This window comes from Glutamicibacter nicotianae, assembly GCF_016907615.1.
GTDB lineage: Bacteria > Actinomycetota > Actinomycetes > Actinomycetales > Micrococcaceae > Glutamicibacter > Glutamicibacter nicotianae.
The window spans coordinates 223614-338956 of sequence record NZ_JAFBCH010000001.1; the positions used below are offsets into that span (position 1 = coordinate 223614).

Consider the following 115343-nt stretch of genomic DNA (forward strand, 5'->3'; position numbering starts at 1 on the left):
AGCCCAGGCGGCGGATAATCTCCGGGTGGTTGGAGATCTCCTGGGCGCGCAGCAGGATGCGCTTGCGGTAATGGTCGACGTTGCGGTTGAATTCCTCGATGCCCTCCGAGGACAGCGAGAAGCTGGTGGCGGAGGCGAACTCGATGGTGCCGTCCTTGATCAGCTCCAGCATGCCGTCCTGGATGACCTCGGTGTAGGCGGTCAGGCCCTTGTAGCCGCCGCGGGACAGGCCGGCCAGCACGGCGTTGGCGATATTGCCTACGCCCGACTGCAGAGGCAGCAGCTTCTCGGACAGGCGTCCGGCGCGGATCTCGGAATCAAGGAAGGTCAGCAGGTGATCCGCGATCTTCTCGCTGGTCTCGTCCACTGGCGCGAAGGGGCTCAGGCGGTCAGGTGCGTCGGTTTCCACGACGGCGACGATCTTGTTCACGTCGACGTCCATGTACTGCTGTCCGATGCGGTCGCGCACGGTTCTCAGGTCGATCGGCTTGCGGTGCGGTGGGAGCGCGGTGCCGTAGTAGACGTCGTGCATGCCTTCCATGGCCGCTGACTGCTGGCTGTTGACCTCGATAATGACCTTGTCGGCCATTTCCAGCCAGGTCTTGTTATTGCCTACTGAGCTGGAAGGGATCAAGGCGCCCTCGGCGGTGACGCCGACAACCTCGACGATGGCCAGGTCGATCTTGCCGTAAAAGCCGAACCAGGCGTGCTGGGCCACATGGGACAGGTGGATGTCCATGTACTCCATGTTGCCGTCGTTGATCCGGCGGCGCAGCTCGGGATCGGACATGTACGGCAGGCGCAGGTTCATGCCCTCTGCCTTGGCCAGTACGCCATCCAGTTCAGGGGCGGTGGAAGCGCCGGTCAGCACGTTGATCTTGAAGTCCTTGCCGGCAGCGTGCTGACGCTCCATCTGCGCGGCCAGTGCCCCGGGCACTGCTTTCGGGTATCCAGCACCGGTAAAGCCGCTCATGGCTACGGTCATGCCCGGCTTGATGAACTCGGCAGCCTGCTCAGCGCTCATCAAGCGATCAGCAAAGGCCCGGTGGTGAATACGTTCGTGCAAAATAACCCCTTTAGAACTTCCTTGTGATGCAGGTCTATAACCTGCATCTCACCGGAATACTTTAGCGGGTTCGGCGCAGTGACTCAGACCTCACCGGGCGCTTCTGCGCGATGGGTGGCATATTTGTCGACGAGCTGGGCTCAATTTGCGCTGACCGGTCGGCCGGGAAAATCCGCGCGGCAATTGTTGCGGGCCGGTGGGATCGCTAGCCGATTTCGGCGTGCATGTCCTTGAGGATCGCCCGCACTTGCAAGCGGGCGCCCATGGCCTCTGCGTAGCGGCGCAAGGTCGCCAACTGGACCCGATCCAGGTCGCCGGTCTCCATGCGGGCAATGCGGTCGACACTCAGCTTCAGCGCGCCAGCCAGCTCAACCTGGCTCAGCTCTGCTTCTTCGCGCAGTGCACGCAACGACAGCCGCCGGGACTCGACCTGGACACGGCGCTGATGCTCTGCAACGGCTTCGCGTTGGGCCTCGGTCAAGACTTCAGGATCGGCATACGCAAAACCCATTTGTTCCACCGTTTCTCTCGATCATGCTGGCTTTGGACGTACTCATCTTTGAGGCTATTGCTGCAAATTGGCCAAGCCAATGATTATGACGCATTGGACGCAAGACGATCTGGTGAAATGTTAGCCACTTCTAAGTGACCATGACCAGTTCCGGCTCGGAATTGAATCGCCGGATGCTGCTAAGCCACGATCATCCGAACGAAGGATAGAAATGCACCTATGTAGGATTCATACTTAAGTCATGTCACAGAGCAGAGTACTTCCACAGGTGAAGCGTTCCATGCTTCCGGTCGTTCTTCTAAGCTTCCTGGCAGAAAAACCCGAACACGGATACTCCATGCTGGCTAAGCTCGAAGAGCTCGGAGTGCCTGGCATCAAGAGCGGGACTTTATACCCACTGCTTCGAACCATGGAAGAGTCCGGGGACATCGTCTCCGACTGGCAAATCACCGCTCGCGGACCCGCACACAAAATCTTCGAAATCACCAAGCAGGGTCATCAGACCTTGAAATCAGTCAAAAACTGGTTAGAACAGTTCAACTAGGAGCCTTCCATGGAAAGTAACCTCAAAACCTACATCGACGAACTGCGCTACAGCCTTTCACTACGAAACGTGGATACGGCCACCATCCGCGATATAGCCAGAGAGGTCGAGTCCGAAGCCACCAGCTACGAAGACGCGACAGCCAACTTTGGATCTCCTGCAGAATATGCGGAGTCCTTTCCCGCGACAGCATCTCCAAAGAGCCACTCTGCCTTCATTCTCGTAGGCGTGGCCTTAGGTTTTCTTTGGGCTTTGCTGGCGATATTCCTACGGGATCGCGAAACAATGGCTTTCTCCGGATGGGCGATCACCTGGTTACCTGCATTCGGATTTTTCGTGGCAGGAATCATCACAGATTTCTCTCGTTCGCTGATGCGGTCTCGCGCCAGCCGGTAAGCGCCGAAAGCGTGAACGAACTCAAGATTCTGAATTGGCTTTGAGCCTATTCGAAGGTGGAACTTGCTATTCGTTGACCCGGAGGCCCAAAGAAATCCGGTTAACGCCAAGAGGTGGCGTGCACTCCTTGCGGAGCGCACGCCACCTCTTGATCAGAAGCGGAGTCTGGAAGACTTACTTCTTGGCAGCAGCTACAACCTGCAGGCGCAGGTTTGCAACAACGTCCTCGTGTACGCGAACGGTTGCGGTGTAGTTGCCAGTCGACTTGATGTGGTCGTTGACCTCGATGTTGCGCTTGTCGATCTTGCCCAGACCGGCAGCCTCGACGGCAGCAGCAATGTCGGTGGTCTTGACGGTGCCGAACAGGCGACCGTTCGAGCCAGCCTTGATGGTGATCTTCACCGGCTGGGACTTCAGCTTGGCTGCAAGTTCCTGAGCTTCCTCAAGGTTTGCAACAGCGCGAGCAGCACGTGCAGCCTTGATCGACTCCACCTGCTTCTCACCGCCCTGGGTCCAGACGATTGCGAAGCCGCGTGGCAGCAGGTAGTTACGGGCGTAGCCGTTCTTTACCTCGACAATATCGCCAGCAGCACCGAGACCGGATACTTCGTGAGTCAGAATGATCTTTGCCATTTTGCTATCCCTCTTCCTTAGCCGCGGCCAGCGCCGGAGTAAGGCAACAGGGCAACTTCACGTGCGTTCTTGATTGCCTGTGCGATCTTGCGCTGTTCCTGGACGGAAACGCCAGTTACACGACGAGCGCGGATCTTACCGCGGTCGGAGATGAACTTGCGCAGCAGTGCGGTGTCCTTGTAGTCGATGACGGTGATGTCAGCGGCCTTCAATGGGTTGGACTTTGGTTTGGGCTTACGGATTTCAGCCTTAGCCATCGTGGAGCTCCTTTAGCTTTGGAGCCCGCAGAGTGATCTGCGGGATGGTGAATAAATATTGTTTAGAAAGGTGGTTCGTCTGCGCCCGGGTTGCCCCAGCCGCCACCGTTGTTTCCGCCGGTGCTCCATGGGTCAGCGGCTGGAGCATTCCATCCGCCACCCTGCTGCGGCTGCTGCTGACGCGGAGCCTGCGCTGGTGCACTTTGCTGCGGTGCGTTGGAGAAGCCTCCACCACCGTTGCCGAAGCCGCCGTTGCCACCGCCGGAGCGCTGGGTACGGGTGACCTTGGCCGACGCGAAACGGAGCGATGGGCCGATTTCATCGACTTCAAGCTCCATGACGGTGCGACGTTCGCCTTCCTTGGTGTCGTAAGAACGTGAACGCAGGCGACCCTGGGCGATGACGCGCATGCCCTTGGTCAGCGTCTCGGCAACGTTCTCTGCAGCTTCGCGCCACACCGATGCGCGCAAGAACAGGGCTTCCCCGTCCTTCCACTCATTGGACTGGCGGTCAAACGTGCGAGGAGTCGAAGCGATCGTGAAGTTCGCTACGGCTGAACCGGATGGCGTGAAACGCAGCTCCGGATCGGCAGTCAGGTTTCCGATAACGGTAATAACAGTCTCGCCTGCCATTGACTCTCCTTAGAAAGATTGAACGTTAATTCCTACGACGGAAGGTTGCGCGTAATTAAACGCGTGCCTCTTCCGGACGGGTGACCTTGTGGCGCAGGATCAGCTCGTTGATCTTCAGCTGGCGCTCAAGCTCAGCGGAAGCGGCTGGTTCTGCGGTGTAGTTCACCACTACGTAAGTGGCTTCTGCCTTCTTCTTGATCTCGTAAGCCATCTTGCGACGACCCCAGACATCAACCTTTTCGATGGTGCCACCGTTGGAGCGAACAACCTCGAGGTACTTCTCGATGGTTGGCTCTACGGTGCGGTCATCGACCTCTGGATCAATGAGGACCATAAGTTCATAAGCACGCATGTGAACCCACCTCCTTTGGGCTAAACGGTCGCGGTATTTCCGCAACAGGAGGTTCTTGCGTTATCTGCGCACCAGACACCCAACTTTCGGGCATGCAGTGGCACAGACCTTCCAATCCTACCCGAGAGACCCGAACTTGCATAAGGCTTGGTGTCCTAGATCATGCCCGGCTACTTGGAACTCAGGGCAGCCTCGATCCTTTCCCCGAAGATCGGGGCCAAGGTGCGCATGTAGGTATCGCTGATGTGGTGCTTGTCCCGGTAGACCAAGACATTCCCCACCACTGCCGGGCACGTTCCGTCCACACAGAAGTAGTCGCTGAAGTCGAGCACCTCGACGCGCGGTTCCAGTTCGGCGGCCTGCTTGGTGGCGTCGCCCTTTTCGTAGGCTCCCGCTTCAGGGAAGGAGCATTTGCCTGGATCCTGCACGTTTTCCTCTACGCAGTCCCGCGCATAGGAATTCTGCGGTGGACGCGGGGTATCGACAATGGCATAGACCGGCAGGCCCGCGTCTTCCAACGCGGACCACGTCGTGGCCAGACCCTGTGCCGCATTGGTAGTGAACGTGGCACCTCCCCAGTTCGCGGTGATCACCGCGTTGATGTCACCGCGCGAGGTCAACGCATCCATGGTCTGGTCGATGGCTTCTTCGCAGTTGATGCTGCCATCCCGGTCCGCCTTGCGCTGGGCGTCGGAGAATGGGCAGGAATTCTTCAGGTAGGTCACCACCTTCCAGCCCTTGGTTTGTGCGTAGCCGCTGACGGCTTCGAACCAGTGCGCGGCGTGGGAGTCCCCGACCAGCGCCACGGTGTAGCTGGCATCCTCACTGCCGAATTCGCACTCCTTGATCTGCGTGGACTTCGGCTCCTGGACGCAATCCCCCAGCTCGGGCTGGTCTTCGGCGGCCGTGGCCGGCAGCGGAACCACCTGCCGGTGGCCGGCAAGGAACGCCGGTGCACCCTGGTCAACGGAGGCCGCGCCGAAACCAGTTGGCGGGTTTTGCATCATGGCACCCAGCTCGTGCTGCTCCTTTGCCACAAGTTGCTGCTGCATGGTGCCCGGCAAGAGCGCGATGGACGCCGCCAGCCCGACCATCACAGCCCCGGCAAGCAGGGAGCGGGCCGGCGAACTGGCGATCGGACGGAAGTGGCGCGCCGGGGTTTCGACCCACGTCAAGCTGGCCCAGGCCAACAGCAGGGAACCTGCCAGCAACGCCAGCGACTGCATCGGCCCGGGCTCGCTGCCCGCCAGTTCGATGTAGAACACGATTAGCGGCCAATGCCACAAGTACAGCGAATACGAAGCGAGGCCTACCCACTGAACGGGAGCCCAGTTCACCAAGGGATGCAACGATCCAGGGCCCCGCGTGCTGCCCGCGGCGATCACCACGGCGCAGCCAAGAACCGGGATGGTGGCCGCGATGCCCGGGAAGACCGTCTGGGCGTTGTAGCTGAAAGCAGCGAAGCAGATCGCTGCCAAGGCCGCGAGCACGGCAAGGTTTCTCGTCGGCCAGCTGGTAACCCACGCCGGGAGCTTCAAGGCTCCGTTGGCGTGCGCCTGCACTGCCAAGGCCAGCAGTCCACCGACGGCCAGTTCCCAAATGCGCGTGGTGGTGATGAAGTATCCGGCGCTATTGCCTGAGTAGCCGGCAAATGCAGAGTACCCCAAAGACAAGAGCGCGACGGCCCCGAACATGATCCAGAGCATGCGGCGGCGCGGTGCAAAGGCATCGCCGCCACTGGTGCCCGTACCTGGCTTGGCGATCAGGCAGGCGGCCAGAACCAGCAACGGCCAGAACAGGTAGAACTGCTCTTCGACGCCCAAGGACCAGAAGTGCTGCAAAGGCCCGGGAGCCTGGTCTGCAGCCAGGTAATCGACGGAGTCGGCGGCGAGCACCCAGTTCTGCACCGAGAAGGCAGAGGCGATGGCTTGGGTGCCCAACTCGCCCCACTGGGTCTTAGGCAGGATCAGGAAACTTGCCACGACCACTGCGAGGATCACCAGCATGGCTGCCGGGAGAATTCTCCTCGCGCGACCGGCAAAGAAACTTGGAAGGCTGACCCGCCCGGTGCGTTCGGCCTCACGCAGCAGGTGCGAGGTAATCAAGAACCCCGAGATGACGAAGAAAATGTCGACGCCGATATAGCCGCCCGGAACCACTGATGGCTCAAGGTGATAGGCCACGACCAGCAGAACCGCCAAGGCGCGTAGCGCTTGGATCTCCGGACGGAAATTCTTGACCTGCAGGGAAATCGAACTCATAGTCATTGATCAGACCAGCAGGGGGTAAACGGCAGGTTATCAACGGGCAACAGGCACTCTAACGACCCGTGGGAGCCTCATGAGCGGTCCGAGGTTCCCGCTTCAGAACAAACCGCTAGCTCAGAAGTTTCCGATTCGCCCTGGACAACGGGTACTTGGCATCAAGCTTGGAATCGAGGCTCAACCGGAAGACAGCTTCAAGCAGCAATTGCCCGACGCCCCAGTAGACCGGGATCAGCAACCAGATGTACCAGCCGAAGTTGCCGGTGGTTGCCAAGATGACCGTGCCGAAGGTGACCAGGATGCCCAGCCCGCGGAAGACGAGCAGGATCCCCTTCGTGACCGAATCCCGCCGTTCTTGATCTGCTTGGGTGCGAGCTTCGAGCCCATCCACTGCCTCAGAGAATTTGGGGGTTTGGACGCTTGCGAAGAGGTCTCCAACCGGCACCTCCAGTACTTTGGCGACCAGCGAAAGAGTTTCCAAGCTCGCGTCATTTCCGGCTTCGAGCCGTTGGACTGTTCTGACAGTAACGCCGCTCTCTGCAGCTAGACGTTCTTGCGTCCAGCCCTTGACCCGGCGAAGCTGTGCGATGCGTGATTCATTCACGGCACTAACGCTAGCCAATGGCTTGACGAAAGCACCACGACATCAACACGAAAGTTACCCGACTGCAACACGACAGCACCTTAAAACCAAGGTTGGCCTGATGAAAAGAAATATTCCTGGAAGCGACTATTTCGGTCCAGTCAGGAATTGCGCTGTTGCTTCTCACGGATCAAATCCAGCGCCAGCACCGAACCGATCACTGCTTGGCGTTGCTGCCTTGTGAGGTTTTCGGCCAAGCGCACGGCGTAGGTTGACTTCCCCATCAACGCGTTGCCCATTCCGGACCATTCCCTGGTCACGGTTCCCAGCACTCCCCCGGGACCGGTGATCTGGAAGTCGAAGTCCCAGATGCTGCCCAACAGCTCGAGCTCTTCGCCCAGCATCGAGATGGAAACCTTTGTCTTGAAGAAGGTAATCCTCTTGACCAAGCTGGCCAGCGGGGAACCATTGCCGTCAAGGATTTCGAATCGATCGCGGCCCATGGTCATCGTGTCCTTGACGACGATCACCGGATTATCCGGGCCATCGAAGACAGTAAGTTCGCGAGCCCCAACGAACATGCGCCCCAGCGTGCTTCCGCCGGTATCTACGTGGGCAATTTGCATCCCGGAGGAATCCAGAATCGCGAAGTCGTTCTTCGAGAAGTTCTTCGTCTGCTGGAAGATCAACGTGTTCTGGCTGAAGATCGTCATGGTGCCGATTATGCCACCGATCAGGCGCGGCGGACGAGGTTCGAGCCGGGACACGGAAAGCCGGCCCGCAGGCCGGCTTTCCGCAATGCCATGCCTAGCCTAGGCTCCGAAGAACTCGCTAGAGACCTTGGACAGGTACCACGGGTCGTCGACGCCGCACATCTCTCGGGCGGAGTGCATGGACAGCAGCGCCACACCCACGTCAAGGGTGCGGATGCCCAGCCGGGTTGCGGTCAGCGGGCCGATGGTCGAACCGCATGGTACGCGGTTGTTGGATACGAACTCCTGGTAGGGAACTCCAGCGGCCTCGCACCAGTTGGCGAATGCGGCAGCACCGACCGCATCGGTGGCATAGCGCTGGTTGGCGTTGATCTTCAGCAACGGACCGGCATTCAGCTGCGGGCGGTTGGCCGGATCGTGTCGCTCCGGGTAGTTCGGGTGAACCGCGTGGCCGGCATCCGCAGACAGGCATACCGAATTCGACAGCGCACGGGCGGTGTCTTCAACCCCTGCGCCCATGGATGCCTGGATGCGGTTGATCAGTTCTTCCAGGAAGGGGCCGCAGGCGCCCGAGCGCGAGGACGAACCCAGTTCCTCGTGGTCGAAGGCGGCAAGCATGGCAATGCGGTTGCCTGCTGGTTTGCGCGAATGTCCAATCAATGCGATCAGGCCTGCATGCACCGAGGAGAGGTTATCCAGGCGGGAGCCGGCGAAGAAGTTCTTGCCTTCGCCGAAGACCTCGCCGCGCTGTGCTGGTGCGGTCAGGATGTCGTAGCCGGCGACCTGTGCCGGGTCGACACCTGCAGACTTCGCCAGGATCGCCAGGATGTCGGCATCCGCAAGGTCACCGGCGCCGAAGATCGGATTGGTGTGGGTCTGCTTGTCCAATGCCAGGCCCTCATTGACCTGGCGGTCCAGGTGGATGGCCAGCTGCGGAATGCGCAGGATCGGTTCAGTCTGGGCCAGGTGCTCGGATCCATCCTTGAGCACCAGTCGGCCGGCAAGCACCAGTTCGCGGTCCAGCCAGGAGTTCAGCAGCGGTCCGCCGTAGACTTCAACTCCTGCCTGCCACCAGCCGTTGGAGCCAGTGGTCGGCTTCGGCTTGAGCTTGAAGCCCGGCGAGTCGGTGTGGGCACCGAGGATATGGAAACCGCTCGTTGCGGTGGCAGCTTCTGGCTGCACCCACGCGATGATCGCACCGTCGCGGACCACGTAGTAGGAGCCCGGGCCAAGGTTCCACGCCTGCTTCTCGTCCAGCGCCGTGAATCCAACAGCGTCCAGGCGCTTCGCTGCCGAGGCGGCGGCGTGGTAGCTCGATGGCGAGGTTGCGACGTATTCGGCCAGATCTGCAATGTGGGCCATTGCTGCGGCTTGTGCCATGGCTGGTTGCTCACTTCTTTCTGTCAAGAGATGTTTGTCAGACGGTTCTTCAGGTTTTGGTTCCCGCCTGAAAAGTCGAGTTGCCTCCCAGCTTAGTAGCCTGAACCACATTTGCTGGTGTCCGACTGGACCTCCAGCCTTGCTGGCAACCTGAGATATACCCATATCTTTAGCTTGACTTGGGGCCTAGCTCTCGAGGATGCTGAAAGCAGTCCCGGAGACAAGGAAAGCGAGTTCATCATGGCTACAGCCGATCGAACACCAGAACAAAACGAGATTCCAGCAAACTCACCCGAAGGCGAGCTGGAGACTACCTTGCCGATGGATTCCAAGGTCCAGCAGTCCGAACCTGCCGGCACAAACAAGCTTCCAGCCACAAGGCTGGGCCGCATCTGGACCGCCACGATCTTCGGGTTGATCGTGCTGATCCTGCTGATCATCTTCATTGCCCAGAACCAGGATCAGGTGACGCTGAACTACTTCGCTTATCAGGGACAGGTCAACCTCGGTCTGGCATTATTCTTCGCCGCAATTGGCGGCGCCCTCGTGGTGGCAATCGCCGGGGTGGCCCGCGTGATCCAGCTGCGCGCCACCGCGAAGAAGCGGAGCAAGGACAAAAAGCGCTAGTAAACTTCACGGCCGCCGGGCGAACCCGAATGGGTTTCGCCCGGCGGCCGTTTTGCTACCCAGACGCCGCCTAGTAATCCAGGCCCTGGGATGGAATGACCAGCCCGGTCTCATAGGCGTACACGACCGCTTGGACGCGGTCGCGAAGGTGCAATTTGGTCAGGATGCGCCGCACGTGGGTTTTCACCGTCGCTTCGGACAGGAAGAACCGGTGGGCGATCTCGGCGTTGGACAGCCCCTCGGCGAGCGCACGCAGCACTTCCTGCTCACGCGGGGTGAGGTCATCAAGCAGCGGGTCGTGCGGAGTCTCGGCCGGCTGGCTGCGGTTCCCGGCGCCACCGTTGCGCACATAGGTTTCCAGCAGGCGGGCGGTCACCCGCGGTGCCACGACTGCGTCGCCGGAAGCTACCAGGCGCACCGCTTGGACCAGCTCTTCCGGGGCGACATCCTTGAGCAGGAATGCGCTGGCTCCTGCCTGCAGGCCCGAGAAGGCGTATTCGTCCAGGTCAAAGGTCGTCAGGATGATGATCTTCGTTTCCGGGTAGTCCTTGGCGATGCGTTCGGTGGCTTCCAGGCCATCCATCTTGGGCATGCGCACGTCCATCAGGACCACATCGGGTTTCAGCGCCGCAGTCTGGGCCAATGCATCGAGACCGTCGACAGCTTCCCCGGCGATGACGATATCCTCCTCGCCTTCGAGGATGAGGCGGAATCCCATGCGCAGCAGGGGTTGGTCATCGACCAGCAGGACCTTGATTTTCTCTTCCACGCTTATTCCTTCACTGCCTTCCGGCTCTTGTTCTGCAAGCTGCATTCGGGGAGCTGCAGGACCGCTTTGACGATCCATCCACCGCTGGCTACTGGTCCGGCATCTACCGTTCCGCCAAAGAGCGCCGCGCGTTCGCGCATGCCGCGCAGACCTCGCCCGCTGCCGACGCTCGGAACTCTCGTTGCATCGCCGTTGTCCATGATTTCCATGCGCAGTTCCCCGCGGCGCTGTTCCAGGCGCACCTGGACATCACTTACGTTACGGGCATAACGCAAGGAATTGGTCAAGGACTCCTGGATGATGCGGAAGACCGTCAGCTGGAAGGTGGTGTCTTCCGGCAGCGGATCACCCGTATGCGCATAGGTGACCGGCAGGCCTGCGGTACGGAATCCTTCGAGCAATTGCTCCACGTTGCCGCCAGTAGGCTGCGGAGCGAGCTCCCCGGATTCTTCTTGGCGCAGCACGCCGAGCATGCGGCGCATATCTGCCAGGGCGGCGCGACCGGTTCCGGAAAGCTCGTTGAGCACTTCATCGGCGCGGGCTTGATCCCGTTTGGCCACCACCCGCGCCCCCTCGGACAGGGCAATCATCACCGACAGCGAATGGGCAACCACGTCATGCATTTCGCGGGCAATGCGGTTGCGCTCTTGCACCTGGGCCAGTACGGAAACCTGCGAAGCCCAGTGATTCAGCTCAGCTTCGTGGATGCGCGCGTTGCGCACGTTCATGCCCACTGCTGCAGCGGCGATGTAGAAGCCGATGATGAAACTGCCCGAGACCGCGATGATGACGCGGGTGAAGATCGTTTCATCGATTCCATCCTGAGGGTCGAATTCCATGCCGGTCATGTCCGGGAAGCCCATCAGCACCATCAGGACGGTTTGGAAGCTTCCGGCCAGGATGGACAGCGGGATGGTCCGCTTCGCCGAATAGCTGGTGGCGACGGTATACAGGGCGATGATCATGCCTACCCCGCCCAGACCGCCCTGCGGTCCAGCAATCACCAGGGCCAGACACTCGAAGAGGAACACCAGGATGATCACCGTCATCGGCGCCCTGAGCCGGTAGAGCAGGGCGGCGCTGACGGCGAGGGTGACGACCAACAGACCGGTCGCATTGGATTCGGGCATTGCCGCCACCACCAAAACGCCTGGCAACGTGAGCAGCAGGTAGATGACTACCGCACCGATGACCACCAAGCGCGGGTGGGTACGCAAATAGCGGCGTATCCGGCCCATCCGCTTGGCGGCCAGTTCATCGAAGGTAACCACAGTTTCCTGCAGCGTCGGTTGGCTCATGCTTCCAGTCTAGTTTTCTCGGTGACGCTCTGGACTATTTGACGTCCCGCTTGGCCAGCAGGACCGCACCCAGCGCCAGCGGAAGCACAATCCAGCCTGCGACGCCCAGCAGCTGCTGCCAGCTTTCCAAGTCGGTGACGACGCTCGAAGGCGTCGCCAACGCCATGCCCAGCTGGTCGGGGGTGAACTTCGCGATGTGCTGTGCCCAGTCGGTGATGCTGGTCAGGATGGAAAGGATGATCGGCAAGACGAAGAACAGGGCAGCGAGGCTGGTGATGCCTCCAGCCGAATTGCGCAGCATCATCCCGAGCGCCAAACCGATCAGCGCCGCCATGGCCACCGCAAGCGCCCCGCACCAGAGAACCCGCTGGAAGGCGTCGCTGCCGAAATCCAGGTCCATCTGGTAGTTGTCGGCAATCGGCTTGCTGACGGCGAAGGCCAGAAGCGAGCTGACGATCTGGACGGCGGCTGTCACGACGGTGATCAGGATGGTCTTGGCAGCCAGCACGCGCAGGCGCTGCGGGCTGGCGAGGAATGTGCTCACCGCTGAACCGGTGGTGAATTCCCCGCTGAAAAGCAGGACACCGAGCACGCCGAGGATCAGTTGGCTGAAGACCAGGCCCGAACCGATGAGCTCGGAGGCGAATCCCGGAGCCGCCAGGTCCTCCATGCCCGGCATCTGCTCCATGCCGCCCATGCTGGCCCGCAGCGATCCGATGCCCCAAGTGCCGATGGCCGCGATGGCCGCATAGAGCACGATGGCCAGCAGAATCAGGATGCGGGTGGAATTCAGGGAGAAGAAACGGATGGATTCGCTGCGCAGCACGCCGAAGAGGGAGACCTTGCCGCGCGGTGCGGTTGCTAATTTCTCAGACATGTCTTTACTTCCCGCCGCCAGTCTCGGCAACATTACTCGAGTGGTATTCGACGGCATCACGGGTCAATTCCATGTAGGCGTCTTCCAGGGTGCGCTGCAGCGGACGCAGTTCGCTGAGCACCACACCGTATTCCAGTGCGCGACGGCCAATGGTCTGCGAATCGGGACCGGTGACTTCCACGCCATGCTCGTCGATCCGGCGCAGCTGGACGCCGTCGCCGTTCAGCGCGTTCATCAGCACCTCAATGTCTGCTGAACGCACAATTGTCTGGTCAAGGCCGTTATCGATGAATTCACTGATCGGTGCATCGGCCATGATCCGGCCACGGCCAATCACAATCAAGTGATCCGCGGTCTGGGCCATTTCGCTCATCAGGTGGGAGGAAATCAACACGGTTTTGCCTTCGGCAGCCTGCTGGCGGGCCAGATTGCGGACCCACGCCACGCCTTCGGGATCCAGCCCGTTGACCGGCTCATCGAGGATCAGCACCTGCGGATCTCCCAGCAGGGCGGTGGCAATGCCAAGCCGCTGGCCCATGCCCAGCGAGAAGCCGCCGACTTTCTTGCGCTGGACGCTGGACAAGCCGGTCAGTTCCAGCACTTGGTGCACTCGGGAAACCGGCAATCCTGCAGTAGCCGCCATGGCACGCAAATGCGCCAGCGGCGTCAGGGACTTGTGGACCGATTTAGCTTCCAGCAGGGTGCCGACTTCGGTCAGCGGATGCCTAGACTTCTTGAAATCGCGCCCGTTGACCAGCACTTCTCCACTGGTAGGCGCTGCCAATCCCACGATCATGCGCATGGTGGTGGATTTGCCGGCGCCGTTGGGGCCGAGGAACCCGGTCACCATCCCCGGCTGCACCGTGAACGATGCATTATCGACCACGGTTTTTCCACCGTATTTCTTCGTCAACTGCTGAGCCTGGATCATGCTTCCAGCCTAGAGACTTGGCGTCCAGCTATCACCGCCCGCAATGCTGATTTAGGGCTCACCCGAAAGGGTGAGGGCAGCTGGGCCAATCGTGGGTCCATGCACCATATGGTGCATGGACCCGCGACTCCACGCCAGTTAGAGGACGGTCATAGGTAGCTCGTCGTGAGGACGTACATCATTCCTGCGACGGCCAACGCGAAGGGCAGGGCCAGCAAGACTATCAGCTTCTTCTGATCGCGCACGATCGCTACGCATTCCCTGAGGAAGGCGCTTGGACGGTAGTAGGCCGCCGTCTTCCCGCCGAACGCACGTGCATCCAGGCCGAGCTGGCGTGAGGCCATCGCGGCACGCAGTGCGTGATAGTCGCTAGTGACCAGCCACAGCTGGCCTTCCGGACGGTGGGCGCGAACCAGGGCATCGGAATACCGGAGGTTCTCGATGGTGTCTCTGGCCCGGTCTTCCACCAGGATCTGCTCATCGGCGATGCCCTGTTCGCGCAGGTAGCGGCCCATGCTCACGCCTTCGGGCTCGATCTCATCACGGCCCTGGCCACCGGTAGGAACCATCAACGGGCGGGGATCCGCCTGCCGCTCATGCAGTTCGATGCCTTTGTCCAGTCGGCCGCGCAGCAGCGGGGTGACCTTGCCATCGATGGTGCGGGCGCCTAGCACCACCACGGCCGCGCCCTTGCCCTTGGCAGGAAATTTGGCGTGCACCCAGGCGTACAGCAGCAGCATGGTGAACAGACTCGCGGTGAAGACTGATGCCATGAACAGGACGAAAGCGAGCGAATAGGTCCACCATGACTGGATCCGGATCAGCAGCACCGCAATGATCGGCAGGATGAAGACCGCGAGCCCGGCCGCCAAGGACAGCAGGTTCGCGGGCTTGGCACCTTCGCGCCGGCACATCATGATCCCGTTGTGGATCAGGGCCGCGCCGAAGACCACGACCATCAGCGGGGCCAGCACCAGGACGATGGAGAACAGGAACCCGAATCCGGGAAGCACGCTGGAGAGCAGGCCAGCCGCCGCCGAAATGCTGAAGAGCACCAGCGGCAAGAGCAGGACGGCGAGTCCCAGGCGGCGCGGGTCCTTGCGGTACTGCCAGATGAACAGCCACCAGAGCACTGCCAGGAAAACCACCCCGGGGAGTTGCTCGAATGCCGCGTCCATCATCTGTCAGTTCTCCGCTTTCCAGTTCTCGATTCCGTATTCCCGCTTGAGCATCGATTGCGCTCCGAGGAATCCGCCCATGCCGTGCACCGACGGGCCAGGGGGCGCGGCCGAGGACACCAGGTACAGGCCCTTGGATTGCAGGTACCACGGGTCCGCGGAGATCCGCGGCCGCTTGATGCTGCCCAGCAGATCCATGGTTCCCCCTGAAAGATCGCCACCGACCAGCGCAGAGTTCTGCGCTTCCAGGTCCTTCGCGGTCACCACATGCGATTCGATGATGGTCTCGGCGAATCCCGGGGCTGCCTGTTCGATCATGTCCTTCAGTTCACGGCTCATGTCCACCGGGGAATCGAGCGGCACATGGCAGTACGCCCAGATCACGTGCTGGCCCTGCGGCGCCCGCGAGCCATCGAATTGCGAGGGCTGGGCCACGATCATGAACGGCTTCGCCGCTCCCCTGCGCACCGCGGTGCGCTCGGCCTTCCCGACCTGCACGGCGGTGCCGCCCAGGTGCACGGTGCCGGCCTGGGCCAGCGTCGAATCGCGCCACGGAATCGGTTCCGAAAGCACGTAGTGCACCAGGCAGCTTCCCGGCGAGCGCCGCGTGCCGGCCAAGGCCTGCGCGAGTCGTTCGGGCATGTGCCCGGCTGACAGCTTGGCAGCGCTTTCGGCGGAGGTATCGAACAGGATGTTGCGTGCAGAAAGCTCATCGACATGCTCGACGCGGGTTCCGGTGAGGATTTTCGCCCCGTGATCCATTGCCTCTGCGGCCAGCGCATCGCTGATGGCTTGGGAGCCGCCGCGCGGGATGGCCCAGCCCCTGGCGTGCGCCGCCGCCGCCAGGAACAGCCCGGCCCCGGCATTGGCCGGCCCGCGCGAACCGCCGGCGACATGGGCCGCGCAGCCTGCATAGAGCGCTGCGGCACGCTCGAATTTCCCGGAGAAGAGGTCCTTCACGGCCATGCCGGCCACCGTGCTGACGGCGAAGGTTGCCAGTGCCGCCGGATGCGAGGGCACCTTGAACAGCGGGTTGAGCAGGGTGTTGCTGACTGCGTCGATCTGCTTTACCAGCGGCCCCAGCAGCCGGGTGTACATCTGGCCATCCGCACCGCCAAGTTCCTGCCCGGTGCGTTCCAAATCCCTGTACGCGTAGGCGGTCCGCCGATCCAGCACATGGGCGAAGGACAGCTCCGGGACGATGAAGTCCACCCGGTCATGGACCCCGAGTTCATGCATCGCCTGGGACTGCATGGCCATCGGATGCACGGCGCTGCCCAGATCGAATTTCGCCGCTGAGCCATTCAGCGGCTGCGTTCTGGCGGCCCCGCCGATGGTGCCGTTGGCTTCATAGACCGTGACGCTCAATCCTGCCCGGGCGGCAACTGCCGCGGCCGCCAGCCCGTTGGGGCCGGCACCGACTACTGCAACATCGCTCATGGCTTCTTGCCCGCCGCTTCTTTCTCCGGCTTGGCCTGGGGCAGCAGCCCGCGCAGGGTCCAGCGGTCTTCCAGCCCGGCAAACGGACCGGCCAGCGGATCATCCTGTCCCACGGCGCGCACCGGGTCGTGGCGCGGATCGAGCATCGAACGCGCCACCAGGAACATCAGGTATCCGAGCATCACCATATGGGCCAGCACCAGTACCGCATAGCCGGTCTCCGGGAAGGCCTTCTGCACTTCTTCGGCCGAGAGGGAATCGAGGTAGTACCAGACCCCGTAGAAGTGGGCGATTTCCACCAGCATCCAGATCACGAACTCGCGCCAGCGCGGCAGGGCCAGTGCGAACAGCGGAATCAGCCAGACGACGAACTGCGGCGAATACACCTTGTTGACCATGACAAAAGAGGCGATGATCAAGAAAGCCATGGAAGCCAGGCGCGGGGTGCGCTTGGCCGTCAGCCCCAGCACCGCCACGCCCGCGCAGCACAGGAAGAAGAGGATCAGCCCGTAGCGGGAAATCTGCTCCGCTTCGAAGAGCGGCACCCCTTCGCGGTTATCGGCGATGACATTCCACGCGTGCCAGAAGCTGGAGAAGCCTGCCCCGCGTTCGGAGGAGAAATTGAAGAAGTGCATGAACGAGTCGGGGAACGCCAGCGCATAGGGAAGATTCACCAGCACCCAGGTCGCCGCGGCGGTTCCGCCGGTCACCCAGAAGGTCTTGAGCTTGCCGGTGCGGATGGCCAGCACCAGCACCGCGCCGAGGACGAAGAACGGATAGATCTTCATCGCCGCACCGAGGCCGATCAGCACCCCCGCCAGCACCGTGTGCTTCCGGGCAAAAGCCAGCATGCCCAGGGCCAGCAAGGCCACAGCCCACATGTCCCAGTTGATGCTGCCGGCCAGGATGATGCCCGGGGCGATTGCCACCATGGCGGCATCCCACGGACGGCGCCCGGTCATCCGCAGGGTGGCGACCACGGTTGCCATCCACAGGATCGCGACGAGCAGCAGGTTGATGTCGAAGTACAGCAGCGAACGGTTCTCGATCCCCGTGGGGATGATCGAGGCGACTGCCGAGGCCACCGTGCTCATCAGCACCGGGTACTCGAACTCGGCGGCGGCGCTGAACGGCGCCCAGGGGTTCTCGGCGAAGCCGCGGGCGGAGAACAGCGGAACCCAGTCGCTGTAGCACGCATAGACATAGGGATTGTTGCCGGTCCACCCGTTGACCCGGCACGGGTTCTTGGCAAGGAGCATCAGCAGCGCGCCCACGGTGGTCATCAGGATGATGACCCGTTCCACGCTGAAGAACCCGGGATCGACTCGGCCCGGGTCGCTGTGCCGTCCTAGCGGGCCGCCGATCATTGCGGTGAATTGCCGGAGGAACCCGTCAGCGCGTGAAGGCACGGTAATGCGCAGCGGGCCACGCGTGGGCTGTGACTGGTTAGGCTCGTGCATACCATCCAGCCTAGATGTTCTGTGCCCCAGCACCAGCGTGCACACTCTGATTTCATCAGCCGCTTTGATCTTCTACGCGAAGCGCAGTGCGTTTCCCGCCCTTCCCGCAAGCTGCCCCCGGAGACGTAAAACGCTTGCTGACCTCGCATTCAGCAAACAGACAGGTGATTACACCGGCACTTCACCGTGCGTTAACCCAGATACCCCTTCCCGGTTAACTTGTGCCCATAGCGTCTTATTCGTGAGCAAAACCAACCAGCCAAACGCCATGGCGATCATCCCCGCCCGGGGAGGATCCAAGGGCATCCGGCTTAAGAACCTGCGCGAGGTCGGCGGCAAATCTCTGCTCGGCCGCGCAATCGAATCGGCCAGATCCGCGGCGGCAGTCAGCGACGTCGTGGTGAGCACCGACCATGAGCAGATCAAGGCCGAAGCGCTCCGCTACGGGGCGCGGGTCATCGATCGACCGGCAGATATCGCCGGCGACACGGCCAGCAGCGAGTCAGTTCTGCTCCACGCACTGGCGAATGCGGAATCCCAGCCAGAGATCACCGTGTTCATCCAGTGCACCAGCCCGTTCATCGACCCGGAGGACCTGGACGCGGCCATCGCGGCAGTGGCCTCGCAACGCGCCGACGTCAGCTTCGCGGCTGTTGCGGACCACGGTTTCCATTGGGGACTGGATCCGCAGGGCGAAGCGGTCGCCGTGGGGCACGACAAGCTGCACCGTCCGCGCCGCCAGGATCGCGAACCGCGCTTCCGTGAGACCGGGGCCTTCTACGTGATGGATACCCGCGGATTCCTCGAAGCCGGCCACCGCTTCTTCGGAAAGGTCCGGGTCCATGAGGTTCCAGCAGAGCACGGCATCGACGTCGATACCGAAGCAGACCTGATGCTCGCCGGGCTGGCCGTTCCGGCCAACCGGGAACCGATCGAAGTCGACGCGGTCATCACGGATTTCGACGGGGTGCACACCCCGGACACCGCATATGTCGATGAGCACGGAACCGAAACCGTGCGCGTCTCCCGCTCCGATGGAATGGGAGTGGCCCGGCTGCGGGCCGCCGGAGTGAAGTTCCTGATTCTCTCCAAGGAAACCAATCCTGTTGTCGCCGCCCGCGCCGCCAAGCTGAAGGTGGAAGTGGCCCACGGCATCGAGAACAAGGCCGAATACCTGGCCCGCTGGCTGGCTGATGAATCCATCAACCCTGCCCGCGTCGCCTACCTCGGCAACGACATCAATGATCTGGGCGCGATGGCACTGGTCGGCTGGCCGATCACCGTAGCCGATGCCCATCAGGACGTGCACCTAGCAGCACGGCACACACTGACCCGCAAGGGCGGGGACGGAGCGGTACGGGAACTGGCCGAACTGGTTCTCGCCGCACGCACCGCCACCAAGAGTTCTCCAAGTTTCACCCACTGAAAGGCAATATCCATGACCTCCATGACTACCGACATCAAGCCAGTTGCCATCGGCGACGTCCAGGTTGGCGCAGGCCAGCAGGTCTACGTCATCGGCGAGATCGGCATCAACCACAACGGCGACATCGAGATCGCCAAGCAGCTGATCGACATCTCGGCCGAGGCTGGCGCCAACGCGGTGAAGTTCCAGAAGCGCACCCCGGACATCTCCACCCCGATGGACATGCGCGACAAGATCCGCTCCACCCCATGGGGCGACATGACCTACCTGGACTACCGCTACCGCGTCGAGTTCGACCAGGCCCAGTACAAGGAGCTCATCTCCTACGCCGCATCCAAGGGCCTGCACGCCTTCGCTTCGCCATGGGACGTTCCCTCGGTCGAGTTCATGGAAGAGCAGGGTGCAGTCACCCACAAGGTAGCTTCCGCATCGGTCACCGACATCGAGCTGCTCAAGGCGCTGGCGGAAACCGGCAAGCCGATCATCCTGTCCACCGGCATGTCCACCATCGAGCAGATCGACAAGGCCGTGGAGACCCTGGGCACCAGCAAGCTGGTCATGATGCACGCGACCTCCACCTACCCGCTGCCTGCCGAAGAGGCCAACCTGCGCATGATCGAGACCCTGCGCGACCGCTACCAGGTCCCAGTGGGCTACTCGGGCCACGAGCGCGGCCTGCAGATCTCGCTGGCAGCTGTCGCCCTGGGCGCAGTGACCGTCGAGCGCCACATCACCCTGGACCGCACCATGTGGGGTTCGGACCAGGCTTCGTCGCTGGAGCCAAAGGGCTTCGAGTCGCTGATCCGCGACATCCGCATCCTGGAACAGGCCATGGGCGACGGCGTGAAGAAGATCTTCCCAGGCGAACTGGCTCCGCTCTCGCGCCTGCGCCGCGTCGACGCCTAAGCACGCCAGCGTATCCGGCGGTTGGACTCACCGACGGGTCCAACCGCCGTTTATTTTTGTCTGCATGAGGAAGGCCTTGAAGCACAAATGAGTTTGATCTCCGGGCGCATTTCAGTGGTGATCCCCGCCTATAACCAAGAAGCGTACATTTGCGATGCCCTCTCATCCCTGGTCCGGCAGAAGCTGGGACGCTGGGAGCTGGAAGTGCTCGTAGTTGATGACGCTTCCGATGACCAGACTGCCGATCTGGTGCGCGGCTACCAAGACCAGCTGCCTGGCCTGAAGCTGATCTCGCTGCCGGAGAATTCAGGGGTTTCCGCCGCCCGCAACGCCGGGCTGGAACAGGTCACCGGCGAATACTTCACCTTCCTCGACCCCGACGACTGGTACTCCCCCGAGCATTTGGAAGCCCTGGCGGAATCCTTGACCGAACTGCATGTGGACTTCGTGCGCTGCGACCATGTGCGCGTCACCGGCACCAACCGGGTCATCCACCGCGCCCCGCAGGCCCTGCGCGGCATGCCGCTGAACCCGGCCGACGACATCGAGCCGATCGATTCCCCGTCCATGGTGGACTACGCCTTCGTGTGGGCAGGCATGTACCGCACCGAGCTGATGCGCACCCGCGAGCTGATGTACTTCGACGCACAGCTGCACAGCGCCGAAGACCGGCTGTGGCTGTGGAAGCTGCACCTGAATACCGAGCGCTACTCCGTCGTCTCCTCCCCCGGGGTGTTCTACCGCCGCGGCCTGCCCGGTTCGCTGACCCAGGTCTTCGACCATCGCCAGCTCGGCTTCATCCCCGCCTACTCGCAGATCCTCACCGAGGTGCGCCTGCACCCGGATGCGGATCGCCACCTGCCCAAGGCGATGCGCCAGTTCTTCGCCATCGTGTGCCATCACGAGAAGCGCGCGAAGAACTACCCGCCAGAAGTCCGTCTGGAGATGAAGCAGAAGCTGCGCCAGGTATTCACCACCGTTGACGCGCCAATGGCCCGCCAGGTCGCCCTCGAGATGGATGTTGCGCGCCGCCGCCATATCCTCTCCTTCCTCCAGCCAGGTCAGATCGGGGCCGCCAAGTGATCGCACTGATTGAAGCCAGCAGCTACTTCCAGCTTGCTTCTCTGGCCGCGATGGCCGATGCAGGGCTGCTCCCCGAAGCAGATGAACGCATTCTCGTCCTGGCCAACGGCTCGCAGGTTCCGGAACTGACCGCCCCGCTGGATGAGGTTCCGGGCTTTGAGCAGCTGGCCGCCCGCTTTGACCGGGTGGTGGATTTCGCCGCGCTGACCGCCCCGCGCCGCCCGGCGCAGTTCAACCCGCGTGAGGACGAACTGCTGATTTTCGAGCGCCTGCTGCGCAGCGCCTGGGATCTGGGCAATGAACCGCTGACCCTGGTGCTGGAATCCATCCAGGTCAACCCCGCCCGCGCCCTGGCGCGCATCTTCTTCGACGCACAGCTTTGGATCCATTCCGACGGCCTGATGTCCTATGGACCCACCCGCAACCGGCTGCCCATGCCGTTGCGCCAGCGGGTCATCGGCACCATCCACGTGGATCTGGTTCCCGGGTTGCAGCCGCATCTGCTCGCAGAGCTCGAGCCTCGGCGTGAAGTCCTGGAGGCCGGCGGGTTGGCTGGCATCTTTGGCGAATTGGCCCAGGGCGCCGAATTCGACCTGCCCGCCGGTGGCGCGCTCGTCCTCGGGCAGTATCTGGGTTCCCTGGGACTGATGGACGCCGAGGAAGAATTCGAGCTGCACCTCGAGATGCTCAACGAGGTGGCCCGCCGGGAGCTTTCCACCGTCCTGTTCAAGGCGCACCCGTCGGCCAGCGCCACCTCGGCGGCCCGCTTGGCCGCGGCCGCCAAGCACATGGGCCTGGATTTCCGGCTGGTCGCCACCGATCATCTGGCGGAGACCGTGATCGCTGCGGTGAACCCAGCCGTGGTGATCTCCTGCTTCTCTACCGGCTTGGCCACCGCAAAGTACATCCTGGGCACGGAAGTCCATGCCGTGGGCACCGGCAGGATGCTGCAGGCGCTGGCTCCGTACGAGAACTCCAACCGCATCCCGCTGTCCATCATTCACGCGCTGTTCGTCCAGGACCTGCCGGTTCCGGCGCACGCTGGCGATGACGACCGGCTCACCGAACTGCTGATCGCCGTGGCCTACTGCATGCAGGCCACCCAGCTGCCGCACCTGCGCGAGCAGGCCGAGTCCTTCCTGGCCGCGCACTACCCTGAGTTCTCGGCCCACTTCAAGCGCCGCCGCATCACCAAGCTGGACCTGCCTCCGCACTGGGCGCACATCAGCTCTCGCCGGTCGCTGCCCTCGAAGGTCCGCGGGGCCTCGCGCCGCGTGCTGTGCCATGGTTCCAAGCAGTTCGAAACGCTTTCCAAGTCCCTGAACCGACTGGCAAAATGACACTCACGATGATGAAATTGACTCAACATGACACCCACGAGGTGCCGCGCCCCCGTTTCGGCACGGCGCACGTGTGGGTCGAGTCGCCCCTGCAGCTGCTCTCCGCAGTGGAAACGCATGCCGCGGGGCTGCTGGGCACCGACATCCGGATCATTCCGCGCCAGGGAATGCCGCTGGAGGCCACGACCCAGGCCATGCTGGATCATGCCCCCGATGGGGTTCATTTCGAACCGGCGGCGCGCAAGCCTCCGCAGCCCAAAGGCGCTGCCGACCGATATGTCACCGGGGATGCCTATTCGGGCAAGATCCAGCGCACGCTCCTTGCAGGCGTGCGGGCCAAGGAAATCGTGATCATCGATGACGGCATGGCGACGCTGGCCCTGATCAAGCAGCTGATCTCCGACGAGCCCACCCCGTTGGTGCGCGCCCGGACGAAGAATTCGGCGGCCCGCGTCGCCATGGGGCTGGCGACCTGGCATCGTTTGCGCCAGCTTGCCCGCGAGGATCGCCTGCTGATTGTCTCGGCGTTGTTTGTCGACCTGGAATCCCGCCAGAAGATGGCTGATCTGGGGATCAAGTTCGCGCAGCACAAGTTCGAGTGGCTTGCTACCCAGCCGGTGGCCGAGCGGTTCACCGAACCTACCCTGCTGATCGGTTCGGCCATGGTCGCCGATGGGCTGATCCATGAGCAGCCGTACTTGCGCTGGATCGAAGGGATCGCGTCCGAGAGTCCGGTCGCCTACTTCCCGCATCGCCGTGAGACGCCGGAATTGCTGGCGAAGATCTCCAAGATTGACCAGGTAGTGCTCAAGGAGCACACAGTTCCCATCGAAATGCGTTTGCGCGCCCTGCGGCCGGGCCAGGAGATCCGGGCCCTGCCGTCCACGGTGATTCCGTCCCTGCGCTTACTGCTGGGTCCCGATGCCCGCTTGCTGTATCCGCAAGCCGTGCTTGACAGCTGGTGGACCCCTGGTACTTCCCTCGAGTTGCGTGAGCACCTATCCAGTTCGTTGAAGGTGTGAAGCAGCTGATGAAGCCATCAATTCTTGTCATTGCAGATTCCGATTCCTACCTGAAGCTCGCGACAAGTTTCCTGACCCGCCTGGGCCCCGCATGGGATCGCAAGGTGTATTTGGCGCGGACCCCGGTGATGCCGACGGCCGAGCAGATCGCAGCCGCCTTCGAAGGCACGGATCTGGACCCCGATGCCCTGCAGGTGATCTCGGTATCCCAGCTGGAGGCCGACACAGTGGACGAGGATATTGTCTTCGCGTCGGCGACCGGTCCGGTCGTTGCCGAAATCTATTCCCGCATCCTGCGCACCGAGCCGGTTGACGGCCGCTGCACTGCACTGATTTCAGCCTTGCCCGGCGTCGCCTTCCCCGCCACGCAGAAGGGATGGAACTATCGCCGGGCCGGCGATGCGTTCATCTGCCATTCGCATGCCGAGGCCCGTGATTTCTCGTTCATGATCGAAGGACAGGAAGGGCATCAGCCGACCATCATGGTCAGCAAGCTGCCCTTCTTGCGCTCGACGGGTTTCCCGCCGGAGCAAAAGCAAGTCGTCGAACGGCTGGTGTTCGCACCTCAGGCGAAGGTTCCGGCCCAGGAGCACGAACGTGAGTCGATCCTGCTGGCGCTCGAGCAGGCCAGCAGGATGAATCCCGAACTTGAGGTCCTCATCAAGCTCCGTGCCAAGGCCGGGGAGCCGCAGACGCATCTCGAGGCGTTCCCCTATGACTTGCTGTTCGAGAAGCTGCAGGCTGAACAGCGGATCGGCGCGGATTCGCGGCTGCGCTTCGATACAGGATCGATGAGCGAGGCGTTGACCGATGGCAGCGCCCTGATGACGGTCTCTTCGACGGCCGCCCTGGAATCCCTTGATCGCGGATTGCCCACGCTGATCCTCTCCGACTTCGGTGTCAGCGCGCAGATGATCAACACGGTCTTCGTGGCCTCCGGAGTGATTGGCACCCTGGATGATGTCATCGGCTTGAGCTTCGGGGAGCCGACCAAAGCCTGGCTGCGGGAAAACTACTTCCACCGGGTCGACCACAGCTTCGCCCAATCCCTCGGGATCCTCGCGCATCGGGCTCGAGCCGGCAAGCTGCTCACAGATCCAGAAATACTGGCGCATATTCGACGCCAGCCTTTACGCCATCGGCTCCGCACCACGTTGCCTGCCCCGCTGGTCCGGGTTTTGCTCAAGTTACGCCATCATTACCGACAATTCCGCAGGAATGGGGCCAACTCTTTGTCATGAGCTAATGGCATTTTGCTCATGAATACCAGTTCATACCTGCAAACATAGGTCATCTCAGTATCATTCTAAATTTTGGTCATGTACCGATTCTTGGTATTCCTATGCTGCGATAACCCCGCTGGCCGTCGACGGCACTGGCCCTTGGAACGCCTGTTCAAGAGTTATTCGGTGATACAGGGCACGATTGGGAATGTTTACGAGCCATTAAGACTTAAGATCAATATGGGGCAATTTGCGCGATGCGCTTCTGCGCGCCCAATTGCCCAATTGCCCAAAGGTTTTATACATTTCAATAAGGAGTTCATGTGTCGGCGAACCCGATTCGCGTTGCCATCGTAGGCGTAGGCAACTGCGCCACTTCCCTTATCCAAGGTGTTGAGTACTACCGAAATGCCGATGCAGATTCCACCGTTCCTGGTCTCATGCACGTGCAGTTCGGCCAGTACCACGTTGGCGACGTCCAGTTCGTTGCCGCCTACGACGTCGACGCCAAGAAGGTCGGCCTCGACCTCTCGGAAGCCATCCTGGCCAGCGAGAACAACACCATCAAGATTGCCGACGTTCCAACCACCGGCGTGACCGTCCAGCGCGGCCACACCCTTGACGGCCTCGGTAAGTACTACCGCGAGACCATCGAAGAGTCCGCAGCCGAGCCAGTCGACGTGGTGCAGTCCCTGAAGGACAACCAGGTCGACGTCCTGGTTTGCTACCTGCCGGTGGGTTCCGAGCAGGCCGCCAAGTTCTACGCGCAGTGCGCCATCGATGCCGGCGTTGCCTTCGTAAACGCACTTCCAGTATTCATCGCCGGCACCCCGGAGTGGGCGCAGAAGTTCACCGACGCCGGTGTGCCAATCGTTGGCGACGACATCAAGAGCCAGATCGGCGCAACCATCACCCACCGCGTGATGGCCAAGCTGTTCGAAGACCGCGGCGTGGTCCTGGACCGCACCTACCAGCTGAATGTTGGCGGCAACATGGACTTCAAGAACATGCTCGAGCGCGATCGCCTGGAATCCAAGAAGATTTCCAAGACCCAGGCAGTCACCTCGAACACCTCCGCCGCCCTGGGCGACGACGATGTCCACATTGGCCCGAGCGACTACGTTTCCTGGCTTGACGACCGCAAGTGGGCGTTCGTCCGCCTCGAGGGCCGCAACTTCGGCGATGCTCCGGTGAACCTGGAATACAAGCTGGAAGTTTGGGACTCGCCAAACTCGGCCGGCGTGATCATCGACGCCGTTCGCGCGGCGAAGATCGCCCTGGACCGCGGCATCGGCGGCCCGATCCTGTCCGCCTCGAGCTACTTCATGAAGTCGCCACCAGAGCAGTACGACGATGAGACCGCACGCAACAAGGTGGAAGCCTTCATCAGCGGCGAAATCGAACGCTAATCTTCCGCTGTGGCGGAAAAGCAATGGCCAGGACTGATGTCCTGGCCATTGCTGTATTCAAAAGTTCTTTGGATGCGGAGAAGCCCGCCGGCTTGCAGGCCGGCGGGCCTCTGGGCGATGCATTGCGAGTTCATCATTGGTACCTCGGATTCTGGTTAGCTGGCAACGGTAATGGCGTTGCCGGGCCTAGCGAATTCGCAGGTACATTTCTGGTGGCACATGGTTCTTCAGCTCGCGCTGACGCATGCGACGATTGAACTCGGTGCTGTCAAGGTTGGTGAACTTGCGCTTGTCTTGACGCTTTTTCATTTGCTGTCCCTCCCTTCGGTCAAAGTCGAAGGGGAGGGAAGATCTTGTCGCGTGGTTGAAATTGCGCGAGCTTTCAGGCTTTCCGGTCCTGCGAAGATTAATTCCGAGGTGCGAACTGCCCGTTGAGCGGACGAGGAGAACAGTGGACTGGACATGAAAAAAGTTCCTAAGGGTGAGAGTCGATTACTGACCTGCAACCTCAGGAACTTGAGCGGGATTTACCGTGGGCTAGGAATCCGCTTGTCCGGAGGTTGGGGAAATGCGCTTGCGCAGACGAGTCATTGGAGAGCCGCTATTAAATCGCGCTCCGCGATGAGTCTCTGTGTACCAAGTCGTGTTAATCATTTCGCCACCTCCTAAAATCTGCTCTCGGCCGGCCATGGATGCCATGGCGCCTGTCTGAAAATTTGTCTCGATCCGCAAGTCTCATTGAGACTTCCCAATCACAGTATTCAGCATACATGGATTATGCCCAATGCGCTACAAGCCAGAGCAAAAACTTTAAGTACTTTTCCGGGAATGGCAAAAGCACCTGGATCCACGCGGATTCCAGGTGCTCTTCCAATAGCATTCAGGTCAAAAGTTACCCCTCGGTAGGCGTTTCCTGGGCTTCGGGCTGCTCTTTCCACCACGCACGCAAGCGCTCCGTGGCGACCTCTTCGCCCAGTGGACCTTCGTCCATACGCAATTCCAGGAGGAACTTGTAGGCCCGGCCAACCACCTTGCCCGGCTTGATCTCCAGCAACCGCATGATCTGTTCGCCATCGAGATCAGGACGGATCGCCTGAAGCTCTTCCTGCTCGGCAATCTTGGCGATACGCGCCTCGAGGTCATCGTAGGCAAAGGCCAGGCGGTCAGCCTTCTTGCGATTGCGCGTGGTGACATCCGAACGCGTCAGGCGGTGCAGATGCTCCAGCAAGTCGCCGGCATCGGTGACATAGCGGCGTACCGCCGAGTCGGTCCAGCCCGCCTCGCCATAGCCGTAGAAACGCATATGCAGCTCGACCAGGCGGGCCACGGCCTTGGTGGTGTCCTTGTCGAAACGCAAGGCGCGCATCCGCGCCTTCACGAGCTTTGAACCCACCATGTCATGGTGGCGAAAGGAGACGGCGCCGCTGGGTTCGAACTTGCGGGTCGCCGGCTTGCCGATATCGTGCATCAGCGCCGCGAAGCGCAGCACGAAGTTCGGTCCGGGCACCGGCCCCGCTTCATCGGTTTCCAACGCCATCGCCTGCTTCAGCACGGTCAACGAGTGCTGGTAGACGTCCTTGTGCCGGTGGTGTTCGTCGATCTCCAGACGCAGAGCCGACACTTCGGGCAGCACCTTGTCCGCCAGGCCGGTTTCCACCAGCAGGTCGATGCCCGTGCTCGGGTCGGCCCCGTTGATCAGCTTGACCAGCTCGTCGCGGATCCGTTCGGCGGAAATGATGTCGATTCGATCGGTCATTTCGCTCATGGCGCGGCGAACCTCGGGGCTGACTTCAATCTCCAGCTGCGAAGCGAAACGGGCGGCACGCATCATGCGCAGCGGATCATCGGAGAACGAGACATCAGGGGCACCGGGGGTGCGGATAGAACCGTCTTCCAGGGAACTCACGCCGTCGAAGGGATCCACCAGCTCGAGCTGGGGCAATCGCAGCGCCATCGAGTTCATGGTGAAGTCGCGGCGGAAGAGGTCATCGTGCAAGTTATCGCCAAAGGCGACGACGGGCTTGCGCGATTCCTTATCATAGGCATCAGCGCGGTAGGTCGTGACCTCTAGCGTGTGTTCGCCCTTCTTGAAGGCAATCGTTCCGAACTCGCGTCCTACATCCCAGATGTTATCTGCCCAACCGGAAATTGCCTTGATGGTTTCTTCCGGACGTGCGCTCGTGGTGAAATCCAGGTCCGGGGAGACGCGTCCCAGATACAGATCGCGAACCGGCCCACCTACCAACGACAATTCATGGCCTGCCCGAACGAAACGGTCGGCCAAGTCGAAAATGACCGAGGGCAGGATCTGACGCAGCGCGTCAGGTGAGGGAAGTGCATGCATAGTTACTTAAGCGTGCCAGAAATCCGGCAAGAATGCTTGAGCTTTCGGCGAATTTGCCTGCGAGATAACTTACTTGTCCACGTCGATCAGGCGGCTAGCGGCACTTTCTCGATAGAGTGGTTCTATGAACCGACCGATCCCGTCTGCCCCGAAGCGCACTCCATTGACTGCGTCAATGGCTCGCGCGCAGGCAACTGGCGGTCATACGAGCTTGCCGACAGTGGAAGAAATCTCTTCCGGAGGCATCGTCATCGACTTCGACGACCCCAAGTTGCCAGTGGCAATTATTGCCCGCTACAACCGTGGCGGACGGCTGGAATGGTGCCTGCCCAAGGGCCACCCGGAGGGCGTGGAAACCAACGAGGAAGCGGCTATCCGCGAAATCGAGGAAGAGACCGGTATTGCCGGACGCATCCTCGCCCCGCTGGGTTCGGTCGATTACTGGTTCACCGTGACGAATTACCGTGTGCACAAGACCGTGCACCATTTTCTGCTGGAAGCTACCGGCGGGCATCTGACGATCGAGAATGATCCCGATCATGAAGCCGTCGATGTTGCCTGGGTGCCGCTGGGTTCCCTGGGCAAGCGCCTGTCCTTCCCTAATGAGCGCCGGATCGCCGATCTGGCACGCGAGGTCCTTACAAAGCATGTCCCAGGTTCCTAATCCAACTGCCGGCTTCGACCAGCCAAACACCGGAGCCACGGACATCGTCGCCGAACCTCCCCGGCAGCCGATAGCCCAACCGGCAGGATCGCGTTCCAAGATCTATGCCCTGATGGCTTCCGGCACGATGGTTTCCCGCCTGCTGGGCTTTGTGCGCACGGCCTTGCTGGCGATGGCCATTGGTTCGGTCACCTCGGTGGCCGACATCTTTGAAAAAGCCAATGTCATCCCCACCATCATCTACATGCTCTTGGCCGGCGGCATTTTCAATGTCGTGCTCATCCCGCAGCTGATCAAGGCTTCCAAGGCCAAGGATCGCGGTGCCGCGTACACGTCCAAGCTGGTCACGCTGACCGTGGTGGGCATGGGGATCCTGACTTTGATCCTCACGCTGTGCGCCAGGCCCTTGATCACGGTGCTCACCAATAACTGGACCGAGCCGATGATCGCGCTGGGAACTGCATTTGCCTACTGGTCGCTGCCGCAGATCTTCTTCTACGGACTCTACGCGGTCCTGGGCCAGGTGCTGAACGCCAACGGCCGATTCGCCGCGTTCATGTGGGCCCCGGCGGTGAACAACGTCATCCAGCTGATCGTCATTGGCGCATTCATCCTGACCTTCGGCGCCTACTCGTCGGGCGACCCGATGCAGGAGTGGAACAGCATCAAGACCATGTGGCTGGCGGGCGGAGCCACCTTGGGCATCGTGCTGCAGTCAGTCGTGCTGTTCTGGCCGTTGAAGAAGACCGGGTTGAAACTGACCCTGGACTTCCAATGGCGCGGCATGGGCCTGCGCCATGTGGGCAAGCTGGCAATCTGGACGCTGGCGGCCATGGTGATCGGCAATCTTTCCTCGCTCGCCTACTCCAAGATCGTCTCCGGCGCTACCGCAGCTCGAGCGCAGCTGCCGTCCGAACAGGCCGCCTCGGTCGCCGGCGAGTACGCGCTGAACACCTCGCAGCTGATCACCGTGCTGCCGCATTCGCTGTTCGCTTTGACCGTGGCCACCGTGCTGTTCAACGACTTCGCCCGGGCCTTCACCGAGAACCGCCGCAAGGATGTCGGCAAGCTGCTGAACCAGGGCATGCGCTCCACTGCGATTCCCATCGTGTTCTGCACGCTGGTCTTCATCGTGCTGGCCGGGCCGCTGGGCAGGCTGTTTGCCGGCAGCTCCGAGCATGCCGCACAGGCCGCGGGCGCTTTGGGGCAGCTGCTGTTGCTCACCGCGCTTGGCCTGCCGTTCAAGTCCCTGCAGTTCTTCATGCTGCGTGTCTTCTACGCGGAAGAAGATACCCGCACCCCGATGCTGATCCAATCGGCCACGGCAGCGGTCGGTTTGGTCCTGGCGTTCACCGCGGCCGCCGTGATTGACCCGCTGCATATCGCCGCCGCCATTGCCTTCATCTACGGCTTGACCAACGTGCTGACCTGCATCGGTACCCATTATCTGATCAAGCGCCGCTACGGCAGCTACGATGTTTCCTCGGTCATCGACACCTACATCCGAGTCGGGTGGATGGCTACGCTGTCAGCTATCGTCGGCTGCGTAGCGCTCTGGCTGCTGGGAGGATTCAGCTTCGGATTCGCCTACGATTCAGTAGTCAGCGCGCTGATTTCGGTGGCTGTTGTCGCCCTGCTGATGGGCATCGTGTTCATCGCCCTGCTGCACAAGACCAAGGTTCCGGAGCTCCAGTCGTTCCTCGGTCCGATCCTGCGCAGAATCCCGGGATTGAATCGCTGAAAATCCGCTGAAACTTGCTAGTGATTCTGGGCAAATAGGCACCAAATAGCCGGAGCTGACCGGTAACATGACAGGTGGTGGTCTGTGGACCGCCACCGAACCAAATTCAACCCCTTGGAGATGCACGTGTCGCAGCCAATCGATGTCGGCTCTGTCCTCAGCGGCCGCTACCAGGTAACTGAGAGTGTCCTTTCATCAGCTGAAGGAGACTTGGTACTCGGTGGCGTAGACCAGGTACTGAACCGCTCGGTCAGCATCATGGTGGCTTCCGTGGAGAATTCCTCGCAGCTGGCAACGAGCGCACGCGAGATCGCCATGGGCGAGCGCGCATCGAACGTCCAGGTGCTGGATCTGGGCATCACCGACTCCAACCAGACCTACCTAGTCGCCAATACCGCGCGGTCCTCGGACCTGCTGGACCTGGTTCTGGAAACCGACGACGCTCCATACGTTGAGCCGTTCTTCACCGATACCCTCGGCACCGAGATCTTTGGCGAGTCCCGCCAGGCTGTCCCCGAAACCTACGAAGACGACAACGAGTACTACGAGCAGCTGCAGTACGAGGACGAACCAGAACATCAAGGCAAGATCGGTTCCGCCCTGGCTGGGGGCTTCGCGGGGCTGAAGAACCGCTTCGGCAAGAAGAACCAGGAACAGCCTGAAGAGGAGCAGTTCGACCAGACCGCGCCGAACGAACAGGTTCCCGACACCGTCGCCACCCCGGTTGCCCCTGCTGAAAATGCAACGGCCGAAGACAAGCCGAAGGTCACCCGTCTGGACGACGACGAACCTAACGTCACCGCAACCGCGGCGCTAGCCGCCGCAGCGCAGTCCAAGGGCAACACCCCGGCCAAGCCTGCCGAGGAAGAGCCGGCCAAGGAAGAAGAAAAGCCTGCAAGGAAGAAGGGCGCAGCAGCGGCTGCTGCAGGTGCCGCCGCAGCCGCGCCTAAGGCCTCGACCTTCCCGGCAGCAGCCAAGAACGCTCCCGCCCAAGACCCGCAGGTCGACGAGCAGGAAGAGGAAGAAAGCGGATCCAAGGGAACTCGCCTGCTCGTTGGCGCCGTATTGCTGATCGTACTGGTCGTTGCCGTGGTCTTCGCCTTCAACTTCCTAGGTGGCGACAAGAACACCACCGCAGAGGGCGAGACGCCAACTGCCGTGGAATCCTCGGAGAAGCCTTCCGAGTCCGAGAAGGAACAGGAACCTACCGAAGAGTCCTTGCCTGCCCCGAAGGTCGATGACGTGTCCCGCCTCGTTCCCGGCAACCAGCAGCTGAACTCCGAAACCGATGGCAAGCTGGGCCAGATGATCGACGGCAACGCGTCGAGCACCTACGCCACCTACTCGTACACCACAGCTGATTTTGGCGGCTTCGCTTCCAACATGGTCTTCATCCTGGAATTGGACGAGAAGTCCAAGATCTCCGAGGTCAACCTCGAGGGCCTGAACGGCACCGGCGGCAATTACGAGATCCTCGTCGGCGACTCCGACGATCTGGGCGATGCCAAGTCGGTAGCCAAGGGCTCATTCTCCGGCCCTTCGGTATCGGTAACTGTCAAGGGCGACGACAAGGACTACATGGAAGGATCCCACGTATTCCTGGACATCACCGAGCTGCCTCGCAAGGCATCCGGTGGCAACGATTCGCGGCCATTCGGTCTGCAGATCGGTGAATTCTCCGCCAAGTAATAGAAGCGGAATTTTTTACGAAAGCAATGCGTTGAGGTGGATAGTGAGGTTAGACCTTGCTACCCACCTCGCATTATTAGAACGAAAGGGTTCTACCCCCGTGACTTCAGCACAGAACGACGAAATCCGCGACGTCATCATTGTCGGCTCCGGTCCGGCCGGTTACACCGCCGCGGTTTACACCGCCCGTGCGAATCTGAACCCACTAGTCATCGCAGGCTCAGTCACCGCCGGCGGCGAACTGATGAACACCACCGACGTGGAAAACTTCCCGGGCTTCCCCGAGGGCATCATGGGCCCTGATCTGATGGACAACATGCAGAAGCAGGCCGAACGCTTCGGCGCCGAGATCCTCTTCGATGACGTCACGGAAATGAACCTCGAGGGCGAAATCAAGACGCTGTCCCTGGCCGACGGCACCGTCTATCGTGCCCGTGCTGTCATCGTCTCCACGGGCTCTGCCTACCGCGAGCTGGGTCTGGAAGATGAAAAGCGCCTCTCCGGCCATGGCGTCTCCTGGTGCGCCACCTGCGACGGGTTCTTCTTCCGCGAGCAGACCATCGCCGTGATCGGCGGTGGCGACTCGGCCATGGAAGAAGCACTGTTCCTGACAAAGTTCGCTTCCAAGGTCATCGTGGTGCACCGCCGCAACGAACTGCGCGCCTCGAAGATCATGGCCGACCGCGCCTTGGCCCACGAGAAGATCGAGTTCATCTGGGACTCGGAAGTCGTCGGCATCAACGGCGCAGAGAAGGTCGAGGGCCTGGTCGTGAAGAACCGCACCAGCGGCGAGGAAACCACCGTGGATGTCACCGGCATCTTCGTAGCCATCGGCAACGACCCTCGCGTGGATCTGGTCAAGGACCAGCTTGAGCTGACTTCCGAAGGCACCATCGCCGTTGAAGGCCGCTCTTCCAAGACCTCACTGCCAGGTGTCTTCGCTGCCGGCGACGTGATCGACTCCACCTACCGCCAGGCCATCACCGCAGCCGGTTCGGGCTGCGCCGCGGCCCAGGACGTGGAGCACTACCTGGCCAACGTTTCCGAAACCCTCGCTACCGCCTAACAGATTTCTCAGAAAGGGGTTGTCTCTCATGAGCAACGCAAAAGCAGTAACTGAAGCAACCTTCCAGGCTGATGTCCTGGATGCCGAAAAGCCAGTCATCGTTGATTTCTGGGCTGAATGGTGCGGCCCTTGCCGCCAGCTCGGTCCGATCCTGGATCAGATCGCAGAAGAGCACGCTGCGAAGGTCGACGTCGTGAAGGTCAACGTCGATGAGAACCAGGCAATTGCCGCCAAGTACGGCATCACCAGCATCCCTGCCGTGTACGTGTTCAAGGGTGGCGAGCATGTTGCCACTTCCATTGGTGCCAAGCCAAAGGCTGTCATCGAGAAGGACTTCGCAGAATACCTGTAAGTCGATACGTCATTGGAGTGGAGACCAACCGCAAGGTAGGTCTCCACTCCTGTTTTAACCGATGTCTTGTGAAAATCTTGCTAGTTCTCCCATTCCGGAGTAAGTTCCAGCCCTGACCCCAGCTCAGATGGGTGCTGTTCTTTGATTTGAAGACGTTTTGACGATTAACTTTAAAATATCAATATGTACACTTTGTTTTTGGATTCTTGGTACCATTTTAAGACTTAATGCATCAATACTTGGTTTCGATGAGTCGAGCTCGCACTTTCTGCTCGGATAATGGCTCGCCAAGTTCGAGGCCTGCGTCGGTGATTCGGTGCTGTTTGTTCCGGTGCATTTTGCAACCTGCTCTGCGTTGCAGGGACTGCCCGTCGGCCAGCTCTCGATCCCGAATGCTTCGCCTCCGACTTTCAAGGAGTGGCAGCTGCATGCGGATTTAAAAACGCATGCGGCAGTCTTTTCTTTGAGAGAGCAGGACCGTGCCGTTCAGTGCCGCCTTTGTATAGGATCCTTCCATCATGCGACAGCCTGAGCTATCGAGCCGGGCTCTTGAATGCATTAGCTGCCCCGGAGTGCGTCGAGCTTTCCTGTATCCAGAGCAGGGGTTCCATCAGGACCGACGGCAGAGTCTTTGCAAGGAAACTCCGACGCTGTGGAACTACACTCTTCAAAACCCGAGGCACTATCTGGCTCCGTTGGTAGGTGCTCAACGACCTGGGCCACGAGCAGATCTGCCAACACCTGTTCCCAGTCCGCAACGGTCGCAGAATCCTGTTTGACCAATCAGACCGGATCATTCACGCATGAGGGAACTGGTTCTAGATTCGACGCCCCAGCCGTTGATGCGCCGTGTCTGCGCCGACCACGCCAAAGACTCTGAATTGAATATTTGACTCTTTGAGGGCCACCAATATTGCCGTTCAGAGCCACCAGCTGAAAACGCCATATTCTCGATCAGAGCCACCTGATTTTCTCCTTCAGAGCCACCCTGTATAAACCCCTCTGTCAAGGGGCATGAGTTTCTGCCCACCGGCGGCCACGAATAATGCCCACTAAGGGTCAGCAAAACTGCCTGCTGCCCATAATCAGCCAATGTGGTATCAGCCGTCATGCACGGCAGTCTGCCCGTGCTGAGAGGGGCTACATCAAGGAACTCACCCCAGCACCAGCCAACACCTGCGTCAACCGAACAGATTCACCGCTGGTCTGGCAAATATGCGCCTGACGCAGCAATCGATCCACCGAGGACGTCGCCAGGGCATTGGGCATCAATTTACAGCGTTCTGATGCACGATCAGTGGCTTTTAGAACCACCCAGCGTGGAAATTTCGCGTTCTATTATCGTGCTCATGGAGCAACAGTAAGACAGAGCATCCCCATTTTCTGCACGCAGTACAAGCAGTCGGACTACCCCGGCCGGCTGGTGGCTCTGAACAAGAATATTGGGTGGCCCTGAGCGGCAATACTGGTGGCTCTCAAAGCTTCTAATATTCATCTGGATCCACGGACAAGTGACGACATAGCTGCGTGACGGCAGAGACGGGCTCACTTGACTCAGTTCTCTCTCGATGACTTGGGCATGCAAATAGGCCTGCGGTACGCGTCCACTGTCTCGGAAAATCAGCGTAAATCAAAGCGTCTACAGCCACAGGCCTAACGCTATTGTCGCTCAGTTGATCCTGTTCTGGGCCAGCAGTGCGCTGCTCTTCTCAGCAAAGCATCTGTGGGCTCGTGTAGTGATCCAGGAGCCTATGGAACCTCTTGGTACTCGGAGTGGTAGATGGAAGGCTTTCAGTGGCGCTTCTGGTGCTCATAGCGCTTATAGATGCGGTTTGATCATCACACTCCATGACTGCACTTGACGCTCACCAGACGTACCCCTGTTAGAGACAACAACATACGAATGAAGCGTGCTGCGCCCCCGGCAGACCATGCGTGCTGGTCGGGATTACGTTCTGGTTATACGTCCAGATTCATTGATTGCGCGCCCTGCACGGAATACTGTCCGCGTACGTTGAACATCGGATAGTTGCTCCCGATGTCCCTTCCGATCTGCCTATGCAGTTCTAGTTATTGGCAACTCGGCTATCGCCAGGACATCCACCCCTATGATCATTTACCTGTGATCATTCGCCATTCCAGCTGAACGGAACTTCCAGTGACTTGCGTGGTCATTCCATTGGGCATGGCGTTGGAAACGAGGTGTCGTTTAGGTGGTTCTCCTTGTTTCACGTGAAACACGTTTCCAGCGGTTAGTCTCGAAAGTCCTGTATGGTTCATCGATTAATGTTTCACGTGAAACGGCGCCGAAAAGCGGCTGTCTTCAGCCTGAGTCTAAGTGAGTATGTAGCCATTATGGAAGCCACCACCCTTCCAATTCAGAGTCGCTCGAGGGGTACTCCATTATTGTCACTCGGAGCTGTCAAACACTATCCCTCCAAATAACCCTGTATAAACTCCCGGCCAGTGCAACAGACTTTCTCGCAGAACAAGCCATGTTCAGAGGCACGCGCGAATGACGCTCATGCTCCAGCTTTACGCCGAGTCTTAGTCAGGACGATTCTTCACGTCCACACCCGACGCATCTCCCGCAGCAGAGTCATAGAAGTAGGCGGCGCCTCCCTACAAAGCTGAGAGCGCCTTCAGGACAAGAGCGGCAAAAGCGCTACTAATTGCAATTCCTTGACCGCAACCAACTCTAAACGTGTTCACCCAACCGTACTGGAGCATCGACCATACGGATCTAGGTTAGGCTGGCGCCTACCTCAAGCTTTGCACGATGATTACGTACGACATGACAGGAGCATCGAACCGCATTCAAGGGCTACAACAAGTTCTGATCCTCATACCATCATCATTTACTCGTGTCAACGCTAACTGAATACTGACCCTTGAACGACTTTTGAAAATTGACCCCACCCGGTCCATTCAACAGTCATTCTGAGGGAGTGATTAATGTGGAACAGTGGGCAGAGATCCGTCGGCTGCATAAAGCAGAAGGCGTGCCAATCAAGGAGATCTCGCGGCGACTTGGCATCGCACGCAACACCGTACGCTCAGCATTGGCAGCCACCGAGCCGCCAAAATACCAACGGGCGAAGCGTGGTTCCATCGCCGACGCTTTCGAACCAGAAATTCGAAAGCTGCTGCGTGAGTATCCGCGCATGCCTGCAACGGTCATCGCCGAACGGATCGGATGGACGAATTCCATCTCCACGCTGAAGAACCGCGTCGCACTGATACGGCCGGAATACACGAGCGTGGACCCTGCGGACCGGCTGGTCCACGAACCAGGGCAAGCCGCGCAAATGGATCTCTGGTTCCCCGAGCCTCGAATTCCCGTCGGGTTCGGCCAGTCAATGATCCTTCCGGTGCTGGTGATGACGCTGTCCTATTCCAGAGTGCTCGGCGCCCTGATGCTTCCCAGCCGGCAGGGCCCTGACCTGACTGCGGGGATGTGGAGCTTGATCAACGATGCGGGAGCAGTTCCCAAAGCCTTGATCTGGGACCGCGAGTCAGCCATCGGCGGCAAAGGAAAAGTCACCGAAATCGCGGCAGCGTTTGCCGGGACCCTGGCAACTAGGATCATTCTGGCTCCACCGAGGGATCCTGAGTTCAAAGGCCAAACAGAACGCAATAACCAGTTCTTCGAAACCTCGTTCCTGCCGGGAAGGAAGTTCACCTCCCCGCAGGATTTCAACCAGCAACTCGCTGCGTGGCTGCCAAAAGCCAATGCGCGCACGGTCCGTTCGATCCAGGGCCGGCCCATCGACCGGTTGCCGCAGGATCTGCAGGCGATGACGGCACTGCCGCCGATGCCACCGGCCACGGGTTTCAGCCAACGGATGCGGCTGAGCAGGGATTACTATGTCCGGCTGGATCGCAACGACTACTCGGTGCATCCTTCGATGATCGGCCGGCTTGTCGACTTCACGCTCACCACGGATCGGGTGATCGGGGTCTGCGACCAGCAGGTGGTGGCCGATCATCCACGGTGCTGGGCCAAGCACCAAGTCATTACCGACCCGCAGCATGTGCAGGTTGCTGCAACGCTGCGCTCGGCGTTCAACAAGATCCGCCGTACCACCGCCAGCCACGTCCACGACACAGGCGTCGCCTCACGCCAGCTGTCTGACTACGACAAAATCTTCGGCCTGGACGGCCATGACTTTCTAGGAGATCCTTCATGAGTTCTTTGGAAGCAACAATTGAGCATTTGGCCAGAGCCATCAAAATGCCAACGATCCGCCGGACGTGGAAACAGCTGGCCGATCAGGCACGTGATGAAGGATGGTCCCATGAGGAGTATCTGGCCGCGGTGCTCCAGCGTCAGGTTGCGGATCGGGAGGCCAGCGGCACCATGTTGCGTATCGCCGGTGCGCATTTCCCCTCAATGAAGACCGTGGAGGATTTCAACTGTGATTTCCAGCCGTCGCTGAGGCGTGATGTCCTGGCGCATCTGGCGACGACGACATTCATTCCGAAGGCTGAGAACGTGATTTTGCTCGGACCACCGGGCGTGGGCAAAACCCACTTGGGCATCGCACTGGGCGTCAAGGCCTGCCAGCAAGGGTATCCGACACTCTTTGATACGGCTGCTGGCTGGGTCCAGCGTCTGGCTGCAGCGCACCACAGCGGGAAATTGAACGATGAGTTGCGGCGCCTGAAACGCTACAAGTTGTTGATCATCGACGAGGTCGGGTATCTGCCGTTTGATGCTGAAGCCGCCAATTTATTGTTTCAACTGATTGCGCACCGGTATGAGCAGGGCTCGGTTCTGGTCACGTCGAATATGCCTTTTGGCCGATGGGGCGAGGTGTTTGGCGATGATGTTGTAGCCTCAGCGATGATTGATCGTCTGGTTCATCATGCCGAAGTGTTGTCCTTGTCCGGTGATTCGTACCGGGTGAAGAACCGTCAGGATCTGCTGAGAAACGCTGAGCAGGTATAGAAGATACTGGACCGGGAGGGTCAATTTTCGATTGGCGCCAGGGGGTCAATTTTCAGCTAGCGTTGACAACTCGTAGACTTGGCCAAGTCCAGAGTTGAGCACAAAGCACGCATAACCATAGAGGCTGACGGCCAGATGCCATCATGACCCTACACTCCCCCTTTCAATGCCCAACGGTCCAGAGTGTCTCCATTTGTCATCTGCCTGCTGTTCAAGATGTTCCCTTTCGAAGAGCCCAGTCGTGATATGAGGTAGCGGTGATCCCGTCAGAATGGAATGGTGACTCCAGGCGTTAATTCTCAGAGGCGCAGAAGCATAGTAACGGGCGGCTCTGAACCGGAACTCATTTATGGCTCCAAAGGTTCAATTATTCATCACGACCTCAAGAACACTGCTCGCCCATTAGATTGTGGGTCCGGTTCAGGCCATTCCCCTATCCAGCAGAATGTACTCACCATATTCAGTCATGTACAGCAACCCAAAAGCTTGAAGTCGATGTCCTGAAAGCTGATTCGAATGCAAATGAGTGACAGCCATCGAAACGAAGCCATTCAAGGACGTAGCGTGGATATGAATCTCCGACTAATGCCGACTATGGCCATGAATAGATTGCGTCCGGCTCACAGCAACTCTTGAAAGTCTAGATCGTCTCTTGATCAGGTCTGCAAACCGCTCGTTGCTGGACTCTGCCAATTCGGTCTATTCCGAGGCTTACGTAGAAATCCAAGCAAGCCAGACTACGGCCACCGAATATCACTCGTCCACGTTGCAGTTCCTGCAGATCCGTGGATGGGTGCGGCATGTTGATTGCTCAATAGGTTTCTTCAGAGCCCTGGCCAACAGTCACAGCCAAGGGTATATCGATCGAACCGCCTGAGGGAGGGTCTATGTTTCACGTGAAACTTATTCTCATGAATCATGACGTAAGCGAACTAACAGCGAAGATGCCCGAGAGAAATTCTTTTCCTCGTTTCATAAGTCGGTTCATCATCTGCTCTTATGGCATGGCTATCAGCCTGAATATTCGAACAGCGACCTCACGGCGGTTGCAACACCGGACTGGTGTTTGTCGTTAGAGTAAACAATGCATGAGTCCAATGTATAGGCCTAGACAGATTCGTGATCGACGCTAATCATTTCAAGGCTGCATTAGAAGACCACGCCTATTCAGGGTGGAGTCATCAAATCCTAGAGTCTGGATCGAGTACTGGAAATCAGTCGCAGCGAACTTATCATCTTTGGATGATCCAGTGAATGAAGGAGTAGTCTCCCTACCGACCGACACAGCAACTCCTCATCGAGCACAGTCTGGTCGGCATTTTCGTTCTATTCCATAGGACAGTTTCACTCGAATCATAGATCCGCAGAAAACTGATTATCTGAATCTGGGGGCCACTACAATTCCGATCTAGAGTCACCAGAGAGAAACGCCGCCGTTGTCGCTCATTGCCACGGAACATTTTTCGTCAGAGCCACCCCCTATATGCTGCTCCCACCACGCAACCGACTGTATGGTGGACAGAACCTTTTTCAATGTACAAAAGTTCGAAGTCATTCGACTAATCCAGCTCGCGCTGAGAGTCTGCCAGACTGCGCCATCGCATCCACGCAAGGCATCTTTCACGACAGCGTAGGCGAAGACTTCAATGCCGCAGATATCGTCCTCGTAGCTGGAAGCACCTCGAGAAGCTGAGCGACGAGCACGTCCTTCAACTACTCTTCCCGACTGCAACTAACAAGAAGGCGCGTTGCCCAACCTGGGCTAGAACATCGCGCCCAAGAAGCTGTCCAGGTCGGGCCGATTTTAAGCTCATACATGGTGAATACGACCAGCCAGTCCGAAGCCAATGGTGCTGCCTTCATGGGCTAAAACAGCTTCTTTACGTCCTACGAACGCTGCTTACTCCAACTCATGGTCACCTCCGACGTCGATGACAAGACGTCAGCATCAAATTGGGCTGGCCAGGAGCTTCCATGGCCTCGCACGAGCATCGTCGCCGGGCAACAGGCTCTGAGGGTCTATTTGAAGCCTGCCTGCCGTTCAGCCGATACTTTACGTGGAGCTCTGCCTTCGCATAAGGCAGCCGTGAGTCGGTTATGGCTGGCCGGTGGCTCTGGACGAGAATTCTAGCGGCTCTCAAAGCCACGAATATTCACTATTGAGCCATTCGGGATATGGCACCTCCGTCAAGAATTCTGAAACTTTCCCGCGTAAGGGACGATCAGGTTCTCTCGGCTGAAGGACATGCATTCACTCTGTGGCTTGATGGTCACTACCCTTTTATCGTATGCCTTTGCTTGGAGAGCCCATCCTGTTCGTGAGCGAACCATTGCCTAGTGATCAGCCTCCAAGTCGGGGTCGCAGTCCAGCAGTTAAGGTGCATAGGGCTACAGAATCAACCAAGAACCAGGTACGCCATTTCATCAAGACCTGACCTTCTTGAGCGTGCGGCAGACAGGAACATTTAGACGGTTTTGCTTCGGGGTGACGAGGTGCGGATGGTGCCCCAGTCGAGTTCGGTGCACTACTCTTCCCGAGCACTCCCCCAAAGTCTTATGACGGTTCTCTGCTCCTCCTGCAACTCCTTGGAAGCGCACCAGGTGTCGATCGGTGCATCGTCAGTTGCGAGAGGTTTTTAGTTGCAACTCCGATGAAGACCCTATGGGGAGGCGTGGACACAAACTGAGATGCACTTGGCGCAAAGCCTGGGTCTTCGCGTGGTACTGATTCTTCGGGCCGAAGGAAGTCCTTGCATCCAGGCTTCAGGGTTGTACGTCCCGAGAGATTTTAATGCAGTGACAACATCCGCTAGCCAACCTCTCCTTCAACCCTTCCTAATTACTGGCCACCGCTCCCCAATACTTGTTTCACGTGAAACAGCGTTTTGGAGATAGAGAAGGCGCATGTTTCACGTGAAACATGCACCTTCTCTATCTAATTACGAGTTCATTGTCGGATCGATAACCTGCATGATGCGGTTCAGATCATCGACCGAAGCGAACTCGATACTGACCTTGCCCTTGCGGCTGCCAAGTTGAATCTTGACGTTAGTGTCCAAGCGGTCCGCAAGCGATGTCGCCAAGAAGTCCAAACGCTCATTACGCTGGTTCTCGCGCGCCTTCTTGGCTGGCTTGCGCGGCTTATCATCGCTCAGGGCAACTGCCTCTTCAGTCGCCCGCACAGACAGACCCTCGTTGATGATCCGCTGGGCCAACTGTTCAATGACTTCGTTGTTGGACAGTCCAAGCAAGGCCCGTGCATGGCCGGCCGAAAGAACCCCCGCTGCAACGCGACGTTGAACGAGAGGAGGGAGCTTCATCAAACGGATCGTGTTGGAAATCTGCGAACGTGATCGGCCAATTCGTTCGGAAAGCACTTCCTGCGTGCAGTTGAACTCTTCTAAAAGCTGTTGGTAAGCAGCGGCCTCTTCCAGCGGATTGAGCTGCGAGCGGTGCAAGTTCTCGAGCAGCGCATCGCGTAACAAATCGGTGTCTTGCGTGTCCCGAATGATCGCCGGGATGGTCGCCAGGCCAGCGGCCTGCGTTGCTCGCCAACGACGTTCACCCATGACCAGTTCGTATGGGGCGTCATCCTTCTCACGCGAAGGACGGACAACGATAGGCTGAAGCAGTCCAATTTCACGGATGGAATGGATGAGCTCATCCATGTGCTCTTGGTCGAAGTTGGTTCGCGGTTGCTTGCGATTCGGGTGGATGAGCTTGACGTCGAGTTCAGCGAACTGCGCTCCAGGAACTTCAACTAGATCCGAAGAGTCTGGGGTGTCAGGCTTCGGCTGCCTCTTCTTAGGTGCTGGCTTCTCGGCAGATGCATCATCCTCGCGCACAGGAGAACTCTTCGTCCCAAGAGTTGTGTTCAAGTCAGGCATCGTTGCTCGAGCACGCTTTGCCGGCTTAGCAGCAGTAGTTGGTGCCTTCGGCGTTGAGGACTTGCGTCCTGGTTCGAAGAACATATCGACTGGACGTGCTGCCCGTGGCCTCGATGCTTCTGCGACAGGTTCTGCGGGCGATGTTTCACGTGAAACATCCTGCTTCTCCTCTGGAGCTGCGGTCGCCGGCGAGCTGGAAATGAGGGCACCTAGTCCCCTGCCCAAGCCCCGCTTCTTGTCTGCCATGTTTTTCGCACGCCCTTTCATCCGAAATTTCAGCCCGAGACTAGTCTACTGTTTATTGGCATCGAACCGGGGATGCGCACAGTGCGTCACCCATGACTTTCACAATGAGTGTTAGCTATCAGCCACGGTGTCACGTCTGAAACAAACTAAAACCTAAGGTAAACGACTCTAGGGGGTGAAATGCCCTTCTACGGGCCTACGCGCCCCGCTCAGCCATCTCTAGGGCTGCTTCGGAGTACGACAGGGCGCCGGTCGAGTTCGGGTCATAGGTAATAACGGTTTGTTGATAGCTCGGAGCTTCAGAAATTCGCACCGAACGCGGAATGACAGCCTTGAGCACCTGCTCCGGGAAGTGCTCCCGAACTTCGTTAGCTACCTGTGCAGCAAGATTAGTGCGACCGTCATACATGGTCAGCAAAATCGTCGAGACTGTCAGCTTGGAGTTCAGGTGCTTCTGGATCATCTCGATGTTCTTCAGCAGCTGACTCAGACCTTCCAGCGCGTAGTACTCGCACTGGATAGGGATGAGAACCTCACGGGCGGCAACGAAGGCGTTGACGGTCAACAGGCCCAAGCTCGGTGGACAGTCGATGAAGACATAGTCCAGGCGAGGCAGTCCCTCACGCTGGCGAGTCCGAGCGTAGTCGTCCAAGGCGCGCTGCAGGCGCTGTTCGCGAGCTACCAGAGAAACCAATTCGATCTCTGCACCAGCCAAGTGAATCGTCGCAGGAGCGACCTGCAAGGTTGGCAGGTCTGGGCATGTAGCTACGACATCAGACAATGGAAGGTCGTTGATTAGCACATCGTAAATGCTGTCCACCTCAGCATGATGCTCGATACCCAGCGCGGTTGAAGCGTTGCCCTGCGGATCGATGTCGATCACCAGGACGTTCAGTCCTCCCTTGGCCAGAGCGGCTGCAAGGTTTACGGTGGTCGTCGTCTTGCCGACGCCGCCCTTCTGGTTGGAAATCGTGAAATAGCGGGTCTTCTTGGGCGTTGGCACCTTACGGGCCTCCAAAGCTTCGCGACGACGATGTTCACTAGCTATTTGAGTAGCCAGGGGCGAGGACGAGTCGTTGAAATCAAACGCGCTATCCGATGAATCCTTAGTCTTAGACAAAGGTAAAACTCCTCCTCGTGAAGTGGTGCGCCTAATACTCATAGCGTGCACCGATAATGTTTCACGTGAAACATTCAAAACAAGTCATGCAGATTGCGAAATGGCTTCATCCTCGAATACACGAGGATAAAAGCCATTTCACTTCTATAACTATTTAACAGACTATCGCGTCAACCTTAGCCAACCTTGATGCGAACCACCGTTGTTGGTTCTGCAAGGATAGTTTCGCCCACAGTAAGCACTTCGGTTTCCTTGCCACCGAGTTTGCGGATGGCCTTAGTTGCCTTGGCGATTTCCTCGGCAGCCGAGCGCCCCTTGATCGCAATCAGCTCGCCTTGACCGTGCAGCAGTGGAATAGTCAGTCCGGCCAAGTTGGTCAATGCGGATACAGCGCGGGCCGTGACATAGCGTGCGTTGACCACGTCAACCATCTGCTCTGCACGGCCACGCATTACGGTGACATTGGTCAGACCCAAATCCTCAATTACCTCGGAAAGCCAGATGCAGCGGCGCTCCAGCGGCTCAATCAGAGTCAGCTTGAGGTCCGGGCGGGCAATTGCCAAGCAAAGCCCTGGAAGGCCTGCGCCGGAGCCTACGTCGGCTACCTCGGCATCCTTGTCCATAACCTCTTCGATCACTGCGCAGTTGAGCACGTGGCGGGACCACAGACGGGGTACTTCGCGCGGACCCAACAGCCCGCGTTCAATGCCAGAGGTCGCCAGATGCTCTACATAGCGCTTGGCAAGATCCAAGCGGTCACCGAAAATCTTCTCGGCAGCCACGGTCTCTTCTGCAGTAAGGCTGAGGTCCTCAGTCATTGTCGTTGGTCCTTAGGTCGATCAGCGCGCGGACGCGTGATGGTTCTTAGCTGTCCAGTACCGAGATGACGATATGGCGTCGGGTCGATTCACCCTCGGATTCCGAGTGCAGTCCGGCATCTGCGATGACGTCGTGCACGAGCTTGCGCTCGTAGGCGCTCATCGGATCCAGATGGACTTTCTCGCCAGTTTCGCGGACCGAGGCAATGGCATCCTCAGCAATCTTGCGCAGCAGATCTGCACGCTCTGCACGGTAACCGGCAATGTCCAGGATCAGGCGCGAACGCTCACCGGTCGCAGTCAGCACTGCGAGCCGAGTGAGTTCCTGCAGCGCGTCGAGGACATCGCCATCCTTGCCAACCAGGCTTTCCAGCGACGCGTCATCGTCCTCGGTAAGGATCGAAATGTAGGTACGTCCGCCACGGATTTCGATGTCGATGTCGCCGTCCAGATCAGCGATATCCAGAAGCTCTTCAAGGTAGTCGGCTGCGACGTCGCCTTCGTCCAGAACTTCCTGATCGTCATCGATCTGGTTCTCCAGGTCGGGCGCGTCGATATTCTCAGTTGCAGTCATGGCTACTTCTTCTTTCGACGGTTCTTGCGCTGCGGCTGATGACGCTGGCCCTTGGCCCGCTGCTCCGCTGCGGCTGCTGCAGCGGCGTCAGCGTCTTCCTTCTTCATGCCTACTGGAGGAAGGCCCTTGGCTGCACGGCGGGCGTTGAGCTCGCGCTCCGCTTCCGAGCCAGGGGTTGGGTTGTTACGGATAACCCAGAACTGCTGCCCCAGGGTCCACAGGTTCGATGCGGTCCAGTAGATCAGCACACCGATTGGGAAGTTGATGCCACCGATGCCGAAGACCAGAGGCAGGATGTACAGCATCATCTTCTGCTGCTGCATGAATGGGCCCTGCAGGGCTTCCTCGCTCATATTCTTGGTCATCAACTGGCGCTGGGTGAAGAACTGCGATGCGGTCATGGCAAGTATCATGACTACGGCAACGATGATGACGGCCCAGTTAATAGCGCCGGAGTTGATGGTGCCCAAGAAGGTCTCGGACAGTGGAGCACCCAGGATGGTGGAACCGTCGAAGCTGCGGATGTGCTCAGCGGACAGTGCGCCGATAGAACGGCCGTCATCGCTAGCGCGCGATGCTTCATTCAGTACGCGGAACAGTGCGAAGAAGAATGGCATCTGCACGAGCAGAGGCAGGCAGGAAGACAGCGGGTTGGTCTTATGCTTCTTGAACAGCGCCTGCTGTTCCTGCACCATGGCCTGGCGCGAAAGCTGGTCGGTCTTGCCCTTGTACTTTGCCTGCAGCTTGCGAAGGTCAGGCTGCAGTGCCTGCATCGCGCGCTGGGACTTGATCTGCTTGACGAAGACTGGGATCAGCAATGTACGGATCAGCAGCACGAGGAAGATGATCGACAGGGTCCAGGTAACACCTGAATCCGCGTTCATTCCAATCGCGGTGAACAGTTCGTGGAAGGCCCACAGAACCCACGAGACTACGTATGTAAACGGAGTCAGTATCGTGTCTAGGAAGTTGTTCATCAGTGGTCGAGCTCCTTGCGGCCGCTTTCCGCGGCGTCTTCATCGTCGGGAATCACAGGATGATTCAGAACTATGATCCTCGGCAGTTTGCCTTCTGGCCAAATCCTCGGTCCCTCAGGAACGTGGTCGACGCCTCCGTGGGACCACGGATTGCACCGGAGGATCCGCCAAGTGGTCAATCCGGTGCCTTTGACAACACCGTGCTGAGTCACTGCTTCGAGCCCATAGGCAGAACAGCTAGGAAAGTATCGGCATACATCGCCGTACAGCGGCGAGATGATTTTTCGGTAAGTTTTGAGCAACCCGATTACGATGTTGCGTGGGATATCGATGATGAACCACAGCAAACCGGTACGCGGAGCTGAATCCTTGCGCATCAGCGCGCCTCGATCTTGCGCAAAACAGCGGAGAAGGCTGAATTCATCTGGGCGTTGAGTTCTTCCCAGGAGAGTTCGGCAGCGCCAGGAAGTGCACGGAAGACGAAATCGACATTCCCGTCCACGCGCCGAAGCTCATGGCCGATCTCTCGCATCCGTCGTTTGGTGAGATTCCTTTTAACGGCAATACCTACAGCCTTGGAAACAATGAATCCAAACCTGTCGCCGAGGAACTCTTCGGTTACTCGGGGGCGTGCATATAGCACGACGTTCCGGCGTCCGCTTCGGACACCGGAACGTACAGTGGCTGTAAGGTCTTGCGCTAGGCGCAGTCGCTGATTCTTAGGCAACATCTGTTTCGCGTTGCTCTTTAGCTGAGCTCGTTGAAATCATGCTGCCAAGAGCTGCTTCGCAAATTTATGCGGACAGCTCGGCGCGACCCTTGCCGCGACGTGCCGAAAGGATGGCACGACCTGCACGGGTACGCATACGAAGGCGGAAGCCGTGCTTCTTCGAACGACGGCGGTTGTTAGGCTGAAAAGTCCGCTTGCTCACGGTGACACTCCAAAACGATTTAGATGATGCGTACTACCCGTTGACCAGCTAGCTCGATAACAACAGGATGACGCTCGTGTTTTCTTATAAAATGCGCTTTCTCGCGGGCTCTTCCAAAATGAGCAAGTCGCAAAAAGGTGCGCATAGGACTGAATAACAATAGAAAAATATGCGCCCTGGGTCAAATTGGCGCGCAACTTTAGCCCCGGCTCCCCTGCTCGGGTGCCGGCCTGTGAATAATCTACCTCAAAGTTGTGGATTACGGCTGTGTATAACGAAAGAAACTTCACATATTTCCACAAAACAGCTAGTCATCTCGCGAGGAAAAACGCTTGGTTTCATGGGAAAACCTGTTTTCCACAGTAATAACACCCTGATTTTCCATGCAGCTGTGCATAACTGTGTGGATGATGGATAGAATCAATGCAGACGTGGTCCAAAAAACCACGTTTAGGAAGCCTGGGAACGGGATTCTTGTGACCAAGATTGCATTCGAACGGAAGCGGGGCGCCCTTAGTGAGCAGCGACGAGACCAATAGTATTGGTAGCTCTTGGCGCCAAGTCATCCGGAAGATCGAAGATGATGACCGGGTCAAGGCGCGTTACCGCGCCTTCGTATCGCTGGCTAAACCGCAAGGTCTCATCGGCACTACGCTCTTGGTTGCGGTGCCCAACGACCTCACGCGCGATATTCTGCAGACCCAGTTGCGCGAGCCGCTGGATGACGCATTGCGGGAAGTATTCCAGGATGATATCCGCTGCGCCGTCAGCGTTGATCTCTCGCTGTCGGATGAGCTGGAAGAAGAGGAGCCTGAGGCCAAGCCTGCTGCGCCGTCCGCGCCGGCGGTTGTCGAGACTCCTGGTCCTCGCCCACAGCCGGCACCGCAGCCGACTCCGCCATCGAACTCTCAGGAGTTCGGCCGCCTGAACCCGAAGTACATCTTCGATACCTTCGTGATCGGTTCGTCGAACCGCTTTGCACATGCGGCAGCCGTCGCTGTTGCCGAAGCGCCGGCCAAGGCCTACAACCCGCTGTTCATCTACGGCGATTCCGGTCTGGGCAAGACCCACCTGCTGCACGCCATCGGGCACTACGCACGCCATCTCTACAAAGGCATCCGCGTGCGCTACGTGAATTCTGAAGAGTTCACCAACGATTTCATCAACTCGATCCGCGACGACGAGGGTGCAAGCTTCAAGCAGACGTACCGCAACGTCGATATTCTGCTCATTGACGACATCCAGTTCTTGGCCAACAAGGATGCTACCCAGGAAGAGTTCTTCCACACCTTCAATGCGTTGCATAACCACAACAAGCAGGTGGTCATCACCTCGGATCTTCCTCCCAAGCAGCTGCAGGGCTTCGAAGATCGCATGCGTTCGCGCTTCGAGTGGGGCCTGCTGACCGATATCCAGCCGCCAGAGCTCGAGACCCGTATCGCAATTCTGCGTAAGAAGGCGGACGCCGAGAACCTTTCGGCGCCAAGTGACGTCATGGAGTACATCGCTTCACGCATTTCCACGAACATCCGCGAGCTCGAAGGTGCGCTGATCCGCGTCACCGCTTTCGCGTCGCTGAATAACCAGCCGGTGGACCTGGCCTTGGCCGAAACCGTGCTCAAGGACTTGATCAGCGAAGACGGCGCACAAGAAATTACGCCGTCGACCATCATCAAGCAGACCGCCGAGTACTTCGGGCTGAGCATTGACGAGCTGAATAGCAAATCCCGTACTCGTACTTTGGTTACCGCACGCCAGATCGCCATGTACTTGCTGCGTGAGCTGACCGACATGTCATTGCCGAAGATTGGTGCAGAACTGGGCGGCCGCGACCACACCACCGTGATTCACGCCGATCGCAAAATCCGCGAACTGATGGCTGAACGACGAGCGATATTTAATCAGGTCACCGAGCTGACAAACAGAATTAAGCAGAGCCAGCGGGAGCTCTGAAGCAGAGAAATCACAGGTGTGGATAAAACTGTGGATCATCTGGTGAAGGATTGCGGATAAGTTCACGAACCATGTGGACGTTAAAAATCGTGAAACTGAGTATCAACAAGTTGGTGGAACCGAGTCTCACGTTCAACCACAGATTGTTCACATGCACAATTGGCGGAAGATCTGGGGGAATGGGCCTTATCCACAGTATCCACAAGGGTTATTAACACTTCTCCTTTAAATCCTTAATCCTCCAAATAACGAGTCCACTGTTCACCCTCGAGCCAAAACTTGTGCAGAACAGATTTTTTGTTGCATCGTCCACACTCCGTTCACTGAGCTGACGTTGCGCTATCAGGGCGTGGCAAGATTAGATGGATAGAACGTGCAACTACCTGCTCTATGCTTAAGAACTTGGCGAGGGAACTACCTTCTTGGCCTGACTTAAGACTTATGGGTTCCGAAAGGCGGATTTTTCGTGAAGTTCAGCGTTGAAAAGGATGTATTGGCGGACGCCGTATCCTGGACTGCCCGGTCCCTGGCGCAGCGACCACCATCACCTGTTTTGGCAGGCATCCTCATCTCGACCCACGAAGGCCTTGTTCGCCTCGAGGGATTCGACTATGAGATTTCCTCGCATATCGAGATCCCTGCAGATATTTCCGAGCAGGGCTCGATCCTGGTATCCGGCAAGCTCTTGGCAGAAATTACCCGCTCTCTGCCCAACTCCACCGTCACCCTGGAAACCGATGGATCGAAAATCTCGCTGACCTGCGGCCGTTCACGATTCCACTTGGCCACCATGCCGGTAGACGAATACCCAACCCTGCCTGAACTCCCAGCTATCGCCGGCACCATCGATGGCCAGGCATTCTCCGAGGCTGTTTCGCAGGTTATTGTCGCCGCTTCCAAAGACGACACCTTGCCGGTACTCACTGGCATCAAGGTTGAGATCGAAAATGACCTGATCACCTTCTTGGCCACGGACCGCTACCGTCTGGCTCTGCGTGAACTCAACTGGACCCCAATCCAGGCAGAAATCTCGACTTCCTTCCTGATCAAGGCGAAGACGCTCAGCGAAGTTGCCAAGACTCTCTCGAGCTCCGGCGAACTGAAGCTTGCCATGAGCGAGAACGGTGAGATGGTTGGCTTCGAAAGCTCCAACCGCCGGACCACCTCGCTGCTGATCAACGGCGAATACCCGAAGATCCGCTCGCTGTTCCCGAGCGATACGCCAATTCATGCAACCGTCCGCACCAGCGAGCTGATGGAGGCTGTACGCCGCGTATCGGTAGTCGCCGAACGCAATACCCCAGTTCGCATGGCCTTCACTGATGGCCAGCTGACCTTGGATGCTGGCACCGGCGAAGACGCGCAAGCTGAAGAAGCCATTGTTGCCTCGCTTCGCGGCGAAGACATCGTGGTTGCCTTCAACCCGACTTTCCTGTCCGAGGGCCTGAACTCCTTCAACACCGATTTCGTGCGCTTCTCCTTCACCAGTGCGCCGAAACCGGCCATGCTGACCGGACAGAAGAAGCTGGATGAGGAAGACCAGGACCAGTATCGCTACCTCGTGATGCCGGTTCGATTGCCAAACTCGAACTAAGCCAATTCGTGGTCGATGGCTCCGTCCATCAGCCACCTCGTTTCTGTCAGGACCTCGGTGTATATCTCGCAGCTTTCACTCACGAGCTTCCGCTCGTATGCGCAGGCCGACGTGCACCTAGCCCCGGGGATCAACGTCTTGATCGGCCCCAACGGGGTCGGCAAGACCAATATCGTTGAGTCCATCGGCTATCTAGCCAACCTTTCGTCGCATAGAGTCAGCAATGACGCGCCCCTGCTGAATTTCGGTTCCGAGCGCGCGCTAATCAGGGGCACCGTGCATCGTGGTCCGCAGACCACGGTGCTCGAGGTCGAGATCACCAGCGGCAAGGTCAACCGGGCGCGCATCAACCGGGCTAACCCGGTTCGCGCACGGGAGATCCTTGGCATGGTGCGCACTGTACTCTTCGCCCCCGAGGACTTGGCTCTAATCAAGGGCGATCCGTCCAACCGCCGCAAGTTCCTGGACGAGCTTCTGGTAACCCTGCGCCCGGTGGAGGCCGGCACCAAGAACGACTACGAACGCATCGTGAAGCAGCGCAATGCCCTGCTCAAGTCCATTCGCGGCAAGTCCACGCTGAGCCCCTCGCAGGAGAACACGCTCAAGGCCTGGGATCTGCAACTGGCATTGGCCGGCGCTCGGCTGATGCGCGGACGCCTGGACGTCTTGGCCTTGATCCGCCCGTACATGCAGGCTGCCTACGCAGATCTGGCAGATGGCGCCAAGGAAGCGCGCGCCATCTACCGTTCCTCGCTTGAGGGCGAACTCGATGAGAACAGCCTGCCGGCGGATGATCTTGAGTCCGTGGAGCAAGAAGAGATCCAGGAACTGCTGCTGAACGCCATCGAAGCGAATCGCAGCCGTGAAGTCGACCGCGGAATTTCGCTGTTCGGACCGCACCGCGACGATCTGACCCTGATCCTGGGTCCAACTCCTGCCAAGGGCTATGCATCGCACGGGGAAACCTGGTCCTTTGCCTTGGCCTTGCGCCTGGCCGCCTACCGTGTTTTCGGCGATGACGATCCGCGTCCAGGATCAGGCCCCATCCTGATCCTGGATGATGTCTTTGCCGAGCTCGACACCACCCGCCGTGATCGCTTGGCGCACATCGTTGCCGGAGCCGAGCAGGTGCTGGTGACCGCCGCAGTTGTGGAAGATGTCCCCGAAGTGCTGAAGGGACATTTCTTCCAGGTTTCCCCTGGCCAGGTTGTCGATGCATGAGCCATCGGAACGAGATGAACACCGCTTCGATCCAGAGATCGATGCGGCCAAGGCGCTGCTCAACCGCATGCGCAAGCTCGCCGAAGAACGCGGCGAGCGGCGCATCGATGCCGCCCGCATGGAAAGGGTGCGCAAGCGCAAGGCCGCCCGCCGCGGATTCGCCGAGGAAAGGCCGGAATCTGCCGAAGGAGCGGTTCGCGACCCGCGCGCCATTGGCGAAGTGGTCTCCCGGCTGTCTAAGTCGCGCGGCTGGAACACCCAGGTCGCTGTCGGCTCGGTGCTCGGACGCTGGGAGGACATCATCGGCGTGGAGAACGCGAAGCACTGCAAACCTGAATCCTTCGAGGACACCGTGGTGGTGATGCGCTGTGATACGACAGCGCGAGCAGCACAGATGCGCCTGCTCACCCACGACATCCTGAAGAAATTCGATGCCGAGCTGGGGCCCGGGATCGTCACCGTGCTCAAGGTGCTGGGTCCCAACGCTCCCTCCTGGCGCCACGGCATGCGTTCGGTGGCCGGACGGGGGCCTCGCGACACCTACGGATAGAGATTGCTGGCATGGCATATGGCGCACTCACGGACCCGGAGGCTGGATCCCCCCTCACTTGATCGCCACAACTGCCTCAGAACGTCAATTACCAGCTTTTGGTGGGCGATTTAGGACTCAAAGTCACCGTTTATTTTGGTCTACGCGGTAGAATTAGAGGTAGTGAATTGACTCCGTTGCGGGCAAGGCCCGCGCCGGAGTCCCTCCAGACCATGATTGCCCGACGCGTAGAATCCGTCGCAGAGGGCCATCGCGCGCTAAATTCGAGGAGTTCGTAGCACCCGTGTCTACCGAAAATGCTTCACCGCAGGAACCGGCTGAAAGCCAGGCTCCCGCGGAATCGATGACTTCCAAAGTCGAACACACATATGGCGCCCAGGATATTACCGTCCTCGAAGGACTCGAAGCGGTACGCAAACGCCCGGGCATGTACATCGGTTCCACCGGCCCGCGAGGCCTGCACCATTTGGTCTACGAAGTCGTCGACAACTCCGTCGATGAGGCGCTGGCAGGCTACTGCGACACCATCAACGTCACGCTGCAGGCCGATGGCGGCGTACGCTGCGAGGACAACGGCCGCGGCATTCCGGTGGACATCCACCCCACCGAGGGCAAGCCAACCGTCGAGGTCGTCATGACCATCCTGCATGCCGGCGGCAAATTCGGCGGCGGCGGCTACGCGGTCTCCGGCGGCCTGCACGGCGTGGGCATCTCCGTGGTGAACGCGCTGTCCGAGAAGGTCAACACCATCGTGCGCCGCCAGGGCCACGCATGGCGCATCGGTTTCGCCAATGGCGGCCACACCGTCCAGGAGCTGACCAAGGGCGAGGAAACCGAGCTGACCGGCACCAGCCAGACCTTCTACCCGGATCCGGAAATCTTCGAGACCACCGAATTCGATTTCGAGACGTTGCGCGCCCGCTTCCAGCAGATGGCCTTCCTGAACAAGGGCCTGCGCATCACTCTCACCGACGAGCGCGTCCAAGAGATCGAAGAGCCTGAGGCCGAAGTCGCAGAAGAAATCGAAAACCAAGTAGTCAAGCCGCGCACCGTGGACTACCTGTATAAGGACGGCCTGCTGGACTACGTCAAGCACCTGAACGCGGCGAAGAAGATCGAGCTGGTGCACGACGAGGTTATCGCCTTCGAATCCGAAGATGCAGCACGAGGCATCAGCCTGGAAATCGCGATGCAGTGGACCAGCGCCTACGCCGAATCCGTGCACACCTACGCGAACACCATCAACACCCATGAAGGTGGCACCCACGAAGAGGGCTTCCGCGCCGCACTGACCGGCCTGCTCAACCGCTACGCGCGCGATAACAAGATCCTGCGCGAGAAGGATGACAACCTCACCGGCGAAGATGCCCGCGAAGGCTTGACCGCAGTCATCTCGGTCAAGCTCTCCGAGCCCCAGTTCGAAGGCCAGACCAAGACCAAGCTGGGCAACTCGATCGCCCGCGGCTTCGTCCAGGGCGTGGTCAACGAGGAGCTGGGCGACTGGTTCGAGCGAAACCCGAATGTGGCCCGCGACATCATCCGCAAGGCCCAGCTGGCGTCGCAGGCGCGCCTGGCCGCCCGCAAGGCCCGCGACAACGCCCGCCGCAAGTCCCCGATGGAATCCTTCGGCATGCCTGGCAAGCTCTCGGACTGCTCCTCGAAGAACCCTTCCGAGTGCGAAGTGTTCATCGTGGAGGGCGACTCCGCAGGCGGCTCCGCCAAGCGCGGCCGCGACCCGCACACCCAGGCCATCCTGCCGCTGCGCGGCAAGATCCTGAACGTGGAGCGCGCCCGCCTGGACCGCGCGCTGGGCAACGCCGAAGTGCAGGCGATGATCACCGCCTTCGGCACCGGCATCGGCGAAGAATTCGACATGGCCAAGCTGCGCTACCACAAGATCGTGCTGATGGCCGACGCCGACGTGGATGGCCAGCACATCACCACGTTGCTGCTGACCCTGATCTTCCGCTTCATGCGCCCGCTGATCGAGCACGGCTACGTCTACCTGGCGGCTCCTCCGCTGTACCGCATCAAGTGGTCCAACGCCGCCCACGACTACGTCTTCTCCGACAAGGAACGCGACGCGGCGCTGCTCGCCGGCCAGGCCGCCAACAAGCGCCTGCCCAAGGACAACGGCATCCAGCGCTACAAAGGCCTGGGCGAGATGGACTATTCGGAACTGTGGGACACCACCATGGATCCGGAGCACCGCACGCTGCGCCAGGTCACCATGGACGACGCGGCAGCCGCTGACGAAGTCTTCTCCGTGCTGATGGGCGAGGATGTCGAGTCCCGGCGAAACTTCATCCAGCAGAACGCCAAGGACGTGCGCTTCCTGGATATCTAGCCGGCCGCAGCCACCACAGATATCCACCGAAGATTTTTTGACTTGTAAGGGAAGAAATTGAGCGACGAGCAAACCCCACAGGACGCGCCAATGGACGGCGAGATCATCGATGCGGTCCACGACGGCGGCCGCATCGACCAGATCGACCTGCAGACCGAAATGCAGCGGTCCTACCTCGACTACGCCATGGCAGTCATCGTCGGCCGTGCGCTGCCGGATGTGCGCGACGGACTGAAGCCGGTGCACCGCCGCGTGATCTACGCGATGTACGACGGCGGCTACCGCCCGGAGCGCGCCTACAACAAGTGCGCCCGCGTGGTCGGCGAAGTCATGGGCCAGTACCACCCGCACGGCGACACCGCGATCTACGATGCGCTGGTGCGCCTGATCCAGGACTGGGTCATGCGCTACCCGCTGGCCCTGGGCCAGGGCAACTTCGGCTCGCCGGGCAACGACGGCGCCGCCGCCCAGCGTTACACCGAAACCAAGATGGCCCCGCTGGCCATGGAAATGGTTCGCGATATCAACGAGAACACCGTTGATTTCCAGGACAACTACGACGGCAAGAACCAGGAACCCACGGTCCTGCCGGCCCGCTTCCCGAACCTGCTGGTCAACGGCTCCTCTGGCATCGCCGTGGGCATGGCCACCAACATCCCGCCGCACAACCTGCGCGAGGTCGCCGAGGGCGTGCAGTGGTACCTGAAGAACCCTGACGTCTCCCGCGAAGAGCTGCTCGCCGAGCTGATGCTGCGCGTGAAGGGCCCGGACTTCCCGTCCGGCGCGATGATCCTGGGCACCAAGGGCATCGCCGACGCCTACCGCACCGGCCGCGGCTCGATCACCATGCGCGCCGTGGTCAACGTCGAGGAAATCCAGGGACGCACCTGCCTGGTGGTCACCGAGCTGCCGTACATGGCCAACCCGGACAACCTCGCGGTGAAGATCGCCGAGCTGGTGCGTGACGGCAAGATTTCCGGCATCGCCGACATGCGCGATGAGACCTCCGGCCGCACCGGCCAGCGCCTGGTCATCGTGCTCAAGCGCGACGCCGTGGCCAAGGTGGTGCTGAACAACCTGTACAAGCACACCGAGCTGCAGTCGAACTTCTCCGCCAACATGCTAGCGATCGTCGACGGGGTGCCGCGCACCCTGCCGCTGGACGGATTCATCCGCCACTGGGTCACCCACCAGATCGAAGTGATCGTCCGCCGCACCGAATACCGCTTGAAGAAGGCCGAAGAAGAAGCCCACATCCTGCGTGGCCTGCTCAAGGCACTGGACGCCCTGGACGAGGTCATCGCGCTGATTCGCCGCTCGGCCACCACCGAGGCCGCCCGCGATGGCCTGATGGAACTGCTGAGCATCGACGAGGACCAGGCCCGCGCCATCCTGGACATGCAGCTGCGTCGCCTGGCCGCTCTAGAGCGCCAGAAGATCCAGGACCGCCACGCCGAGCTCGAGCGCATGATCGCCGAATTCCAGGCAATCATCGCTTCACCAGCCCGCCAGCGCGAGATCGTCTCCGAAGAGCTGCAGGAAATTGTCGACAAGCACGGCGACGACCGCCGCACCAAGGTGCTGATGGGCTACGACGGCGACATGAGCGTCGAAGACCTGATCCCGGAAGAGGAAATGGTCGTCACCATTACCCGCGGCGGCTACGTCAAGCGCACCCGCATCGACAACTACCGATCGCAGGCCCGCGGCGGCAAGGGCATCAAGGGCGCGAACCTGCGCGGCGACGACGTGGTGGAACACTTCTTCGTCACCTCGACCCACAACTGGCTGCTGTTCTTCACCAACCACGGCCGGGTCTACCGCACCAAGTGCTACGAGCTGGCCGAAGCCGGCCGCGACGCCAAGGGCCAGCACGTGGCCAACGTGATGGCCTTCCAGCCCGATGAGCACATCGCCCAGGTGCTGGATCTGCGCACCTACCAGGATGCCGCCTACCTGATGCTGGCTACCCGCAACGGCCTGGTGAAGAAGACCCGACTGGAGGACTACGACACCAACCGCACCGCAGGCGTCATCGCGATCAACCTGCGCGAGGGCGATGAACTGGTCTCCGCGCAGCTGGTCAGCGAATCCGATGACGTGATGCTGGTCTCACGCCTGGGCCAGTCGGTCCGCTTCACCGCCACCGATACCGCCCTGCGCCCGATGGGCCGCGCCACGTCCGGCGTCACCGGCATGAAGTTCCGCGACGGCGATGAGCTGCTGGCAGCCGATGTGGTCCGCGAGGGATCCTTCGTGTTCACCGTGACCAACGAAGGCTACGCAAAGCGCACAACGGTCGAGGAATACCGCGTGCAATCCCGTGGTGGCTTGGGCATTAAGGTGGCCAAGCTCAATGAGGAACGCGGCGAGCTGGTTGGCGCGCTGATCGTCGACGAGACCGATGAGGTCTTGGTGGTGATGGGCTCGGGCAAGGTGGTCCGCTCCGCAGTTTCGCAGGTTCCTTCCAAGGGCCGCGACACGATGGGCGTCATCTTCGCCAAGCCGGACAAGAAGGACCGCATCCTCGCCGTTGCCAAGAACTCTGAGACCGGGCTCGAGGAGAACTCGGAGGAAAATGCCGTAACGTTGGACGCAGAAAACACGATCGACGAGTCATCGGCTGCGCCAGAAACTGATTCCGGCGCCGAAAACGAAGACAACACTAACGGAGGTAACGCATGAGCACGCCCTCGACGCCACGCCCCAGCGGCGGTGCCCCGAAGAGCGCAGCGCCGCGACCTACCCAGGTAAAGCGTCCGGCTCCGACCGGTACAGGCTCCCGCCCGGCTAGCGCCGGTGCACGACCAACGGCAGGACAGTCGCGTCCAGCAGGCCAGCGCCCAACGGGATCACCGCAGCGCCCTGCAGGCCAGCGCCCAACCGGCCAGCAGCGTCCAGCCAATGGCCAGGAACGCCTGGTTCGCCCAGCCCCCAAGGCCAAGGTTCGCAAGGCCCGCCTGCTGGTATCCAAGGTGGAACCCTTCTCGGTGCTGAAGCTGGCCTTCCTGCTCTCGGTCGCCTTCGGCGTGATCACCGTGGTTGCAGCCGTAGGCATCTGGGCCGTACTGGACTTGACCGGAACCTTTGATGCGTTCAACCAGCTGATGCGCGACGCCATCGGCGCCGACGGAAACTTCGACCTGCGCGACACCATGTCGCTGGGCCAGGTGGCTTCCTACGCGACAATCATCGCCGTGGTGAACGTTGTGGCGATTTCCGTGGTCTCCATGCTTGGCGCGGTGCTGTACAACATTGCAGCTTCGCTGGTCGGCGGCGCCGGGGTTACCCTCACCGACGACTAGGAACACCCTTGTCGAGCCCGGGATTCATGCTGTGATGCATGACACCCGGGCTCGATTTGTATCTTTCGGGGAACACCGGTAAAGTTTTATTTCGTTCCGAAGGGAACAAAACAAAAGCAAGGGCGTATAGCTCAGGCGGTTAGAGCGCTTCGCTGATAACGAAGAGGTCCCAAGTTCAAGTCTTGGTACGCCCACGGAAACCTTGCTGGAGGGAAAGAGGAAGCAATGAAAAAGTTCCTGGTTCTCGCATCGATCGCGACTGCTGCAGTAGTCTTGGTCAAGAAGGCGAAGGCTTCGTCGGAAACAAAGGAAACCTGGCATCAGGTAGCCGATAAAGTTTCCTAAAGCTTTTGGGGCCTTAGCTCAGTTGGTAGAGCGTCTGCTTTGCAAGCAGAATGTCAGGAGTTCGATTCTCCTAGGCTCCACAAAAGAAAATGGCGGAAAGTGAAAACTTTCCGCTAATTCTTTTTGATTGGTTCAGCTGAATTGATCACGGGGCGGAAGCTTCAGAATTGAATACGGGGCCTTAGCTCAGTTGGTAGAGCGTCTGCTTTGCAAGCAGAATGTCAGGAGTTCGATTCTCCTAGGCTCCACATTTGCCAAAAGGCGGAAAGCGGCAGCTTTCCGCCTTTTGCGCATCTCAAAGACTTTTCTGTCCAGCTAGTGCCGGATCCTGGCTATCCGGACCTGCTCATAGTGCCCAAGCAGCTGCTGGCCAATGCCGTGCCAAGAACGATCCTGGACACTGCTCAGCGCGGCGCTGGCAAAAGCCAGGCGTTTTGCATCGTCGTACGCCAAGTCGCTGACGCGGCTGCGCAGTTCATCAAGATTCCCCGGCTGGTAGAGCCAACCGGTGCGCGAGGAATCCACCAGATCCAGCGGTCCCCCACGTCCTACGGCTACCACAGGCACGCCGCAGGCCATCGCTTCCTGAATGGTCTGGCAGAAGGTCTCCGAGGCTCCAGGATGGACGAAAATGTCCATCGAGGCCATGACCTCGCCCAAGCGCTCCCCTGAAAGGAAACCGGTGAAGTGGGCATTGGGCAGCAGGCTGCGCAGTTCGTCCTCGAGCGGGCCGGAACCGACAATCACCAGGCGGGTATTCTCAAGGTCCGCCAGGGCCTGCAGGTCGGCAACCTGCTTCTCTGCCGCCAGCCGGCCGACATAGCCAATGACCACCTCGTCATTCGGGGCGACCGCCTGTCTGAAGTGCTCGCTGCGCCGTCGTGGCGTGAACTGGGCAGTATCGACTCCCCTGCCTGATATGGCCAGGCGCTGGACGCCCAGGGATTCGAGCTGCTGGTGGGAAAACGTACTTGGCACCAGCGTCAGGTCCGCACCGGTGTGGATCGCTCTGACGTGCTCCCAGAGCCTTTGGGTAAGCCATGGAATCTTATAGCGTGCCGCGTAGCTTGGAACCTCGGTCTGATACAGCGCCACCGTGGGCAAGTCCATCTCTTGTGCGGCGCGCAGCGCCTGCCAGCCCAGGATGAACGGGCTAGCCAGATGAACGACATCTGCTCTCTCTCGAGCCAGCAACTTGCGCAGCCGGCTAACGCTGGTAGTAGCGACCCGCACCTCAGGATAGCTGGCCAACGGCATGGAAGGAACCGTGAGGATCTTGAAGCCCTGGTAGAGCTTTGGCACGCCGTGGCCCGACAACTCCCCTGCCAGCGAGCCTGCGGGGGTGATGACGACGGCTTCATGGCCCGTTTGCCTCAGGTGGTCCAAGGTCTTGAGGATTGAGTTGGTCACCCCATTGAAATGGGGAAGGAACGATTCAGCGACAATTGCTACCTTCACGTCTCCAGCATGAGGATTGCCAGTGACACCCAAGTTAATATGGCTAGGGCAACGGATTAACTTCAGTTGTCTCGTTGTGGCGGCACCTCATTAGTGGCAGACTACCTAGGTGCCAAATGAAAAGCCCAGCCCTTTCACCGTCGAGGCGAACGCCAAAGAAACCGAAAGAAACTCCCGCATTGCGGTACTGCTCTTCCCTGTGCTGATATTGCTCGGCGGATTATGCGGAATGCTCATTCCCCAAGCGTTCTTGGGTCTTTCCAGTTGGATCAATCCGTTGCTGATGGTGATCATGTTCTGCATGGGGCTGACCTTGACCATGCCGGATTTCGCGTTGGTCTTCAAGAATCCCTTGCCGGTACTGGGCGGTGTCGCAGCGCAGTTCATCATCATGCCTTCGATGGGCTGGCTGGTAGCCACGATGCTGCAACTTGAACCGGCATTGGCAGCCGGCTTGATTCTGGTTGGCTGCGCGCCCGGAGGCACGGCTTCCAACGTGGTTTCGTACTTGGCTCGCGGCAATGTTGCTCTGTCCGTCGCCATGACTTCGGTGTCGACTTTGCTCGCACCTTTGCTGACTCCAGCGCTGGCCTTGTGGCTCGCTGGCCAGTACATGCCGGTCGATGCGGGATCCATGGCAATCAGTGTTGTCCAGATCGTCTTGATTCCGGTGGTGCTGGGCATCTTCCTGCGCATGCTGTTCAATCGGTTCGTGGACAAGATCAGCGGTGCGCTGCCATGGCTGTCGGTGCTGGCCATTACATTCGTGGTGACGGTCATCGTCGCGGGCAGCGCGCAGACAATCGTGACGGCCGGGCTGCTCGTCTTGGTGGCGGTAGTCTTGCACAACGCACTGGGCCTGGCATTGGGATATGCCATCGGCATCCTCCTGCGGGTTCCCGAGGATTCCCGGCGCACGATTGCCATCGAAGTCGGCATGCAGAACTCGGGTCTTGCCGGAGGGCTGGCGAAGCAATACTTCTCGCCGGAGGCGGCGCTGCCGGGTGCCGTATTCTCTGTTTGGCATAACTTGTCCGGCGCATTGATCGCTGCATACTGGCGGAGAAAATCGGTAGAATAGACAGAAAACATGGCGTTTTGCAGTGAATATGCCAAATTATGCATATTTTGGCTCTTCCAAGGAATCGCCGGTTTCGCCGGCTTCGGCATACGAATGAAGCCCCTGCGTTCGGAAACTGTAATCTGGGTTGGTGACCATCTTGCTTGCCCTGGTCGGAATCCTCGGTATTTCCGCATCCGGCCCCATAATCGCCGCCTTCCCGGGTGTCCCGGTTCTCTCCATGGCCTTCTGGCGCAATGGCGCTGCCGCGGCTGTGCTCAGCGCACCGGCGCTGCGCAAAAATTCAAAAGCCTATCTGCAGATGACCGGGCGGGAATGGTTCTTCACCGGGATTGCCGGCGTGGCTCTTGCATTGCATTTCGTATGCTTCATGTATTCGATGCGGCTGACCAGTGTGGCTGCCGGTACGGCGCTGGTGTGCATCCAAGGTGTCTGGATCGCGATTTACCAGGTTCTGCGCGGCACCAAATACCGGACCCAGGTTTTCCTTGGCATGGGCGTTGCGCTGCTTGGTGCCATCATCATCACGGGTTTCGATATGGGACTGGGGCGGGACGCCATCATTGGCGATCTGCTGGCCTTGGCCGGCGGCATCTTGGCCGCGGTGTACACGCTGGCCGGATCGGTGGCACGAAGGACCTTGGGAACTGCAACATATGCCTCGAGCTGCTATGCGTTTACCGCCGTCGTGCTATTGATCCTGTGCCTCGTGACTGGGACCCCTATCTGGGGTTTTGACGCCCGAGGATGGATAGGGATCATTCTGCTGACGCTTTGCGCCCAGATCTTCGGCCATACCGCCATGAATCACTTGCTCAGCGTGCTCGGTCCGCTGACGGTTTCGACGCTGATTCTGCTTGAGATCCCCGGAGCAGCAATTCTGGCGGCATTGTTCTTAGGCCAGGTAGTTTCTATCGCTACCTACGCCGGGCTGGCGGTGATACTCGTAGGGCTTGCCCTCGTGATCCGAGGGCAAGCCCAACCAAAAATTGAAGCCTAGCCAGGACTACTTGTCATCTTCGAGGATTTCGCGGATTTCTTCCACGCTTGCTTCCCTTGATTCAGCAGGCTGGTGCGGCTGTGCAGGAAGCGGCTCGTTTTCCCATGGATCCTCAATAGGCTTCGAGGCTTTCCACACGGCAACCAGCACCGCGACAAGTCCCGCAATCAAGCCAACGGCTAGTACTTTTCCTGCTTTGCTCTTCTTGCTCATGCATTGATCCCGATCCGAAAAATTCACACTAACCGACAGTTCAAGACTAGGCAGTTCCATGCCAAGTAGCCAGCATAGGCGGACCAGCAGCCTGAAAGTCATCCAAATTTTCACTCAACGCGTACGTCAGTATTTAGCGGGTCGAGCATAGATCATGGAAGAATGAGGGCATGACCGCAAACGCAACTCATAAAGCCACGATTCACACTACTTTGGGCGATATCGTTGTCGAGCTCTTCGGCAACCACGCACCGAAGACCGTAAAGAACTTCGTTGGCCTGTCGACCGGTGAGCAGGAGTGGGTACACCCAGAATCCGGTGACAAGAAGTCCAACACCCCGCTGTACAGCGGAACCATCTTCCACCGCATCATTTCCGATTTCATGATTCAGGGTGGCGACCCACTGGGCCAGGGCTTCGGCGGCCCAGGCTACCAGTTCGATGATGAGATCCACCCAGAACTGAACTTCAACGAGCCTTACAAGCTGGCTATGGCCAATGCGGGTATCCGCATGGGTCGTGGAACCAACGGTTCGCAGTTCTTCATCACCACCGTTCCTACCACCTGGCTGCAGGGCAAGCACACCATCTTCGGTGAAGTTGTCGATGCAGATTCCCGCAAGGTCGTTGACGCATTGAACGCCGTTGCTACCGATGGCCGTGACAAGCCACTGGAAGACGTCGTCATCAACTCGGTCGACATCGAGACCCTGTAACAGCACAGGCGCACCACCGCGAGGCTCCGGCGATTCCTAGCAGGCATTGCCGGGGCCTCGGGCATTTAATCCTTACTCCCCCAACGCAAGGCAGGTACCGATGTCCTTCGGACAGGTTTCCCCAGAGGGCCAAGCTGCTCCTACGTGCTTTCGGCATCCGCAGACGGTGTCCTATGTTTCGTGCAACCGCTGTGGGCGCCCGATCTGCCCGCAGTGCCAAGTCTCTGCACCCGTGGGTGTGCACTGCGTGGACTGCGTAGCGCAAGCCAATAAGAACCTGCCACAGCAGAAAACCCAGTTCGGTGGCCGGGCCCGCTCCGGCGCCCCTGTTGTCACGTACACGTTCATCGGCCTGAACGTGCTGGTGTATCTGCTGCAGTGGATCATCCCCGGATTCACTAATCAGCTTGTACTCGCCCCCGCTCTGGCTGCCTATGAGCCATGGCGCCTGATAACCAGCGCCTTTGCCCACTCCACGAGTTCCTTCCTGCACCTGGCCATGAACATGTACGGTGTCTACATCTTCGGGACCATGCTCGAGCCGCGAATGGGACGGCTGCGCTTCACCTGGCTATACCTGCTCAGTGCCTTTGGCGGCTCACTGGGAGTTCTCCTGCTGAGCGATCCGCTCAGCGCCACGCTCGGAGCTTCAGGCGCATTGGCGGGACTATTCCTCGCGACTTTCGTCGTGTTCCGCTCCAATAAGCAGGCACTTCGCTCCATGGGAATCATCCTTGCCTTGAATGTGGCTCTGGGCTTCGTGATTTCCGGTATCTCGTGGCAGGGACACCTGGGCGGCGCGATTTTGGGTATTCTCGGAGCCTGCTGCATCGTGCTTATCCCGAGAAGTAATCCACAACGTGCGCGAACGCAGATACTTTTGCTCACTGCCCTATCGATTGCGTTGCTAGCCGCGGTCTACATTTCCACCGAAGCTGTGAAGTGGCCCTTGGGGTAATTCGAAAAAACGACGAACCGTTTATCCACACTGCTTATCCACACTGTTAATAACTTACAAGCGTGTAACTCTCTGCGCATAAAGGTTATTAACACCTCTGCTCCCCCTTGATATCAAGGGTATTCGCCTTCAAGCACGCAATACTCACAGCTTTGTCCCCAATTGTGGATAACTTTTAAACAACCCCTGTAGATAGTGCATATACGAACCCCAAGTCTGTTAATAACTTTGGGTTCGAAAGTTTAAACGAATCTGGCAAATCGCGGCGCAAATGGCGAACCCAAGCCTTATCCACAATGGAAATCCACAGTGTTAATAACTTACAAGCATGTGATTTCACGCCTTGGAAGCGCACTTGACTTGGTAGTCTTGAAGAAATCCACTCAATATCCCCCATTTTTCCCCAGCTGTGGATAACTTTGTGAACAACTGTTCATTAAAGTTGTGCACAAAGACTGTGGATAAAAGTTCTAGCCTGTGGATTACTTGGTGAAGACTGGAAGGATCAGCATGCTCGCGAAGATGAGCATGACGAAACCGATGGCTATATCCAGTACTTGCCACGCTTTCGGCTTTGCGAAGAGCGGGGCCAGGAACCGCGCGCCATAGGCGAGTGCGAAGAACCAGGTAAAGCTGGCAAGGATGGCACCAATGGCGAAGTTAGGTGCGCCCGCGGCTTGGGAAGTGGCCATTGACCCCAGAAGCAGAACCGTATCGATATACACATGCGGGTTCAGCCAGGTGAGGGCCAAAGCCGTCCCGACGATTGAAGTGACCGATGTTGCGCCAGGCAGTGCAGAGACCTTCAGCGCTTCGGGCTTCAACGCCCGGCGGAAAGCGAAAATCGCGTAGCTTGCCAAGAAGATGAAACCGCCAATTCGCGCAATCATCAATAGCCAAGGCGCTCGCTCGACCAGTGCTCCCATGCCACTGGCGCCGGCGGCAATCAATACTGCGTCTGACAACGAACACACCAGCGCAGTGGTGAAAACATGTTCTTTCCGTATTCCTTGGCGCAAGACGAAAGCGTTTTGCGCACCAATGGCGATGATGAGGGACAAGCCCGTGGTGAAGCCGAAGAACAAGGGTCCAGAGAACATGTAAAAACTGTAAGAGAATCCTTAAACTGCGTCGAACTTAAGTTCCTGAATCTACATTAGAGTTCCTAATGTGAATATGGATGTGGAACAGCTTGAAACCCTGCTAGCAGTTGTGGATGCGGGAAGTTTCGATGATGCCTCAATTGATCTGGGAATTACGGCCTCGGCGGTCAGCCAGCGCATCAAAGCGCTGGAGAATCGTTTGGGGGCAATTCTGCTAGTTCGCAGTCGACCGGTTGCTGCCACCGAGCAAGGAACCAAGGTACTGCGCTATGCGCGTCAGATGTCCTTGCTCAGTGCAGAGTTCTCAAACGAGATCGCCTCGGAGAAACCAGTCCAGATCGCGATCGGAGTCAACGCGGATTCGCTTTCCACATGGTTCGGTCCGGTATTCTCGGAGCTCGCCAAATTTGAGGATCTTTCCTGCGAAATCGTGCGAACCGACGAAAACAGGGGACTGGAGCTGCTTCGTACAGGCCGTGTCAGTGCAGTGGTCACGAATTCTGAAGAGAACATCCAAGGATGCATCAGCCAGAAGCTGGGGGCAATGCGCTACCGCGCGGCAGCGAAAGCTACGGTGGCCCAACACCAAGTACCCACCGGGAGCGCAGATGAACTGATTCGCACCCCTATGGTGGTCTTTGATCGCGAGGATCCTTTGCAGCACCTCATGCTCGAGCGGGCTGCCGGAGCCAAGGCGCGCCCGGCGGGACAGATCCACCATGTACCGGACTCCGTGCAATTTGTTGCGGCCATCGAAGCAGGGATGGGATGGGGGATGGTGCCGGAGCCGCAACTGCAGAAAGCCAAAGGGCTGCAGGTGCTCAACGAGCAATGGTTTATCGATGTGCCACTGTATTTTCAGTGCTGGGCGGTGGACTCGAAGATCCTCAGGCGGATAGGTGGCATATTGGTCACAGCCGCAAGACAGCATGACCTGCATTTGCTAGCCTGAGGTGGTCACCAGCAATAACTGCTTGGACCCGGACGAGGGAGCCGTACCCGGAACGCGACAAGACGGCCAGAAAGTATCTGGCATGCATTGGATAGTTTTGATCGTCTCTGGACTGTTTGAAGCCGTATGGGCCGTCGCTCTTGGCATGAGCGAGGGTTTCTCGAAACTCGTTCCGACCGTTATCTTCTTCGTTGGGCTGGTTATCTCCATGGGCGGACTGGCTTACGCGATGAAAGAGATCCCCGTGGGCACCGCGTACGCCGTTTGGGTAGGCATCGGCGCCTCTCTTGCCGTCATCTACTCGATGGCCACCGGGCAGGAAGCCTTCAGCGTACTGAAGATGGTCTTCATTCTCGGCCTCGTCGGCTGCATCATCGGATTGAAAGCCGTCAGCCACTAATATCAACGGCCGCCATTAAACAGCTTCGCCGGTCCCTTTCATCAAGGGGACCGGCGATAGGCCTATTTCCAGCCTGTTGTCATGAAGAATCCGACCATGGCGATTCCGAAGCCGACGACGATGTTCCATCCGCCGATATTCGGAATCGGGTACAGGGTCTGCGAAACGTAATAAACGATGATCCACAGCAGGCCCAGAAGCATCAGTCCGAACATGACTGGCTTGTACCAGCCCGGCATCGGCTTATCGATGGCATGGGAGTTCTGGCGCGTCTCCTGCGGCTGTGAATTCTTCTTGCGTCGTGGCTTTGACTCCGGCACTCGAATGCTCCCTCGGCTTCATCGGCTTAATGTAGTAAATGTGGGTGACCTTCAGGTCTTCCCGGTAGGCTTGGGTGCAAGAATGCTGAGAACTGCTTAGTGCATTCCTACGTAGCTTCAATACTAGCCGTTACCCGCTGGAACTCTGGGTTTTGGCCAGCATCGGCCCACGTTAGTTGACCTGATTCGTGCATTTCTTTTGCCTAAGGAGCCAGACCGCCGTGAACCGAACCGCCACAGCGCAGGGTCGACGCATGCAGCGTCGACAACCGTCGGCAGGGAACCGTATCGCCGGGTTCTTTGGTGAGCTGCTGATTACCCTTGGCATCCTGCTGATGCTCTACGTGGTGTGGGAACTGTGGTGGACGAACATCGACTCGGCACAGGCCCAGAAGGAAGTCACCGCAAATCTCGTGCAGGAACTCGGCGACGTGAAGGTGCCGGAAATCAATGAGGAAGAAGAGGAGAAGGACTACGGTCCGGCTCCGGTCACGGAATTGGTTCCCGGAGAAACCTTCGGCATCATGTACTTCCCGCGCTTCGGCGCTAACGGTTCGCACCACCCGGTGACCTACGGTGTGGAAGACTACGTGCTCGACAACCTCGGCATCGGGCATTATCCGACCACGCAGCAGCCGGGGGAGCTGGGCAACTTCGCTGTCGCGGCCCACCGCCAGACCCATGGCCAGGTCTTCTGGGACATCGACAAGCTGCAGGATGGCGACAAGATCTATCTGCAGACCGCCGAAGGATATTACACCTATACCTGGTACGCCACCGAGATTGTGGCTCCCTCCAACGGAGATGTCCTGTTGCCCACCCCGCACCAGTGGGGAGTGGAGCCAACGAAGTCGATCCTGACCATGACCACCTGCCATCCGAAGTACTCGACCCGGCAACGCATGATCGCTTACTCGGAACTCACCGACTGGCGCCCCCTGGACGCGGGACCGCCGAAGGAAATCCGCGACATGGTCATTGACGCAACGAGCTAGGAGAAGAAATGTACGCCTGGATATTCAGAAACCTGCCCGGCCCTTTGTGGCTTCGTATTCTTGAAGCATTGATTCTCATTGCCGCGATCGTGCTATTACTGATGATGTACGTTTTCCCATGGCTGAACCAGTACATCAGCCCATTTACCGATTCAACGATTGGCCAGAGCACACCGTGAGCAGCACCAAGATCCTTGTGATCGACAATTACGACAGCTTTGTGTACACCCTCGTAGGCTACTTGCAGGAGCTGGGCGCGGAAACCGCCGTTTACCGCAACGACGATCTGAGCGTTGAGGAAGCGACCAAGCTGGCCGCAGACTACGACGGCGTGCTGATTTCCCCAGGGCCCGGAGAGCCTGCAGGAGCTGGCGTCAGCATCGATCTGATCAAGTGGTGCGGAGCGCAGCGCAAGCCGATGCTCGGCGTCTGCCTCGGGCACCAGGCGCTCGCCGAGGCCTATGGCGGAACGGTCACGCACGCGGAAGAGCTGATGCACGGGAAGACCTCGCTGGTCAACCACGAGAACCACCCGGTCTTCAACCAGGTAGCCAACCCGTTCACCGCAACGCGCTACCATTCGCTGGCAGCGGTACGCGAGAGCATCCCGGCTGAGCTGGAGATCATTGCGGCGACCGCCGGTGGAGTCATCATGGGCTTGGCGCACTGCGAAGCGCCGCTGTGGGGCCTGCAGTACCATCCGGAGTCGGTGCTGACCGAACAGGGTTACCAGATGCTGGGCAACTGGCTGGAGTTCGTAGGACTGAAGGGCGCGGCCGAGAAGGCTGCTGCCCTGAGCCCTCTATTCAGCGGAGAATAACTGGCTGACGGCTAGTCTCAGTCATTTTCCCGTGGTGGTCCGGTCCGGTCTGGCCGGCCATTCCCGTTGGGAGGAGCCGGGGCATCGCTGGTTGGCGAAGCATCCTCGGTTGGATCATCGGATTCGGATGGATCCGATGATTCGGACTCGCTAGACGATGGTTCTTCGGAAGGCTCGGGCGCTGGCGGTGCCTTGGCCACGGAAATCTTCACCAGGCTTCCCTGGGGCACGTCCTCGGAGGCTTCGGGGGACTGCTTGAACAGTGTTCCCTCGGCGTAGTCATCGGTTTCCACCTCAACGAACTGGACTTCCAGCCCGACATCATCTGCCGAGAGCTTTTCTTCAGCTTCCTCGCGGCTCATCTCGGTCACCACCGGAACAGTCACCATGCCGGTAGACAGGATCAAATCGACTTCGCTGCCGGCCTTCACCATGGACCCCAGCTCAGGGCTGGTGCCGATGACCCAGTCGGTGGGAACCGTTGCAGAGTTCTCCCGGCTGACTTCGCCAACTTCCAGGCCTGCTTCGCGCAGGGCATCGCGGGCAGCTGTCTCGGACTGGTTCGCCAGATCCTCGGGAATCGTGCGCTGCTCTGAGCCGTCGGAGATGTACAGGGCGACCGTGGACTCCTTGGCGACCATGGATCCTGCTTCCGGATCGGTACGGGTCGCCTTGCCCTGCTCTACGTCATCGCTGAATTCGCGCTCTACACGCACCTGGAAGGTGTTATCGCGCAGCAATTCCCTTGCGTCGTCCTCGGACATTTCAAGGACCTCGGGTACTGCGATCGGGGCACGCTTTTCAGCTTCCGCCTGGATCGAGCGGATCACCAGGAAGCTGGCGATGCCCACGGCAATCAGGGCGATGACGGTCAGCAAGATGATCAGGCCGCGGTTGGACTTGTGCCGTGCAGGCGGCTCAGGTGCCTCGTCTTCCATGAAGACCGGGTGCTGGCTCGTTCGTGGCGCAGACTGCGCGATGAAGCCGGTTTCAGCCTCATGGTGGGTGCCGTAAATCGGCAAGGTGTAGGTGGATGGTTCCGGCTCGTCATCATGGAATTCGATGCCGTTCAGCGCATCCTCCAACGCCGAGGCGAAAGCTCCGGCGCTCTGGAACCGGTCGTCGCGTTCCTTGGAGAGGACCTTGGCGACGATTGGGTCGAAGATCGGGTCGACGCCGTGCTTGACCTCGCTTGGCGCCGAGGGAATCTCGCCAACGTGCTGGTAGGCGACCGACACCGGCGAATCGCCGGTAAATGGAGGCTGGTGGGTCACCAGCTCGTAGAACAGGCAGCCAACCGAGTAGATGTCCGAACGGAAATCGACCTGTTCGCCGCGGGCCTGCTCGGGCGAGAAATACTGGGCTGTCCCCACTACGGCAGCGGTCTGCGTCATGGTTGCCGACGTATCCAAGGCACGGGCAATGCCGAAATCCATCAGCTTCACGTGGCCGGAATCGGTCACCATCACATTGGCCGGCTTGATATCGCGGTGGACGACGTTGTTGTTGTGCGAATGATCCAGGGCATCGCAAACGCCTCGGGTGATGTGCACTGCCACGGAGCCATCGACATCGCCCGCAGCGATCACCTGCTTCAGGGTACGTCCGGTCACGTATTCCATCACCATGAATGGCAGGCGTTCACGGTTGTACTCGGTGGCCGGCAGCTCGCCGGTGTCGTACACGGCAACGATATTCGGGTGGCTCAGGCCAGCGACGGCCTTGGCCTCACGGCGGAATCTATTGACCACCATGGGGTTGCCGGCGGTATCCGGGCGCAGCACCTTGACCGCCACCTTGCGCGACAGCACGTGGTCGGTGGCGAGATACACATCCGCCATGCCGCCACGGCCAATCAGCGATTCGATCTCATAGCGGTCGTTGATCATTCGCGGCAAGCCAGGAGGCAAAGCTTCGACTTCACTCATGGCGTTTCGCTTTGCTCCGGCTCTGCGGCTTCTGGGGATTCAGATGCCGACTCCGTGGCGGACCCGGTTGGCTCGGTTTCTTCTGGACCGGTGGAAATATCCATGGTGATCGTGGTGCCCGGCTCGACTTCGCTGCCGGCGGGAACGTCCTGCGCCAGCACGGTGCCGGCGACGGATGGGTCGGGGCGTTCCTCGCCCTTGGCCACGGCCAGTCCAGCGTCCTGGATGCGCTTCTGCGCGGCTTCGAAGCTCATGCCGGTCACCGATGGCACGCCAACGGTTTCAGGGGCCATGGCATAGGTCACCGAAACGGTTTCGCCTTGTGCAACACTGCCGGTAGGGTTCAGGGAAATCACTTCGCGCGGCTCGTACTCGCTGGTTTCCTGCGGGGTCGCGTCAACGACCAAGCCCTTGCCCTCGAGTTCCGCGGTCACGGTGTCGATATCCTGGCCGATCAGCGACGCCGGAACATCTACATAGGTGACGGTTTCACTCGGGGTCGGCGATGGGGAGTTGGAGGTCTCCGAGGCTTCGGTGGTTTCCTCGGTCGGCTCGGTCGATTCCTCGGTTGGAGACGAGGAATCGGACAGCTCGGTGCTCTGCGTCGGCGACGACGTCGGCTGGTTGTCATTGTCGCTGCTCATGGCAGGGATCAGCCATGCCAGCAAGGCGATCACCGCAGCCAGCGCGATGATCACGATCAGCGGGACCAGCCACGGGCTGCGCTTGGCGCCAGCCTCGCGAGCAGGATCCTGGGTATCCACGTCCTCGTCATCGAATCCGCCGGCGGCGGCGCTGGAACCGGAGAAACCGCCGGCAGTGCGGGCAGGTTCCACCACGGTGGGCATGGCATTGGTCATGGTCGGGGCGGAATCGGCCTGCGGCACCGCCTGGGTGGCATCGTCATCCATGTTGACCACTTGGGTCGCGTCGGTGGCGATACCGGTGGCCAGCATGCCGGGAACCGCCAAGGTAGCGGTATTGGTGTCGCCGGCGCGCAGCGCATCTGCGGCCTTCGCCAGTGCGGTTGCATCCTTCGGGCGTTCCGACGGGTTCTTGGCCAGCATCGACATGATCAGCTGGCGAACCGGGGCCGGGATGGTGTCGGGCAGGGCAGGGGGAGCGTCGTTGACCTGTGCCAGGGCAATGGCGATCTGCGATTCGCCGGTGAACGGACGCCGTCCTGCCAGGCACTCGTAGCCGATGACGCCCAAGGCGTAGATGTCGGAGCTGCCGGTGGCAATCTGGCCGGTGGCCTGTTCCGGAGCCAGGTACTGGGCGGTGCCCATGACCTGTCCGGTGGCGGTCAGCGGAACCTGGTCGGCAAGGCGGGCAATGCCGAAGTCGGTGATCTTGACGACGCCCGAAGGCATCACCAGGATGTTGCCCGGCTTCACATCGCGGTGCACCAGGCCGTGCTCGTGGGCTGCTGCTAGCGCGCGGGCGGTCTGCGCGATCAGCGAGAGCGTGCGGTCCACCTCGAGCTTGCGCTCTCGTTCGATGATGGTGGACAGCGGCGGGCCGGGAACGAGTTCCATCACCAGATAGGCGGATCCCTGTTCCTCGCCGTAGTCGAAGACGCCAGCGATGCCGGGGTGATTCAGCAGCGCGGTGTGGCGTGCTTCCACGCGGAAACGCGTCAGGAAGCTCTCGTTGTCGGTGTATTCCTCTTTGAGGATCTTGATCGCTACCAGACGTCCAAGGACCTGGTCTCGCGCCTTCCAAACTTCGCCCATGCCGCCGATCGCAATGCGATCGGTCAGCTTGTAACGACCGCCCAAGGTGGTGCCGGTTACTGGCCTCACTTGTTGAACACCGCCTCTAACATCGTCTTCATCAGTGCACCCGCCGTGTTGTGGCCGGTGTCGTAATCTACGTCTTGGATATTGACCGTGATGGCCACCTGCGGATCATCGGCCGGCGCGAAACCGGTCATCCAGGAGTTCACCATGCGGGGTCCACCCGGTTCTGATGGCCGCTGCGATGTGCCGGTCTTGGCGCGGAAATCCACGCCGGGAACGCGGGCGTTCATCGCCGTGCCGCGCAGCACCGGGCCTTCCATCAGCTCGGTGAGCTGTTCGGCAACTTCCGGGGTGGTGGCCGTGGAGAACTTCTCCGGCTTCGGATCCTCAATCACCCGCAGATCCGGCGCAATGACCTTGTCGATCAGGTTCGGCTTCATGATCACGCCGTCGTTGGCGATGGCCATGGCAACCATGTTCATCTGCAGCGGGGTAGCCTTGTTGTCCCATTCACCGATGGCCATCTGCGCCATCTGGGCTTCATTCGCCTCGGCCGACGGGAACTCGCTCGGCACGACATTCTGCGGGATGTTCAGTTGCTGGCCGTAGCCGAAGCGCTCGGCCACCTCGGTGAAGGCATCCTTGCCGACGGTCTGGCTGATTTCCATGAACGGGGTGTTGCAGCTTTGCGCGAAGATGAATTCTAGCCGTGCACGGGTATCCCGCGCGCAGATGCCTTCGCTGAAGTTGCTCATCTGCTTTGTCGAATGCGGATAATTCACCGATACCGGGTTGTCGATGGGGGTGTCCATGTCGAACTTGCCGGATTCCAGCGCCGCGACGGTGCTGATGATCTTGAACGATGAGCCGGGAGTCACCGGGTTGCTGATGGCAGGATTCCGGTAGGGGCTCAGGCCATCGATGTTGCTGATTTCCTTCAGGTTCTCGGCAGCCTTGGCGGTGGAGTGCACTGCCAGCAGGTTGGTGTTGTAGCTCGGCTTGGAAGCCATCGCCAGGATGTCGCCGGTCTTCGGGTTGGTCACGATGATCGTGGCCTTCAAATCATTAGGGATCGTTTCGAAGGCAGTCTTCTGCAGCTGGCCGTCAATGGTCAGCTCAACCGAGGCGCCCTCGGAACGGGTGCCGGTGAACATGGCAGAGAGCCGGTCGAAGAGCAGATCCGAGCTCGTGCCGGTCAACCAGTCATTCAACTGCGATTCGAGCTGAGTGGTGCCGTTGGCCAGCGAATAGTAGCCAGTCAGGTGGGCGTAGGTTTCCGCGTCGTTGTACACGCGCTGGAATTCGAATTGGCCGTCATCGGTCGGTACCGATTCGGCAATCGGCTTGCCGTCAACCAGGATCGCCCCGCGGGGCAGGTCGAACTCGCGGTAGAGCTCACGCTTGTTCAGCGCATTCTCCGAGAGCGACTCGGCGTCGAAGAACTGGATATAGCTCAAACCGCCCAGGCAGATGACGAACAGGACGGTTAGCGCAACCCAAACGCGTTTGATTGCATGATTCACTTCTTCGTCACCGCCTTGGTGCTTGAGGTAAGGGTCGTGCTGGCAGATGCGAATTCATCGGTTGGTCCTACGCCGCCGGTCTTCGGGCGGCGCGAGTTGTGGGAGATCAATAACAGCAGCGAGATGATGACCCAGTTCGCCAGCAGCGAGGAGCCGCCAGCTGCCATGAATGGCGTGGCCAGGCCGGTCAGCGGGATCAGCCGGGTAACGCCGCCGATGATCACGATGCACTGCAGGCCCAGGGTGAAGGACAACCCAGCAGCCAGCAGCTTGCCGAAGGTATCGGCAGACCCCAGGGCGGCACGCAGGCCGCGGGAGATCAGCAGCATGTAGAGCAGGATGATCGCTGACAAGCCGATCAGGCCGATTTCCTCCCCGAAGGAGGCAATGATCATGTCCGAGTTGGCCAGCGGCACCCGGTATGGCGAACCAGCGCCCAGGCCGGTGCCGAACAGGCCGCCGTCGGCCATGCCGAACAGGCCCTCGACGATCTGCATGCTGCCGCCTGTGGCCTGGTAGATCTCAGGGTCGAAGGCATTGAGCCACACGTCCAGGCGGCGGGTCACGTGGCCCATGGTCAGGCCCGCGACCACGCCGCCGGCGACAACCATCAAGGCGCCAATGAGCACCCAGGAGATCCGGGCAGTGGCCACATAGATCATCACGATGAACAGGCCGAAGAAGAGGATCGCGGAGCCGAGGTCGCGTTGCACCACGAGCACGCCGATGGACAGCAGCCAGGCAATCACCATCGGAGCCATGTCGCGCAGGCGAGGCAGCTGCAGCGGCCCGAATTTGCGTCCGGCCATCAGAATCAAGTCGCGGTTCGACGAGAGATACCCGGCGAAGAAGATCGACAGGGTGATCTTCGCGAGTTCGCCTGGCTGCAAGGAGAACATTCCCATGCGGATCCAGATTCGGGCGCCGTTAATGGTCACGCCGAGCCCTGGAATCAGCGGAAGCAAGAGCAGGACAATGGATGCCAGCAGGGCGATATAGGTGAAGCGCCGCAGTATCCGGTGATCCTTGATGGCCCAGAGGACTACCGATGCAATGACGATTGCAATGGCTGTCCACAGCAGCTGGCGAGCCGACTGTGAAGTTCCTTTTGCCAAGTCAATGCGGTGAATCATGGCTAGGCCAAGGGAGTTCAACGCAATCGTGATCGGAAGTATTACCGGGTCAGCATATTTGGCGAAGATGCGCAGCAGCACGTGGACCGTGAGGGACAGCCCCGCCAGGATGCTCATCTGCACGTAGAAATCGGTATTGTTGACGTCCTCGGTGGAGCTGCCGACAAGATAGAACGCGGCACCTCCGACGCACAGGGCAAGAAGTACCAGCAGCAGCTCGAGATTGCGCCGAGGCACCGGTGCGGTTTGCACTTCGGTCATTGCATTATCTCCTGGCAGTAGGCGGGCAGTTCGAGCTGGCTGGCGGAATCCGAGGATCCGGGAACGGTGACCGGGCAGTTCTGCGTCGCGGTGACCAGAAGTTCCTGGATGATCATCTGGGCATGCTGCTGGTTCTCGGCCGAGATGGTCGATTCAACGCGCTGGCGCGAATACTCCGGCAGGGCTTCCAGCGGCACCTTGCTGACGGTGTCGACTTCGGAGAGTGAGATCGGCCCAAGTTCTTGCGGAACGCCCTTGTAGATGGCGACCTTGCCGTCGACGGCGCCCACGAAGTACTGGGTCTGGGTCCACATGTAGCCCCAGACGGCCAGTGCTACGACGAGGAAGGCCGTGAGGGTCAGCAGGATCGGCAGCAGCCAGCGGCGATGCTGCACCGGAGCTTCCAGCGGATCGAGCACCTCGCCGGCAGCCGGGGAACGGTGGGTCAACAGGGCTGCAGCGCGGCGTTCGCCGGTGTGCTGGGTAACCACCGGGATTTGGCCGGTCTGCGTTGCCAGCTGGGCTGCCCCCACCAGCAGGTGGGGGCGCTGGGAAATCTCGTGTCGAAGCAGCGATGCGCTGGCTTCGACATCTCCTTCGGCGGCGATGGTGAGCTGGCCGGTATCCGGCGCGGGCTCCGGCGCGGCCGGCGCCTCGCCGTCAAGGGCGGAGTTCTCGATGACCTCGAACATCACCACGGTGACATTATCCGGTGCGCCATTCTTCAGCGTGATGGCAACCAGGTCGTTGACCGCTTCATCTATGTCGGCGGTGGTGCGGATGATCTGCTCGATCACCGGAACCGGCACCGCGTCGGTGAGTCCGTCGGAGCACAGCATCCAGCGTTCGCCCGGTTCTGCCGTGAATTTCTCGACATCCAGCTCGGGGGAGGCGTCCGAGTCGCCGAGCACGCGCAAAAGCACATTCTTATGCGGGTGGACCTCGGCTTCGGCCGGCTTGATTCGGCCTTCGTCGACGAGCCGCTGGACAAAGGTGTGGTCCTTGCTGATCTGCTCGAACTCACCGTGCTTCAAGCGGTAGGCGCGGGAGTCGCCGATGTGCGCCATGTGCAGGGTGTCGCCCGAGAGCAGCAGGGAAGTGACGGTCGTGCCCATGCCCGACAGCTTCGGATTGGCGCCGACGAGTTCATTGAGCACCAGATTGGCGGCCTGGATTTCGTCCGGCAACGCATTCTGCGGATCCGCGGTGGCTTCGTGGTCCAGATGCACCAGATCGAGCACGGTAGAGGCCGAAGCGACATCGCCGCCGACGTGTCCGCCCATGCCGTCGGCAAGGACCGCCAGGTACTCGCCGGCGTAGGCCGAGTCGTCATTCTTCTTGCGCACCCGGCCAACATCGGATTTCGCGGCAAATTTGAGTTTGAGGGCCATAGGCTAGGCCTTCAATTCCAGGACAGTCTTCCCGATGCGGATTCGCTGGCCGGGCTCCACTGCCTGGGCGCGTGAGAGCTGGTTGTCACCCACGAAGGTGCCGTTGGTTGAACCGAGATCCTCGATGAACCAGCGTGATCCCTGGGGGAACAGGCGGGCATGGCGTCCCGAAGCGTAGTCGTCATCGAGAACGACGGTGGCATCCTGGGCGCGGCCGAACATGATCGGCTGGCCTCGTAGCGGAATGCTGCTGCCTGCCAGCGGGCCCTCGACGACTTCCAGTGAGGTGGCCGCCTTGCGCGCGGGCACTTCTGGTTCCGCCAGTTCCGGGTTCTTCTTCAGCTCACGAGCGCTGGGCTTGCCGGTGCGGGCCCGTGAGCCGATGGCCAAGTCGCGGCGCATCGATCCGACAACGCTTAAAACGAGCAGCCAGATGAGGACCAAAAAGCCCAATCGGAACAGGCTTAGAACCAGATCGTTCACGCGCGGCCTCCGTTGTTCGAGGTAATCAGCCGGAAGACGATTTTCGTCTGTCCGATAGTAATGACCGAACCGTCAAATATACGGGTTTCTTCCGAAATCTTCTTGCCGTCCACGTAGGTTCCGTTGGTTGAACCCAGATCGGTGACGACGAAACTGGTCTTGCCACGGGTTTCGACACGTGCATGCTGCCGGGAAACGCCGGAGTCGTCCACCGGAATATCGGTGCTGGCCGAACGGCCCAGCACGATCGAGTGGTGATGCAGGGCGTACCGCTGTCCGGCAACCTCGAGGACGGCCTGCTTCTGCACGGGCTTCTTGGGGATCTCTGCAATCGGACGCACCGTTGGGCGTGGCTGCGCGGTTGTTGGCGGGGTTGCTGATGGAGCTGCCGGTGCCGCTGGCGCGGCCGCCCGCTCCTTGACCGGTGCCGAAGCCGCTGGGCGTGAGCTGGATTCCTTGACCGAGCTGGATATTTCCATCTCACCGGGCTTGAAATCATCATTGGAGACGAAATGGATCATGATGTCGCCGTGAACTGAATAGTCCTGGGTGGCGGCGTGCTCGGCGGTGACCTTTGCCATTTCATTGACGACGCCTTGGCCCCAGCCCTTGGCGGTGTTGTAGTCCTTGGTGCTCAGTGAGACTACGAAGTCATTGGCCGCAAGGCTGCGGCCTTCGCTAATCGGCGTGATTCCGCGGTCCATGTCATTGCGTAGCGCGGTAGTCAGTTCGACTGGCTTTAGATCTGCGGTGCTGGTGCCACGAAAGAAGCTAGTGACGACCTTCTCTAAGCCGCGTTCGACGTTGTCGAGAAAGCCCATTATTCGTGCTCCTTCCTTAAGGTCCATGGCTGGTTATTACGAGCCTGCGATCATCCTTTCCGAGCTATGAACGCATAACTTCATATTCGATCTTACTGTTTTCAGCTGTGCAAATGCCGAAAAATCCTTGAACGGCTCAAGTGCGTCAGTATCAACGATAAAGGCAGCAAAAAGGTTTCCCATGTGTCGCTACCCACAAATGGGGGTTTCGATTAGGTGAACGGAAAATGTGTGTGTAAGCTATTTCTTGTTGCAAAGAACGAAGGCGACGAAAACAGAATATGCGCGAGTGGCGGAATTGGTAGACGCGCTGGCTTCAGGTGCCAGTGATCGCAAGGTCGTGGGGGTTCAAGTCCCCCCTCGCGCACAAATAGAAAATAACCCTTGATCTTCGGATTGAGGGTTATTGTTTTGTTTAAAAGCGCAACTGAATCGTTATCTTCCAAGGTGTGTCAGCTTGCTGGAGATCCACTGACCTTGATGCCCCGGCGCTTCAGCAACGCAGCCAGCACCCCATCGCCCGCAACAAATTTTCCGGAATGCGAGCCATAGTAGATGCTCCCGCACTGCAGGAAGGGCTGTGATCCTGCAAAATAGCTTCGGTGATGCCCTCGCGCTGGACCAAATATTCGACCTTCTGGGCTCCAGCCACGAACAGCCGGTTGACATCCTCGTCGTTGATATCGAGAACGGCGGCCCTCCCTTCCAGCACGTCGTTGCCATCGCCGCCGGAAATCTCTGCTGGCGGGTGAGGGCTGCTCAGTTCGCCTAATTCCTCGGCGCAGGCAGCAACAGCATCTCCACGTGCCACAGCTTCGACGATCGCCGGGTTGGCCTTGGCCTTGACGTTATAGCGGCGAGGGATGCCGGCAAGGCAGGAACTGACGAGCACCGGGCGTCGGGTCATGACAGCAGTCTCGCCGCGTGGAAGCTGGATGCGGCTGTGCCATAGACTGCCCTTGAGCAACTGAAAGGGCTGATTCCCGTGGCGGCATCCAATGAAATCCTCGAACTGCAGGGAACTGTAGATCTGGTCAATGACCGGAGAATTCTCCGATTCGACCAGGAATCAAGCGACAAATTGCCAAGTCGAGGACAGGTCGCGGTAGAACTTCTCCAGGCGCATGAGGGGCATGCGGTCGTGATTGATCCCGACGGGCGCCGTGGCCACTGGCTGGCTCTTGATAGCCATGGGATGCCGCAGGTATCGGCCGATGCAGGGGAGCAGGTGCAATTGGCCGCTCGCCTTGCCGGAACCTGGCCGGAAGCAAGGATCCCGCAGGACTTGGCCGGCGCCCTGGATGATGCCGATGATCTGGAAGAGGTGTGGGCGGGGCTCACCCCGATGGCCCGCTGGGAATGGGTCCGCTGGGTCGAAGCGACCAAGAACCCTTCCACGCGTGAACGCCGAGTGGATGCCAGCATTTCCAAGCTGCGCGATGGCAAGCGCCGCCCGTGCTGCTTCGACTTGTCCTCGTGCACCGATCCCGAGGTGTCAAAGAGCGGAAAGCTCATCCAGTAGCGGAAGGCCTCGTGCGGCAGATTCGATGCCGGACCCCGGAGGGGGTGGCGGGCCGGTAAAGAGGCTGAGCACTCCGCTGGACATGACGATCAGGCCCAGGGCAACGAGCAGGGCGATGATTGCCGTGACCTTGGCGGGCCATTTGCGCATGTTCATCGGTTAACCTCCTGCGTTTTCCATTGTCGATCCGCGGACAACCAGTGAACTTGGCAGCATGGTCTGCAGCGGATCAGGGGATTTCCCATCGAGCAGCGCACGCAGTTTCAGTGCGGATTGGCGCCCGACTTCCTGGGCATTGAGTTCCACGGTGGTGATGGATGGGTTGGAAGTCGCCGAGTAGGGCAGATCGTCGAATCCGGCCACCGCAAGCTGCTGCGGAATGCTGAGGCCAAGCTGGCGGGAGGCATGCAGCACGCCGAACGCGTGGTTGTCGGTTGCGCATCCCAGCGCGGTTACGCCGGCTTCCCGCCACGTGGGCCAGTGCTGGCTGAAAGCCGCCGAAGCCGCGGCGACGTCGATCATCGAGCTGGCGACAGAAGTAGGCAGGACCTCGATGCCGTATTCCTTGGCCGCTGCCAAGAACGCTTCGCGGCGCACGGCCAAGGTCTCGGTGCCGGTGCTCGCATCCAGGTAGGCGGCCCTGGTGTGCCCCTGCGCGGCAAAATGGGCTGCGACATCCCGCGCGCCCTGGGCGACATCCATATTCACTGCGGGAATCGCCGGATCGATGCCCGGGGCGTCCAGGGCCACCAGGGGAAGGGTGCTGGAGATTTCTTCGAGGAAGTCCTGGCTCGGGGCATGGACCAGCAGCCCGGCCGGGCGAAGACCCATGATCTTCCTCGTCTCGCTGGCACTGGGGGAGACACCGGCATCGGTGACCGAGAGCAGCAGCTGGTAGTCGCTGGCCAGGACCGAGCGCACGCCGGCGATGACCTTGGCGAAGAACGGGTTGGAGATGTCCGGTGCCACCAGGACCACCAGCGAGCTGACGCCCTTGGCCAGCGAGCTGCCGATGCTGTCGACGAAGTAGCCCAGCTCGCGGATCGACTCGCGCACGCGCTGTTCATTCGCGGCCGATACCCGGCCCGCTGATTTTCCGTTGGCAACAAGTGAGACCGTTGCGGTGGAAACGCCGGCGTGCTCGGCGACCATCGCTGCGGTGACGCGGCGCCGAACGCGCGAGTTGCCGGACTTTTCACCATTCTTCATGGCTCCATCGTAGTCGGAATCGCAGTGCTCGACCCCCTTTAGTTAAGCGCTTGACGAAAGTGCGCTGGCGCGAAAGAATTATCAATGGATGACTATCCGCCCTCCACGACTTAGCTGCCGGCCCTCAGTCGGCAGAGCGAAAGAAGAACCATGACCCAGGACAGCAATGCCCCGCGCAAGATCATTTTGGACTGCGACCCGGGCCATGACGACGCCGTGGCAATGATTCTTGCCCATGGCAATCCCAAGATCGAGCTGCTGGCGGTGACCACCGTGGCCGGCAACCAGACCCTGGACAAGGTGACTGCGAACGCACTGGCTGTCGGCACCATCGCCGGGATCACCGGCATTCCCTTCGCGGCAGGCTGCGCCCGCCCGCTGGTGCGCGAGGTGGAAACCGCCGGAGAGGTCCACGGGGATTCCGGGATGGATGGACCGGCGCAGCCGGAATCGAGCATCGAGCTTGATGAACGCCACGCAGTGGACGTCATCATCGATCTGGTGATGAGCCATGAACCCGGCGAAATCACCCTGGTGCCCACCGGCGCCTTGACCAATATCGCCTTGGCTGCCCGGAAGGAACCGCGCATCGTCGAACGCGTGCGTGAGGTGGTGCTGATGGGCGGCGGCTACCACACCGGCAACTGGTCGGCGGTGGCTGAATTCAATATCAAGATCGATCCCGAGGCAGCGCATATTGTCTTCAACGAGGCCTGGCCGGTAGTCATGGTCGGATTGGACCTGACCCACCAGGCGTTGGCCACCACCGAGGTGGTCGAGCGCATCGAGAAGATCGGCACCGGGCCATCGACCTTCGTGCGCGAGCTGATGGACTTCTTCGCCCAGGCCTACCGCGACCACCAGGGCTTCGACGCGCCGCCGGTGCATGACCCGTGCGCCGTGGCCTACGTGATCGACCCGGACGTGGTGCGTACCGTCAAGGCTCCGGTAAGCGTCGAGCTGCGCGGCGAGCTGACCTTGGGAATGACCGTCGCGGACTTCCGTGCGCCGGCTTCCGCCGATTGCAACACCTCGGTGGCAGTGGGCCTGGACCATGAGGGCTTCTGGAATCTGGTGGTAGACGCGCTGGAACGTATCGGCGAGGTCACGCACGGAAAATAGAACAACTTTGCGCAATGTGGGGCAGCTCAATGCCAATCGCGCCTAGACCTGCATAAACTGGAGGAAATCGCAGAGCAGGAGGCACCATGGCGGAAAAAACCCCGCACCAGAACGTGACTTTCCCTTCTTCAGGTACGCAAGCGCACGGCTATCTCGCGTTGCCCGAGTCCGGCAAGGGCCCCGGAGTGATCGTGATCCAGGAATGGTGGGGGCTGACCGACCATGTCCGCGATGTGGCAGACCGGCTGGCTGCGCAGGGTTTCGTGGCGCTGGCCCCGGACCTCTTTGGCGGCTGGATCACCCATGACGGCGAGGAAGCCGCGCAGATGATGTCCGAACTCCCCGAAGCCGTTGGCGCCCAGCTGCTCGGCGGCGCAGTGGACTACCTGCTGGCCAATGAGCATGTCACCAGTCAGAAGCTCGGCGTCATCGGCTTCTGCATGGGCGGCGGATTCGTGCTGCAGATGGCAGCCCAGCAGGGCGAGAAAATTGCCGCGGCCGTGCCGTTCTACGGTGTCGGCCAGGGTGTTCCCAACGATTTCTCCGGCGTCCGCGCCGCCATCCAGGGCCACTACGCGAACCTGGACCAGATGTATCCGCTAGAGCAGGCAAAGGCCCAGGAGGAGCAGATCCGCCGGGAATCTGGCGCGGACGTCCAGTACTTCTATTACGACGCCAACCATGCCTTCCACAACGACGAGAACCCTGCCGGCAACTACGATCCCGAGCAGGCGGCCATCGCATGGCAGCGCGCCGTGGACTTTTTGCAAGCTAAAGTGGCCTGAAGGCCATAAAGTGTTACCCATCACTTAAAGCATCACTCATATGAAGGAGAACAATATGTCTGAAACCATCATCGTAGGCGTCGACGGTTCCGAAACCGCACGGCGCGCCGCCCGCCGCGCCGCAGAACTCGCTGTCAAGCTGGACGCTGACCTGGTGGTCATCACCGCTCACGCATCGGATAACACCGAGGTCGTTTCCATCGGTTCCGATACCTGGATCCTGGACGACGCAGAGCAGGCCCGCAAGCTCGCGCAGCGCGTGGCCAACGACGTGAAGAACGCCGTACCAGGCGTGAAGATCACCGCTGCCGCCGGCCGCGGCAAGCCAGGCGACGTGCTGATCTCCGATGCCGAGGACCGCAAGGCCTCGATGATCGTCGTCGGCAACGTCGGCATGAAGGGCCTGGGCCGCGTGCTCGGTTCCGTTGCTTCCTCGGTAGCCCACTCGGCACCGTGCGACGTGCTGGTCGTGAAGACCGACAAGTAGGCCTCCAAGCTTGCGCAAGCGCAGGCGGGCACTGGATCACCGGTGCCCGCCTGCGGCATTTAACCCGGCAACGCGTAGGCTTATACCCGTGCAGAAACTTCGAATCGCCTACGCCACCGGCGTCACCCCCGGCAAATGGATGGACCGCTTCCAGGAGCGCTATCCGGCCATCGAGCTGAAAGCCTGGCGCCTGGACGAGGGGGAAATCCTGGACCTGCTGGCCAACGGCGAGGCCGACGCAGTGTTCGTGCGCTACCGCGGGGACTCGCCCAAGGATGCAACGCGCCACGTCATCCCGCTCTATGAGGAACTCGAAGTGGTCTGCGCGGGCAAGGACCACGACGTGGAGTACTACGAAGAATCAGTGCCGCTGGACATCGTCGACTCGTTTCCGCAACTGGACCTGGCCGATTACCCTCAATCCGTGGGCGGCATTCCGGTAGCGATGGAGGTCGTCGCCTCCGGAGCCCAGGTGCTGCGCACCGCGCAGTCAATCGCCCGGCTCTTCGCCCGCAAGGACGTAGTGGTGCGCCTCATCGAAGACGGCTTGCCAACCCAGGTGGGCATCGCCTGGCCCACCGCCACCGAGGACACTGCAGTGCTCGAGGAATTCATCGGCATTGTGCGCGGACGCACCGCCAGCTCCTCGCGGCAGAATTCGGTGCGCAACCAGGAGCAGAAGGCCAAGCGCGTCAACGAGCAGAAGAAAGCCAAGGAAAAAGCCAAGGCCAAGGCAAAACAGCAGGCCAAAAGCCCATCCAAGAAGCCGCAAGGGGGCAAGGCCAAACCACGCAAGCGCCGCTGATAATCCATCACGTGACGCAGGTTACGTGAGAGAGTTAGGGGTATGAAACAATTCGATACCCTCAGCCTGAGCACCCGAGGCTCGGCCCTCATCCTGACCGTAGACCAGCCAAAGTCACTGAACGCACTGGCAAAAGAAGTAGTCAACGACCTCGAATCCTTCCTGGACTGGTTCGAGACCACCGGATACGAATACCGCGGACTGATCATCACCGGCGCCGGGGAGAAGTCCTTTGTCGCCGGGGCGAATATCGTCCAGATGAACTCCATGGACGAGGCCACGTTCACCGCTTACGCCAAGCAGATGCACGCCGTGACTGAGCGCCTGGAGTCGCTGCAAGTCCCGGTCATTGCCGCAGTCAATGGCTTCGCCCTGGGCGGCGGCTGCGAGCTGGCGCTGGCCTGCGATTTCATCTACGCATCCGAGCGGGCCAGCTTCGGCCAGCCGGAAGTTAACCTGGGCCTGGTGCCCGGCTTTGGCGGCATGGTGCGCCTGCCGCGCCGCGTGGGCAACGCGATGGCCCGCGAGCTGATCTTCACCGGCCGGCGCATCAAGGCCGAGGAGGCATTGCGCATCGGCCTGGCCAACCGGGTGGTCCCCGCCGAGCAGCTGCTCGACGCTGCCGTGGCGGCCATCGAAGAGGCCGCGGCGGTCTCTCCCACCGCGATCTCCATTGCCAAGCGCGCCATGGTTTCGATGGACGGGCTGGACACGCATCAGGGGCTGGGACGCGAGGTCGACGCGTTCCTCCAGGCCTACCACACCGCCGACTCGGTGGAAGGCCGGGCCGCCTTCGTCGAGAAGCGCTCGCCGGTCTTCCCGGGCAACTAGCCGGGCGGCCAGCCATGCACTACGGGGCGCACCAGGACCAGTACGTCCAGTTCTACGAGCCCGAATGCATCATCGCCCGCGGAGCGGTGATGATCATCCATGGCGGATACTGGCGCGAGAAGTACACGGCCAGCCTCGGCGTGCCCTTGGCGGAGGATCTCGCTGCCCGCGGGATTCCCGCCTACAACCTCGAATACCGGCGCGGGCCGGGCAGCGCGGCGAAAATGCTGGCCGATGCCCGGCTCGCGCTCGGCCTGGTCAAGGAAGATGGGCCGATCACGCTGATGGGCCATTCGGCCGGTGCCCAGCTTGCCTGCGTGCTGGCGGCCCACGACCAGCGGGTCTCCCAGGTGATCAGCCAGGCCGGGGTGCTGGACCTGGACACCGCCCAGCGGCTGAAGCTCAGCGACGGCGCGGTGGACGAGATGCTCGGCGGTGCGTCTCTGGGCGCCTGCAACCCGGTGGAATTATGGCCAATGCCTGCCCGTGTCGTAATCTTTCATGGACGGGACGATGGCGATGTTCCTCCAAGAATTGCCCGCATCGCGGCCCAGAAGGCGGCCGCGCTCGGACAGGAGCACAGCTTCTCGCTGTTCGACGGCGACCATTACACCTGGATTGATCCGCACAGCAGCCAATGGGCTGCCTGCGTGCGGGCCCTGTCCCCACTGCACTACTGAAGGAGCAGCATGAACCCGACGGTGATCGGCGAGGCCCTCGTTGACGTCCTGGCCTCAGGCATTGCCCCAGCCCAGGAGTTCGTCGGGGGCAGCCCGCTGAACGTCGCGGTGGCGCTCTCCCGGCTGGGCTACCCGGGCACCCTGATCTCCCGCTGGGGCGCCGATGACAAGGGCCGGAAGATCGAGCAGTACCTGCAGGAGAACAACGTGGCCTACTTGGGCGGGGCCGACGACCAGGCCACCGTCATCGCCCACGGCATCCTCGACCCGGCCGGCGGCGCGGCCTTCGCGTTCAATGCCTACTGGCAGATGCCGACCATCGGTCCGGAACTGGCCCAGGACGCCGAGCTGGTGCACACCGGCTCCATCGCCACCCTGTTCAGCCCCGAAGAACTGCTGCCGCTGCTCTCGGCAGCGCGCACCCACGCCACCATCAGCTACGACCCGAACCTGCGCCCGTCGCTGGTGACCAACCATGCGCAGACCGTCGCCGAGGTGGAGCGCTTCGTCGGCCAGGCCGACGTGGTGCGGGTTTCCGGCATCGATTTGAAGTGGCTGTACCCGATGCGCTCGGTCCAGGACTCGGCCCGCGCTTGGCTGGACATGGGTCCGGCGATCGTGGTTTCCACCGCGGGCTCGCGCGGCTCCTGGGGAGTGGTCCGCGCCGGCGACGCCGAATTCGCTGCACCCTCGGTCGAGGTGACCGATACCGTGGGCGCCGGCGACACGTTCACCGCGGCGCTGCTCTGCTGGCTGGCCGAGCACGGCCTGATTGGCGCGGCCAACCGGGAGAAGCTGAACCGGCTGCAGATTGACGAGTTGTCCCAGGCCCTGGAATTCGCGGCCATGGCCGCCGCTGTGACCGTGCAGCGTGCAGGGGCGAACCCGCCGCACCGCCAGGAGCTGTAGATGATCAAGCTGATCGCCTCGGACCTCGACGGCACCATCGTCGCCAAGGACGGCACTATTTCCGAGCGGACCAAGCGCGCCTTCATCGAGGCCCGCGAGTCCGGCATCCAGATTGTCTTCGTCACCGGACGCCCCTTCCGCTGGCTCACCCCGATCATCGAGGCCTTCGGCGGGATGGGCAAGGTCATCTGCTCCAATGGGGCTGTGCTCTACGACCTGGAGCAGGACGAAGTGATCTGGTCGCGCACGCTCAGCGCGGCCACCGCGCGCAAGGCGAGCGAAATCATCCTGGAGCTGGAACCGAAGGCGGCCTTCGCCGCGGAGACCACCAAGGGGCTGCACCTGGGCGAAGGATTCGCCGACCGCCACCACAACTTCGGCGTGCAGGCGGTGCTGGATCTGACCAGCGACTCCATTGATTCCGAGGGAATCGTGAAGTTCCTGGCCCGCTCCCCGCACCTGCCGATCGACAAGTTCTATGCCGCGGCCGGGCCGCAGCTGGCTCAACTGGTTTCAGTGACCCATTCGGCCTTCGACGTTTCCCTGCTGGAAATGGCGCATGTGGATATCCACAAGGCCACCACGCTGCATGAATACTGCCAGCGCCTGGGCATTGCCGCCGACGAGGTGATGGCCTTCGGAGACATGCCCAATGACATCGAAATGCTCGAATACGCAGGCCACGGCTACGCGATGTCCTCCGGGCACCCCACCACGCTGGCCTGCGCCCGATTCCGCGCGCCCTCGCTGGCCGAGGACGGGGTAGCCCAAGTCATCGAGGACCTGCTGAAATGACCTACGCCTTTTCGCACCGAGGGGTGCGCACAGGGAACGAGGAGAATACGCTGCTCGCCTTCCAGCGCGCCGCGGAACTGGGCATCACCCACTTCGAATCGGACGTGCACGCCTCGGCGGATGGCACCGTCTACCTCTTCCACGACCACACCCTGGATCGGGTCACCGACGCCAGCGGGAATTTCAACGGCTTCACCGACGCACAGCTGGCAGAGGTCCGCGCCGGCGGGCAGCCGCTGTGCACGCTTGACGAGCTGCTTGATGCCTTTGGGCAGGCCACGCTGAACCTGGACGTCAAGGACGAGCACGTGATCGGGCCGCTGGCCGAGCTCATCGAGCGACGGAAAGCCCACGGGCAGATTGCCCTGGCATCCTTCTCCACGGCGCGCAGCGCCGCGGTGGGCCACCTGCTCTCCGCGCCGATCCGGCGCTCGCCGGGGCAACGCGAAATGGTTGCCATCTGGCTGTGCGCCCACCTGCTGGGCTGGGTTCCGAAGCGCCTGCTGGCGGGCTACTGGGCAGTCCAGGTGCCGCTGAAGCAGGGCATCTTGCCGGTGGCGACGCGCCGCTTCATCAAGGCGGTCCACCGCGCCGGCGCGCAGGTGCATGTCTGGGTCATCGATGACGAGCCGACCATGCGGCTGCTGATGGACCGCAAGGCCGACGCCATCATGAGCGATGACGCGGCCTTGCTGGTACGGGTTCTCGGCTCCTGAACCGAGCCTGGGAAATATGCCCTAGGAGATATCCAGGGTACCCAGCACGGCCGGGGCATGCTCCTGCAGGTGATCGTCGCTGGCATCCAAGAGCAGGCGCAGCCAGGTCTCGTGCTGCGAGAGCGGCGCAACCAGGCAGGCCGGATTGATCAGGTCGTACAGCTCATCGGGCGAGCCGTAGGCGGAGAACTGGTCCAGGTACGCGAAGAGCACCTTCATCACGCGCTCGTCGCCGGTTTCGCAATCCCATGCCTCGCACATGGCGGCCAGCGGGGTGTTCAGCGAAGAGAAGGGGTGCGCCCAATGCGCGGAGCCCAGACTCAGGATGCGGCCGTGTTCCCCGGTTTCGCTTGGCACCACGACCTGCGACAAGTCGAAGCTGCCGTGCTCGATACTCAACGGCACCGCACCGGCATGCAGGGCGCCGGTGGCCTTCTTCAGCACACCCAGATGCGAGACCAGCTTATCCGCGCTGGAACCATCCAGGTGCAGCGGGTGGGAGGGGTCCAATGACACGTGCATCATCAGTGCCTGCTCGTACTGCTCGGGCAGGAACTGCGGGTCAACCACGGTGACCCCTGAATCGAAGAATTCGTCCTCGTGGCCCATCAGCGCGACCTGGAAGGAGCCGAGCGAGGCCATGGCCAGCTCCCAGTTCTCCACCGAATCGCCCAGGTCCGCCAGGGTGTGCCCGTAGTCCGGGCTGAGCATGTAACCGGCGATCCGGTCGATGGCCAACGGCATCACCACGCGGTCAGGCAGCAGCTGGCCGGCAACGACCGTGGTGGCCGGCTCGGAGGCCAGCCCCGGAGCGTTGGCGCTGAAGATCAGGTCTGCGACATCGGTCTGCACCGTTGCCTGGATCTGGTGCAGATCGGCAGGCCAGAAGTCGGGTCCTGCGGTGCGCGCGATGCCATAGGCCTCGCACGCAGCGTCGATCCATTCGGCGGTAGCCTCACGCCAGTCATCGCTATTCCATGCATCTATCCAATGAGCCACATTCTTATCGTAGTATGTCGATGCAAGCGCGTTGAGTTGCTACGGTAAGGACTACGGCCAGTAGTACGCTCCTCTTTCGAAGGATTTCGATTGTGAACGCTTTTCGTCCTAAGTACCGACATCGTGATTACAAGGCCGTCCTCTTCGATCTGGATGGCGTGATCACCCCGACCGCGCTGCTGCATCGCAAGGCGTGGGAAGAACTTTTCACCGGCTTTTTCGACAAGCACCCGGGCGTGGCTCCATACACGACCGCGGACTACTTCAACCTGCTGGACGGCCGTCCGCGCTATGACGCGGTGGCCGCCATCCTCGAATCCCGCGGCATCCAGTTGCCGCGCGGCGAGGAAAGCGACCTGCCCGGCGAGGACAGCATCTGCGCCCTGGGGAACATGAAGAATGAGAAGTTCACGCAGGTGCTGCAACGCGACGGGATCGACCCCTACGCCGGTTCCGTGGCCTTCCTGCAGCAGGTGCTGGAGGCCGGGCTGGACGTCGCGGTGGTGTCTTCCTCGCGCAATGCGCGGATGGTTCTGGCTGCCGCCGGATTGGCTGGCCATTTCCCGCTGGTGATGGGCGGGCAGGAAGCCGCCGCGCGCCAGCTTGCGGGCAAGCCGGCCCCGGACACGTTCCTGGCCGCCGCCGCGGATCTGGGCTGGCGTCCGGAGGAATGCGCAGTCATCGAGGACGCCACCAGCGGGGTGAGCGCCGCGCGTGCCGGAGGCTTCGGCGTCATCGGCGTGGCCCGTGAAGACAACGAGGCGGCCCTGCTGGACGCCGGCGCCCATTTCGTGGTCCATGACCTGTCCGAGCTGGTCTCCGAGCATGACGCCAAGGCCTGGGAAGAAGACTCCTGGTCGCTGTGGCGCGGGAACCAGCGCGAAAGCGGCGGCGCTGAGGACACGGTGTTCTCCCTGGGCAACGGCTTCCTTGGCGCGCGGGCGGCGCAACTGGGCTTGGGGGACCAGGCCGGCGGCACCTTCATCAACGGGCTGCATGAGACCTGGGAAATACGCCATGCCGAGAGCGCCTTCGGGCTGGCCGAAACCGGTCAGACCATGATCAGCGCCCCGGATTTCCGCACCATGCGCGTCTTCATCAATGACGAGGCCCTGGAAGTCGGCCGCACCGAGATGGTTCGTGACGAACTGCGCTTGGATTTCCTTGACGGGACGCTGACAGCGCACACCCTGTGGCGAACTGCAGAAGGCCACCGCGTGGCCGTCACCGCGCGCTCGATGATCTCCTTCACCGATCGCCATCTGGCGCTGCAGGACGTGCATGTGCGCCTGCTTGATGCCCCGGCCCAGGTGCTGATCCAGTCCTCGGTGATCGGGTATCCTTCCAGCCGCCAGGTGGCGTCCCCGCAGGAAGCCGATGCCTTGGGCCCCGTTGACCCGCGCAAAAGCGAGACGGTCCGTGCCAATCCGCTGCACCCTGCCGGCATCCACAGCGATGGGCCGCGGCTGGGCGTCTCCTACGAGGTCCTCGGATCGGGGATGTCGGTAGCGGCAATGGTCCAGCACGAGGTGTCAGCCACCGGCGGGACGCAGGCAGAACTGTCCGTGGACCGCAAGGTACGCGATGACCGCGCGGATGAAGTGATCAGCGCCAGGCTGGACGCCGGGCAAGGCGTGCGCGTTTCCAAGTTCGCGGTCTACCACTCCTCGCGGCGCCATCCTGCCCAGGAGATGCTCCTGCGTTCGGAGCGGGCCTTGGAGCATCTGGTGCCGTTGGGGATCGATGAGCACTTCCGCGCCCAGCGCCGCTTCATGGCTGATTACTGGGAACGCAGCGATGTGCAGGTGGATACCGATGAGCCCGAGCTGCAGCGCAAAATCCGCTGGAACCTGTTCCAGCTCGCCCAGGCCGCCGGCCGGGCCGACGGACTGGGCATCAGCGCCAAGGGCGTGAGCGGCAACGGCTATTCCGGGCATTACTTCTGGGATACCGAGATCTATGTGATGCCGTTCTTGACCTACACGAACCAGCAATGGGCGCGCAATACGCTGCGCGCCAGGGTCTCGATGATTCCGGCAGCGACCCGGCGGGCGTGGACCATGAACGAGGAAGGGCTGCTCTTCCCCTGGCGCACGATCAACGGCGAGGAAGCCAGCGCCTATTATCCGGCGGGCACGGCGCAGTACCATATCAACGCCGACGTGGTGTATTCGCTCAACCGGTACCTCGGGGTCATGGAGGACGACGAATTCCTGCTGGCCGGCGGGGCCGAGATCCTCGTGGGCACTGCGCGCATGTGGGCTTCGCTGGGGTTCTGGCGCGGCGAGCAGGGCAACGAGAGCTTCCACATCCATGGGGTCACCGGGCCCGATGAGTACACGGCGGTGGTCAACGACAACCTCTACACCAATGTCATGGCGCGCTTCAATCTGCGCCGCAGCGCCCAGCTGCTCTCCGAAATGGCCCAGGAGCATCCGCGGGAGTATGCGGAACTGGCCAGCCGGCACACGCTGGAAGACGAGGAGCTCGCGCTGTGGCTCAAGGCTGCCGACTGCATGCATATCCCGTATTCGGAAGCTGTAGGAATCCACCCGCAGGACGAGCACTTCCTGAACCGCGAAGTCTGGGACCTGGCTAATACCGGTGCGGATAAGCGGCCGTTGCTGCTGCACTACCACCCGTTGGTGATCTACCGCTTCCAGGTGATCAAGCAGGCCGACGCGGTGCTGGCCCTCTGGCTGCGGTCCAGTGATTTCACTGACGACCAGAAGCTCGCCGATTTCAACTACTACGATCCGCTGACCACGGGAGACTCGACGCTCTCTGCCACGGTGCAGTCGATCCTCGCCGCGGAAGTGGGGTACCGGGATCTCGCCTGGGAGTACTTCGAGCATGCGCTGAACGTGGATCTCCAGAACCTGCACGGCAACACCGCTGACGGCGTGCACGTGGCGTCGACCGGCGGGGTCTGGTCGGCGCTGGTCTACGGCTTTGCTGGGCTGCGCGACGATGACGACCGGCTGCGCTTCGATCCGCGGCTCCCGGAGAGATTCCGGGCCCTGCGTTTCAACCTGGGGTGGCGGGGCATGCGGATTTCCGTATGCTTGCGCCCCGAAGCCATCGAGTTCACCCTGCATGGGGAATTCTCGCGTCCGATCTGGGTGCGCGGCCAGCAGGTCGACCTGCAGCCAGGGCAAGCTATCAGCGTTGCGCTCGCCGGACAGGGCCCGCTGCTGGAAGGCAGGCCAAGCCTGGAGCATGTGCTCTCGCTGCAACGGGAGGCCGGCGCGGAGGTGCCCAACAAGGCCTGGTAGGCAGCGCGGAATGCAAAGGAGGCAAGAACCCGGTTTGGGTTCTTGCCTCCTGCTGCGCGACGCGCACGGTTCGCCTCCAGGGGATGCCTAGAGGGTCATCTCCTCCAGCTGGCGCCCCTTGGTTTCCTTGACCATGAAGATCACGAAGAGCAAGGAGAGCAGCGCGAAGACCGCATAAATGCCATAAGCCAGAGCCAAGCCGGCATCGGCCAGGGCCGGGAAGGTGGTGGAGACAATGAAGTTGGCAATCCACTGGGCTGCAGCAGCCACACCCAGCGCCATGGCGCGGATGGAGTTCGGGAAGATTTCGCCGAGCAATACCCATACGGCCGGGCCCCAGGTGGCGCCGAAGCCGACTACGAACAGGTTGGCCGAGATCAGAGCAACGATGCCCCAGTTACCTGGCAGGGATACCGCACCGTCGATGGTGACGGACTGAGCGAAGGCCACTGCCATCATGCCCAAAGACAGGGTCATAAAGGCCGAGCCGATGGTCAGTAGGAGTTTACGTCCCAGAACGTCGATCAGCAGGACAGCCACGATGGTTGCCACCACGTTGGTCACCGAGGTGATCAGCGAAATCGTGAAGGAGTCCGATTCGGCAAAGCCGACGGACTTCCACAGCGTGGTGGAGTAGTAGAAGATCACGTTGATGCCGACGAACTGCTGGAAGACCGAGAGCAGGATGCCGACCCACACCAGCGGGTGGAAGCCGAAGCGTCCCAGCAGGTCCTTGAAAGCCTGGCGCCGCTCGATGTGCACGGTGGCGCGGATCTCCTCGATCTTCTTCTCGGTATCGGCTCCGGCCTTCATGCCCATATCGCGGGTCAGCACGGCAGCTGCCTCGACATAGCGGCCGCGCTCGACCAGATAGCGCGGGGATTCCGGAAGTCGCAGCGAGAGCAGGCCGTAGAGCGCCGCTGGAACCAGCAGCGACAGGTACATCCAGCGCCAGGCGGCCAAGCCGAATAGGCCGATGGCATCTGCCGAGCCCATCACGAAGACCAGCATCGCGCTGACCAGGAAGGCCACGAAGATGCCCAGCACGATGGCCATCTGCTGCATGGTGCCAAGGCGTCCGCGGTGCGCGGCGGGGGAGACCTCGGCGATGTAGGCAGGGGCGATCACCGAGGCGAAGCCCACGCCGATGCCGCCGACGATGCGCCAGATGATCAGGTCGGCCACGCCGAAGGACAGGCCGCAGCCGAGGGCCGATGCGGCCAGCAGGATGGAGGCGATGAGCATGGTGCGCACGCGTCCCACGCGTTCGGAGACCATGCCGGCCACCCATGCTCCCAGTGCCGCGCCGAGCAGGGCGCAGGAAACGGTGAAGCCGATGGTTACCGCGTTGAGCCCGAATTCGTGCTCGACGGCGTCCACGGTGCCGTTGACGATTGATGAGTCATATCCGAAAACGAACCCGCCCAAGGCAGCACCGAGGGCGATGAAGATGAGTCGCGCGGAGAGTTTTCCGTCTGGTGTTGTCGCAGTCACAATGTGCCATGCTATCGGATTCGAGCGCCGCAGAATCCAGATTTTCCGAATTTTCTTGGGAGATCAATCACAATTTGGAAGGATTCCTTACTTTAACGTTTTGCGTGGCCTGAACAACCGTTTTGTTTCACGCCTGACCAGCAGGGGAATTCCTGCGCTAAAAAGCAGGCCGGCAGTGCGCTAACGCGCACTGCCGGCCTGCCGAAATATTTCTTGCTAGATTTTCGCGCTCTTATGCGCGTCGGCCAAGTCGTTGCCGCGCAGCTTGGCCACGGCACTCATCAGGTGGAAGACCACCAGGGTGGCGATCGAGCCCAGGGCGATGCCGCCGAGCTGGAACTGGCCGAAAGCGATTTCGCTGGTCACCGCGATTGCGATGATCAGGCCGGTGCCCGCGGTCATCAGGTTGATCGGATTGCCGAAGTCCACCTTCGCTTCGATCCACAGGCGCGCGCCGACGATGCCGATCATGCCGTAGAGCACGATGCCCAGGCCGCCGATCACGCCTACCGGAATAGTTCCGATCAAGGCGCCGAACTTCGGCAGGAAGGCCAGGGACATGGCCACGATCGCGGCGATCCAGTAGGCGGCGGTGGAGTACACGCGCGAGGCGGCCATGACGCCGATGTTCTCGGCGTAGGTGGTGGTCGCCGAGCCGCCGCCAAAACCGGCGAGCACGCTGGCGGCGCCATCAGCCATCAGCGCCCGTCCGTTGAACGCCGACAGGTCGCGGCCGGTCATCACGCCCACGGTGCGCACATGGCCGATATTCTCGGCGATCAGCACGAAGACCGCAGGCAGGAACATCAGCGCGGTATCGAAATGGAAGGTCGGGGTGTGGAACTCGGGCAAGCCGAACCATGCGGCGTCGCCCACCTTGGAGAAGTCCACCTGGCCCTGGGCCAGCGCCACCAGGTAGCCGCAGACCAAGCCGACAAGGATCGAGAGCCGGCCCAGCAGGCCCTTGAAGGCCACCGTGGCCACCACGGTGAAGATCACCGTCAGGAAGGTGGTCAGCGGGAAGTCCTTCATCGGGGCCAGGGTGGCGCTGGCCAGGTTCAGGCCGATCAGCGCAACGATGGTGCCCATGACCACCGGCGGCATCAGGGTATGGATCCAGCCGGTGCCGGTCTTCTGCACGATCAGCCCGACGATAAACAGCAGCACGCCGGTCATCACGATGCCGCCCAGGGCGCCGGACATGCTGTGCGACCCGGTGGTCGCGACCACCGGGGCGATCAGGGCAAAGGAGGAACCCAGGTAGCTGGGCACCTTGTTCCTGGTCATCAGCAGGAAGATGATGGTGGCCAAGCCGGTGAACAGCAAGGTGGTGGTCACCGGGAATCCGGTCAGCGTCGGAACCAGGATGGTGGCGCCGAACATCGCCAGGATGTGCTGGGCGCCGATGGAAACGGTCTGCGGCCAATGCAGCCGCTCATCCGGGGCAACTACCTCGCCTTCGGTGATGGTCTTGCCGTTGCCGTGGATGCTCCAACTCATGATTCCCCTTCCCGGCCCTGCGGGTTTCAGGCCGTAGAGAATTCTACTCGGTTCTCGTGGGCCTGCGCGAAGAACGCCAGCTCGTGCTCGCTGGAACGCAGGAACGCCTGGCGCATTTTCTCTCGCAGCGCCGGGTCGGCCAGCGTCCACGCGGTGCGCACCATCTCGATCGCCTGGGCGGTGGCCTCGTCGAATTCCGGGGAGGAATAGGTCTCCAGCCAGTCGCCGTAGGGGTGCCCGGCATGGTTAGCCGCCGCCAGCCGCTTGCCGATGTCCTGGTAGAGCCAGTAGCACGGCAGGATTGCGGCGATCAGCTCCGCATAGCTCCCGGTGCAGGAGGACAGGTGGTTCACGTAGTTCAGCGTGGTCGCCGAAGGGTTCGCCAGCCCTTCCACCAGGTGGCTGCGGTGCAGCTGCAGCTCGCCCTCGAGGATCTGACCGGCGCCGTTGGCCCAGAAGCGCTGCGCATCCAGGTCCGGGGCCAGCGCGCTGGCCTGCGCGAGCACCTGGGCGTAGCGCTGCAGGTACAGGGCGTCCTGGGCCAGGTAGTACTCGAACTTCTCGCGTTCCAGGCTGCCGTCGGCCAGCTGCATGATGAACGCCAGCTCGTCGATGCCCGCGCGCAGGCCCGCGATGTCCTCCCACCAGCCGGCCATCGGATCAGCGCCGGCGAAGAACCCGGCGAAGTGGTTGACCGGGCCGTGCCCGCTGCCCACCTGCAGCTGGTCGGCCGCCGCAATTGCCGCTGACAGATACGCCTTGGACTGCTCCAACGCGGCGGTCCAGTCTCCGGTGGCAGCGAAGCGGGTGGCCAGGGCGCTGGAGAGGGTACAGCCGGTGCCGTGGGTGTTCTTGGTGGCATGGCGCGCACCGTGCAGCTCGCAGCGCACCCCGTCCGCTGCTACCAGCGCGTCGGGGCAGACCGCCCCGGCCAGATGCCCGCCCTTGGCCAGCACCAGGGCATCGTGCTTGGCCGCCAGGCGCTGGGCCTGGCGCAGCACCTCGTCCCATGATGCGGCTACCGGCTCGCGCAGCAGGCTGGCCAGTTCCAGCAGGTTCGGGGTGATCACCGTGGCCCGGTCCAGCAGCGAATCGAGCGCCGCTTCGCCATCGAGCAGGCGGTCTCCGCTGGTGGCCACCATGACCGGGTCCAGGACTACCGGAGCATCCACGGTTTCCAGCCAGCCGGTGACTGCGCGGATCACCTCGGCGTTGGCGAGCATCCCGATCTTGATTGCATCGATGCGGATATCCGCGCTGATGGCTTCAAGCTGGGCGAGGACGAAATCGCCGCTGATCGCCTGCACTCCGGACACCCCATGGGTGTTCTGCGCGGTCAAGGCGGTGATCACGCACATTCCGTAGCCGCCGTTGGCGGCAATGGCCTTCAGATCCGCCTGGATTCCGGCGCCACCGGAAGGATCGGATCCTGCGATGGACAAGATGTTCATTTGGCGGCCTCCCATGCCGAAACGAGCTGCGCGCTGGCCTGCTGCGGATCCTCTGCATTGCAGATGGCGCGGACCACTGCCATGCCCGCTCCGCCGCCGGCACGGATGGCCGCCGCGTCCTCGTGGGTAATGGCACCGATTGCCACGCAGGGCAGTGAGGCCAGCGTCGTGGCACGCGCAAAGCCGTCGAGGCCCAGGGGAGTGGGATGGTCCTTCTTCGTCGGGGTGGCGCGGACGGCCCCCACACCGAGATAGTCGATGACCGCGGCGTCCTTGTTCGCCTGGGCCAGTTGCTCATCGCTGGAAGCGCTCAGTCCGATGATACCTTCGCCGATGATCTGCCGGGCCAACTGCACCGGCACATCCTTTTGCCCGATATGGATGCCGTTCACGGCTGCGCCGGCAGCCCGCGCCGCGAGGTAGACATCGATGCGGTCATTGATCAGCAACTGGGCCTTGCCCTCGGTGAGCTTGGCGGCCGCGCAGGCCAGCTCGAAGAATTCCCGGGCGGTTTCATCCTTGGCGCGCAGCTGGATCCACTGGATTCCTCCGGCGACGGCGCCTTCGATCACTTCCAGGGTGCTGCGCGGGGTGCAGCTGGCAGTATTGGCTACCAGGTAGGCTCCGTAATTATGCATGGTTCAGTTCCTCGTGCTTCAAAGTCTTAAGTTCTTCTGGATCGGTTGCGGACAGCGCATCAATGAATGCGACGGCGAAGCTGCCCGGACCTGTGCTGTTCTCCAGGGCCTTTTCAGCGGCCAGCCCGTAGAAGCCGTGGGCCGCGATGGCGGCCTCGAACGGGTCATCGTGGACCGCAATCATGCCGGCGCAGAACGCGCCCAACGCGCAACCGCCGCCGGTGATCCGCGTCAAGCCGATTCCGTTGGTGTGCACCAGGACCGTCCGCGTGGCATCGATGATGGCATCGGACTGGCCGGAAATGGCCACCACGCAGTCATGCCGCTCGGCCAGCTCGCGTCCAGCCGCCAAGGCGGCAGAGACGTCATCCAAGGCATCTACACCGCGTGAAGCCGATTGCCGTCCGGCCAGGGCCAGGATTTCCGAGGCGTTGCCGCGAATCAGGGCCGGGCGTTGCCGGGCAATGCGCCGCGCGAAATCCGTGCGCACCGGCAGGGCGCCGACCGCCACCGGATCAAGGATCCATGGGGTGCCTGCTGCGCTCGCCGATTGCACGGCTTCTTCCATGGCGGCCAGCTGCTCGGTGCTCGGAGTTCCCAGATTCACCAAGACGGCGGAAGCCGCCTTTGCGAAGGGGCCGGCCTCTCCGGGCAGATCCGTCATGGCCGGGGACGCGCCGGATGCCAGCAGGGCATTGGCGGTGAAATTTGCTACGACGGTGTTGGTCAGGCAGAAAACCAAAGGTGATTGTTGCCGGTATTCTTGGGCAACTGCATGCAAAGCCATGCGACATCCCTCCGCTAGCGTGAACTAGATCAGGTTCAACGGGTCTCATCTCAGTCGGTTGTTCCGACACCCCGTGTCACTGCCATAGAGCGTACGCACAAGCGGTTCCAAGGACAAGTTACTTACGCTCGCGCCGCGCCACCAAGGCCTTGAGCGTGGCCGCATCGACCTGCTGGGCGGCCGCCAGCGACCAGAGGTGATCCACCGCGGCCAGCAAGTCTTCGCTGGCATCCACCGGCCGAAGCCGTTCGTTGACCACTGTGCCGGCTCGCCGCCGGGAGGTGATCAGACCTTCGGCTTCCAGTTCCTTGTAGGCGCGCGCTACCGTTCCGGCAGCAACGCCGAGGTCGGTGGCCAGTGCGCGCACGGTGGGCAGCTTGCTGCCTGCGGGCAATTCTCCCAGGGTGATCAGCGAGGCGATCTGCAAGCGGATCTGCTCGTAGGGTGCAGTGGCCGCCGCGAGGTCGATACTGATTTGCGTGCTCATGATGCTGCTGTCGGCTGCTGTGCACGCACCATCGCGGTACCAGGACGCTCCAGGAAAATCACCGCTGGGACAACGAAGACCAGAAGTGCAAACAGCCCCAGGCCTGCTGGGAAGCCGTAGCCAATCAGCAGCATGGCAAGCACAGCGCTGGTGGCAACGCGCATTGACCGCAGCTCCAGAACCCGCCGATACCAGATTTCTTCAGCTGGCGAGACGGCCCAGGGAATAGTCGCCCGGCGGCAGGACCAGGTGAAGCCCATATGCGCCGCCGCAAGCAGCAGCAACAGCCCGATGACTAGTCCCCGGTTCGGAGGAGCGAACCCCCAAAGCGTCTCCAGCGGTGGATCCAATAGCAGGTAAGCGCAGATGGCAACCAGCAAGCCAGCGGCGATGTAGGACCACAAGGGCAGGGGTGCATGATGCTTTGGTGCTGCACTCGCCTGCCGAGGCACCTTGCTGGCGTAGCCCAGATACAGCGTATTGAGCACGATGTAGAGCAATGCCGCACCGGCAAAGAGCACCAGGATCCACGTAGTTCGTTCATTGGTCGGCATCCGGAATTCCTCATCCACGGGCAGGAATGACCAGCCGATGGCAACGGCGAGCAATGCAAGGGTAGCCGTGGTGTATTGCAATGCGAAGAGCTGATCTCGCAAGCGCGAGAAGGCGGTCCGTTCCCTGATGGTGGAGTGAGCCGAGAATGTGGTGCGCGGGCCCCAGAAGAACAGCGTAAGAGCCACCGCAAGGGCGCCATAGTTCAATAACTCGTACGGTCCACCGGTTGAATAGCCTTGCGAGTAATTGGCCACCGATACGCAAAATGCCAGCAGCACGATACCGGTATTGCGCAGCAACCGGTTGAGCCATACCGTGCGCAAGGCCTGGTTGTCTTCGGCGGTGATGCCGGCCAAGGGGCGCCGGTTCAGGATCACTGCTGCAATCACTCCGGCGGCCACGACGATACCTGCCAGAGCCACGATGAAGACCGGGAGCATTTGGTTTCCGGGCAGCAGGCCATCGGTTGGGCCCGCAGAGGTGTAGGAGTAGCTGCCATCAGAATCGAACATAGTGGTTTCCGACTCCGGGATGCCAACGCTCCCTTCGACGCGGGAGGCCGGCCACAGCAATCCCACCGCGGCCAGAAGCAACAGCGCGACGAAAATCCCCAGGGACCTCGGGAACGGCGTCGCCAGGGTGCGCGCCTCAAGTGAGGCGGTGCGCACCGGCTGGAGTTCCTTGGGCCAGGTGAACAAGCCAATGAGGTAAACGAGAAGAATCCAGATTCCCGGCGAGAGAGCTGCAGCGAAAACCGAACTCGAATCGGTCCCGTTCATAGGAATGCGCCACGTCTCAGGCAGATCCCACGAAGTCGAAGCGAAGAATGCGATCAATGCGCACCAGAATGAGTGCGACTGGGCGCGGACGATGGCCGGTGCCTCACGCCGATGCGCCACGGAGCGCAACCACAGGTAAATGACTGCGCCAACGAAAGCGATGGATATGGCGCTCGCCGGGACCTGGCTCATGGCCATTAATGTATCAACTATTTGATACATATTGAATCCCTTCGTGAATTAATCAGTGAATATCCGCCTCGTTGCCGTACGCTCAAAACATGGGTCTGTTTACTTCCACGCCGTTGCCCGAACCGGTCGGCGATTCCGCACCTCCGGTGGACGAGCATCCATCACGCATCGCAACAGTTCTGAGCCATTTGCGGCGTTCCGCTGACACCCGGATCACGCATCCGCGACGCTTCCGCCTGCAGCAGCTCAAGGCCCTGGAAAAGATGCTCGACGAGCATCTGGAAGACTTTGTCCAGGCCCTGGCTAAAGACCTGGGCAAGAGCGCCACCGAGGCCAAGTTCTCCGAGATCGACGTGGTGCGCGCAGAAATAGATTTCGCCCAACGCCACCTCGCTGAATGGATGGATTCCACCAGCGTCAAAGTTCCGCTGGCCCTGCAGCCGGCCATGGCCAAGGTGGAGCCGCGTCCGCTGGGCGTCGTGCTGATTATCGGCGCCTGGAACTACCCGGTCCAGCTGGTACTCGCACCGCTGGTCGCGGCCATTGCCGCCGGCAACGCCGCGGTGATCAAGCCATCCGAGCTGGCTCCGGCCACCTCGGGCGTCTTGGCCAAGTTCCTCCCGGTCTACCTGGATGAACGTGTTTATGCGGTCGTTGAGGGAGGAGTGGACACATCCACCGAGCTGCTTGCCGCCCGCTGGGACCATATCTTCTACACCGGCGGTGAACGCGTGGCCAAGATCGTGGCTGCCGCGGCGGCAAAGCACCTGACGCCAACCACTTTGGAATTGGGCGGAAAATCGCCGGCCGTGGTGGAAAACGATTCGCTGGCTTCGGCAAAGCGCCTCGCCTATGCCAAATTCATGAATTCCGGTCAGACCTGCGTGGCCCCGGATTATGTCTTGAGCATTGGGGACTCCACTGAGCTCATCCAGCGCCTGGGCCAGGCCATCACCAGCTTCTACGGCAAGGAGCCGTTGACCCACCCGGACTACGGCCGCATCGTCAGCCGCAAGCACTTCGACCGGCTGTTGTCGATGTTCGAGCAGGGCGAGGTGGTTTTCGGAGGCGAATATGACGAGGAAACACTGCGCATCGCACCGAGCATCATGCGCAATCCAGATCTTGAAGGAAGCTTGATGACCGAGGAGATATTCGGTCCAATTCTTCCAGTGATCGAGGTGGAAAGCTTCGAGGAGGCCCTCGAATTCATCGCCCGGAGGCCGTCTCCGCTGGCTGCCTACCTGATGAGCGAAAGCCCGCGGCTGCAGTCGATCTTCTCCGACCGGGTGCGCGCCGGCTCAATCGTGCATAATGCCCCGCTGGTCCAGATGGTCGTTCCAACCCTGCCTTTTGGCGGCATCGGACCGAGCGGGATGGGGGCCTACCATGGCAGGCACGGATTCGAGCGGCTTTCACAGATGCGCTCTGAACTCAACAAAACGACGGTAGTTGACACCCTGAGCGCAATATATCCTCCGTATTCATGGGCTAAGCGAAAGATTATTGATCGCTTACTGTAGCGCGGTTCATAGTGTTGTGGCTTGTCAGGGTGCTTGGATTGATAGGTTGGAAATTTTCAAGCATCAGGAGATGTAACGCATGACTGAGCCCGCACCGTCCCAAGACGGTCTGAAGCGTGGCCTCAAAGCTCGCCATATGCAGATGATTGCCATTGGCGGCTCGATTGGTACCGGACTTTTCGTCGCTTCCGGCGGCACCATTGCGCAAGCAGGACCCGGTGGTTCGCTGGTGGCCTATGCGCTGATTGGCCTGATGGTGCTGCTCCTGATGCAGTCACTGGGGGAAATGAGCGCCCGCCTTCCGGTCGCCGGGTCCTTCCAGACCTACGCGACGGTCTTCGTGAACCGCCACTTCGGCTTCGCGATCGGCTGGAACTACTGGTTCAACTGGGCAATCACCGTGGCTGCCGAACTGGTAGCCGCCGGGATCATCATGTCCTATTGGTTCCCGGATACTCCGGGATGGATCTGGGCTGCCGTCTTCCTGGCGCTGCTCACCGGCCTGAACGCGTTGTCCGCCAAGGCCTTTGGCGAGGGCGAGTACTGGTTGGCCGCGATCAAGGTCATCACCGTAGTGGTCTTCCTGATCTGCGGTGTCGCAATGATCTTCGGCATCCTGGGCGACTCCACGCCAGGTTTCAGCAACTGGACCGAGGGCGAGGCGCCATTCGTTGGCGGCTGGCTGTCGATCGTCTCGGTGTTCATGATTGCCGGCTTCTCCTTCCAGGGCACGGAGCTGATCGGCGTGGCCGCCGGCGAGGCAGAGAACCCCAAGCGCGATATCCCGCGGGCCATCAAGGCGATCTTCTGGCGGATCATGCTGTTCTACATCGGCGCGATCTTCGTAATCGGCATGCTGATCCCATACCTGGATCCGTCGCTGCTCTCCTCCGAGGCATCTGATATCACCACCTCGCCATTCACCCTGGTCTTCGAGCGCGCAGGCGTGGCCTTCGCCGCGGCCTTGATGAATGCGGTGATCCTCTCGGCCATCCTCTCGGCGGGCAACTCCGGGCTATATGCCTCTGCACGCATGCTTTATTCGATGGCGCTGGACGGCAAGGCGCCAAAGATCTTCGCCCGCTTGAACAAGCGCGGCGTGCCCATGCCGGCCATGCTGATGACCGCATCGGTGGGCCTCTTCGGCTTCCTGACCGCGATCATCGGGCAGGGCTCGGCCTATACCTGGCTGCTGAACGTCTCGGGCCTGTCCGGGTTCATCGCGTGGGTGGGCATCGCGGTGTGCCACTACAAGTTCCGCACGGCATACATTGCCAGCGGACAGGATCTGGCGAAGCTCCCGTACAAGGCGCCGCTGTTCCCGCTGGGTCCGATCCTTGCCTTCGTGATCCTGATCGTTGTGATCGCCGGCCAGAACTACCAGGCCATCCTGGATGGAAACCTGCTGCAGATGGCTTCCAGCTACATCGGCCTGCCGATCTTCCTGCTGCTGTGGCTGGGCCACTGGCTGGCTACCCGCAAGCAGCCAGCCGTGGAAATCGACCCATGGACCGCGAAGCTGAATTAGCCAGCTAGCGCGGCATCGACAATCACCCGGGCCTCTGCCAGCACCTGCTGCAGATGTTCGGGTGATTTTGTCGATTCTGCATAGATCTTGTAGATGTCTTCGGTGCCCGACGGGCGCGCGGCAAACCATGCGTGCTCGCTGGAAACCTTCAGACCGCCAATCGGGAAGCCGGCCGCTTGCGTGGCCTTGGCGGTAATCGGATCCGAAGCCAGCTCGGTGGCAGTGACCATCGAAGGATCCAGCTTGCCCAGGAGGGCCTTCTGCTCGCGGTTTGCAGGCGCATCGAAGCGGTCGTAGAAGCTGGGACCATTGCGCTCGACCAATTCGGCATGCAACTGGCTGGGGCTCTTGCCAGTTACCGCGCGGATCTCGCTGGCCAGCAGGGCCAGCATCAGGCCGTCCTTGTCGGTGCTGAACGCCTTGCCGGAGAAGTCCAGGAAGCTTGCCCCAGCCGATTCCTCGCCGCAGAAGGCAACCCTGCCCGAAGCCAGCGGCTCAACGAAGTACTTGAAGCCCACCGGCACCTCGCGCAGCACCCGGCCGTGGGAGGCCACCACCTTGTCGATGAGCACCGATGAGACCAGCGTCTTGCCGATCTGGGCATCGGACGGCCACTGCGGGCGATGGGTGAGCAGGTAGTCGATGGCCACGGCCAGGAAATGGTTCGGGTTCATCAGGCCGGCATCCGGGGTGACAATGCCGTGGCGGTCGGCGTCGGCATCGTTGCCGGTCGCGATGTCGTACTTCTCGCGATTGGCCACCAGCGAGGCCATGGCATGGGCGGAAGAGCAATCCATGCGGATCTTCCCGTCCTTGTCCAGGGTCATGAAGCCGAAGCGCGGATCCACGGACTCGTTGACCACTTCGAGGTTCAGGTTATAGCGCTGGGCGATCTCGCCCCAGTAGTGGACCGAAGCGCCACCCAGCGGATCTGCGCCAATGGAAATTCCGGAATCCGCGATGGCCTTGAAATCGATCACTTCCGCCAAATCGGCGATGTACAGTTCGCGGAAGTCGAATGGCTGGGCATTGGGCTCGCCGCGCTTGATCTGCCCGCTGGCCAGCAGCTCGTTGGCCCGTGCGGCGATGGGCCCGGTGATTTCGGATTCGGCCGGTCCGCCATGCGGCGGGTTGTACTTGATGCCGCCGTCGGTCGGCGGGTTATGCGAGGGCGTGATGATCAGGCCATCGGCCTGCTCGCCGCCGCTGGCGTTATGCACCAGGATTGCGTGGCTGACCGCTGGAGTGGGAGTCAGCCCGTCATCGGCCAGCACTCTGACGCCGTTGCCCGCCAGCACTTCCAGCGCGGTGCCGTATGCCGGCTCGGAGAGCGCATGGCTGTCCTTGCCCACGTACATTGGCCCAGTGATGCCCGCGCTGTTGCGGTAATCGACCACGGCCTGGGTGATCGCGGCGATATGCGCTTCGTTGAAGGTGCCGTTCAGCGATGTGCCGCGGTGGCCGGAGGTGCCGAAGATGACTGCCTGGTCTGGGTTCGCGCTGGAAGGCACAATCCGGGTGTAGGCGTCGATCACCGCCTGAAGATCGATCAGGTCGGTTTCCTGCGCCGGCTGCCCGGCTCGTTCGTGTGCCACTGCGTGTGTCTCCTAGGTGGTGCGATGTCCACGGGGTCGTAGACAATGGATAGTGATGAGCTACTACCCATACCCGCAAAACCCCTACCAGCGCCCGCCGGAATCGACCGGGCTGTCGGTGGCGTCGCTGGTGCTCGGCATCCTTTCGATGCTGGGCTTCGCCATAATCATTCTAGTTCCGCTGGCCGGAGTGATCACCGGGCACCTCGGCTACCGGCGTGAACCGAACTCGCGGGCGCTGTCGCTGGCTGGGCTGATCACCTCCTGGATCGCGCTGGTGATCGCGGTATCGCTCTATGCTTTGGTGATCTGGTTGGTCCTCTGGATGCCCGGGGCCATCTATGACTACACGGACTACGCCTACAACGACCTGAATTACTCCTAGGCCAGCGCCCAGGACGGTGCTATCTTAACGATAATCGTTATTAACGACTATCGATAGGATCGCCATGTTCGCGGTATTGCCCCTTCTGCTGGTGCTCGTCCTTCCCGCGGTAGTCCTCGGGATCCTCTACGTGCTGCGTCGCAAATCTTCAGATATCAGCGCAGTCGTCGCTTTCACCCGGATCGTCGCCTGGGTCGGCGTGGTGCTGATCGGCGGATCCGTGCTCGTCGGTACCGCGGCGGCGATCGTGAACGGTGAATCGACCCTCCAGGTGCCGGTCGAGCCGTACTGGCCTGAATTTCCCGCGGTCAGCGACGTGACGCCGGACCACGGCGACGTCGTACGCAGCGAAATCACCACGGTGACCGTGACCGCTGCAAACCTCGGCGCCGCAACCCGCGGCTTGCTTGCCGCGGGCTCCCTGGTTTCCGGCCTGGCCGTCATCGCGGTGCTGGCGGCGGTCATCGCACTGTGCAGCAAACTGCTGGCCGGCAAGCCGTTCAGCAATTCGCTGCTCCGCTCCGGGCGGCTTGCCGCCTGCGCTCTGGCCCTCGGAACACTCATCGGCCAGACGCTCACCGGCATCGGCACCTACCGGGCAGGTGAGGAAACGCTGCGGGTGGACGGCTACTCCATGACCGGAGACCAGGTATTCGCCGGCCCGTCCCCGTGGCCGGTTCCCGCTTTCTCCATCAACTACGAATTCGCGCCGCTCTTCATGGCGCTGGCTATCCTGGTGGTGGTTGAGCTGGTTAATGCCGGCATGGTGATGGTGCGTCAGAACGAACAGCTGCGCGCCGAGACCGATGGGCTGGTCTGATCCGTGGAGTTGCGCAATGTGCACTGCAGGCTGACCGAATTGCTGGCCGAGCGCAAGATGACGGTCGTCCAGCTCGGCGAGCTGGTCGATGTCTCGGTGGTGAACCTGTCGGTGCTCAAAAACGACAGGGCCAAGGCCATCCGTTTCAGCACCCTGGTGGCCATCTGCCAGGCCCTGGAGTGCGAGATTGGCGAGTTGCTGGTCCTTCGTTAAGACATTAAAAGGCTGCGGCGCGGATTCCCGAGGGAATCCGCGCCGCAGCAGTGCCGATGTCCGGGGCCTTAGTGGATCGAGCCCATCAGCTTCTTCAAGGCCGGGGTAGCTGCCATCATGGCGATACCCAGCACGACGGCGGTGCCGCCCATGCCGATGAAGTACGGGATCTCATTGCCCTCGGTGTAGTAGCCGGCCAGCACACCCGACAGGGTGGTGCCCAGCGAAACCGAGAGGAAGAACAAGGCGATCATCTGGGTGCCGAAGGCGGCCGGCGCCAGCTTGGTGGCAATTGCCTGGCCCACCGGCGAGAGCAGCAGCTCGGCAAAGGTGCACAGCAGCAGGATGCCGACCAGCGCCAGCAGCGGAGTCTTCACGAAGGATTCCAGCGGGATGAACAGCAGGAAGGCCGCGCCCACAACCACCAGCGACAGTCCGAACTTCATCGAGGTGCGTGGCTGTCGCTTGCCCAGCTTGGTCCACAGGGCGGCGAAGATGCCGGCGAAGATGATGATGAAGACCGGGTTGATCGAGGTGACCCAGCTCGGCGGCATTTCCCAGCTGCCCAGGTGGCGGTCCAGCCGCTGGTCCGAGTAGGCGGCGATGAAGGTGAACTGCTGCTGGAACAGGGCCCAGAAGGCAGCCGAACCGATGTAGAACGGAATGAAGGCCCAGACCTGCTTGCGTTCGGTGGCGTTGACCTTCTTGCTGCGCAGGATCAATGCGAAGTACACGATCGACGCGGCGATCACCACGTAGGCGATGGTGCTTGCCAGATTCTGCGGGGTCACGATCTTGGACGCGAATGCGGCAATGATCAGGGCGATCACGGCGACGAAGATGACCACGTAGCGGTTGCGCTCGGCGGCCGGCAAAGGGTTGCTCGGGATGCGGCCGGATTCGGGCAGCTTCTTGCGGCCCATGGCGTAGATCGCCAGGCCGATGGCCATGCCGACAGCTGCGGCCGCGAAGCCGATGTGGAAACCGTACTTGACCTGCAGCCAGCCGGTGAGCAGCGGGCCGAGCAGGCCGCCGATGTTCACGCCCATGTAGAACAGGGAGAAGCCTGCATCGATGCGCGGATCATCCTTGGAGTACAGGGAGCCGACCAGGGCTACGGCGTTGGCCTTCAGGCCGCCGGAGCCGATGGCAACGAGGACCAATCCGACGATTAGGCCCACATAGCCTGGCAACAGGGCCAGGCCGATGTGGCCGAGCATGATCGCGATGGCAGAGAAGAACAGGACGCGTTCCGAGCCGAACAGGCGGTCGGAGAGCCAGGCCCCCAGGATGGTGGACAGGTATACGGCACCGCCGTAGGCGCCGACCAGCGACAGGGCCAGGCCCTGGTCCATGCCCAAGCCGCCGTCGGTGACCGAGTAGTACATGTAGTAGGCCAGCAAGCCCTGCATGCCGTAGAAGGAGAATCGCTCCCACATCTCGACGCTGAACAGGCTTGCGAGCGCACCGGGATGACCGAAGAAGGTCTTTCCGGAAGATTTGGTGCTCGTTGTTGCAGTAGACATACGTAACATTTTTCGCTTTTGCCTACGCGAGTACCTACTTATATGGGAAAGCTCACAACTGCATCTGAGCGGCCAGCGCGAGCAGCAGGCCTTCGTCGGAACGCGGGGAAATCAGCTGAATACTCATGGGTAACCCCTCATTGGAGTGGCCCACCGGAACGGTGATGGCAGCTACCGAGGCGACGTTCACCATGGACGTGTAGGGGGTGTACTGGCACTGCAACATATAATCCACATCTGGCGTGGATTGTGTATTGTGCCCGATCTTCGGCGGGATTGACGCCATGGCAGGGGTAGCCACCACATCGAAGGCGGACCATTGGCGCACGAAATCCGCCGCAATCTGCTTCAACCGCGACCCGGCCTGCAGGCTCTGCTCCAGGGAGCGCTCGGCGGCGCGCTGGCGGAAGTCCCTTGCCAGTTCGCCCAGCAGCGAATCATCTAAGACCGGAACGGACTTCAGTCCGTTGGTCCACACCGCCGCGAAGGTTTCCGGATAGTCGGTGGCATAGTGCAGATTTGCCGGCTGGACGCGATGGCGTTCGCCCAGGTGTTCAAGCCCCTGGGCGAAGGCCGCCCGGGCTTCCTGCGACAGCTCAATCTCGTAGACGGGTTCAAAAGGCGAGTGGGTGCTGTACCCGATTTTCAGGCCATCCAGGCGCTGGGGGTAGCTGCCCTGCAGCAACGGCAGGTAGTGGTCCTTCCCGCGCATGGCGTCCAGCAGCAAAGACGCATCCAGGGCATCATGGGCCAGTGGTCCGCTGACGGCTAATTTCGGCGCACCCATGGGGTCGGTGTAGCCATCGAGGATGTCGCTGGGGATGCGCCCCAAGGAAGGCTTCAGCCCCACCAGTCCGCAGGCCGCCGCCGGGATGCGGACCGAGCCGCCGCCATCGGAGCCCGGGCCCAGCGGAATCATGCCGGCGGCAATCGCCGCGGCCTGCCCGCCGGAGGAACCGCCCGAAGTGCGCGTTGGATCGAAGGGATTGCGCGAAGGGGGAGCGATGAGGTTCTCGGAATAGCTGCTCAGCCCGAACTCCGGGACCTGGGTCTTGCCCAGGATCACCACGCCCTCGGCGCGAAGCCTGGCCACCAAGGAGTGGTCGCGTCCGGCCACCGCCGCTGGCATGGCCGCGGTGCCGTGGGTGGTGGGCATCCCCGCCACATCGTTCAGGTCCTTGAACGCGGTGGGAAGACCGTGCAACCGGCCAATCTCGCCGCGGGCATGCGCCTCGTCGGCCGCTGCCGCGGCCTCCATCGCATTCTCCGCCACGTGGACGAAAGCACCGAGGTCCGCCTGCTCTTCAATGCGCTTGAGGTAGTGCTCGGTCACCTCGCGGCTTGAACGCTCGCCGCGGGCCAGCTCGTCTCGCAATTTCAGGGCGCTTGAGGGAAACATGTCGGCTTTCGACGCAGGAAATGACTAGTCTTATAAGCAAACACCCTATGTGAGAGGAATGCTAGCCGTGAGCGATTTTGAGACTGTCCAGGTCAATGACGTCCCGAAGGACGCCTTCATCCTCGATGTGCGCGAAGACTTCGAATGGGAAGCCGGCCGTGCCGCCGGAGCCACCCATATTCCCCTGGGCACCCTGCCGGAGAAGGTATCGGAGCTTGACCCGGATGTAGACACATACGTCATCTGCCGTACCGGCGGCCGCTCGGCTCAGGCCGCCTCGTGGCTCACCGCCATGGGCTACACCGCCTTCAATGTTGCCGGCGGCTCGGATGCGTGGATCGAAGCAGGCCTGCCAATGGAAGCGGACAACGGCCAGGAGCCAACCGTACGATGAACTACGCCTATCTGGGACCTGCGGGCACCTTCACCGAGTCGGCCCTCCTGCAGGTTCCCGGGGCTGCCGATGCGCAGCGGATTCCCGCCTCCAACGTCAACGTGGCGCTGTCCATGGTGCGCGAAGGTGCCGCCGATGCGGCGATGGTGCCGATCGAGAACTCGGTAGAAGGCGGCGTTTCGGCCACCCTGGACGCGATTGCCCAGGGCGAATCGCTGCAGATTGTCTCCGAGATCCTGGTTCCGATCACCTTCGTGCTGGCGGTGCGCCCCGGCATCGACTCGCTGGCGCAGATCAAGCAGGTCTCCACCCATGGGCATGCCTGGGCACAGTGCCGCTTATGGGCCGAAGCAAATATTCCCGGTGCCGCATTCACCCCGGCCTCCTCCACAGCCGCTGGCGCCCTGACCCTCGAAGAGGCGGATCCTCCGCATGATGCGGCGATCTGCTCTCCGCTGGTGGCCCAGGAACGCGGCCTGAAGGTGCTGGTGAGCGGCGTCGAGGACAACGTCGGAGCGGTCACCCGCTTCATCCTGGTTACCCGCCCGGGAAGGATTCCGCAGCCGACCGGTGTGGACAAGTCAACGCTGATCCTGCCGCTTCCCGAAGACCGTCCCGGTGCGCTGATGGAACTCCTGGAGCAATTCACCGCACGCGGAGTGAACCTGTCGCGCATTGAATCCCGGCCTACCGGCAAGAGCCTGGGGGAGTACTTCTTCTCCGTGGATATCGAAGGCCATGTGGCCGAGGAACGCGTTGCCGCCGCGCTGTCGGGGCTGCACCGGCTGTCCCCGAAGCTGCGCTTCCTCGGTTCCTACCCGGCGGCCCAAGGCCTGGAAGCATCCGTGGACACGCACAATTCCGACGCGGCCTTCAGCGAGGCCCGTGCCTGGGTGCAGTCGCTGCGCGACCGGGTCTAGGCACAGCGATCCCCCGGCCGTTCCTCCTGGATGGGAAACGGCCGGGGGATCGGCAGCAGTTATGGGGTGCGCAGGCGCAGTGCGCTCGGGTTCACGGACACCTGCAGTTCATTGACCTGGCCGGTGGGGTCCCCATCGATCTGGGTATTCATCGGCTCATCGCAGCGCAGTGACACGCCAGTGGTCTGGTAGAAGCTCATGACCGGGATCTTGTTCTTGGCGCGGAATGCGGTCTTCAGCAGGATCCACGTCCAGCCCGCGGCCGAGCGCGGGGAGAGCACCACGGCATCCAGCACGCCGTCGTCGATCTTGGCGTCCGGCACGAAATCCAGGCCCTGCAGCTTGCCGCAATTGGCGAAGAGCACCGAACGGACCTTGCGGGTCTGCCAGCTCTCGTCCTCCGAGAGCTTGAAGCTGACCTTCTTGCGCCGGCCCGGCAGCTGGCGCAGGCCGGCTTCCGAATAGGCAAGCCAGCCAACCTTGGATTTCAGCTCTTCATTGGTGTCGTCGAACAGGTCTGCGTCTGTGCCCACGCCGGCGATGACCAGGAACGCATGGTCCGCCTCTTTGCCGTCCATCAGCTGCAGCTTCATATGCCCGACGTCGATCCGGCGAACCATTCCGCGTACCGCGACCAGCGCCGCGGTATGCAGGTCATCCACGGGGATGTCCACGTTGCGGGCCAGCAGGTTTCCGGTGCCCAGCGGCAGGATACCCAGGGACGCGTCGGTGCCTTCGAGCACTTCTGCGACGGCGCGGATGGTTCCGTCGCCGCCCGCGGCAATAATTGTGTCGCATTGCGCATCGAGTGCTTCCCGGGCTGCGTCCTGGCCGGGATTCTCCTTGGTGGTTTCAAGGACCAGAGGCGCTTCCAGTCCTGCCTCGGCGCAGACACGGGCCACCGCTTCCCTCGCTTCGTCAGCACCTGACTTGGAAGGATTGATGACCAGGGCCACCTTGGCGGCGACCGACTGGGCGGCCGCTTCGGGCTGCTTGGCCAGCGGCTTGCTGTAGTTCGAAAGCTTGCGCACCGAATACCAACTGGTCGCCGCGGCGGCAGCTGCAGCAACCACGGCAGAGAAAACGATCACACGATTTGTCTGCATAATGCTCTCATCGTACTCATGATTGCTACCCTTAACATGTGATCGACCTGAAAATGCTCACCGAAAATCCGGATTTGTACCGTGCCTCGCAACGCGCGCGCGGTGCCGACGAGTCGTTAATCGACCAGCTGCTGGCAGCTGACACGGCACGTCGTGAAACCATCGCCACCTACGAGCGCCTGCGTGCCGAGCAGAATGCGTTCTCCAAGAAGGTCGGCAAGGCCAAGGGCGACGAGCGCGCCGCCCTGCTTGCCGAGGTCAAGGAGCTCGCCGCCGCGGTCAAGTCTGCCCAGGCCGAGTCTGACGCGGCAGCCGCCAAGTGCACCGCGCTGCAGCGTTCCATCCCAAACCTGATCATCGACGGCATCCCCGCCGGCGGCGAGGACGACTTCACCGTCGTCAAGCACGTGGGAACCATCCGCGACTTCAAGGCCGAGGGCTTCGAGCCGCTGGACCACCTGCAGATCGCCGAGAAGCTGGACGCCATCGACATGGAGCGGGGCGCCAAGGTATCCGGCTCCCGCTTCTACTTCCTCAAGGGCATCGGTGCCCGCCTGGAAATCGCGATGATGAACATGGCCCTGGATGTGGCCATGGACCACGGCTTCATTCCGATGATCACCCCGACCCTGGTGCGCCCGGAGACCATGCAGGGCACCGGCTTCGACGTCGAGCACGACGACGAGATCTACAAGCTCGAGCGCGACAACATGTACCTGGTCGGCACCTCCGAGGTGGCCCTGGCCGGCTACCACGCGGACGAGATCATGGATTTGTCCGATGGCCCGATCCGCTACGCCGGCTGGTCTTCCTGCTACCGCCGCGAGGCCGGTTCGGCGGGCAAGGACACCCGCGGCATCATCCGCGTGCACCAGTTCAACAAGCTGGAGATGTTCGTCTACGCCAGCGTCGAGGACGCCGAGGCGGAGCACGAGAAGCTGCTGGCCATGGAAGAGGACATGCTCGGCCGCATGGAGCTGGCCTACCGCGTCATCGACACCGCCGCGGGAGATCTGGGCATGAGCGCCGCGCGCAAGTTCGACTGCGAAGCTTGGGTTCCGACCCAGGGCACCTTCCGCGAGCTGACCTCGACCTCGAACTGCACCACCTTCCAGGCCCGCCGGTTGAATGTCCGCGAACGCGAGGTCATCGACGGCAAGGCAGGCAAGACCCGTTCGGTGGCAACCCTGAACGGCACCCTGGCCACGACCCGCTGGATTGTCGCGATCCTGGAAAACCACCAGAACCCTGATGGTTCGGTCAACGTGCCGAAGGCCTTGCAGCCGTACCTTGGCGGACTCGAAGTGCTCAAGTAGGCAATGCCGAGCAGGTGCCGGCCTCCCCTCGCGGGGCGGCCGGCACCTGCGTTTAACCGGTTGTTCACCCGTAGCTGTGCCTTGGGTCATCGCCAAATACCTGCGCTGGTGGTTAACTTGAGCCATGACTGTTATGACTAAGCTCGGCAACGACGACCGGCTGACCAAGCAAAAATTGATGATTTGCCTTGACGTGGACGGCACCATCGTCAATCACCAGGGCGAAATGAGCCAGCGCGTGCGCGCCGCCGCGCGGGCAGTCGTGGCCCAGGGCCACGAAGTGATCATCTCCACCGGCCGCTCCCTGGGTGCGGCCCTGCCCATCATGGAAGAACTGGGCATCGACCACGGCTACGTCGTGGTCAGCAACGGCGGGGTGCTCGCGAAGGTGTCAAAGGATGGCGTCGAGATCCTGCACCGCGAGATCTTCGACCCCTCGTCAGCGCTCACCGCACTGCGCGAACAGCTCCCCACTGCCAAGTACGCCTTGGAAAACGAACGCGGCGAATTCCTTTCCAGCGAGACCTTCGGCGACATGAGCTTCGGCGCCGAGAGCAGGGTGGTGGATTTCGGCGAGCTGGTGAACAGCAAGGCAGTGCGCGTGGTGGTCTTCTCCACCGACAACACCGCCGAGGAATTCGGGCATGCAGTGCAGAGCCTGGGGCTCTCCGGGGTGACCTACTCGGTGGGCTGGACCGCCTGGCTGGATATTGCAGCCGATGGCACCACCAAGGCCAGCGGGCTGGAGCGCTTGCGCGCCGTCCTGGATTTCCACGCCGATGACACGCTGGCCGTCGGCGACGGGCGCAATGACATCGAGATGCTCCAGTGGGCCGGCCACGGCGTGGCCATGGGCCAGGCCCCGGATGAGGTCAAGGACGCCGCGGACGCGGTCACCGAACACGTTGACGCCGATGGCCTGGCCCTCGTCCTGGAAGGCCTGCTGGCCGGCTAGCAGCCGCTGCTACAGCTGGTCGGTGTACTCCAGCAGCCGGGCGATCGCCGCCCGCGCACCCAGCTCGTCGTTGTAGCCCGAGCGCACGATCGCCGCGGAAACCGCCTGCGGGGTGATGCCCAGGATCTCGGCGACGGCTTTCTGCTGCCCGCGCACCCCGGGGGTGAGCAGGTCGACAACCGCCCATTCGGCCTCGGTGCGGGTGCGGATCCAATGCCCGAGCATGCGCAGCAGGCCTTCGAGCTCGCCGTCCATCTCGTCGTTGCCCGAGGAGACGCAGATCGGGACCCTTTCGCCACGGTGGCTGGCGGCTTCCAGGGCGCCGAGCGCGCGCCGCACCGCCTTGCCTTCGACCAGGCCGGCCTCCACGGGCACCGGCTCATACAGGCTGCCGATGCCCAGCCCGATATTGCAGAAGTTCAGCCGTGCCGCGCGCAGCAGCGCGTCCACTGCAGCATCGGGGCCATCAGGCACCCCGAGCAGCAGCTGGCCGCTGAGCGCGGTGAACGGCGCGTGCGTGCCGACCTGCTCCAGCTGGTGCCACAGCTGCTCGCTGGCGGCGTCAACATCGGTGACCGAGCGGGGCCGGGGGCTGAGCGCAACGACAAACATGCTTCAAGTATTGCCTGTGCCGGAGGCATTTGTCCTGCAAATGCAGGAAGTGACGCACCGAGGCGCGCCCCGCTAAGCTGGTACCGGAAACTTCGAAGGAGCGTTGGTGGCGGGCGAAATCATTGCGGGGCGGTTCGAACTCATCGAGCAGATCGCCCGGGGCGGCTCTGGGACCGTGTGGCTCGCCCGCGACCTGCAGCGCGGCCAGCTCTGCGCCGCCAAGGTGATGCGGCAGAGCTACAGTGGCGAGATCCTGCGCTTCGTGCGCGAGCAGGGCGTGAAATTCGACCACCCGCACCTGCTCACCCCCTACGGCTGGGCGGCCGTCGATGACCGGGTGGTCATCGCCACCGAGCTGATGCGCGGCGGCAACCTGCATACCGCAATGCAGGATTACGGGGCCTTTTCCGCGCCACTGGTGGCCGAGATCCTGGTGCAGCTGCTGGACGGACTGTCCCATGTGCACGAATCCGGCTGGGTGCACCGCGATGTCAAGCCCGCCAATGTCCTGCTCGAATCCACCGGCGACGGGGTGCCGGTGGTGCGCCTGGCCGACTTCGGGATCGCCACGCACCGCGACGAGCCGCGGCTGACCGAGCACGGCGTGGTGGTGGGCACCGCGGGGTTCATTGCCCCCGAACTGACCGGCGGGCACCAGCCCGAGCCCTTCCAGGACCTCTATGCGCTGGGCGTGCTCGCGGTGCAGCTGCTGCACCCGCAGCTGCGCGGTGATGCGCTG

Annotated in this window: 110 protein-coding genes, 4 tRNA genes and 2 riboswitches (2 of these 116 cut by a window edge); of the genes, 59 read left to right on the forward strand and 55 right to left on the reverse strand. The window is 61.0% G+C overall.

The genetic code is table 11. The annotated features are described in order from the left end of the window. Positions 1-1066 carry the 5' portion of a succinyl-CoA:acetate CoA-transferase ScpC gene (locus JOE62_RS01155; protein ID WP_204719717.1) on the reverse strand. Its footprint begins 452 nt before the window's first position, so the window shows 1066 of its 1518 coding nt (coding positions 1-1066); its start codon is at positions 1064-1066; its stop codon lies beyond the left edge, outside the window. 205 nt (positions 1067-1271) lie between these two features. Further along, entirely contained in the window at positions 1272-1577 is a 306-nt protein-coding gene (locus JOE62_RS01160) for a type II toxin-antitoxin system RelB family anti-toxin (RefSeq protein WP_052253946.1), read from the reverse strand. Between the two features lie 241 nt (positions 1578-1818). Between JOE62_RS01160 and JOE62_RS01165 the strand changes: the two genes are divergently transcribed. Further along, on the forward strand, positions 1819-2121 hold the full coding sequence (locus tag JOE62_RS01165; RefSeq protein WP_204719719.1) for a PadR family transcriptional regulator: 303 nt from the start codon (positions 1819-1821) through the stop codon (positions 2119-2121). A 9-nt stretch (positions 2122-2130) separates the two neighbouring features. Beyond that, positions 2131-2517, forward strand: a complete 387-nt coding sequence (locus JOE62_RS01170; RefSeq protein ID WP_204719721.1) for a hypothetical protein — start codon at positions 2131-2133, stop codon at positions 2515-2517. Positions 2518-2691: 174 nt separating this feature from the next. On the opposite strand, the gene rplI is transcribed toward JOE62_RS01170, so the two are convergent. The 8 genes from rplI to JOE62_RS01210 form a co-directional block, all read right to left on the reverse strand. Further along, on the reverse strand, positions 2692-3150 hold the full coding sequence (gene rplI, locus JOE62_RS01175) for a 50S ribosomal protein L9 (RefSeq protein WP_038992777.1): 459 nt from the start codon (positions 3148-3150) through the stop codon (positions 2692-2694). 17 nt (positions 3151-3167) lie between these two features. Further along, entirely contained in the window at positions 3168-3407 is a 240-nt protein-coding gene (gene rpsR, locus JOE62_RS01180) for a 30S ribosomal protein S18 (RefSeq protein WP_013350683.1), read from the reverse strand. Positions 3408-3469: 62 nt separating this feature from the next. Then, positions 3470-4039, reverse strand: coding sequence for a single-stranded DNA-binding protein (locus JOE62_RS01185; protein ID WP_013350684.1), 570 nt, complete (start codon positions 4037-4039; stop codon positions 3470-3472). Between the two features lie 55 nt (positions 4040-4094). After that, positions 4095-4391 carry a 30S ribosomal protein S6 gene (gene rpsF, locus JOE62_RS01190; RefSeq protein ID WP_038992775.1) on the reverse strand — a complete coding sequence of 99 codons (297 nt, stop codon included), beginning with the start codon at positions 4389-4391 and terminating at the stop codon, positions 4095-4097. A gap of 170 nt (positions 4392-4561) precedes the next feature. Beyond that, positions 4562-6658 (reverse strand): acyltransferase family protein, encoded by a 2097-nt coding sequence (locus tag JOE62_RS01195; RefSeq protein ID WP_239543099.1) that lies wholly within the window; start codon positions 6656-6658, stop codon positions 4562-4564. Between the two features lie 109 nt (positions 6659-6767). Next, entirely contained in the window at positions 6768-7259 is a 492-nt protein-coding gene (locus JOE62_RS01200; protein ID WP_204719723.1) for a type II toxin-antitoxin system RelB family anti-toxin, read from the reverse strand. Positions 7260-7399: 140 nt separating this feature from the next. Further along, a complete protein-coding gene (locus JOE62_RS01205; RefSeq protein WP_204719725.1) occupies positions 7400-7951 on the reverse strand; it encodes an LURP-one-related/scramblase family protein in 552 nt (183 codons plus the stop codon). 99 nt (positions 7952-8050) lie between these two features. Continuing rightward, positions 8051-9331 (reverse strand): M18 family aminopeptidase, encoded by a 1281-nt coding sequence (locus tag JOE62_RS01210; RefSeq protein WP_204719727.1) that lies wholly within the window; start codon positions 9329-9331, stop codon positions 8051-8053. 240 nt (positions 9332-9571) lie between these two features. Between JOE62_RS01210 and JOE62_RS01215 the strand changes: the two genes are divergently transcribed. Continuing rightward, complete coding sequence (locus JOE62_RS01215; RefSeq protein ID WP_204719729.1) at positions 9572-9958, forward strand: LapA family protein; 387 nt, start codon at positions 9572-9574, stop codon at positions 9956-9958. Between the two features lie 70 nt (positions 9959-10028). Here the strand turns inward: JOE62_RS01215 and JOE62_RS01220 are convergent, their stop codons facing one another. From JOE62_RS01220 to JOE62_RS01250, 7 genes are all read right to left on the reverse strand, one after another. Further along, entirely contained in the window at positions 10029-10772 is a 744-nt protein-coding gene (locus JOE62_RS01220; RefSeq protein ID WP_204719731.1) for a response regulator, read from the reverse strand. Beyond that, complete coding sequence (locus JOE62_RS01225; RefSeq protein ID WP_204719733.1) at positions 10730-12025, reverse strand: sensor histidine kinase; 1296 nt, start codon at positions 12023-12025, stop codon at positions 10730-10732. Before JOE62_RS01225 ends, JOE62_RS01220 begins: the two co-directional genes overlap by 43 nt. Before the next feature lie 34 nt (positions 12026-12059). Next, on the reverse strand, positions 12060-12902 hold the full coding sequence (locus JOE62_RS01230; RefSeq protein ID WP_204719735.1) for an ABC transporter permease: 843 nt from the start codon (positions 12900-12902) through the stop codon (positions 12060-12062). A 4-nt stretch (positions 12903-12906) separates the two neighbouring features. Further along, positions 12907-13833, reverse strand: coding sequence for an ABC transporter ATP-binding protein (locus JOE62_RS01235; protein WP_204719737.1), 927 nt, complete (start codon positions 13831-13833; stop codon positions 12907-12909). 149 nt (positions 13834-13982) lie between these two features. Further along, positions 13983-15014, reverse strand: a complete 1032-nt coding sequence (locus tag JOE62_RS01240; protein ID WP_204719739.1) for a YdcF family protein — start codon at positions 15012-15014, stop codon at positions 13983-13985. Between the two features lie 3 nt (positions 15015-15017). Continuing rightward, a complete protein-coding gene (locus tag JOE62_RS01245) occupies positions 15018-16451 on the reverse strand; it encodes a phytoene desaturase family protein (RefSeq protein WP_204719741.1) in 1434 nt (477 codons plus the stop codon). Then, on the reverse strand, positions 16448-17911 hold the full coding sequence (locus JOE62_RS01250; RefSeq protein WP_204719743.1) for a glycosyltransferase family 87 protein: 1464 nt from the start codon (positions 17909-17911) through the stop codon (positions 16448-16450). The genes JOE62_RS01245 and JOE62_RS01250 overlap by 4 nt, the downstream gene beginning before the upstream one ends. Before the next feature lie 241 nt (positions 17912-18152). Between JOE62_RS01250 and JOE62_RS01255 the strand changes: the two genes are divergently transcribed. The 7 genes from JOE62_RS01255 (at position 18153) to JOE62_RS01285 (ending at position 26320) form a co-directional block, all read left to right on the forward strand. Further along, positions 18153-19337 (forward strand): cytidylyltransferase domain-containing protein, encoded by a 1185-nt coding sequence (locus JOE62_RS01255; RefSeq protein ID WP_338085728.1) that lies wholly within the window; start codon positions 18153-18155, stop codon positions 19335-19337. Between the two features lie 12 nt (positions 19338-19349). Next, the gene (locus JOE62_RS01260) at positions 19350-20243 is read left to right on the forward strand and encodes an N-acetylneuraminate synthase family protein (protein ID WP_420842167.1); all 894 of its coding nucleotides are present in this window, start codon (positions 19350-19352) and stop codon (positions 20241-20243) included. 87 nt (positions 20244-20330) lie between these two features. Beyond that, a complete protein-coding gene (locus JOE62_RS01265) occupies positions 20331-21326 on the forward strand; it encodes a glycosyltransferase family 2 protein (protein ID WP_128470878.1) in 996 nt (331 codons plus the stop codon). Continuing rightward, a complete protein-coding gene (locus JOE62_RS01270; protein WP_204719745.1) occupies positions 21323-22666 on the forward strand; it encodes a polysialyltransferase family glycosyltransferase in 1344 nt (447 codons plus the stop codon). The genes JOE62_RS01265 and JOE62_RS01270 overlap by 4 nt, the downstream gene beginning before the upstream one ends. Before the next feature lie 11 nt (positions 22667-22677). Then, positions 22678-23688 carry a hypothetical protein gene (locus tag JOE62_RS01275; RefSeq protein WP_239543103.1) on the forward strand — a complete coding sequence of 337 codons (1011 nt, stop codon included), beginning with the start codon at positions 22678-22680 and terminating at the stop codon, positions 23686-23688. 8 nt (positions 23689-23696) lie between these two features. Further along, positions 23697-24929 (forward strand): DUF6716 putative glycosyltransferase, encoded by a 1233-nt coding sequence (locus tag JOE62_RS01280; protein ID WP_239543104.1) that lies wholly within the window; start codon positions 23697-23699, stop codon positions 24927-24929. Positions 24930-25234: 305 nt separating this feature from the next. Next, positions 25235-26320, forward strand: a complete 1086-nt coding sequence (locus JOE62_RS01285; RefSeq protein WP_204719751.1) for an inositol-3-phosphate synthase — start codon at positions 25235-25237, stop codon at positions 26318-26320. Positions 26321-26506: 186 nt separating this feature from the next. On the opposite strand, the gene JOE62_RS16435 is transcribed toward JOE62_RS01285, so the two are convergent. Together JOE62_RS16435 and JOE62_RS01290 are read right to left on the reverse strand one after the other, a co-directional pair. Continuing rightward, the gene (locus JOE62_RS16435) at positions 26507-26629 is read right to left on the reverse strand and encodes a hypothetical protein (RefSeq protein WP_255209577.1); all 123 of its coding nucleotides are present in this window, start codon (positions 26627-26629) and stop codon (positions 26507-26509) included. Positions 26630-27212: 583 nt separating this feature from the next. Beyond that, the gene (locus JOE62_RS01290; protein WP_204719753.1) at positions 27213-28664 is read right to left on the reverse strand and encodes a CCA tRNA nucleotidyltransferase; all 1452 of its coding nucleotides are present in this window, start codon (positions 28662-28664) and stop codon (positions 27213-27215) included. Between the two features lie 124 nt (positions 28665-28788). Between JOE62_RS01290 and JOE62_RS01295 the strand changes: the two genes are divergently transcribed. The 5 genes from JOE62_RS01295 to trxA all read left to right on the forward strand — a co-directional run bounded on the left by JOE62_RS01295 (position 28789) and on the right by trxA (position 34176). Further along, entirely contained in the window at positions 28789-29328 is a 540-nt protein-coding gene (locus JOE62_RS01295) for an NUDIX domain-containing protein (RefSeq protein WP_204719755.1), read from the forward strand. Further along, positions 29312-31069 carry a murein biosynthesis integral membrane protein MurJ gene (murJ, locus tag JOE62_RS01300; protein ID WP_239543105.1) on the forward strand — a complete coding sequence of 586 codons (1758 nt, stop codon included), beginning with the start codon at positions 29312-29314 and terminating at the stop codon, positions 31067-31069. Before JOE62_RS01295 ends, murJ begins: the two co-directional genes overlap by 17 nt. A gap of 126 nt (positions 31070-31195) precedes the next feature. Next, positions 31196-32758, forward strand: coding sequence for a hypothetical protein (locus tag JOE62_RS01305; protein WP_204719757.1), 1563 nt, complete (start codon positions 31196-31198; stop codon positions 32756-32758). Positions 32759-32858: 100 nt separating this feature from the next. After that, entirely contained in the window at positions 32859-33824 is a 966-nt protein-coding gene (trxB, locus tag JOE62_RS01310) for a thioredoxin-disulfide reductase (protein ID WP_066142780.1), read from the forward strand. A gap of 28 nt (positions 33825-33852) precedes the next feature. Then, the gene (gene trxA / locus JOE62_RS01315; protein WP_038992752.1) at positions 33853-34176 is read left to right on the forward strand and encodes a thioredoxin; all 324 of its coding nucleotides are present in this window, start codon (positions 33853-33855) and stop codon (positions 34174-34176) included. 793 nt (positions 34177-34969) lie between these two features. On the opposite strand, the gene JOE62_RS01320 is transcribed toward trxA, so the two are convergent. Beyond that, positions 34970-35287 carry a hypothetical protein gene (locus JOE62_RS01320; protein ID WP_204719759.1) on the reverse strand — a complete coding sequence of 106 codons (318 nt, stop codon included), beginning with the start codon at positions 35285-35287 and terminating at the stop codon, positions 34970-34972. 1837 nt (positions 35288-37124) lie between these two features. On the opposite strand from JOE62_RS01320, the gene istA reads away from it, so the two are divergent. Both istA and istB read left to right on the forward strand, forming a co-directional pair. Beyond that, on the forward strand, positions 37125-38366 hold the full coding sequence (gene istA, locus JOE62_RS01325) for an IS21 family transposase (protein ID WP_204719761.1): 1242 nt from the start codon (positions 37125-37127) through the stop codon (positions 38364-38366). Further along, positions 38363-39127, forward strand: coding sequence for an IS21-like element helper ATPase IstB (gene istB, locus JOE62_RS01330; RefSeq protein WP_204719763.1), 765 nt, complete (start codon positions 38363-38365; stop codon positions 39125-39127). Before istA ends, istB begins: the two co-directional genes overlap by 4 nt. A 2939-nt stretch (positions 39128-42066) precedes the next feature. Here istB and JOE62_RS01335 read toward each other — a convergent pair. The 8 genes from JOE62_RS01335 to rpmH all read right to left on the reverse strand — a co-directional run bounded on the left by JOE62_RS01335 (position 42067) and on the right by rpmH (position 47681). Continuing rightward, positions 42067-43260, reverse strand: coding sequence for a ParB/RepB/Spo0J family partition protein (locus JOE62_RS01335; RefSeq protein ID WP_204719765.1), 1194 nt, complete (start codon positions 43258-43260; stop codon positions 42067-42069). A gap of 196 nt (positions 43261-43456) precedes the next feature. Continuing rightward, entirely contained in the window at positions 43457-44380 is a 924-nt protein-coding gene (locus JOE62_RS01340) for a ParA family protein (protein WP_239543109.1), read from the reverse strand. A gap of 176 nt (positions 44381-44556) precedes the next feature. Further along, complete coding sequence (rsmG, locus tag JOE62_RS01345; protein ID WP_066142774.1) at positions 44557-45198, reverse strand: 16S rRNA (guanine(527)-N(7))-methyltransferase RsmG; 642 nt, start codon at positions 45196-45198, stop codon at positions 44557-44559. Between the two features lie 46 nt (positions 45199-45244). Continuing rightward, a complete protein-coding gene (locus JOE62_RS01350; RefSeq protein ID WP_204719767.1) occupies positions 45245-45772 on the reverse strand; it encodes a Jag family protein in 528 nt (175 codons plus the stop codon). A 2-nt stretch (positions 45773-45774) separates the two neighbouring features. Further along, positions 45775-46749 (reverse strand): membrane protein insertase YidC, encoded by a 975-nt coding sequence (yidC, locus tag JOE62_RS01355; protein ID WP_204719769.1) that lies wholly within the window; start codon positions 46747-46749, stop codon positions 45775-45777. Then, positions 46749-47126, reverse strand: coding sequence for a membrane protein insertion efficiency factor YidD (gene yidD / locus JOE62_RS01360; protein WP_204719771.1), 378 nt, complete (start codon positions 47124-47126; stop codon positions 46749-46751). Before yidD ends, yidC begins: the two co-directional genes overlap by 1 nt. Beyond that, on the reverse strand, positions 47126-47479 hold the full coding sequence (gene rnpA / locus JOE62_RS01365) for a ribonuclease P protein component (RefSeq protein WP_128470866.1): 354 nt from the start codon (positions 47477-47479) through the stop codon (positions 47126-47128). The genes yidD and rnpA overlap by 1 nt, the downstream gene beginning before the upstream one ends. Before the next feature lie 64 nt (positions 47480-47543). Further along, positions 47544-47681 carry a 50S ribosomal protein L34 gene (rpmH, locus tag JOE62_RS01370; protein ID WP_073707184.1) on the reverse strand — a complete coding sequence of 46 codons (138 nt, stop codon included), beginning with the start codon at positions 47679-47681 and terminating at the stop codon, positions 47544-47546. Positions 47682-48197: 516 nt separating this feature from the next. On the opposite strand from rpmH, the gene dnaA reads away from it, so the two are divergent. From dnaA to JOE62_RS01420, 11 genes are all read left to right on the forward strand, one after another. Next, positions 48198-49634 carry a chromosomal replication initiator protein DnaA gene (gene dnaA / locus JOE62_RS01375; protein ID WP_128470865.1) on the forward strand — a complete coding sequence of 479 codons (1437 nt, stop codon included), beginning with the start codon at positions 48198-48200 and terminating at the stop codon, positions 49632-49634. Positions 49635-50100: 466 nt separating this feature from the next. Beyond that, positions 50101-51228: a DNA polymerase III subunit beta gene (gene dnaN, locus JOE62_RS01380; RefSeq protein WP_128470864.1), complete on the forward strand. Its 1128-nt coding sequence runs from the start codon at positions 50101-50103 to the stop codon at positions 51226-51228. Positions 51229-51285: 57 nt separating this feature from the next. Then, positions 51286-52449 carry a DNA replication/repair protein RecF gene (recF, locus tag JOE62_RS01385; protein WP_204719773.1) on the forward strand — a complete coding sequence of 388 codons (1164 nt, stop codon included), beginning with the start codon at positions 51286-51288 and terminating at the stop codon, positions 52447-52449. Further along, a complete protein-coding gene (locus JOE62_RS01390; RefSeq protein WP_038992736.1) occupies positions 52442-52999 on the forward strand; it encodes a DciA family protein in 558 nt (185 codons plus the stop codon). The genes recF and JOE62_RS01390 overlap by 8 nt, the downstream gene beginning before the upstream one ends. 343 nt (positions 53000-53342) lie before the next feature. Next, positions 53343-55346, forward strand: a complete 2004-nt coding sequence (gyrB, locus tag JOE62_RS01395) for a DNA topoisomerase (ATP-hydrolyzing) subunit B (protein ID WP_204723183.1) — start codon at positions 53343-53345, stop codon at positions 55344-55346. Positions 55347-55403: 57 nt separating this feature from the next. After that, positions 55404-58031, forward strand: a complete 2628-nt coding sequence (gyrA, locus tag JOE62_RS01400; protein ID WP_204719775.1) for a DNA gyrase subunit A — start codon at positions 55404-55406, stop codon at positions 58029-58031. Further along, a complete protein-coding gene (locus tag JOE62_RS01405) occupies positions 58028-58651 on the forward strand; it encodes a DUF3566 domain-containing protein (RefSeq protein ID WP_204719777.1) in 624 nt (207 codons plus the stop codon). Before gyrA ends, JOE62_RS01405 begins: the two co-directional genes overlap by 4 nt. Positions 58652-58771: 120 nt before the next feature. Then, a tRNA-Ile gene (locus JOE62_RS01410) sits at positions 58772-58845 on the forward strand. Between the two features lie 31 nt (positions 58846-58876). Continuing rightward, positions 58877-58996, forward strand: a complete 120-nt coding sequence (locus JOE62_RS16705) for a DLW-39 family protein (RefSeq protein WP_211286071.1) — start codon at positions 58877-58879, stop codon at positions 58994-58996. A gap of 7 nt (positions 58997-59003) precedes the next feature. Further along, positions 59004-59076 (forward strand) — tRNA-Ala (locus tag JOE62_RS01415). A 95-nt stretch (positions 59077-59171) separates the two neighbouring features. Continuing rightward, positions 59172-59244 (forward strand) — tRNA-Ala (locus JOE62_RS01420). 67 nt (positions 59245-59311) lie between these two features. Here the strand turns inward: JOE62_RS01420 and JOE62_RS01425 are convergent. Further along, positions 59312-60454, reverse strand: coding sequence for a glycosyltransferase (locus JOE62_RS01425; protein ID WP_204719779.1), 1143 nt, complete (start codon positions 60452-60454; stop codon positions 59312-59314). A 109-nt stretch (positions 60455-60563) separates the two neighbouring features. On the opposite strand from JOE62_RS01425, the gene JOE62_RS01430 reads away from it, so the two are divergent. Both JOE62_RS01430 and JOE62_RS01435 read left to right on the forward strand, forming a co-directional pair. Then, positions 60564-61535: a bile acid:sodium symporter gene (locus JOE62_RS01430; RefSeq protein ID WP_204719781.1), complete on the forward strand. Its 972-nt coding sequence runs from the start codon at positions 60564-60566 to the stop codon at positions 61533-61535. A 130-nt stretch (positions 61536-61665) separates the two neighbouring features. Continuing rightward, the gene (locus tag JOE62_RS01435) at positions 61666-62535 is read left to right on the forward strand and encodes a DMT family transporter (RefSeq protein WP_204723184.1); all 870 of its coding nucleotides are present in this window, start codon (positions 61666-61668) and stop codon (positions 62533-62535) included. A gap of 6 nt (positions 62536-62541) precedes the next feature. Here the strand turns inward: JOE62_RS01435 and JOE62_RS01440 are convergent, their stop codons facing one another. Further along, entirely contained in the window at positions 62542-62808 is a 267-nt protein-coding gene (locus tag JOE62_RS01440) for a hypothetical protein (protein ID WP_204719783.1), read from the reverse strand. Between the two features lie 110 nt (positions 62809-62918). Between JOE62_RS01440 and JOE62_RS01445 the strand changes: the two genes are divergently transcribed. Then, positions 62919-63464 carry a peptidylprolyl isomerase gene (locus JOE62_RS01445; protein WP_038992728.1) on the forward strand — a complete coding sequence of 182 codons (546 nt, stop codon included), beginning with the start codon at positions 62919-62921 and terminating at the stop codon, positions 63462-63464. A 247-nt stretch (positions 63465-63711) separates the two neighbouring features. Next, the gene (locus JOE62_RS01450) at positions 63712-64422 is read left to right on the forward strand and encodes a rhomboid family intramembrane serine protease (RefSeq protein WP_052253938.1); all 711 of its coding nucleotides are present in this window, start codon (positions 63712-63714) and stop codon (positions 64420-64422) included. A gap of 482 nt (positions 64423-64904) precedes the next feature. On the opposite strand, the gene JOE62_RS01455 is transcribed toward JOE62_RS01450, so the two are convergent. Further along, on the reverse strand, positions 64905-65507 hold the full coding sequence (locus JOE62_RS01455) for a LysE/ArgO family amino acid transporter (RefSeq protein ID WP_476729778.1): 603 nt from the start codon (positions 65505-65507) through the stop codon (positions 64905-64907). Positions 65508-65598: 91 nt separating this feature from the next. Between JOE62_RS01455 and JOE62_RS01460 the strand changes: the two genes are divergently transcribed. Both JOE62_RS01460 and JOE62_RS01465 read left to right on the forward strand, forming a co-directional pair. Then, entirely contained in the window at positions 65599-66477 is an 879-nt protein-coding gene (locus JOE62_RS01460; protein ID WP_239543507.1) for an ArgP/LysG family DNA-binding transcriptional regulator, read from the forward strand. 3 nt (positions 66478-66480) lie between these two features. Next, a riboswitch (guanidine-III (ykkC-III) riboswitch) is annotated at positions 66481-66548 on the forward strand. An 11-nt stretch (positions 66549-66559) separates the two neighbouring features. Next, complete coding sequence (locus JOE62_RS01465; protein ID WP_204723185.1) at positions 66560-66877, forward strand: DMT family transporter; 318 nt, start codon at positions 66560-66562, stop codon at positions 66875-66877. A gap of 62 nt (positions 66878-66939) precedes the next feature. Here JOE62_RS01465 and JOE62_RS01470 read toward each other — a convergent pair whose 3' ends face one another. Next, entirely contained in the window at positions 66940-67197 is a 258-nt protein-coding gene (locus tag JOE62_RS01470) for a cell division protein CrgA (RefSeq protein ID WP_038992721.1), read from the reverse strand. 221 nt (positions 67198-67418) lie between these two features. Here JOE62_RS01470 and JOE62_RS01475 point away from each other — a divergent pair, with 221 nt between their 5' ends. Genes JOE62_RS01475 through JOE62_RS01485 form a run of 3 tightly spaced genes read left to right on the forward strand, consistent with a single transcriptional unit; the run spans position 67419 to position 69012 of the window. Further along, the gene (locus tag JOE62_RS01475; RefSeq protein ID WP_204719789.1) at positions 67419-68192 is read left to right on the forward strand and encodes a class E sortase; all 774 of its coding nucleotides are present in this window, start codon (positions 67419-67421) and stop codon (positions 68190-68192) included. Between the two features lie 8 nt (positions 68193-68200). Continuing rightward, positions 68201-68371: a hypothetical protein gene (locus JOE62_RS01480; RefSeq protein WP_038992718.1), complete on the forward strand. Its 171-nt coding sequence runs from the start codon at positions 68201-68203 to the stop codon at positions 68369-68371. Beyond that, positions 68368-69012, forward strand: coding sequence for a glutamine amidotransferase-related protein (locus JOE62_RS01485; protein WP_204719791.1), 645 nt, complete (start codon positions 68368-68370; stop codon positions 69010-69012). Before JOE62_RS01480 ends, JOE62_RS01485 begins: the two co-directional genes overlap by 4 nt. Before the next feature lie 17 nt (positions 69013-69029). Here JOE62_RS01485 and pknB read toward each other — a convergent pair whose 3' ends face one another. From pknB to JOE62_RS01520, 7 genes are read right to left on the reverse strand one after another with little or no spacing between them, the layout of a single operon-like run. Then, positions 69030-70940: a Stk1 family PASTA domain-containing Ser/Thr kinase gene (gene pknB, locus JOE62_RS01490; RefSeq protein ID WP_204719793.1), complete on the reverse strand. Its 1911-nt coding sequence runs from the start codon at positions 70938-70940 to the stop codon at positions 69030-69032. Further along, a complete protein-coding gene (locus JOE62_RS01495) occupies positions 70937-72745 on the reverse strand; it encodes a protein kinase domain-containing protein (protein ID WP_204719795.1) in 1809 nt (602 codons plus the stop codon). The genes pknB and JOE62_RS01495 overlap by 4 nt, the downstream gene beginning before the upstream one ends. After that, positions 72742-74205 (reverse strand): penicillin-binding transpeptidase domain-containing protein, encoded by a 1464-nt coding sequence (locus JOE62_RS01500; protein ID WP_204719797.1) that lies wholly within the window; start codon positions 74203-74205, stop codon positions 72742-72744. Before JOE62_RS01500 ends, JOE62_RS01495 begins: the two co-directional genes overlap by 4 nt. Continuing rightward, entirely contained in the window at positions 74202-75599 is a 1398-nt protein-coding gene (locus JOE62_RS01505) for an FtsW/RodA/SpoVE family cell cycle protein (RefSeq protein ID WP_204719798.1), read from the reverse strand. The genes JOE62_RS01500 and JOE62_RS01505 overlap by 4 nt, the downstream gene beginning before the upstream one ends. Further along, positions 75596-76990 (reverse strand): PP2C family protein-serine/threonine phosphatase, encoded by a 1395-nt coding sequence (locus JOE62_RS01510; protein WP_204719800.1) that lies wholly within the window; start codon positions 76988-76990, stop codon positions 75596-75598. Before JOE62_RS01510 ends, JOE62_RS01505 begins: the two co-directional genes overlap by 4 nt. Positions 76991-76993: 3 nt before the next feature. Next, entirely contained in the window at positions 76994-77473 is a 480-nt protein-coding gene (locus JOE62_RS01515; protein ID WP_038992707.1) for an FHA domain-containing protein FhaB/FipA, read from the reverse strand. Next, a complete protein-coding gene (locus tag JOE62_RS01520; RefSeq protein WP_204719802.1) occupies positions 77470-78294 on the reverse strand; it encodes an FHA domain-containing protein in 825 nt (274 codons plus the stop codon). The genes JOE62_RS01515 and JOE62_RS01520 overlap by 4 nt, the downstream gene beginning before the upstream one ends. Before the next feature lie 283 nt (positions 78295-78577). On the opposite strand from JOE62_RS01520, the gene JOE62_RS01525 reads away from it, so the two are divergent. After that, positions 78578-78661: transfer RNA gene (locus tag JOE62_RS01525), tRNA-Leu, on the forward strand. Positions 78662-78787: 126 nt separating this feature from the next. On the opposite strand, the gene JOE62_RS01530 is transcribed toward JOE62_RS01525, so the two are convergent. Next, on the reverse strand, positions 78788-79201 hold the full coding sequence (locus JOE62_RS01530) for a 2-thiouracil desulfurase family protein (protein ID WP_239543121.1): 414 nt from the start codon (positions 79199-79201) through the stop codon (positions 78788-78790). Between the two features lie 78 nt (positions 79202-79279). On the opposite strand from JOE62_RS01530, the gene JOE62_RS01535 reads away from it, so the two are divergent. Next, a complete protein-coding gene (locus JOE62_RS01535) occupies positions 79280-79816 on the forward strand; it encodes a YdeI/OmpD-associated family protein (RefSeq protein WP_204719804.1) in 537 nt (178 codons plus the stop codon). Here JOE62_RS01535 and JOE62_RS01540 read toward each other — a convergent pair. Both JOE62_RS01540 and JOE62_RS01545 read right to left on the reverse strand, forming a co-directional pair. After that, positions 79790-79972, reverse strand: coding sequence for a hypothetical protein (locus JOE62_RS01540; RefSeq protein ID WP_204719806.1), 183 nt, complete (start codon positions 79970-79972; stop codon positions 79790-79792). The two genes, JOE62_RS01535 and JOE62_RS01540, sit on opposite strands and share 27 nt — an antisense overlap. Positions 79973-79975: 3 nt before the next feature. Further along, positions 79976-81025, reverse strand: a complete 1050-nt coding sequence (locus tag JOE62_RS01545) for a LacI family DNA-binding transcriptional regulator (RefSeq protein ID WP_204719808.1) — start codon at positions 81023-81025, stop codon at positions 79976-79978. A 150-nt stretch (positions 81026-81175) separates the two neighbouring features. Between JOE62_RS01545 and uriH the strand changes: the two genes are divergently transcribed. From uriH to JOE62_RS01590, 9 genes are all read left to right on the forward strand, one after another. Continuing rightward, positions 81176-82147 carry a uridine-preferring nucleoside hydrolase UriH gene (gene uriH / locus JOE62_RS01550; RefSeq protein WP_204719810.1) on the forward strand — a complete coding sequence of 324 codons (972 nt, stop codon included), beginning with the start codon at positions 81176-81178 and terminating at the stop codon, positions 82145-82147. 86 nt (positions 82148-82233) lie between these two features. Next, the gene (locus JOE62_RS01555) at positions 82234-82932 is read left to right on the forward strand and encodes a dienelactone hydrolase family protein (protein ID WP_204719812.1); all 699 of its coding nucleotides are present in this window, start codon (positions 82234-82236) and stop codon (positions 82930-82932) included. Positions 82933-82987: 55 nt separating this feature from the next. Next, entirely contained in the window at positions 82988-83419 is a 432-nt protein-coding gene (locus JOE62_RS01560; protein ID WP_204719814.1) for a universal stress protein, read from the forward strand. A gap of 88 nt (positions 83420-83507) precedes the next feature. Then, positions 83508-84224 carry a LysR substrate-binding domain-containing protein gene (locus tag JOE62_RS01565; protein WP_204719816.1) on the forward strand — a complete coding sequence of 239 codons (717 nt, stop codon included), beginning with the start codon at positions 83508-83510 and terminating at the stop codon, positions 84222-84224. Positions 84225-84266: 42 nt separating this feature from the next. Then, positions 84267-85055 carry an enoyl-CoA hydratase/isomerase family protein gene (locus tag JOE62_RS01570; RefSeq protein ID WP_204719818.1) on the forward strand — a complete coding sequence of 263 codons (789 nt, stop codon included), beginning with the start codon at positions 84267-84269 and terminating at the stop codon, positions 85053-85055. A 14-nt stretch (positions 85056-85069) separates the two neighbouring features. Next, positions 85070-85735, forward strand: a complete 666-nt coding sequence (locus JOE62_RS01575; protein ID WP_204719820.1) for an alpha/beta hydrolase — start codon at positions 85070-85072, stop codon at positions 85733-85735. A 9-nt stretch (positions 85736-85744) separates the two neighbouring features. Then, on the forward strand, positions 85745-86644 hold the full coding sequence (locus JOE62_RS01580) for a PfkB family carbohydrate kinase (RefSeq protein WP_204719822.1): 900 nt from the start codon (positions 85745-85747) through the stop codon (positions 86642-86644). Continuing rightward, a complete protein-coding gene (locus tag JOE62_RS01585) occupies positions 86645-87439 on the forward strand; it encodes an HAD family hydrolase (RefSeq protein ID WP_204719824.1) in 795 nt (264 codons plus the stop codon). After that, positions 87436-88155: a glycerophosphodiester phosphodiesterase family protein gene (locus JOE62_RS01590; RefSeq protein WP_073707203.1), complete on the forward strand. Its 720-nt coding sequence runs from the start codon at positions 87436-87438 to the stop codon at positions 88153-88155. Before JOE62_RS01585 ends, JOE62_RS01590 begins: the two co-directional genes overlap by 4 nt. A 21-nt stretch (positions 88156-88176) precedes the next feature. Here the strand turns inward: JOE62_RS01590 and JOE62_RS01595 are convergent, their stop codons facing one another. Next, positions 88177-89154 carry a hypothetical protein gene (locus JOE62_RS01595; RefSeq protein WP_204719826.1) on the reverse strand — a complete coding sequence of 326 codons (978 nt, stop codon included), beginning with the start codon at positions 89152-89154 and terminating at the stop codon, positions 88177-88179. A 92-nt stretch (positions 89155-89246) separates the two neighbouring features. Here JOE62_RS01595 and JOE62_RS16580 point away from each other — a divergent pair, with 92 nt between their 5' ends. Next, a complete protein-coding gene (locus JOE62_RS16580; protein WP_204719827.1) occupies positions 89247-92429 on the forward strand; it encodes an HAD-IA family hydrolase in 3183 nt (1060 codons plus the stop codon). An 87-nt stretch (positions 92430-92516) separates the two neighbouring features. Here JOE62_RS16580 and JOE62_RS01605 read toward each other — a convergent pair whose 3' ends face one another. The 7 genes from JOE62_RS01605 to JOE62_RS01635 all read right to left on the reverse strand — a co-directional run bounded on the left by JOE62_RS01605 (position 92517) and on the right by JOE62_RS01635 (position 100312). Then, positions 92517-93923 carry a sugar porter family MFS transporter gene (locus tag JOE62_RS01605; protein WP_204719829.1) on the reverse strand — a complete coding sequence of 469 codons (1407 nt, stop codon included), beginning with the start codon at positions 93921-93923 and terminating at the stop codon, positions 92517-92519. Between the two features lie 216 nt (positions 93924-94139). Then, positions 94140-95423, reverse strand: coding sequence for a uracil-xanthine permease family protein (locus tag JOE62_RS01610; RefSeq protein ID WP_204719831.1), 1284 nt, complete (start codon positions 95421-95423; stop codon positions 94140-94142). 26 nt (positions 95424-95449) lie between these two features. Continuing rightward, positions 95450-96874, reverse strand: a complete 1425-nt coding sequence (gene thiD / locus JOE62_RS01615) for a bifunctional hydroxymethylpyrimidine kinase/phosphomethylpyrimidine kinase (RefSeq protein ID WP_204719832.1) — start codon at positions 96872-96874, stop codon at positions 95450-95452. Continuing rightward, positions 96871-97512, reverse strand: coding sequence for a thiamine phosphate synthase (gene thiE, locus JOE62_RS01620; RefSeq protein ID WP_204719834.1), 642 nt, complete (start codon positions 97510-97512; stop codon positions 96871-96873). The genes thiD and thiE overlap by 4 nt, the downstream gene beginning before the upstream one ends. Continuing rightward, entirely contained in the window at positions 97505-98299 is a 795-nt protein-coding gene (gene thiM / locus JOE62_RS01625) for a hydroxyethylthiazole kinase (RefSeq protein WP_204719836.1), read from the reverse strand. The genes thiE and thiM overlap by 8 nt, the downstream gene beginning before the upstream one ends. Then, positions 98289-98383: riboswitch (TPP riboswitch) on the reverse strand. Its footprint overlaps the gene before it by 11 nt. A gap of 34 nt (positions 98384-98417) precedes the next feature. After that, on the reverse strand, positions 98418-98786 hold the full coding sequence (locus tag JOE62_RS01630) for a GntR family transcriptional regulator (protein WP_204719838.1): 369 nt from the start codon (positions 98784-98786) through the stop codon (positions 98418-98420). Beyond that, positions 98783-100312 (reverse strand): hypothetical protein, encoded by a 1530-nt coding sequence (locus JOE62_RS01635; protein ID WP_204719839.1) that lies wholly within the window; start codon positions 100310-100312, stop codon positions 98783-98785. The genes JOE62_RS01630 and JOE62_RS01635 overlap by 4 nt, the downstream gene beginning before the upstream one ends. A gap of 89 nt (positions 100313-100401) precedes the next feature. Between JOE62_RS01635 and JOE62_RS01640 the strand changes: the two genes are divergently transcribed. Beyond that, complete coding sequence (locus tag JOE62_RS01640; protein WP_204719841.1) at positions 100402-101835, forward strand: aldehyde dehydrogenase family protein; 1434 nt, start codon at positions 100402-100404, stop codon at positions 101833-101835. 79 nt (positions 101836-101914) lie between these two features. Then, positions 101915-103363: an amino acid permease gene (locus JOE62_RS01645; RefSeq protein ID WP_204719843.1), complete on the forward strand. Its 1449-nt coding sequence runs from the start codon at positions 101915-101917 to the stop codon at positions 103361-103363. Here the strand turns inward: JOE62_RS01645 and pgm are convergent. Continuing rightward, positions 103360-104958: a phosphoglucomutase (alpha-D-glucose-1,6-bisphosphate-dependent) gene (gene pgm, locus JOE62_RS01650; protein ID WP_204719845.1), complete on the reverse strand. Its 1599-nt coding sequence runs from the start codon at positions 104956-104958 to the stop codon at positions 103360-103362. The two genes, JOE62_RS01645 and pgm, sit on opposite strands and share 4 nt — an antisense overlap. A gap of 55 nt (positions 104959-105013) precedes the next feature. On the opposite strand from pgm, the gene JOE62_RS01655 reads away from it, so the two are divergent. The 3 genes from JOE62_RS01655 to JOE62_RS01665 all read left to right on the forward strand — a co-directional run bounded on the left by JOE62_RS01655 (position 105014) and on the right by JOE62_RS01665 (position 106376). Continuing rightward, positions 105014-105343 carry a DUF4190 domain-containing protein gene (locus tag JOE62_RS01655; protein WP_204719847.1) on the forward strand — a complete coding sequence of 110 codons (330 nt, stop codon included), beginning with the start codon at positions 105014-105016 and terminating at the stop codon, positions 105341-105343. A gap of 64 nt (positions 105344-105407) precedes the next feature. Further along, positions 105408-106163: a hypothetical protein gene (locus JOE62_RS01660; protein ID WP_204719849.1), complete on the forward strand. Its 756-nt coding sequence runs from the start codon at positions 105408-105410 to the stop codon at positions 106161-106163. Positions 106164-106166: 3 nt separating this feature from the next. Beyond that, the gene (locus tag JOE62_RS01665) at positions 106167-106376 is read left to right on the forward strand and encodes a helix-turn-helix domain-containing protein (protein ID WP_038992680.1); all 210 of its coding nucleotides are present in this window, start codon (positions 106167-106169) and stop codon (positions 106374-106376) included. A gap of 68 nt (positions 106377-106444) precedes the next feature. Here the strand turns inward: JOE62_RS01665 and JOE62_RS01670 are convergent, their stop codons facing one another. Beyond that, complete coding sequence (locus JOE62_RS01670) at positions 106445-107902, reverse strand: peptide MFS transporter (RefSeq protein ID WP_204719851.1); 1458 nt, start codon at positions 107900-107902, stop codon at positions 106445-106447. Positions 107903-107954: 52 nt separating this feature from the next. Next, complete coding sequence (locus tag JOE62_RS01675) at positions 107955-109301, reverse strand: amidase (protein WP_204719853.1); 1347 nt, start codon at positions 109299-109301, stop codon at positions 107955-107957. A gap of 67 nt (positions 109302-109368) precedes the next feature. Here JOE62_RS01675 and JOE62_RS01680 point away from each other — a divergent pair, with 67 nt between their 5' ends. Next, on the forward strand, positions 109369-109695 hold the full coding sequence (locus JOE62_RS01680; RefSeq protein ID WP_038993350.1) for a rhodanese-like domain-containing protein: 327 nt from the start codon (positions 109369-109371) through the stop codon (positions 109693-109695). Continuing rightward, the gene (gene pheA, locus JOE62_RS01685) at positions 109692-110615 is read left to right on the forward strand and encodes a prephenate dehydratase (RefSeq protein ID WP_204719855.1); all 924 of its coding nucleotides are present in this window, start codon (positions 109692-109694) and stop codon (positions 110613-110615) included. The genes JOE62_RS01680 and pheA overlap by 4 nt, the downstream gene beginning before the upstream one ends. A gap of 59 nt (positions 110616-110674) precedes the next feature. On the opposite strand, the gene JOE62_RS01690 is transcribed toward pheA, so the two are convergent. Continuing rightward, on the reverse strand, positions 110675-111721 hold the full coding sequence (locus tag JOE62_RS01690; protein WP_204719857.1) for a diacylglycerol/lipid kinase family protein: 1047 nt from the start codon (positions 111719-111721) through the stop codon (positions 110675-110677). 38 nt (positions 111722-111759) lie between these two features. On the opposite strand from JOE62_RS01690, the gene serS reads away from it, so the two are divergent. Together serS and JOE62_RS01700 are read left to right on the forward strand one after the other, a co-directional pair. Beyond that, positions 111760-113037: a serine--tRNA ligase gene (gene serS, locus JOE62_RS01695; RefSeq protein WP_128470823.1), complete on the forward strand. Its 1278-nt coding sequence runs from the start codon at positions 111760-111762 to the stop codon at positions 113035-113037. 124 nt (positions 113038-113161) lie between these two features. Further along, complete coding sequence (locus JOE62_RS01700) at positions 113162-113992, forward strand: HAD family hydrolase (protein WP_204719858.1); 831 nt, start codon at positions 113162-113164, stop codon at positions 113990-113992. Between the two features lie 9 nt (positions 113993-114001). On the opposite strand, the gene JOE62_RS01705 is transcribed toward JOE62_RS01700, so the two are convergent. Further along, entirely contained in the window at positions 114002-114604 is a 603-nt protein-coding gene (locus JOE62_RS01705; protein ID WP_204719860.1) for a hypothetical protein, read from the reverse strand. A gap of 106 nt (positions 114605-114710) precedes the next feature. Here JOE62_RS01705 and JOE62_RS01710 point away from each other — a divergent pair, with 106 nt between their 5' ends. After that, positions 114711-115343: the 5' portion of a protein kinase domain-containing protein gene (locus tag JOE62_RS01710; protein ID WP_204719862.1), read on the forward strand. Its footprint extends 513 nt past the window's final position; 633 of the gene's 1146 nt are visible here — the first part of the coding sequence; it begins with the start codon at positions 114711-114713; its stop codon lies beyond the right edge, outside the window.

What these genes read in the sequence shown, in the direction of transcription:
- JOE62_RS01160 (WP_052253946.1), bottom strand. Translation starts at nt 1,577, where the DNA reads ATGGGTTTTGCGTATGCCGATCCTGAAGTCTTGACCGAGGCCCAACGC.
- JOE62_RS01165 (WP_204719719.1), top strand. Translation starts at nt 1,819, where the DNA reads ATGTCACAGAGCAGAGTACTTCCACAGGTGAAGCGTTCCATGCTTCCG.
- JOE62_RS01170 (WP_204719721.1), top strand. Translation starts at nt 2,131, where the DNA reads ATGGAAAGTAACCTCAAAACCTACATCGACGAACTGCGCTACAGCCTT.
- rplI (WP_038992777.1), bottom strand. Translation starts at nt 3,150, where the DNA reads ATGGCAAAGATCATTCTGACTCACGAAGTATCCGGTCTCGGTGCTGCT.
- rpsR (WP_013350683.1), bottom strand. Translation starts at nt 3,407, where the DNA reads ATGGCTAAGGCTGAAATCCGTAAGCCCAAACCAAAGTCCAACCCATTG.
- JOE62_RS01185 (WP_013350684.1), bottom strand. Translation starts at nt 4,039, where the DNA reads ATGGCAGGCGAGACTGTTATTACCGTTATCGGAAACCTGACTGCCGAT.
- rpsF (WP_038992775.1), bottom strand. Translation starts at nt 4,391, where the DNA reads ATGCGTGCTTATGAACTTATGGTCCTCATTGATCCAGAGGTCGATGAC.
- JOE62_RS01195 (WP_239543099.1), bottom strand. Translation starts at nt 6,658, where the DNA reads ATGACTATGAGTTCGATTTCCCTGCAGGTCAAGAATTTCCGTCCGGAG.
- JOE62_RS01205 (WP_204719725.1), bottom strand. Translation starts at nt 7,951, where the DNA reads ATGACGATCTTCAGCCAGAACACGTTGATCTTCCAGCAGACGAAGAAC.
- JOE62_RS01210 (WP_204719727.1), bottom strand. Translation starts at nt 9,331, where the DNA reads ATGGCACAAGCCGCAGCAATGGCCCACATTGCAGATCTGGCCGAATAC.
- JOE62_RS01215 (WP_204719729.1), top strand. Translation starts at nt 9,572, where the DNA reads ATGGCTACAGCCGATCGAACACCAGAACAAAACGAGATTCCAGCAAAC.
- JOE62_RS01220 (WP_204719731.1), bottom strand. Translation starts at nt 10,772, where the DNA reads ATGCAGCTTGCAGAACAAGAGCCGGAAGGCAGTGAAGGAATAAGCGTG.
- JOE62_RS01225 (WP_204719733.1), bottom strand. Translation starts at nt 12,025, where the DNA reads ATGAGCCAACCGACGCTGCAGGAAACTGTGGTTACCTTCGATGAACTG.
- JOE62_RS01230 (WP_204719735.1), bottom strand. Translation starts at nt 12,902, where the DNA reads ATGTCTGAGAAATTAGCAACCGCACCGCGCGGCAAGGTCTCCCTCTTC.
- JOE62_RS01235 (WP_204719737.1), bottom strand. Translation starts at nt 13,833, where the DNA reads ATGATCCAGGCTCAGCAGTTGACGAAGAAATACGGTGGAAAAACCGTG.
- JOE62_RS01240 (WP_204719739.1), bottom strand. Translation starts at nt 15,014, where the DNA reads ATGATGGACGCGGCATTCGAGCAACTCCCCGGGGTGGTTTTCCTGGCA.
- JOE62_RS01245 (WP_204719741.1), bottom strand. Translation starts at nt 16,451, where the DNA reads ATGAGCGATGTTGCAGTAGTCGGTGCCGGCCCCAACGGGCTGGCGGCC.
- JOE62_RS01250 (WP_204719743.1), bottom strand. Translation starts at nt 17,911, where the DNA reads ATGCACGAGCCTAACCAGTCACAGCCCACGCGTGGCCCGCTGCGCATT.
- JOE62_RS01260 (WP_420842167.1), top strand. Translation starts at nt 19,350, where the DNA reads ATGACCTCCATGACTACCGACATCAAGCCAGTTGCCATCGGCGACGTC.
- JOE62_RS01265 (WP_128470878.1), top strand. Translation starts at nt 20,331, where the DNA reads ATGAGTTTGATCTCCGGGCGCATTTCAGTGGTGATCCCCGCCTATAAC.
- JOE62_RS01275 (WP_239543103.1), top strand. Translation starts at nt 22,678, where the DNA reads ATGAAATTGACTCAACATGACACCCACGAGGTGCCGCGCCCCCGTTTC.
- JOE62_RS01280 (WP_239543104.1), top strand. Translation starts at nt 23,697, where the DNA reads ATGAAGCCATCAATTCTTGTCATTGCAGATTCCGATTCCTACCTGAAG.
- JOE62_RS16435 (WP_255209577.1), bottom strand. Translation starts at nt 26,629, where the DNA reads ATGAAAAAGCGTCAAGACAAGCGCAAGTTCACCAACCTTGACAGCACC.
- JOE62_RS01290 (WP_204719753.1), bottom strand. Translation starts at nt 28,664, where the DNA reads ATGCATGCACTTCCCTCACCTGACGCGCTGCGTCAGATCCTGCCCTCG.
- JOE62_RS01295 (WP_204719755.1), top strand. Translation starts at nt 28,789, where the DNA reads ATGAACCGACCGATCCCGTCTGCCCCGAAGCGCACTCCATTGACTGCG.
- murJ (WP_239543105.1), top strand. Translation starts at nt 29,312, where the DNA reads ATGTCCCAGGTTCCTAATCCAACTGCCGGCTTCGACCAGCCAAACACC.
- trxA (WP_038992752.1), top strand. Translation starts at nt 33,853, where the DNA reads ATGAGCAACGCAAAAGCAGTAACTGAAGCAACCTTCCAGGCTGATGTC.
- JOE62_RS01320 (WP_204719759.1), bottom strand. Translation starts at nt 35,287, where the DNA reads ATGACGGCTGATACCACATTGGCTGATTATGGGCAGCAGGCAGTTTTG.
- istB (WP_204719763.1), top strand. Translation starts at nt 38,363, where the DNA reads ATGAGTTCTTTGGAAGCAACAATTGAGCATTTGGCCAGAGCCATCAAA.
- JOE62_RS01335 (WP_204719765.1), bottom strand. Translation starts at nt 43,260, where the DNA reads ATGGCAGACAAGAAGCGGGGCTTGGGCAGGGGACTAGGTGCCCTCATT.
- rsmG (WP_066142774.1), bottom strand. Translation starts at nt 45,198, where the DNA reads ATGACTGAGGACCTCAGCCTTACTGCAGAAGAGACCGTGGCTGCCGAG.
- JOE62_RS01350 (WP_204719767.1), bottom strand. Translation starts at nt 45,772, where the DNA reads ATGACTGCAACTGAGAATATCGACGCGCCCGACCTGGAGAACCAGATC.
- yidC (WP_204719769.1), bottom strand. Translation starts at nt 46,749, where the DNA reads ATGAACAACTTCCTAGACACGATACTGACTCCGTTTACATACGTAGTC.
- yidD (WP_204719771.1), bottom strand. Translation starts at nt 47,126, where the DNA reads ATGCGCAAGGATTCAGCTCCGCGTACCGGTTTGCTGTGGTTCATCATC.
- rnpA (WP_128470866.1), bottom strand. Translation starts at nt 47,479, where the DNA reads ATGTTGCCTAAGAATCAGCGACTGCGCCTAGCGCAAGACCTTACAGCC.
- JOE62_RS01390 (WP_038992736.1), top strand. Translation starts at nt 52,442, where the DNA reads ATGCATGAGCCATCGGAACGAGATGAACACCGCTTCGATCCAGAGATC.
- gyrB (WP_204723183.1), top strand. Translation starts at nt 53,343, where the DNA reads ATGACTTCCAAAGTCGAACACACATATGGCGCCCAGGATATTACCGTC.
- JOE62_RS01405 (WP_204719777.1), top strand. Translation starts at nt 58,028, where the DNA reads ATGAGCACGCCCTCGACGCCACGCCCCAGCGGCGGTGCCCCGAAGAGC.
- JOE62_RS16705 (WP_211286071.1), top strand. Translation starts at nt 58,877, where the DNA reads ATGAAAAAGTTCCTGGTTCTCGCATCGATCGCGACTGCTGCAGTAGTC.
- JOE62_RS01440 (WP_204719783.1), bottom strand. Translation starts at nt 62,808, where the DNA reads ATGGAACTGCCTAGTCTTGAACTGTCGGTTAGTGTGAATTTTTCGGAT.
- JOE62_RS01445 (WP_038992728.1), top strand. Translation starts at nt 62,919, where the DNA reads ATGACCGCAAACGCAACTCATAAAGCCACGATTCACACTACTTTGGGC.
- JOE62_RS01460 (WP_239543507.1), top strand. Translation starts at nt 65,599, where the DNA reads ATGGATGTGGAACAGCTTGAAACCCTGCTAGCAGTTGTGGATGCGGGA.
- JOE62_RS01465 (WP_204723185.1), top strand. Translation starts at nt 66,560, where the DNA reads ATGCATTGGATAGTTTTGATCGTCTCTGGACTGTTTGAAGCCGTATGG.
- JOE62_RS01480 (WP_038992718.1), top strand. Translation starts at nt 68,201, where the DNA reads ATGTACGCCTGGATATTCAGAAACCTGCCCGGCCCTTTGTGGCTTCGT.
- pknB (WP_204719793.1), bottom strand. Translation starts at nt 70,940, where the DNA reads ATGAGTGAAGTCGAAGCTTTGCCTCCTGGCTTGCCGCGAATGATCAAC.
- JOE62_RS01505 (WP_204719798.1), bottom strand. Translation starts at nt 75,599, where the DNA reads ATGACCGAAGTGCAAACCGCACCGGTGCCTCGGCGCAATCTCGAGCTG.
- JOE62_RS01510 (WP_204719800.1), bottom strand. Translation starts at nt 76,990, where the DNA reads ATGGCCCTCAAACTCAAATTTGCCGCGAAATCCGATGTTGGCCGGGTG.
- JOE62_RS01520 (WP_204719802.1), bottom strand. Translation starts at nt 78,294, where the DNA reads ATGGGCTTTCTCGACAACGTCGAACGCGGCTTAGAGAAGGTCGTCACT.
- JOE62_RS01530 (WP_239543121.1), bottom strand. Translation starts at nt 79,201, where the DNA reads ATGACCCGACGCCCGGTGCTCGTCAGTTCCTGCCTTGCCGGCATCCCT.
- JOE62_RS01540 (WP_204719806.1), bottom strand. Translation starts at nt 79,972, where the DNA reads ATGAACATGCGCAAATGGCCCGCCAAGGTCACGGCAATCATCGCCCTG.
- JOE62_RS01545 (WP_204719808.1), bottom strand. Translation starts at nt 81,025, where the DNA reads ATGAAGAATGGTGAAAAGTCCGGCAACTCGCGCGTTCGGCGCCGCGTC.
- uriH (WP_204719810.1), top strand. Translation starts at nt 81,176, where the DNA reads ATGACCCAGGACAGCAATGCCCCGCGCAAGATCATTTTGGACTGCGAC.
- JOE62_RS01555 (WP_204719812.1), top strand. Translation starts at nt 82,234, where the DNA reads ATGGCGGAAAAAACCCCGCACCAGAACGTGACTTTCCCTTCTTCAGGT.
- JOE62_RS01560 (WP_204719814.1), top strand. Translation starts at nt 82,988, where the DNA reads ATGTCTGAAACCATCATCGTAGGCGTCGACGGTTCCGAAACCGCACGG.
- JOE62_RS01570 (WP_204719818.1), top strand. Translation starts at nt 84,267, where the DNA reads ATGAAACAATTCGATACCCTCAGCCTGAGCACCCGAGGCTCGGCCCTC.
- JOE62_RS01575 (WP_204719820.1), top strand. Translation starts at nt 85,070, where the DNA reads ATGCACTACGGGGCGCACCAGGACCAGTACGTCCAGTTCTACGAGCCC.
- JOE62_RS01580 (WP_204719822.1), top strand. Translation starts at nt 85,745, where the DNA reads ATGAACCCGACGGTGATCGGCGAGGCCCTCGTTGACGTCCTGGCCTCA.
- JOE62_RS01585 (WP_204719824.1), top strand. Translation starts at nt 86,645, where the DNA reads ATGATCAAGCTGATCGCCTCGGACCTCGACGGCACCATCGTCGCCAAG.
- JOE62_RS01590 (WP_073707203.1), top strand. Translation starts at nt 87,436, where the DNA reads ATGACCTACGCCTTTTCGCACCGAGGGGTGCGCACAGGGAACGAGGAG.
- JOE62_RS01610 (WP_204719831.1), bottom strand. Translation starts at nt 95,423, where the DNA reads ATGAGTTGGAGCATCCACGGCAACGGCAAGACCATCACCGAAGGCGAG.
- thiD (WP_204719832.1), bottom strand. Translation starts at nt 96,874, where the DNA reads ATGAACATCTTGTCCATCGCAGGATCCGATCCTTCCGGTGGCGCCGGA.
- thiE (WP_204719834.1), bottom strand. Translation starts at nt 97,512, where the DNA reads ATGCATAATTACGGAGCCTACCTGGTAGCCAATACTGCCAGCTGCACC.
- thiM (WP_204719836.1), bottom strand. Translation starts at nt 98,299, where the DNA reads ATGGCTTTGCATGCAGTTGCCCAAGAATACCGGCAACAATCACCTTTG.
- JOE62_RS01630 (WP_204719838.1), bottom strand. Translation starts at nt 98,786, where the DNA reads ATGAGCACGCAAATCAGTATCGACCTCGCGGCGGCCACTGCACCCTAC.
- JOE62_RS01635 (WP_204719839.1), bottom strand. Translation starts at nt 100,312, where the DNA reads ATGAGCCAGGTCCCGGCGAGCGCCATATCCATCGCTTTCGTTGGCGCA.
- JOE62_RS01640 (WP_204719841.1), top strand. Translation starts at nt 100,402, where the DNA reads ATGGGTCTGTTTACTTCCACGCCGTTGCCCGAACCGGTCGGCGATTCC.
- JOE62_RS01645 (WP_204719843.1), top strand. Translation starts at nt 101,915, where the DNA reads ATGACTGAGCCCGCACCGTCCCAAGACGGTCTGAAGCGTGGCCTCAAA.
- JOE62_RS01655 (WP_204719847.1), top strand. Translation starts at nt 105,014, where the DNA reads ATGAGCTACTACCCATACCCGCAAAACCCCTACCAGCGCCCGCCGGAA.
- JOE62_RS01660 (WP_204719849.1), top strand. Translation starts at nt 105,408, where the DNA reads ATGTTCGCGGTATTGCCCCTTCTGCTGGTGCTCGTCCTTCCCGCGGTA.
- JOE62_RS01670 (WP_204719851.1), bottom strand. Translation starts at nt 107,902, where the DNA reads ATGTCTACTGCAACAACGAGCACCAAATCTTCCGGAAAGACCTTCTTC.
- JOE62_RS01675 (WP_204719853.1), bottom strand. Translation starts at nt 109,301, where the DNA reads ATGTTTCCCTCAAGCGCCCTGAAATTGCGAGACGAGCTGGCCCGCGGC.
- pheA (WP_204719855.1), top strand. Translation starts at nt 109,692, where the DNA reads ATGAACTACGCCTATCTGGGACCTGCGGGCACCTTCACCGAGTCGGCC.
- JOE62_RS01690 (WP_204719857.1), bottom strand. Translation starts at nt 111,721, where the DNA reads ATGCAGACAAATCGTGTGATCGTTTTCTCTGCCGTGGTTGCTGCAGCT.
- JOE62_RS01700 (WP_204719858.1), top strand. Translation starts at nt 113,162, where the DNA reads ATGACTGTTATGACTAAGCTCGGCAACGACGACCGGCTGACCAAGCAA.
- JOE62_RS01705 (WP_204719860.1), bottom strand. Translation starts at nt 114,604, where the DNA reads ATGTTTGTCGTTGCGCTCAGCCCCCGGCCCCGCTCGGTCACCGATGTT.